A 111,952-nucleotide genomic window follows, 5' to 3' on the forward strand; every position below is an offset into this window, starting at 1 on the left:
ATGTCATTCAGGGGCTGCAGCTTGCCGGCGCCGACATGATCATCGGCGTCGATCTCAACAACGACAAGAAGGCCTGGGGCGAGCGCTTCGGCATGACGCATTTCGTCAACCCGAAGGAAGTCGGCGACGACATCGTTGCCTATCTCGTCAACATGACCAAGCGCGGTGCCGATCAGATCGGCGGGGCTGACTATACCTTCGACTGCACTGGCAACACCAAGGTGATGCGCCAAGCGCTGGAAGCCTCGCATCGCGGCTGGGGCAAGTCCGTCGTCATCGGCGTTGCCGGCGCCGGCCAGGAGATTTCGACCCGCCCGTTCCAGCTCGTCACCGGCCGCACCTGGATGGGCACCGCCTTTGGTGGGGCGCGCGGCCGCACCGACGTGCCGAAAATCGTCGACTGGTACATGGAAGGCAAGATCCAGATCGACCCGATGATTACCCATACGATGCCGCTGGAGGACATCAACAAGGGGTTCGAACTGATGCACTCCGGCGAAAGCATTCGCAGCGTCGTGCTTTACTGAGGAGGAATGCAGCAAGCATGGTGCCACTTTGAAATGGCCGGCGGCGCTTTTCCAGATCGATCCCGATTTGGGAGTGCCACGGCAACCTTGGAGGAGGAGCAGAGCATGCCAAGTCAAGTATCGATACACCCTGGGCTCGATCGCGGCGTCAAGGCGGGACGCGCGGATTTCAACGGCGGGACGCTCGTCTGCGCCTGCACCGAGCGACCGGTCAAAGTTGGGATCAAGGGCACGGTCTTCCATAACCACGCATGCGGCTGCTCCAAGTGCTGGAAGCCGGAGGGGGCAACATTTTCCGTCGTCGCGGTCGCACCGCATGAGAATGTCACCGTTCTCGAAAACGGCGACAAACTGAAGGTCGTCGACCCCACAGCCTTGATCCAGCGTCATGCCTGCATCAAATGCGGCGTCCACATGTATGGGCCGGTCGAGCGCGACCATGCCTTCAAAGGTCTTGACTTCGTCCATCCCGAGCGCTTCCAGGAGCAGGGTTGGCCGGAACCGACCTTCGCCGCCTTCGTCTCGTCGATCATCGAGACCGGCACGCCGCCCGCGGCGATGGCCGGCGTCCGCTCGCGGCTGCGCGAACTCCATCTTGAGCCCTACGATTGTCTCTCGCCGACACTGATGGATGTTATTTCCACCTGGGTGGCGAAGAAAGCGGGCACATTGCAGGAATAGCTCTATCGCTTGAAATCGAATGTGATTTAAGGAGCGCTGCGCGGCACTGCTGCGCAACGCCACCGCCCCAACACGACTGCGACCCAATGATCTATGTCGATGCAGATGCCTGCCCGGTGAAGCCGGAAATCCTCAAAGTAGCCGCACGGCACGGCATGGAGGTAACCTTCGTTGCCAATTCCGGCCTACGACCGTCCCGCGACCCGATGGTGAAGAACGTCATCGTCTCCAACGGCTTCGATGCGGCCGACAACTGGATTGCCGAGCATTGCGGACCAGGAGATATCGTCGTTACCGCCGATGTGCCGCTTGCCGCGCGCAGTGTCGCCACGGGCGCAATGGTGACAGGACCGACAGGGCGGGTCTTCGATCAATCCAACATCGGCATGGCCACCGCAATGCGCGACCTCGGCGCTCACCTTCGCGAGACCGGCGAAAGCAAGGGCTACAACGCAGCCTTCAGTCCGCGCGACCGATCGAGCTTTCTTGAAACCTTCGACCGCCTTTGCCGGCGGGCCAAGGCCTATGCACCACCTACCGGAGACATTCCATGAAAGTCCTTTCCCAGAATATCGCCTTCGGTGGCATGCAGGGCGTCTATTCGCACGCATCCGAGGCTTGCCAATGCGAGATGACCTTCGCCGTCTTCGTGCCGCCACAGGCGATCGACAGGCCCTGCCCGGTCCTATGGTATCTATCCGGCCTCACCTGCACCCATGCCAATGTCATGGACAAGGGTGAATACCGCCGCATGGCTGCCGAGCTCGGGCTGATCATAGTCTGCCCCGATACCAGTCCGCGCGGCAACGACGTGCCGGACGAGATCACCAACTGGCAGATGGGCAAAGGCGCGAGCTTCTATCTCGACGCCACCGAGACCCCGTGGTCGGAAAACTTCCAGATGTACACTTACATCACCGAGGAATTGCCCGTCTTCGTCAGCCAGCATTTCAGGATGGACATGAGCCGCCAGGGTCTCTTCGGTCATTCGATGGGCGGCCATGGCGCAATGACGATCGCGCTCAAAAATCCCGACCGGTTCAAGAGCTGCAGCGCCTTTGCGCCGATCGTCGAGCCGATGACAGCCGACTGGTCGGTGGGCGCTTTTGAGAAATATCTAGGCGAGGAGCGATCCACGTGGCGACAATATGATGCCTGCGCGCTGGTCAGGGACGGCGCTCGCTTCCCCGAATTCCTAATCGACCAAGGCAAGGCCGACGGCTATCTCGAAACCGGCCTGCGCCCGTGGCTGTTCGAGGAGGTAGTCAAAGGAACCAATATAGGCCTGACGCTGCGCATGCACGAGCGTTACGACCACTCCTATTTCTTCGTCTCGACCTTCATGGACGACCATTTGAAATGGCATGCCGAAAGGCTTGCGGAGGAAGCTTAATATTGAAATACGACGTTTGTGATATCTATTGGATATGTATTGATATCAGGTGGTCCGAAGAAAAATTCTCTTCTAAAGCAGAAATTCGGCTTCGGTTTCGAGTGAATTATTATCTTGCTGGAGGAAGGGGCATTGGTTGACGATCGGCGTCACGTCAATGTCGAGCGACATCCCAACCAGCGTCAGCTTCTGTCGCTGGAATTGCCGGGCTGAAGCTTATCGCCTGAGCCCGGCCAAGTGTCTGCTTGTCCTTGAAGCGCCTACTTGCGGCTGTTGTCGAGAGCCAACGGGCCCGGCCCGGCAAAAAATAGGAACATGAAGACGAAGCAGAACAGAATGGCGGCATCGCCGCCATTGACGGCCGGGAAGAAGCTCTTCGGCTGGTGGGCCATGAAATAGGCCACAGCCATATTGCCACACAGGATGAATGCGACTGGTCGCGTAAACAACCCGAGAAACATCAATAAGCCGCCTAGCGCTTCAAGGATGGCTTGGGTGAAAATGAGCGGCGACAGCGTGGCAGGTCCGCCAGCAGGGAAGCTAAAGAACTTCTGCGTGCCATGCTCCATGAACTGCAGCGCAGTCATGATCCGAAGCACGGTCAGTGCGTAAGGTTGGTATTGGTTCAGGCGGTCCGAAAGTACCATGAGATTCTCCAGTTTGAGCTCCCGCCCACCGTTAACCTGCACATTCCGGGCCGTGAATACACAGCTTCTGACAGTTCATCAAATTTTCGTGTAAATTCCGCGACTTGTCGTCACAGAGGAATATTGTCGTGCTTCTTCCAGGGATTGGAGAGATCCTTGTTGCGCAACATCTTCAGGCCGCGTGAAATGCGTTTTCTCGTCGAGTGGGGCATGATTACCTCATCGACATAGCCGCGCTCGGCTGCGACGAAAGGCGACAGGAAGCGGTCCTCATACATTTTCGTGTGACCCGAGATCTTGTCCGGGTCTGCGATATCCTTGCGAAAGATGATTTCCACCGCCCCTTTGGCGCCCATCACCGCGATCTGCGCCGTCGGCCAGGCATAGTTGATGTCGCCGCGCAGATGCTTCGATGCCATGACGTCATAGGCGCCACCGAACGCTTTGCGGGTAATGACCGTCATCTTCGGCACGGTCGCCTCGGCATAGGCGAACAGAAGTTTGGCGCCATGCTTGATCAACCCTCCATATTCCTGCGCGGTACCCGGCAGGAATCCCGGGACGTCGACGAAGGTAACGATCGGAATATTGAAGCAATCGCAGAAGCGCACGAAGCGGGCTGCCTTACGGGACGCATCGCTGTCGAGCACGCCAGCCAGCACCATCGGCTGGTTGGCAACGAAGCCGACAGTCGATCCTTCAATGCGCCCGAAGCCGCAGACGATGTTCTTCGCAAAGCTTGCTTGGATCTCGAAGAAATCTCCCTCATCAGCCGTCTTGATGATCAATTCCTTGATGTCATAGGGCTTGTTGGCGTTGGCCGGAATCAGCGTATCGAGCGACACGTCCATATCGGTCACCGATTGGTAGCATTCGATCTCCGGTATCGGCGCCGTATTCGACAAAGGCAGAAAATCGATCAACCGGCGAACCTGCATCAATGTATCGAGGTCGTTGTCAAAGGCCGCGTCGGCGATCGAGGATTTTGTCGTATGGACCGAAGCCCCGCCGAGCTGCTCCGATGTCACCGTCTCGTTCGTGACTGTCTTGACGACATCGGGGCCGGTCACGAACATGTAGGAGGTGTCACGCACCATGAAGATGAAGTCCGTCATCGCAGGCGAGTAAACATCGCCGCCCGCGCAAGGTCCCATAATGATGGAAATTTGCGGAATAACGCCCGACGACAGCACATTTCGCTGGAACACCTCTGCATAGCCGCCGAGCGCCGCTACACCCTCCTGGATGCGGGCGCCCCCCGCATCGTAGATCCCGATGATCGGCGCCCGGTTCTTCAACGCCATGTCCTGGATCTTGATGATCTTCTCCGCATGCGCTTCCGAAAGAGACCCGCCGAAGACGGTGAAATCCTTGGCAAATACAAAGACTGTGCGGCCGTTGACCGTGCCCCATCCAGTAACGACTCCGTCGCCTGCTATTTTATTTTTCTCCATGCCGAAATCGCTGGAACGATGCTCGACGAACATGCCAAATTCCTCGAACGAGTTCTCGTCGAGGAACAGTTCGATGCGCTCGCGCGCGGTGAGCTTGCCGCGTTTGTGCTGGGCATCGATGCGCACCTTTCCGCCGCCAAGCCTGGCGATTTCGCGCCGGCGTTCCAGTTCGTGAAGCACTTCTTTCATGGAATATCCCCTGCTGCCCTTATCCGGCTTATCATGCCGTTTGCGGCCATAGAAGAGGCTATAGCGTTGGGCATTGGCTGAACTACCTCTGCGTCAGCTACCGAGCGGCGGCGTCTTCAACGCAAAGGTCGAGCGGACGCGTGCAGCAATATCTTCGGCCATCAGATCATCAACAACGCCGGCGTCGGGCGAAAATGTGGTGGTCTCGAGCGAGGAGACGGCAATGACCGAACCGCTATCAACGGATGTCGCGGCGATGTTGATTTTTGCCGTGTTGCGGTCGTGCTGGAAGCCCTGCCCCTTTTCGACCTGAACGACGCGAACCGTCAGGGCAACCGACGGCAGCGACGTGGTGCGCGTTGTCGCGGCGATCGCTGCGTTGATGCGATCGTTCGTCGCGGTGATAAGCTCAGGGGCGATGCCAGGCCCCGAGACGACGACGGCGCTGCGCACATCATAGACGGGATCAGGTGGCGGCTTGAGCGACGAAAATGCAGAGCAAGCAGTCAGCGCCAGGCATCCAGTCAGGATCTGCCATGTCCGCGACATCAGCCAAAACATGATTCTCTTCTCGGTCATACCCCGCCTTGCTCCACGGGCATAACCTTTGCCATAACGGCTTGCAAATCAACAGTATTAGGCTCGAAGGGCTGAAAAAATATCGGTCGCCGCCTTAAACTCGACAAACCGCGCCGCCCGACGGTTTTCCGCTTCGGCGTCACTGCCCCAATGCTCGTTGGTCCAATCCTCGTCGAGGTGCGCCAGCGACCAAACGTCCGCGGGCGCCAAGTGCCCCTCGGCAAAGGCAAGTGCCAGCAGCGCCGAGCCGGTCAAGGACGTGACGGTATGCAGGCTCGCCAATTCCAGCGCGGTATCATATTTGCCCAATCGCGCTGCAAAAGCCGAAATAGCTTCCGCTGGCTGTTCGCAGTGAATGACACCCTCGATCAGGATGAAGCGGGCACCCGCGTCGCTGGCAGCCCATTCGACGACCGGACCCCAGCGGTTCGACTGCCGCTCCACGAGTGTCTCGGGCGTAGCCGCCCGATAGCAGAGAAGGTCGGTGCCGGAAAACTGCACGATCTCCTGAAAGACAGGTTCGCGATTGTCGGCCACTCCGTCCAGCGCCGTATTGACCAGCCGTGTCACCGGCATCATCGTCGGGTTGATGACCTCGACCTGCCGCTCCCACTCAGCTGCAACGAGCAAGGCCAGCGCCTTCGTTGGCACTGCCAACGGTTTGCGCGCCGGTGTCTTGACGGTTCTCCCGTCAAGCTCGATCGCAAAACCCGCGTCTGAATTGCCGACGCTGACTTCCTTGTAGAAACGCTTCGGCAGAGGCTTCTTCATAGCGATCTGCGCCCGGCGAACGGGATCCGGGTCGCTCAGTTCTACGGTGAAATCGGTTAGAAGGTCGCGCATGGCGTCACCTCAGACAATATGGCTTAAAAGGTCGTTCGGATGATGCGCGATCGCATCGGCGCCATTGGCAAGTAGGTCATCGACTGCGGCATAGCCCCAGGCAACACCGATCGCCGTTGCGCCTGCGGACTTGGCCATCTGCATATCGAAGATCGCGTCGCCGACGACGACCGTATCATGCGCCGCAACGCCGGTCTCGCTACAGCACTCCGTGACCATCGCCGGGTGTGGCTTCGATGGGCAGTCGTCAGCAGTGCGCGTCACCACGAACTTCGCCGTCAAGCCATGCAAAGCGAGGATCTGCGTCAAGCCGCGGCGCGACTTGCCCGTCACGGCGCCGATGAGCAGCTCCTTGCGGGCGGCAAGGGTATCGATCAGCGGTTTGATGCCGTCGAACAACGGCGTGTCCATATCGGCTTCGTCGCGAACTTCGGGATAGATCGACTTGTAGTGCGCCGTCATCGCCACCGCCTCGTCATCGACATGCGGTCTGCCCAGCATGCGGGCAATGGCGATATCGAGCGAAAGACCAATGATCGACTTGGTCAACGCGAGCTCGGGCCGCTTGTGGCCAGAAGCTACAAAAGTCCGGGCCATGACCTCGTGGATCAGCCGTGCGCTGTCGACAAGCGTCCCGTCGCAATCGAAGAGAACGAGTTTCATTGGCCGTCCCGTTCAACGCCTGAAAGGTCGAGGCCAAGAAGGTTCCAGGTCTGCACCATGTGCGGTGGCAGCGGAGCGGTGATGCGCAGGCGACCACCGCTCGGGTGCGGAATGTCGATATGGCGCGCATGCAGGTGAAGACGCTTCTGGACGCCGCCCGGGAAATCCCAGTTTGGGTCGTCCTCGAAGTATTTCGGGTCGCCGATGATCGGATGACCCATATGGAGCGCATGGACGCGAAGCTGGTGAGTGCGGCCGGTGTAGGGCTCCATCTCCAGCCAGGCGAGGCTCTGCGCCGCCATCTCGATCACCCGATAATAGGTGATGGCGTGATCGGCACCATCCTCGCCGTGCTTGGCAACCCGCATGCGGTCGCCATCAGGTGTTGCTTCCTTTACCAGCCAGGTGGAAATCTTGTCTTCATGCTTGCGCGGCACGCCCTTGACCAACGCCCAGTAGGTTTTCTTGGTGTCGCGCTCGCGGAAGGCAGCCGTCAGCTTTTGCGCAGCGCCACGCGTGCGCGCCACGACGAGAACACCCGAGGTATCGCGATCGAGACGATGGACCAGGCGCGGCTTTTCGCCCTTCTTGCTAGTCCAGGCCTCCAGCATCTTGTCGAGATGGCGATGCAGGCCCGATCCGCCTTGGACCGCAAGGCCGGCCGGTTTGTTCAAAACGAAGACCTTTTCGTCCTCGTGCAGCAGCATGCGGGATAGCAGGTCGTGGTCATCGGAATATTTCAGATCACCACCGCTGATCGGGCCGCTTTTGACCGCCTTGGCATCGACGTCCATCGGCGGGATGCGAACCATCTGCCCCGGCTGTACCCTCGCGTCGGTTTTCACGCGACCGCCATCGACGCGCACCTGGCCGGAGCGCAGCAGCTTCTGCAATTGACCGAATCCGAGACCCGGAAAATGCACCTTGAACCAGCGGTCGAGGCGCATGCCGGATTCGTCGGGCTCGACCATGATGTGTTCAATTCCGGCCATGCTTCTTCTTCTTTCAGGCTGACAGGCCCGGCAAAGCCGGCCTTTTGAGGTCGCTTTAGAGCATTTTGCAACAAAGTGGAAACTGGAATCGTCTGCGCCAGGCCATTTCGCTGATTCTAGCGCGAGACGCGTTGGTCTCAGGCCAGCGCACGAACGACGGCCAGGCCTGCAAACACAGTGGCGAGGGACAGACCGACGCTTGCCACAACGTAGACGATGGCCGCGAAAGCCTCACCCCGCTCCAGCAATCCGATCGTGTCGAGCGAAAACGCCGAGAAGGTGGTAAAGCCGCCGACAAGGCCGGTCATCAACAGCAGTCTCAGCTCGGTAGAGCCGCCAAACTTGCGCGCTATCGCTTCGGCAAACACGCCGATCACGAACGAACCCACGACGTTGACGGTTAGCGTGCCCCAGGGGAAAGCCGGGCCGGCGAGCCTTAGGCCCAACAGACCGACATAATACCTGAAAACCGAACCGATTGCGCCGCCAAAGGCGACCAGCAGGACTTGAAACATGAAACGCTGATTACCGCATCAAAAGCCTGCTGCCAATCGTCGGATCGCCAAACACTTCGTGACAGATCGATAAAATCCAATCGTCTATTTTAGCTGGAATGGAAGGACCGCCGTATAAGGTGAAGCTTGGTTTTCAATGTTGGAAGAATGCAATGGTCGAGGTCGTGAACGTATCCGCCTATATGGCTGCCTGGGCTGCGGATGCTGCAAAGCCTCCTGTTCTGGTGCCAGCAAGCATTGCGGCCCGCGACGCGCGACGGCTTCAAAAGCGCCAGCAGCGCGACGGCGTGAGCGACCTTGAGATCGACAGCCCGAGCCTCGTCATTCAATCAACTTCCGTGGCCCTGGACCTTATGACCCAGGGAAACGGCCAACCGAGATCGACCCTGAAACACGCGATCGATTCCTACACGGAAAATGAATGATCGCCCGGCTCGCCGCCTAACCTAGTTTCCCTTTGCCGAGGTGACCGGCAGGCTCATGTCGACGGCACCGGCCTTTTCAAAGGTCAGCGTCACCGGCACCGTCCCGCCCTGCTTGAACGCCGACTTCACCTGCTTGAACATCATGTGCAGCGTATTTGGCGAAAGCGACACGGTGGCGCCGGCAGGCACGATCACGCCGTCCTTCAGCTCCCGCATCTTCATGACGTTACCCTGCATCGTCATCTCATGCAGCTCGACCTTGCCCGCCTCGGCTGATTTAACGGATACCAGCCGATCATCGCTGCTGCCACCATTGTGGATCGTGAGATAACCGCCGCCAACAGGCTGGCCGGGCAGCATTGCCTTGACGTAGCCTCCGCTGAGATCCAGGACACCGATCTTGCCGGCTGCCGCGCCGCCAGGCGCCTTTGCTGTATCCATCTGCATCTTCATGCCGGGCATCTTGCTCATGTCTTCGGCCTGCTGAGCGCCGGCAATGCCAGACATCGAGAAAGCGGCAACAGAGCACAGCATCGCTGCGATGACAGGGCGAAAATGGCGCATGAAAAATCTCCTCGGCAAATTCTGCGACTGGGTGATGGGATAGCTGCCCGCCGAGGGATTGCAAAGCCATTTTGCTCCCAGCCGCCGAAAGGCATATCGTCGCAATGAGGCAAGAGCCGGCCGCAACGACAGAAATTTGTTTGTCGGCGACATTTTGACTTGCCAAGACCCGTCGTCGCCGGATAATTGCGGCGACCCAGTTGGGAGAATCCGGCGACAAGCCGGTGCCGAAGGAGCAACCGCCCCGGAAACTCTCAGGCCAAAGGACCAACAGGGGGCAGACGGAACTCTGGAGAGAAGCACTTTTATTCAAGGTGCTCGCCGAAGGGATAACAATCTCAGGCGAACGGACAGAGGGGGCTCATCGTGCGGCGCGTATTCGTGCCCGAATTTTGAGCTGGCGCTTTCAGACAAGCGCAAACCCGGAGGCGTCATTTGGACGAGACCGCTGCCCTGAAGAAGACCCCACTGCACGCCCTCCATGTTGCGCTCGGAGCCCGCATGGTACCGTTTGCCGGCTATGACATGCCGGTCCAATATCCCTCAGGCGTGCTGAAGGAACACCTGCATACCCGTACGTCCGCCGGCCTGTTCGACGTTTCGCACATGGGCCAGGTCATTGTCCGCGCCCGCTCCGGCAGGAACGAAGACGCGGCACTGGCACTTGAAAGCCTCGTGCCCGTCGATCTGCTCGGGCTGAAGCCCGGTCGCCAACGCTATGGCTTTTTCACGGACGAGAACGGCGGCATTCTCGACGACCTGATGATCGCCAATCGAAGCGATCATTTCTTTGTTGTCGTCAATGCCGGCTGCAAACACGAAGATCTCCTTCATCTCCAGACAAAAATTGGCGACCGCTGCCAGATAACCTTGCTCGATCGCGCGCTGGTCGCATTGCAGGGACCGCGCTCGCAGGCCGTAGTGGCGGAACTGTGGGCAGGCCTCAGCGAAATGAAGTTCATGGACGTGCGCGATGTCGGGTTGCACGACGTCGCCTGCCTCGTGTCGCGCTCCGGCTATAGCGGCGAGGACGGCTACGAGATCTCGATTCCAGCCGACAAGGCGCAGACCGTGGCGAATTGGCTGCTGGAGCATCCAGACGTTCAGCCGATCGGCCTTGGTGCCCGCGATTCACTCCGTCTTGAAGCCGGGCTTTGTCTTTACGGCAATGATATCGACACCACGACGTCGCCTGTCGAGGCAGGGCTCGAATGGGCGATCCAGAAGGCACGCCGCAATGGCGGCGACCGCGCCGGCGGCTTTCCCGGCGCGCGCCGTATCCTTGAGGAATTGGAAACCGGCGCTTTGCGCCGTCGCGTCGGCCTGAAGCCGGAAGGCAAGGCACCGGTGCGCGGCCATGCAAAGCTCTATGCCGATGCCGGGGGCCGCACCGAGATCGGCGAAGTCACCTCGGGCGGCTTCGGGCCAAGCGTCGAATTCCCCGTCGCCATGGGCTACGTGCCCACGAGCCACGCATCGCCGGGCACGCCGATTTTCGCTGAAGTGCGCGGGAAATATTTGCCCGTCACGGTCAGCGCCCTGCCCTTCATTGCCCCGACCTACAAACGTTGAACGCCACATTTCGCGAGAGGACGAACCATGCTGAAATTTACCGCAGACCATGAATGGCTGAAAATCGAAGACGGCATTGCGACGGTCGGGATTACCGCCTATGCCGCCGAACAACTGGGCGACCTGGTCTTTGTCGAACTGCCTGACGTCGGCGCCAGCTTCTCCAAGAGCGACGACGCGGCAACCGTCGAATCCGTCAAGGCGGCGTCGGAAGTCTATTGTCCGCTCGATGGCGAAATCACCGCGGTCAACGACGCCATCACCGCCGATCCCTCGCTGGTCAATTCGGACCCCATGGGCAATGGCTGGTTCTTCAAGCTGAAGCTCAAGAACGCCAGCGATGCCGACGGCCTCCTCGATGAGGCGGCCTACAAGGAGCTCACCGCATAATGAATACGCCGACCGAATTCACATTCACCGACTACCAGCCCTATGATTTCGCCAACCGGCGCCATATCGGTCCGTCTCCGCAGGAGATGACCGATATGCTGAAGGTAATCGGCTATGACAGTCTCGACGGTTTGATCGATGCGACGCTGCCTCCGTCGATCCGCCAGAAGGCGCCGTTGGCGTGGGGCGCGGCGATGACCGAGCGCGAGGCATTGGACAAGCTGCGCGACACGGCCAACAAGAACAAGTTACTCGTTTCCCTCATCGGCCAAGGCTACTACGGCACCATCACGCCGCCGGTCATCCAGCGCAACATTCTCGAAAATCCGGCCTGGTACACCGCCTACACGCCTTACCAGCCCGAGATCAGCCAGGGCCGCCTCGAGGCGCTGCTGAACTACCAGACAATGATCTGCGACCTGACCGGTCTCGACGTCGCCAACGCATCGCTGCTCGACGAGGCAACTGCTGCCGCCGAGGCCATGGCGATGGCCGAGCGCGTGGCGAAGTCCAAGGCGAAGGCCTTCTTCGTCGATGCCGATTGCCACCCACAGACCATCGCCCTCATCCAGACCCGCGCCGAACCGCTCGGCTGGACTGTCATCGTCGGCCATCCGCTCGCAGACCTCGCCCCATCAGACGTCTTCGGTGCGATTTTCCAATATCCGGGCACCTACGGGCATCTGCATGATTTCACCGACGTGATCGACAAGCTGCATGCCGTTGGCGCCATTGCCGTGATCGCTGCCGATCCCCTGGCACTGACGCTGCTGAAATCTCCAGGTGAAATGGGTGCCGATATCGCCGTCGGATCGTCGCAGCGCTTCGGCGTGCCGGTCGGCTACGGCGGCCCGCATGCCGCCTACATGGCAGTCAAGGACAGCCATAAGCGTTCCATGCCGGGTCGGCTCGTCGGTGTATCCGTCGATGCCCGCGGCAATCGCGCCTACCGCCTTTCACTGCAGACGCGCGAACAGCACATCCGCCGCGAAAAGGCGACTTCGAACATCTGCACCGCACAGGTGCTGCTCGCAGTCATGGCCTCGATGTATGCCGTGTTCCACGGGCCACAAGGCATCAAAGCCATCGCCCAACAGGTTCACCAGAAGGCCGTCTTGATGGCCAAGGGCCTTGAAAAGCTTGGTTATACAATTGAGCCTGACACCTTCTTCGATACTATCACCGTCGACGTCGGCCATTTGCAGGGCCTTATCCTGCAAGCGGCTGTCGCTGAGGGCGTCAATCTGCGTAAGGTCGGCACGACGAAGATCGGCATGAGCCTCGACGAACGCACCCGTCCCGCAACCCTCGAGGCGGTCTGGCGCGCCTTCGGAGGCAATTTCGCTGTCGCCGATTTCGAGCCCGGCTACCGCCTGCCAAAGGGCCTGCTTAGAACCAACGGATATCTCAGCCACCCGATATTCCATATGAACCGCGCCGAGAGCGAGATGACCCGCTATATCAGGCGGCTTTCCGATCGAGACCTGGCGCTTGACCGTTCGATGATCCCGCTTGGCTCCTGCACGATGAAGCTCAATGCCACCGCGGAGATGCTTCCGATCACTTGGCCGGAATTTTCCGATATCCACCCCTTCGTGCCTGAAGATCAGGCGTTGGGCTATCGCGAGATGATCGACGACCTGACCGACAAGCTCTGCGCCGTGACCGGCTATGATGCCTTCTCGATGCAGCCGAATTCGGGTGCCCAGGGCGAATATGCCGGCCTGCTGACGATCCGCAACTATCACCTTGCAAACGGCGATGCCCACCGCGACATCTGCCTTATCCCGACGTCCGCCCACGGAACCAACCCGGCCTCCGCCCAGATGGCCGGGATGAAGGTCGTCGTCGTCAAGGTCGAGGACGACGGCGATATCGACATGGAGGATTTTCGCGCCAAGGCGGAGGCGAATGCGGCCAACCTCTCCTGCTGCATGATCACCTATCCATCCACCCACGGGGTCTTCGAGGAAACCGTTCGCGATATATGCGATATCGTCCACCGCCATGGCGGCCAGGTCTATCTCGACGGCGCCAACATGAACGCCATGGTCGGCCTGTCCCGCCCCGGTGACATCGGCTCCGACGTCAGCCACCTCAACCTACACAAGACTTTCTGCATTCCGCACGGCGGCGGCGGCCCGGGCATGGGTCCGATCGGCGTCAAGGTGCATCTGGCGCCGCATCTGCCGGGCCATCCCCAGACGGACGGCCGCCCCGGCGCCGTCTCCGCTGCGGCCTTCGGCTCCGCCTCCATCCTGCCAATCTCCTGGAGCTACTGCCTGATGATGGGCGGCGAAGGGCTGACACAGGCAACGAGGGTGGCGATCCTCAACGCCAACTACATCGCCACCCGCCTGAAAGGCGCCTATGACGTGCTTTACAAGTCGAAGACCGGACGCGTCGCGCATGAATGCATCATCGACACGCGCCCTCTAGTGGATAGCGCCGGCGTTACCGTCGATGACGTTGCAAAGCGCCTGATCGACTGCGGCTTCCACGCACCGACAATGAGCTGGCCCGTGGCCGGCACGTTGATGATCGAGCCGACGGAATCTGAGACCAAGGCGGAGCTCGACCGCTTCTGCGAGGCAATGCTGGCGATCCGCGAGGAAGCCCGCGCCATTGAGGATGGTCGTATGGACAGGAACGACAATCCGCTGAAGAACGCCCCGCACACCGTCGAGGACCTCGTTGGCGAATGGAACCGTCCCTATTCACGCGAACAGGCCTGCTTCCCGCCCGGTGCTTTCCGTGTCGACAAATACTGGTCCCCCGTCAATCGAGTGGATAACGTCTATGGCGATCGCAACCTGATCTGCACCTGCCCGCCCGTCGAAGCATATGCAGAAGCGGCAGAATAGAAAAATGTGAAATGCAGGAAACGGTTGCGGCCGTTTCCTCTATCTTTGACACAAATCCATTGCGAAATGCCTCTAATGCAGGCGAGATGGTGAATGAGTCGGGGCTCTTGACCAAACGCTTGCCGTCGCATCGCGACCTAGGGGGAAGACAGTGCTGGGGACAATGGAACATGCCAACGGCGATTTTTCGCCAGGTGGCCAATCGCTTCACGACTACGTGGCAGCCGCTTTTGAAACAGAGGATGCGGCCTTGATAACCAAGGCACTTGGCATCGCGGCCCGGGCTCGAAATATGAGTCAGCTTGCTCGCGAGATCGGTATGAACCGGTCGGCACTCTACCGTGCCTTGAGCGGCGACGGACACCCGGAGTTTTCGACAATACTCAAGGTCGTCAAGGCGCTCGGGCTGAAATTGACATCGACGCCGGCAAACGAATCAGGCGACCGGCAAGCCGCCTGAAGATATGTCACTTTCTGCGTAACCTGGGAACCGCTTAGTGCTGAGCGTGCTCTGTCTGGCGCTGCGCAGCAAGTGCCGCAAGATCAGCGGGCTTCAGTTCCACCGACTCGCCGCAGCCGCAGGCCGACGTCTGGTTCGGATTGGTGAAGGTAAAGCCTGAGCGCAGGGTGGTCATCTCAAAGCCCATTTCGGTACCGAGAAGATAGAGCACGGCCGAAGGCTCGACCCAGACCCTTGCACCGCCGCGTTCGATCAGGTCGTCCTTGGCATTGGGCTCGGTGACGAGGTCGATGGTATATTCCATCCCCGCGCAGCCGCCCTTCTTGATGCCGACGCGCACGCCCTTGGCATCCGTTCCGGAATTCTCGACGATCGCCTTCACACGCTCTGCCGCGGTGTCGGTCATGGTCATCACAGCAAAGCCCATCGGCCCATTCTCCTTCCGCAACCGGGTTCAAGGCCCGATGCTTCGTTCATTTAAATGTAGTCGGTGCCGGTAAACGGATCAATACCACCCCACCGATACCTGCGCTTCTTCCGACATGCGGTCCGGCGTCCATGGCGGATCGAAGGTCATGCCAACTTCGACGCCCGAGACGCCTTCGACCGCTCCGACCGCATTTTCGACCCAGCCGGGCATCTCGCCGGCAACCGGGCAGCCGGGAGCGGTGAGCGTCATCATGATCTTGACCATTCGGTCGTCCTCGATGTCGATCTTGTAGATCAAGCCGAGTTCGAAGATATCAGCGGGAATTTCCGGATCGTAGACCGTTTTCAATGCAGAGATGACGTCATCGCTGAGACGTGCCAGCTCCTCCGACGGAATGCTGGAATGCACGATCCCTTCGCGCACGTCGATCTTCTGTTCGCTTTCGTCCAGGCTCATAGCGGCCTCCTCATGCAAAAAACTTGCGCGCATGTTCCAGCGCATCGGCCAGTGCGTCGACCTCGGCCCGTGTATTGTACATGCCGAACGATGCACGGCATGTGGAGGTAACGCCGAAGCGTTTCAAGAGCGGCTGGGCGCAATGGGTCCCGGCACGCACCGCAACGCCCTGGCGGTCGATCACCATCGAGACATCATGGGCATGGATGCCTGCAAGCTCAAAGGAAAAGATCGCACCCTTGCCTGGAGCATTGCCGAAGACCCGGAGCGAATTGATCGCGCGCAGGCGCTCGTCGGCATAGGCCGCAAGATCCGCCTCGTGCCGGGCAATCGCCTCGCGCCCGATGCTCTCCATGTAGTCAAGCGCGTAGCCGAGACCGATCGCCTGAACGATCGGCGGCGTGCCCGCTTCGAAACGGTGCGGTGGGTCGTTGTAGGTGACCGCATCCTCGGTGACGTCGAAGATCATCTCGCCACCGCCCTGGAACGGACGCATCTCGCCCAGGCGATCCCGCTTGCCATAAAGGACGCCGATGCCCGAAGGGCCGTAGAGCTTGTGGCCTGTCATGACATACCAATCGCAATCGATGTCCTGGACGTCGACAGGCAGATGCACGGCCCCCTGGCTGCCATCGATCAAAACCGGGATGCCGCGCTCATGGGCGATACGGCAGATTTCCTTGACCGGAACGACCGTGCCGAGCGCATTCGACATATGCGTGATCGCGACGAGCTTGGTGCGCTCCGTCAGGTTCTTTTCGAAGTCCTCGACATGAAGGACGCCGTCGTCGTCAACCGGCACCCAAACCAGCTTTGCGCCCTGCCGCTCGCGGATGAAATGCCAGGGCACGATATTCGAGTGATGCTCCATGATCGAGACAACGATCTCATCGCCTTCGCCGATCTTCGGCATGCCCCAGCCATAGGCAACAGTATTGATGGCCTCTGTCGAGGATTTGGTGAAGACGATGTCGTCGACCGACGGCGCATTCAGGAAGCGGCGCACTTTTTCCCGTGCAGCCTCATAGGCATCGGTCGCAGCGTTGGACAGGAAATGCAAGCCGCGATGCACATTGGCATATTCGTGAGAATAGGCGTGGGCAATGGCATCGATGACAGATTGCGGCTTCTGGGCCGATGCGCCGTTGTCGAGATAGACCAGCGGCTTGCCATAGACCTTCGTCGACAGGATTGGAAAATCCCGCCGTATAGCCTCAACGTCGTAAGCAGTTGGAGATACTATTTTGTCCATGGCATTTTGGTCCAATCAGGCGTGCTTTTCGAGCCAGGTCGAAATGACGTTTTCCAAAGCCGCGACGAGAGCCTCGTCTTCCAGTTCCTCGACGATCTCGGCGACGAAGGCATTGACAAGCATCGCCCGCGCCTTGTTTGCCGGTATGCCGCGCGCCATCAGGTAATAGAGATGGTTGGCGTCGATATCGGTTACCGTCGCGCCGTGGCCGCACTGCACGTCGTCGGCGAATATCTCCAGTTCCGGCTTGACCGAGAATTCCGCGTCATCGGACATCAGCAGCGTGTTGCAGGCCATGCGGGCGTCCGTCTTTTGCGCGTCAGGCGCAACGCGGATCATCCCCTGGAAAACGCCGCGAGCGCGATCGAACACCACACTGCGAACGATCTCGGTCGATGTCGTATTCGGCACGTTGTGGTCGAGCACCAGCGTGACATCCGTATGAGTCTCGCCGCCAAGCAGGTTGACGCCGCGCAATTGCAGGTCGGATCCCTCGCCCGTCACCGCGATCTGCAGTTCCTGGCGAACAAGCTTGCCGCCGGCATTGATGACAAAAAGCTTGAGCTTGGCGTCCTTGCCGAGATCGACGCGGAGTTGCCCCAGATGGGTATCATCCGCGCCCTGCTGCTGCAGGATGATCCAAGTCACCTCGGCGCCATCGCCGATCAGCACTTCGCCGATATTGGACACCAGCGCCGCACGCGTCGTCGCCGACTGGTGACGTTCGATCAGCGTGACCTTCGATCCGGCGCCGAACTTGACTGGAAGGCGGCTGTGGACCTGGCCGCCGGCGTGGACGAACTGAACTTCAACCGGTGCACTGAGCTCGGTGCCTTGCGCAATCTCGACGATATAGCCATCACGAACGAAACTGCCGTTGATCCGCCCGATCGTATCATCGGAGCTCAAGGCAGTGAGCCCGGCAACCGCGCTGCCGTCGAGCAGACCGTCCGCATAGGAGCGAACGCTCACGCCATCGACCAGAGCCTTGACGCTAGTCTCGCCCTGCAACACCGACAGCACGGCAGCACCATCCACCAGAGGCGGCAATTCCGCAGCATTTGCATTGCCGATGTCGCTTGGCACCGTCCGCAACAGCGTTTTCAGGTCGGTATAATGCCAGGCTTCAATGCGCCGCGTCGGCAGGCCGGCGGTCTTCAGATCGTCCAGCAACCGGTCGCGGGTGGCCAATACGTCGCCATTGCCCGGCAGTTCGCCAAGCTGGTCGTTATAGGCCTCGATAAGCGCCATTTCCGCTAGCGTCTGGCGGGTCGTCGTCTGCATATTCATCGACGTCGTCCTTTCCGCCCGATCAGGCTGCAGCGCCAATGATGTCGGCATATCCGTTGGCTTCCAGCTCATGCGCCAGCGTCTTGTCGCCGGATTTGATCACCTGACCCTTGTAGAGAACGTGCACCGTGTCCGGGATGATATAGTCGAGCAGGCGCTGGTAGTGGGTGATGACAATCACGGCTCGATCCGGCGAACGCAGCGCATTGACGCCATCGGCAACGACCTTCAACGCATCGATGTCGAGGCCGGAGTCGGTCTCGTCGAGCACACAAAGCTTCGGCTGCAGCAGCGCCATCTGCAGGATTTCGGCGCGCTTCTTCTCGCCGCCGGAAAAGCCGACGTTCAGCGGGCGCTTCAGCATCTCGGTATTGATCTGCAGCTTGGCCGCCGCATCCTTGACCAGGCGCATGAAGTCCGGCGTCTTCAGTTCTTCTTCGCCGCGCGCCTTGCGCTGCTCGTTCATCGCGACCTTCAAAAACTGCATCGTGGCAACACCTGGAATTTCGACTGGATACTGGAAGGCCAGGAAGATGCCCTTCGATGCGCGCTCGGCAGCGTCGAGTTCGAGAATGCTCTCGCCATTATAGAGAATATCGCCTTCCGTCACCTCATAGTCCTTGCGACCGGAGAGGATATAGGAGAGCGTCGACTTGCCGGAGCCATTCGGCCCCATGATTGCCGCCACTTCCCCGGCTTTGACAGTCAGATCCAGACCACGAATGATCTCGGTGCCGTCTTCGGCGATGCGGGCGTGCAGGTTTCTGATTTCAAGCATAGTATTTTCCTGTTCATACGACGACTTCAAAAGCCGCCTAAAAGATCGTCTCGACCAAGCCGTCTCAATTGTCCCGATCCGTCATCCTCGGTTTTGGCTCAATCCGTCATCAGCCCACACTGCCTTCCAGCGAAATGCTGATCAGCTTCTGTGCTTCGATCGCGAATTCCATCGGCAGTTCCTGCAGCACTTCGCGCACGAAGCCGTTGACGATCAAGGCGATCGCCGCCTCATCCGGAATGCCGCGCTGCAGGCAATAAAACAGCTGGTCCTCGGAGATTTTCGAGGTTGTTGCTTCATGTTCGAACTGCGCCGTCGAGTTCTTCGCCTCGATATAGGGCACCGTGTGCGCGCCGCATTTGTCGCCGATCAACAGCGAATCGCACTGGGTGAAGTTGCGCGCATTCGATGCCTTGCGGTGAGCAGAAACCTGGCCGCGATAGGTATTGTTCGAGACGCCGGCGGCGATGCCCTTCGAGATGATGCGGCTCGAGGTGTTCTTGCCGAGATGGATCATCTTCGTGCCGCTGTCGATCTGCTGATGGCCGTTGGAGACGGCGATCGAGTAGAACTCGCCGCGGCTATCGTCGCCGCGCAGGATGCAGGACGGGTACTTCCACGTGATGGCCGAGCCGGTCTCGACCTGCGTCCAGGAGATCTTCGAACGGGCACCGCGGCAATCGCCACGCTTGGTGACGAAATTGTAGATGCCGCCCTTGCCGTTCTTGTCACCGGGATACCAGTTCTGAACGGTCGAATACTTGATCTGGGCGTCGTCAAGCGCGACCAGTTCAACCACCGCCGCATGAAGCTGGTTCTCGTCGCGCTGCGGTGCGGTGCAGCCCTCGAGATAGGAGACGTAAGCCCCTTCCTCGGCGATGATCAGCGTGCGCTCGAACTGGCCAGTGCCCTTCTCGTTGATGCGGAAATAGGTGGACAGCTCCATAGGGCAGCGAACGCCCTTCGGCACGAACACGAACGAGCCGTCGGTGAAGACGGCCGAGTTCAGCGTCGCATAGTAATTGTCCGTGGGCGGGACGACCGTGCCGAGATACTTCTTCACCAGTTCGGGATGCTCGCGGATGGCCTCCGAGATCGACATGAAGATCACGCCGGCCTTCTTCAGCTCCTCCTTGAAAGTTGTGACGACCGACACACTGTCGAAAACGGCGTCGACCGCAATCCGCGGAGTCTGCACGCCCGCAAGTATCTCCTGCTCGCGCAGGGGAATGCCGAGCTTCTCATAGACCTTCAAAAGCTCCGGATCGACGTCGTCGATCGACTTTGGACCCGGCGTGCTCTTCGGCGCGGCATAGTAGTAGATGTCGTTGAAGTCGATCTTCGGGTAGTTGACGCGCGCCCAGGTGGGCTCTTCCATCGTCAGCCAGCGGCGATAGGCTTCAAGACGCCATTGAAGCATCCATTCCGGTTCCTGTTTCTTGGCCGAAATGAACCGGATGATGTCCTCAGACAGGCCCTTGGGTGCCTTGTCCATTTCGATGATGGTCTCGAAACCATATTTATACTGGTCCACATCGATCAGACGAACCTGATCGATTGTTTCCTGAACCGCAGCCATGTCGTTCTCCAATCTCGCCGGATACAAGGTCCGGCAGCTTGTCAACGTTTAAGCAAACTTGCGCTTGCCTTGATATAAGTGGCCAATGCGGACTTTTCAGCCCAATTGGCAAGGGCAAAATTGCGTTTCCGCAAATTTCCCGGGTGTCACGCTGCCACGCCAGCGGGCTTTCGGCGGCCGGCGATTTTGGCAATGACCGCGATCGCTCGATCGATGTCTTCGTCCGTTGTCGCAAAACCAAGCGAGATGCGAAGCGCGCCAAGCTGTGGATCGCGGCCCATCGCAACAAGGACATGGCTTTCGCCGAGTTTTCCAGCTGAGCACGCCGATCCCGCCGAAAGGGCGACACCTTCGAGATCAAAGGCGATCTGGCCGGTCTCGGCCTTCAGTCCCGGCAGCGTGAAGAAGCAGGTATTGACGATCCGCTCCTGTTCCGCGCCATGGATGATGACGTCGGACGCGGCAAGCCGCATGCCATTCTCCAGTCGGTCGCGCAGCATCTTGACGGTGCTATTGCGCATCTCGAATTCGGAGAAAGCAGCCCCCGCCGCCGCGCCGAAGCCGATAATGGCCAATGTATTCTCTGTCCCCGACCGGTGACCTTTCTCCTGGCCGCCGCCATGGATCAGCGGCTTCGGCATCAGCACCTCGCCGCGCGAGATGAGAGCGCCTGCGCCCTTGGGTCCGCCGATCTTATGGGACGAAACGATCAGGAAATCAGCGCCGATTTCGTTGATGTCGAGCGGCAGCCGACCGGCAGCCTGCACCGCATCAACCACGAAAAGGCCACCGTGCGCCTTAACGATCTTTGCGGCATCACCGACAGGCTGGACTATCCCGGTCTCGTTGTTGGCCAGCATGATCGCCACCATCGGCAGGCCAGCCGGCTTGTCGTGAACGGCGAGCAAGGTGTCGAGCACAGCCAGATCGACAACGCCGTCCGATGTGACCGGGATTTCGCTGACCCTGTCCCTGGCAAAACGCCCGCCCTCGCGCAGCGCCGGATGCTCGATCGCCGAGACGTAAAGATGAGAGATGGCAAGCGGCGTCCGTCCCATCCGGAATTCCGGCGTCAATACCATGTTGGCCGCCTCCGTCGCGCCGCTGGTAAAGACGACATGCAACGGCAAAGCGCCGGCAAGCCTTGCCACCTGGCGGCGGGCCGTTTCGATGGCGGCGCGGGTCGCCCGGCCCTCGCCATGAACGGAGTTCGGATTTCCAAAGAGATCGAGGGCACGCAGCATCGCCTCGCGCGCCGCCTGATGAAGCGGAGCGGTTGCATTCCAGTCAAGATAGAGGCGCGATGCCGCCATGACCTTAGTTTTCCTGCCTCAATGGTTCCGTTTCGAAGCCCCGGCTCATTTTTCTTGTAATTTCCGCCGGGCTTGCCTTATGACACGTTCCACCACGTGTGGAAGATCATGCAAAGTTTCGAATTGTTCTAAACTGCGTTCTAGAAAAGATGAGCGCGTTCGTCAAGTCAACTTGCTGCGTCGATCATCATAAACAACGCAGAAAATCAGGTACGGAGTATCGATGCCCGAAGTCATTTTCAACGGCCCAGCAGGCCGTCTTGAAGGCCGCTATCAGCCCTCCAAGGAAAAAAGCGCACCGATCGCCCTTGTGCTGCATCCGCATCCGCAATTCGGCGGGACGATGAACAACCAGATCGTCTACCAGCTGTTCTATATGTTCCAGAAGCGCGGCTTTACCACGCTTCGCTTCAATTTCCGCAGCATCGGCCGCAGCCAGGGCGAGTTCGACCATGGCGGCGGCGAACTTTCCGATGCCGCTTCGGCGCTGGATTGGGTACAGAGCCTGCATCCGGATTCCAAGAGCTGTTGGGTCGCCGGCTATTCCTTTGGCGCCTGGATCGGCATGCAGCTTTTGATGCGCCGGCCAGAGATCGAAGGCTTCATGTCGATCGCGCCGCAGCCGAACATCTACGATTTCTCGTTCCTGGCACCCTGCCCGTCATCGGGCCTAATCATCAACGGCGACGCCGACAAGGTTGCCCCGGAAAAGGACGTCAACGGCCTCGTCGAAAAGCTGAAATCCCAGAAGGGCATCCTGATCACCCACAAGATCGTTCCGGGCGCAAACCACTTCTTCAACGGCCAGGTCGACACCCTGATGGGCGAATGCGAAGACTACCTCGACCGCCGCCTCAACGGCGAACTGGTACCGGAGCCGGCTGCCAAGCGGATCAGGTAAATGTGATTTTCCCCTTCTTCCTCTCGGGGAGAAGGGGAGATGCTTTCGCCGCAAATACCCCGCCGCTAACCGCCACCGTCGTTCCAGTCGTACCTGGAAACGTCAGAGGCAGGCCGTCCAGCGAACGGACGGCGAGAAAGGCCCAAGCTTCCGCCTCCATGCTGCCGCCGTCGAAGCCTGCCGTCTCCGCCGCTATGACCCTTGCGCCATCCTTCGCTGCCAAGGCCGAAAATTCGCCCATGATGACAGGATTGAGCCGGCCGCCGCCGCAGACGACGTAGGTCTTTGGCCTCTGCGGCAGGTAACCCGTAAGCTTCAGGATGGACGCCGCAGTCACGTGCGCCAGAGTGCGCGCGCCGTCTTCAAGCGCTACCTCTCCCTTGACCGGCGGCCGGAAATCGCTGCGGTCCAGCGACCGGCGCAGGTTCGTCGAAAAGAACGGGCTGTCGAGATAGCGGTTGACCAGCGACGGGACCACTCTGCCTTGCGATGCGGTCTCGCCGTTGCGATCGTATGCATGGCCTGTATGGGCCTCGATCCATTGGTCGATCAGCATATTGCCCGGGCCGCTGTCAAAGGCGGTCAATTGGCCATCCTGTCCAACATAGGTGAGGTTGGAAATGCCGCCGATATTGACGAACACGACGGGAGCGGTGAATTCCCCAGGCAGAATGGCGCATAGCGCTGCGTGATAGACGGGAATGAGCGGCGCGCCCTGCCCGCCATGCACCATGTCGTTGGCGCGCATATCGTAGACGACGTCGATCCCTGTTTCTTCGGCCAGCAGCGGCCCGTCGCCGATCTGCACGGTCAAACCGTCGTCGGGGCGATGCAGCACCGTCTGGCCATGAAAGCCGATGACATCGACATCTCGGGGCAACAGATCGTTGCGGGCGAGAAAGGACTTGACGGCAGCGGCATGACAGAGCGTCAGAACCCGCTCCGCCTGCGCAAGGTCTCCCGGCCTCTGCCGGCGGTCGACGATCGTCCTTGCGGTCCCAAGCGCCTTCTTCCATCGACGACGCAACGCATCGTCGTAGGGAACATAAAGGCTCGGCCCGCGCTCTACCACGCTCTCGCCGTCGGTACGCAGCAGCGCAACGTCGATCCCGTCCATCGAGGTGCCGCTCATCAGCCCGATTGCCGTTCTAACCTTGCCCATGAATCCCCCACAAAACATTGAAAGCTGAATAGTGCACTTTGGCCAAAACAGTGCTAAACGCGCCGCGACAGTTCAACAATAGCGTTTTCGTCGCCAGGCGCGCTTGCGCCGCTTCGCAGAGAAGAGACCATGTCCCAGCTGAAATCAGATTTCCTTCGCACCCTGCAAGAGCGCGGCTTCGTCCATCAGATCTCGGACGAAAGCGGCCTCGACGATCTGTTCGCCAAGGAAACCGTAACTGCCTATATCGGCTTCGATCCGACGGCCCCGAGCCTTCATGCCGGTTCCCTGATCCAAATCATGATGCTGCATTGGCTGCAGGCGACAGGCCACCGCGCAGTCTCGTTGATGGGTGGCGGCACCGGCATGGTCGGTGACCCCTCGTTCAAGGAGGAGTCACGCCAACTCATGACGATCGATACGATCGAAAGCAACATCGCCTCGATCAAGCGGGTCTTTTCGAGCTATCTGACCTATGGCGAGGGCAAGAAGGATGCGTTGATGATCAACAACGCCGAATGGCTGCGTTCGCTGAACTATCTCGAGTTCCTGCGCGATGTCGGCCGGCATTTCTCGGTCAACCGCATGCTCTCCTTCGACAGCGTCAAGACCAGGCTCGAACGCGAGCAATCGCTGTCTTTCCTCGAGTTCAACTACATGATCCTGCAGGCATACGATTTCGTCGAACTTGCCAGGCGCTACGATTGTCGCCTGCAGATGGGCGGCTCCGATCAATGGGGCAATATCGTCAACGGCATCGACCTTGGTCACCGCATGGGGACGCCGCAGCTCTATGCGCTGACATCGCCGCTGTTGACCACATCGTCCGGCGCCAAGATGGGCAAATCAGCCTCCGGCGCCGTCTGGCTGAACGCCGACATGCTATCGGCCTATGACTTCTGGCAATATTGGCGCAACACCGAGGATGCTGACGTCTCGCGCTTCCTCAAGCTGTATACCACCCTGCCGATGGACGAGATCGGTCGTCTCTCAGCCCTTGCCGGTTCCGAAATCAACGAGGTCAAGAAGATCCTGGCGACTGAGGTAACCGCGATCCTTCATGGACGGGAAGCAGCCAATCAGGCGGCGGAAACAGCCCGCAAGACATTCGAGGAAGGCGGCGTCGCCGAAAATCTCCCCTCGGTGGATGTACCGTCGGTGGAACTCGACGCCGGCATCGGATTGCTTTCGCTGATCGTACGTGCAGGTCTGGCCGCCTCAAACGGCGAAGCTCGCCGTCACGTCCAGGGCGGCGCGGTCCGGATAAACGATCAGGCTATCAGCGACGAGCGCCGCATGATCGGCAGCGGCGAGATCACCACTGACGGCGTCATCAAGCTTTCGCTCGGCAAGAAGAAGCACATCCTCATTCGCCCCGCTTCGTAAGCGGCAGACAAATTCTTCGGGTTCAGAAGCCGGCGCCATCCGTCGGCTTTTTCATTGGAATTCGAATATCTGCCGGAAGACACCGGGAGCAATGATCGACAACGGGTTGATCTGCAGATTGGGCGAATCAAAATTGCCGGTCAGCTTGAAGGTGATGCCGATCAAGCCGCGATCGCTGCCATTGCCGAGAATGAAACCGATGATCGGAAGCTCCGCAAACAGCCGGTTGAGACCGTAGGCCGGCATGAAGGTGCCGGTCATATCGGTGTTGCCCTTCTTGTCCTTGACGGTGCCCTGGAACGTCGCGCCGACCTGATCGCCGCGTACGACGCCGTTTTCGATTGCAACGACGCCCTGGCGCACGAAGAGGCGTGCAAACGCCCGCTGGAAATTCTGCGCGCTGGTATCGATGTTCTGCTTCACCGCGGAGTTCAGGCTCTGACCGTTGCGACCGCTTGGCGTCGAGACGATCGACTGCAGGCGCTTTTCGTTGGTAATGGCGAAGTTACGGATATCCAGCGAACCGTCCCAGGAATCGCTGCCGGACGACTGAAGCGACAGGTTGAGCAGCCCGCCGCGCATGTGGCGGTAGATATCTGCGAAGCGCGCAATAGCGCCAGCGTCGCCGCTGGTGACATGAATGGTGCCGTTGTCGCCGCCCTTGGTCATTTCGCTGACAACCGCTTCGCCGCTGCGTGTGACGCCCGACAGATCGGCGTTGATCACGTGGCCGCCCGAGATAGCGAACAAAGCCTTGAAGTTCCCGATCGACTCGTCGTTGAAACCGACGACCTTGTCGAGCTTGGCATGGACTGTGACGTCGACTGACGATCCGTCACCACCACCCGAGGTCGATTTCATCCGGACGAGTATCGGCCGGACGTCAGCGGAGTTGCCGGATATCGAAACGTCGTAAGAGCCCTTGCTGCGCTTGATCGACAGCGCAAAATCGTCGATCGCCGACAGCTGAATGCTCGAAAAAGCCGCCGATGACAGGCCGCCCTTGCTGACGACAAGGTCACCGCTCGCGCCGAAACCATCTCCCTTCAGGGAGAAGTTCTTCAACAAGGTCTGATCCTCGGGACCGGAAGCCTCAAACTCCGCACTGGCAGGGATTCCACTACCCTTGGACCAGCTGATGGCGGGCACGGTCAGGGATGCTTTCGTCAAGTCGATCTTCACGTCTTGCCGATCGTCATCAATACGCGTCAACGTCAGGGCGACGGGTCCGTTGATCATATCTGCAAGGCCGGGAACGACCTTGTCGCGCTGTTGGTCGTTGAGCGTGGCGGTGATGACGCGCTGCCGCTTCACGCCTGAGTTCGGCTCAGTCGGCTCGATCATGTCGATCGACGCAGGCACTCCGTCGATCAGCGCGTCGGCATCCAGATGCACCTGCTGCGGATCCGCATCGATCTTTCCATCGAGGTTCAATACTCGCCGGCCGTTGAAGGGCCTCAGCACATCGACCTTATCGAGATGAAGTGTGGCCTTCCAGACCGGCGGTGGCGGCTTCTGCTCTTCCATCAGCCCGATGGTTGCTTGCACGTCCGCCTCGATCTTGCCGTTGAAATCCTCGGGCTTGAACTCCGTCCGTTGAAGCGCCCGAACGGGCTTGAAAGACAGCAGCTCGCCTATGGCATCTCCGGTGCCCGAGATAGCCAGCTTCATGTGCGCCATCAACGGTTTGGCGTGAGTTTCAGGGATTGAAAACGTGCTGGCGCCAAGCACCGCCGAGCGACCGGACGGGAAATAGGACGTACCGCTGGCAATGTCTACCTTGACCACCGGACCGTTGAGATCGAAATGGCCAACCATGTCGCGGATCGGCGGTATCTCTCCGGGGACATTCAAACGGGCGCCGGCGATGTCGAATGCGATGTGAAGCTGATTTGCGGCTAGCCTCATATCCCCTGTGAGCGCCGCCTCCGCAAGCTTGCCTTCCGGAATGAACACGGAAATCGTTCCGTTGGTAATCGTTCCGCCGAATAGATTGGCCTGCGCCCAGTTTCGTGGCTTTGACGCCATCCAGAACGGCCAGAGCTGCTTCACGGCGGCCGTCTGCAATTTGTCGGCCTGCGCTCCGAAGCTGATCTCCGGAGATCCCGGTCTGATGCGCATCTTCAACGAGCCGAACATCGAACCGAGTGGGGTGGTGATGCCGACCTTATCGAGTTGCAGTTCTTTGCTCGCCGACATGTAGCGGCCATTCGCCACGCCGTCGAAGCTAAGCGGAGCCTCGCCGGATGCGGCAGTCGCCGCCGTCCCGCCCTTGATGAGGAAATCGACGCCGAAGCCCTTGTCGGCCTTGGGGTCGATGCGATCGAGGTCGATCAGCGCGCCGGTGAACGGAACCGTCGTTGCCTGGAACCGGGCGACCGACTTGTCGATCTCAAGCGTCTTATGGTCCGAATTATAGACGAGGTTGACCTCGGCCCCGCTCAGCTCCTGCCTTTCGCGATCCATATAGATCGAGCCGGGATTGAGATCGATCGAAGCCTTCAGCTGCGGTGCGACCGAATCCGAGCCCCGAACCGCCGTCACCGTCACGTCTGCGAAACTGTTGATGCCCTGTCGTGGCAGTCCGGCCTTGTCATAGGCAAGCGTCAGGGGTGTCAGGTCCAGATGGCCCAGTGTCGCTGTCAGCGACGAAGGCCGATCAGCCTCCTGGCGCGCAAGGATGTTGAGTGTCGCGACGGCACCGTCGATCGACAGTTGTCCCTTGAGATCCAGCGAATTCGGGCCTGGGCGGCTGAACACCAGCTTGTCAACCACCATCGACAATGGCGGCCCGCCATCCTGTCGCGCGATCTTGAGAGCCAGACCCGAAATCTCGACGGCATCGGTGCCGCCGCGTTCGACAAAATGTTGCAGGAGATCGAGGTTGGCGAAAGCGGCCTCGATGCCGGTCGGAATGCTGTCGACCCGCAGGCTTGCCGGATCGATCGGATTTCCCGAAGGCAGCAGCGCCGTGTCGAGCGCAATGCCGTTGGCCTGAACAGTGGCGATGACAAACCGCCCTTCGACCAGAGCCAACGGATCGAGCACCATCCGTACCGCTCCCATGGTGGAGAGGTGCTTACCGCTTTCCTGATCGACCAGGTTGACGTTGCGCGCCTCGAGCGCCAATCTCAGATGAGAGGTGAAACGAACGACGGTGGAGCCGACCTCGGCCTTGTAGCGCGGCCCTATCGCCGCATCGAGCGCGTCCTGTGCCTTGCGCGACAACGGTTCATCGAAAATGCCGCTCTCGACCGTTCCGACGACCGCGCCAATGAAGAGCAGCACGAAAATGCCGAAAACCATCGTCATCCGGCAGGCGTGCCAGATGTGCGACTGCGAACGGCCACCGCGCGGCGGGCAGTTCACGATCATCGGATCGTCGATCTGGGCGGACGGCAGGCCGTCGAGTGCGACGAGATCCTTCTTCCGAAACGTAACCTTTTCGCCGCGGATCACTCCAATGCGTTCCTTTGTATTTCTTGCTATTTTCCGGGTGACGCCGCGTCTCGGCTAGACGACATACCGCTTGGCTATATATCGGTAGTATATAACGCTGGGTAACATAGTCATCCAAAATACTGGCAAAAGAAAGATTTCCCCATGGCCGAACCGGACGTTGGCGCGCAAGCTCCCGATTTCGATCTCCCTCGCGACGGCGGCGGCCGCGTCAATCTAAAGGAGTTTCGAGGCAAGCCCGTCATCCTCTTCTTTTATCCCAAGGACGACACGAGCGGCTGCACCGTCGAATCAATCGCCTTTACCGCACTCGCCTCCGACTTCGACCGCGCCGGCGCAGTCGTCATCGGCATGTCGCCGGATTCGGTAAAGAAACACGACAACTTCATCAAGAAGCACGCGCTTGGAGTGATCCTCGCCTCGGACGAGGCCAGAACGGCACTGGAGGCTTACGGCGTGTGGAAGGAGAAGAGCCTCTACGGCCGAAAGTACATGGGGGTCGAACGCACCACATTCCTGATCGGGCCGGATGGCCGGATCGCTAAGATCTGGAACAAGGTCAAGGTCGCCGGTCACGCCGAGGATGTCCTTACGGCCACGCGCGAACTGTCCGAACTATCGATCCGTCCATGAACGCCGACCTCGATATCATCTCGCTTCGAGGCGGTGCGATTGCGGCGATGGGCGAAGTCGACCTCGATCGAAAGACAGAAATCACACAGCAAACGGCGGGACGTTGGTTCGCTCGCAAACTTTCGTTGCGCTCGCCACTCGATCCCGGCCTGCCGGACCGCCCGGGTCGACCCGAAAGGCCCGAACTCATCCCGCCGAAACAGATGGAAAAGCGGTCCTTGCACAGCGTCAGGGGCCGCGTAGCGCTTCTCCATGCGATTGCCCATATCGAGCTCAACGCCGTCGATCTGGCGCTTGATATCGTCGCGCGCTTTGCGACCGAGCCGGTGCCGAACTCCTTCTTCGATGGCTGGATGCAGGTTGCCTTCGAGGAGGCCAAGCATTTCCGTCTGGTCCGCAAGCGCCTCAAGGACCTCGGCGCTGACTATGGCGACCTGCCGGCGCATGACGGGCTCTGGCAGGCAGCCCATGCAACGCGCAACGATCTGACGGCACGCCTCGCCGTGGTGCCATTGATCCTCGAGGCCCGCGGTCTCGACGTCACGCCCGCTCTGCAGGCGAAGATGCGTGAGAGCGGCGATCTCGAAAGCGCCGCGGTGCTCGACCTGATCTACAATGACGAAAAAGGCCATGTCGCAATCGGCGCCAAGTGGTTTCGTTTCCTTTGCGCCCGCGAAAAGCGCGATCCTGCAAGAACATTCCATGAGCTCGTTCGCGCCAATTTCAGAGGACCGCTGAAGGCGCCGTTCAATGATATTGCCCGTGCGGAAGCCGGATTGACGCCATCTTTCTATCGATCGCTGACGGCGACCAGCAACGCCTGATTTTCAAGGAGAAATTCGCCAGTAGCTGCCGGCGATACCGGCTCGCGAAAGAAAATATTAACCTTAACGGTGCGTAATCAAGCCAAGGGTGCTGTAAGCAGCAATTGGGAGATTCTCCGTGACGAACGGGCATCAAAGCCGGATTTTCGGTAAGCGTGCGCAGCAACATGTCATCATTCTGGCAAGCGGCGACAAGGTTCGCCACATGACGATCCGTCCCTGGATGACGGCATTGGCTTTCTGTTTCGTCGCCGTTCTCGCCATCGGCTACCTGCTCGCTACCTCCTATCTCGTTCTGCGCGACGATCTCATCGGCGCAACGATGGCTCGCCAGGCCCGCATGCAATACGACTACGAGGACCGCATCGCCGCTCTTCGCGCCCAGGTCGATCGCGTCACCTCGCGTCAACTGCTCGACCAGCAGGTTGTTGAGGACAAGGTCGACAAATTGATCGAGCAGCAGCAGGCCCTGTCCTCCCGACACGGAAAGCTCGATGCCCTGCTGGATCGTGCCGAAAATTCCGGCCTGATGAACAAGGATGCCCCGGCAAGCGCCAGTGCGTCAGCAAGCAAGAACGACCACGCCGAAGCAGGCGGCGGACTGAAGGCGATAGAGACTGCACTTGCCAGCGGCAGCCCGGCGGACGCCACGCCCGACAACACGACGCTGGCCTATGTTCCCGCGCCTGAAACGGTGGCCGATCGAGCCGACCGGGTCTTTTCAAAGGTGACCCTGTCGCTGAAGCACATCGAGCAGGATCAGCTAAACCGTGTCCAGCACCTGACGGAAGGCGCATCCGAGACCGCCGACAACATCCAATCGATCGTCAAGCATGTCGGCGTCGCGGTGCCGCAAGGCGCGGCCGTCGTTACCGACGAGGACGGCGGCGTCGGTGGACCCTACGTCGCGCCTGAAAGCGAAGACCAGTTCGATCACTCGCTGGCGGACCTCGACACGGCGCTGACACGGCTGGAAGCCATGCGCGGCACGGTCGAAGCTCTACCCTTTCGCAGCCCGGCTCCTGGAAAATTGATCACCAGCCCGTTCGGCAACCGCAAGGACCCCTTCTTCGGCAAGCTGGCTCTTCACACAGGCACCGATTTTCACTTCAGTCCGGGCGAGAAGGTCAGAGCCACGGCACCGGGCAAGATCGTCTCGGCCGGATGGGCGGGCGGCTACGGCAATATGGTCGAAATCGACCACGGGGGCGGGATCACGACGCGCTACGGGCACATGGCCCAGATCCTCGTGGACGTAGGCGACAGCGTCAAGGCGGGCGACGCCGTTGGCCTTGCCGGCAGCACCGGCCGCTCTACGGGGACGCACCTCCACTACGAAGTTCGCGAAAACGGCAACCCGGTCGATCCAATGTACTTCGTCAACGCCGGTATCAAGCTTGCCAGCTATATCAAATAGCTCAGGCGAATTAGACTTTGCCACGTCGGCGGTTTCCAGCTATAAAATGTGACAAACGCGCAACAAGCGCAAATCTAGCCAAAAAATTGCGGCATCTTTAACCGATGTGCCGCACCAGGCTTCTGCTTTTCTTGACTTCCGGGGTATTTGGGACTATGTCGCGCTGCATTGCGGCACCAACGCCTGTCGACTCATCAGTGTCGACCGAACCGGAACGGAAACAGTCCTCCCTTTGACCACATTTGCTGACCTTGGCTTGAGCCAAAAAGTCCTTTCCGCTGTCACCGACGCGGGCTACACCATCCCTACACCGATCCAGGCCGGCGCAATCCCGTTCGCGCTCCAGCGCCGCGACATCTGCGGCATAGCACAGACAGGCACGGGCAAGACTGCGTCCTTCGTGCTGCCGATGCTGACCCTTCTCGAAAACGGTCGCGCACGGGCACGCATGCCGCGCACACTCATCCTCGAACCGACGCGCGAACTCGCTGCGCAGGTTGCGGAAAACTTCGAGAAATACGGCAAGAACCACCGCTTGAACATCGCGCTCCTCATCGGCGGCGTTTCCTTTGAAGACCAGAACCGCAAGCTCGAGCGCGGCGCCGACGTCCTGATCTGCACGCCCGGCCGTCTGCTCGACCATTTCGAGCGAGGCAAGCTGCTGATGAGCGCCGTCGAGATCTTCGTCATCGACGAGGCCGATCGCATGCTCGACATGGGCTTCATCCCCGACATCGAGCGTATCGCCAAGCTGATACCATTTACCCGCCAGACGCTGTTCTTCTCGGCCACCATGCCCAGCGAAATCCAGAAACTGGCCGACCGTTTCTTGCAGAACCCGGAGCGCGTCGAAGTCTCGCTTCCGGCTTCGACGGCAACGACGGTCACCCAGCGTTTCGTCGCCACCCACGGCAAGGATTACGAAAAGCGCGCCACGCTGCGCGATCTCATCCGCGCCCAGACCGATCTGAAGAACGCCATCATCTTCTGCAATCGCAAGAAGGATGTAGCAGACCTTTTTCGCTCGCTCGAACGCCACAGCTTCTCTGTCGGCGCTCTGCATGGCGACATGGACCAGCGCTCGCGCACCACGATGCTGCAGAATTTCCGTGACGGCGGGATCCAGCTCCTCGTTGCCTCGGATGTCGCGGCCCGTGGCCTAGACCTGCCGGATGTCGGTCACGTCTTCAACTTCGACGTTCCGATCCATTCGGAAGACTATGTCCACCGCATCGGCCGCACTGGCCGTGCCGGCCGCTCTGGTGCTGCCTTTACGCTTGTGACCAAGCGCGAGACGAAGCACACTGACGCTATCGAGAAGCTGATCGGCCAGAAGATCGAATGGCTCAACGGCGATCTCAACGCCCTGCCACCGGCCGAAGAAGGCAACGACAACGAGCGTCCCCGCCGCAGCAACAGCCGGGACAAGGATCGCGATCGCAGCCGCGGCAGGGGCCGCAGCGCCCCGGTTCACAAATCTGATATCGACGCGGCAGATACTCAACTCGAGCCAGCGATCGAAGCAGCGCCAGCAATCCCCGCACCAACACAGGCACCAGTAAGGGTCGAGACCGTGAAAAACGAGCGCAAGTCCGAAAACAGCAGGTCCGACAATAACAGGTCGCACAACGGTTCGCGCAACAACGCGCGGCCGTTCCCTGCTGCAAACGATGACAATCGCGAGCGCCGCGCCCGCTATCACCGTGATCAGGATGACGGCCCGACACCGGTCGGCTTCGGCGAAGACATCCCTGCATTCATGCTGATCGTCGCCAGCGCCGGCGCCAAGGGCTGACGGTTACTGCCAGATGGGGAAACCCGGCATCGATTTCCCTGGGCTTGGAACTGGTCTTGCCATTCTGCGCAATGGCAAGCTGTTGCTCTATAGGCGCATGAAAGCACCCGAAGCCGGCTATTGGAATATTGTCGGCGGCAAGGTCGAGCATATGGAGCCGGCGGAAACCGCCGCACGCCGCGAGGCCGAAGAGGAAACCGGCCTGTCGGTCGGCAATATCGCACTGCTCTGCGCGACCGAACAGATCATCGCCGACGACAATCAACATTGGATTTCGCTGATCTATGCCACCGAAGAGTTCAGCGGCGAACCTCGCCTTGCCGAACCCGACAAGCTATCGGACTTCGGCTGGTTCGGCCCTGGCGACCTACCCTCGCCGCTCTCCGCCTTTACGAAGGCAGCCATCGCACATCTCTGCGACACCGAGTTTTTCTAGAGCAATTGCGTCAATCAAACGATCAATCCGCCCGCAACGCGGCCTCATAGGCCAGACGCACCCAGTGTGCCATGATATCGGGATCGTCGTAGGCGTCCTCGGGGATCGACCAATAGGGCATGTTGACCGCTCTGCCCTTCTTGCCCTCATAGGCCCAGCGCCTTGCGCCGGCCGCCTCGAACTCGGGCGCACTCACCGAATCCACCTTGAGCATCATCTCGTCGCGAAGCTCGATCGCGATGATGCGGCCCATATGGTAGATACCCTTTCCCCCGAACATCCGTTTGATCGTCACAGGGCCGAGCGCCGAAAACATCTCTTCGATATCGGTATTGTTCATCCCGGCCAAACCTACAAAGTGTGATAGTCGCGGTTCATGTAGAGCAGCGCCGGTCGGGCCTCGCTGAAGCGGACGGCGACGACTTCCCCGAACAGAATGTTGTGGGTCGAGCCGCGCGTTATCTCATTAACCCGGCAGTCGAAGGTGGCGAGCGAATCGACCAGGGCCGGAGCGCCCGTCACCAGCGTGTCGAAGTGTCCGGAGGCGAAGCGCTCCTCGTTGGTAAGATTGGTGCGGCCGGAAAAGGCATCGGCGAGCGTCTGGTGGTGAGCGCCCAGCGCGTTCAACGCAAAGATGCCGCTGCTGAAAAAAATCTCGTTCTTCGCATTGCTGTTGTTGAGACAGATGAGCACCGTTGCCGGGTTGTCGGATACTGAACAGGCAGCCGTGATCGTTACCCCGCGGCGATCCTTGCCGAGCGCGGTCGTCACCAACTGCACATGGCCGGCAAAACGGCTCATGGCATCTCGATATAGCCCCGGGTCCATGTGGCTCTTGTCCAGCAATCCTCTTTCCCCCGTCCTCGCGCGATTTACGCCTTTGACCCAATATGGCTAGCATGCATTATCTTTTCTACAATGAGAGATGACAAAACGGTCGGAATTTGTTGGTTTTTCTTTGACGGGCCGCATTGGAGCGATAAAAGGGCAGGAGAAATTTCCTGGGTATCCTGCTCGATGAAAACCATGCGTGGCATACTGCTTCTGGCCTCGCTGCTTCTTGCGGCGGGAAGTGGTCATGCCGCCGGGGTGACGATCGGCGTCGTAGCTCCCCAGATGGGCACCTATGCCCCGCTCGGCGCACAGATCACCGCTGGTGCAGGCTTCGAGGCCGAGGCATCGAAGAACACCACCGTTCCCGTCGATGAGCCCTGCACTGAAAACAGCGGTCAGGCAGTCGCCGACGCGCTGATCAAGGCCAAGGTCCAGATTGCTATCGGCTTTCTCTGCAGCGAAACCCTGGAAGGCGCACTTCCAAAACTGAAGGATGCCGGCATCCCGGCGATCACGGTTGCCGTACGCTCGCACATCCTCATGGAAGACGCCTTGAAGAATGGCTGGCCGTTCTTTCGCCTGGCGCCGGTCGACAATGCGGAAGCACAGAAGGTTGTCGAGATCATCATAACGGCATGGGCGGCAAAGCCTATCGCGCTGATCGACGACGGCACTATTCACGGCCGCGAGCTGGTCGAGGCGGTGCGCAATGCGCTGGAAGAGAGGGGCCTGAAGCCCGTTTTTGTCGATACCTATCGGCCAGGGCAGGAGCAGCAGATCGGCCTCGTACGCCGGCTAAGGAAAGCCGGCGCCTCGAACGTATTCATCGGCGGCGACCGCAGCGACGTGGCAATCCTTGCCCGGGATGCCGCAGCGGAGAAGATACCGCTCGTGCTGATGGGCGGCGACGCGATGCGGGCCGCCGACCAGCCATTGCCGCTCGCGATCGACGTTCAGGCAGTCAGCATCCCCTCCTATGCCACCCTCCCATCCGTCCGCCCCACCGCTGACGCCCTGCGCAAAAAGGGCACCGAACCGGAAGGCTACGTGCTGCGTGCAGACGCCGCCGCCGCCATTGCTAGCCAGGCTGTCGAAACAGCCATCGCCGAGAAGAAGTCCGTTGCCGACAGACTGATGGGCACGACATGGCAGACCGCGCTGGGGCCAATCACGTTTGGGTCAAACCACGAACTCACGGTCAATCCCTACCGGTTCCTTCAATGGAACGGCAAGGACTTTCAGCCGGCAGACGGAGCGAGCGACTGACCCTTCGCCTGTTGTCGTCGATGCAGGCGCCCTTTGGTTGTTTGCCCCGCCATCCGATGATAAGCCAAATCAAAGCAACGACCGATCCAGCAACACCGATGGAGCAAGCGCCCATGACACTGCCAATCCGCATCGCACCATCCATCCTTGCCGCCGATTTCGCCAAGCTCGGGCAGGAAGTCCGCGATGTCACAGCGGCTGGGGCGGACTGGATCCATCTCGACATCATGGACGGCCATTTCGTGCCAAATATCTCGTTCGGCGCTGATGTCATCAAGTCGTTGCGCTCTTTTACCGATGCCACGTTCGACTGCCATCTGATGATATCGCCCGTTGATGCTTACCTCGAGGCCTTTGCCAAGGCCGGGTGCGACCGGATCACCGTCCATGCCGAGGCCGGACCGCATCTCCACCGCTCGCTGCAGACAATTCGCAATCTCGGCAAGAAAGTCGGCGTCACGATCAATCCGGCGACGCCGCTTGCCGCTATCGAAAACGTGCTCGACGATGTTGATTTGATCCTCATTATGTCCGTCAATCCAGGCTTCGGCGGCCAGAAATTCATCCCGGCGATGACAGACAAGATCCGCAACGCGAAACTGATGATTGGAGATCGTCCGATCGAACTTGAGGTCGATGGCGGCGTCACAACCGAGACCGCACCGATGATCGCAGCCTCCGGCGGCAATGTGCTCGTAGCGGGATCGGCGATCTTCAAGGGCGGCACCGTCGAAGCCTATCGCAAGACGGTCGGCGACCTCCGCGCCGCAGCGGAAAGTGGCCGCTTTGGCGCAAACTGAGAAGACAGGTCCGGGGGGAAGACTTTCGCTAACCGTTCCGTCTCCCCTCTTGCTGGTGCTCGGAGCGCTCTCTTGGGGCGTGATGATGTCGCTCTCGGCCAGTTTCGCGGTCTATTTCCGCAATGGCCTGCAAACCGACAGCGCCCTCGATCTGGTGGCGCTCTATTTTCTGGGCGGGCTTATGGCTTGGCCATTTTCGATCTCGTTTGCGCGGTTCTGCGCCCGTGGCAAGGCGGTCGAGACGCGCTTTGCCGCCTTCGTGCTCTGGCTCTCGCTTGGCACGATGGCAATGACAGCCTTCCTGTTTGCGATGGATTACCGTATTTTCTATTCGCGCTGGCACGCGCCTTTCGGGTCGATCATCTGGATGTTTCAGTTCGCCTTTACGGGCGCCAGCGCCGTCTACCAGTTTGCGGTTCTCGGCAGCCGCCTCTTTATGCCGCTCGGCCTGCCGTTTCTGCTGGTCACCAGCTTTTATCTTGCAAGACGAACGCGCTAGTCTCCGCGCATGTTGTGGACACCATACGTTGAGATTGCCCGCCTTCTTTGCTAAAGGGGCGGCAAGCATTCCCTTCCCGCCTTCGAAGAAAGCACAGAGCTCATGATCCCGCGCTACTCCCGACCGGAAATGGTCGCCATCTGGTCGCCAGAGACCAAGTTCCGCATCTGGTTCGAGATCGAGGCGCATGCCTGCGACGCCCTGGCCGAGCTTGGAGTGATCCCGAAATCGGCGGCCGAGACGATCTGGGAAAAGGGTGGCAAGGCCACCTTTGACGTCGATCGCATCGATGAGATCGAGGCGGTCACCAAGCACGACGTTATCGCCTTCCTGACGCATCTGTCCGAGATCGTCGGTCCTGACGCCCGTTTCGTCCACCAGGGCATGACGTCGTCGGATGTGCTCGACACCTGCTTCAACATCCAGCTCGTCCGCGCCACCGATATATTGATCGCCGATGTCGACAAGCTGCTGGAAGCGCTGAAGCGCCGCGCCTACGAACACAAGGACACGGTAACCATCGGCCGCTCGCACGGCATCCATGCCGAGCCGATCACCTTCGGCATCAAGATGGCGCTTGCCTATGCCGAATTCGAGCGTTGCCGGGCGCGGCTGGTCGCTGCCCGCGAAGAAGTCGCCACCTGCGCCATCTCGGGCGCGGTCGGCACCTTTGCCAACATTGATCCCCGCGTCGAGGAACATGTGGCAGCATCGCTTGGGTTGAAGCCGGAGCCGGTCTCCACCCAGGTCATCCCGCGCGACCGTCACGCGATGTATTTTGCGACGCTCGGCGTCGTCGCCTCGTCGATCGAACGACTGTCGACCGAAATCCGCCATCTGCAGCGCACCGAAGTGCTCGAAGCCGAGGAATACTTCTCTCCCGGCCAGAAGGGCTCATCGGCCATGCCGCACAAGCGCAATCCGGTACTGACCGAGAACTTGACGGGTCTTGCCCGCATGGTTCGCTCCTACGCAATTCCCGCCATGGAGAACGTCGCGCTCTGGCACGAACGGGACATCTCGCACTCTTCCGTGGAGCGCATGATCGGCCCGGACGGCACGATCACGCTCGATTTTGCCCTGGCACGCCTGACCGGCGTCATCGACAAGCTGCTGGTCTATCCCGAGAATATGATGAACAATCTGAACAAGTTCCGCGGACTTGTTCATTCGCAGCGCGTGCTTCTTGCACTGACACAGGCCGGTGTTTCGCGCGAAGATTCATACCGCCTCGTTCAGCGCAACGCGATGAAGGTCTGGGAACAGGGCAAGGATTTCCTTGAAGAACTGCTGGCCGATGCGCAAGTTCGTGCGGCGCTGTCCGAAGAGGAACTTCGCGAGAAATTCGATCTCGCCTATCATACCAAGCACGTCGACACGATCTTCAAACGCGTCTTCGGCTGATGCTGATGTAGTAGAGATATAGACAAACGCCGTCGGTTATCTTCGGCGGCGTTTGCTTTTCTGCTGGTTCTAGACTGCCGGAGCAATCAGCTTGCGATAGAGATGCCATGTCGCATGCCCGAGGATCGGCATGATAACGGCAAGTCCGGCAAATATCGGGATCGTACCGAGGACGAGCAGGGCAGCGACCAGCAATCCCCACAGCCCCACGGGAACAGGGTTTGCAAGGGTCGCCCGGATACTGGCGTCAACCGCCGCAACCGCACCGACATCACGGTCGAGAAGCAGCGGAAAGGCAACGACAGTGGTAGCAAGCACGATTATCGCAAAGACAAGACCGGTCAGATTACCCCAGAGGATCAACGACATGCCTCGAGACGTGGTCAAAATGTCCGACAGGAAGGAGGAAACCGATGTCGGAACCGCATCGCCGAAATAGGCCGCGTAGATCGTGTGTGCGGCAATCAGCCAGCCAACGAACAGCACAAATAGCATCAACCCGACCGCTATGATCGACGGCAATGCCGGCGAATGTCTGACGTCGAAGGCATGTCGCCAGGACGTGTCCTGGCCGTTCTCGCGCCTGCGGCTGATCTCGTAGAGACCGATCGCAGCCAAAGGGCCGACCAGCGCGAAGCCGGACATCAGCGGAAACAGCAAAGGCAGGAGATTGGCTCCAGAACTCCAGGCAGCAAGGACGACGCCGGCTATCGGATAGAGCAGACACAGGAAAACATAGTGAGATGGCTTTTCGCTGAAATCGTCTAGGCCGCGCCTCAAGCAATCGATTACATCGGCAACGGTAATCTTACGGACGACCGGACGTACGAATGCATTCTCTGCGCCTGCCATGACATGAAATGTTGTCATCGTGCTTCTCCTCCTGGAGCCTGCTGCGAAGCACATCCTCCCGATGTGCTGGGAACGAAGCAAATATCGAAAGAACTCAAGGTCCCCTCACCCTTGTTGACGAGGGACGTTGGGCTAGCCAAGCAGGGCAGCTCGAAACCTGCATTTTTCCTGCGCCGACATCGTCAGCCGCTACCGGCATTCAGATAGCCTAGCAAATTTTGTAGTATTTGTCGCGTTCTCCCTTGACTCCGCCGCCACCGTTTCTCAAATCGGCAGGATCATGAAAGCTTCCGAAGCAGATATCCTCATCATCCCCGGCTACACCAATTCCGGGCCTGACCACTGGCAGACGCGCTGGGAGCAGAAGCTCAGTACGGCGCGACGCGTCGAGCAGGCGGAATGGTCAAAGCCTGTGCGCGACGATTGGGTTGCGCGGATCGCCGAGGAGGTCAACGCCTCGACCCGACCGGTCGTGCTGGTTGCCCATTCGCTCGGCGTGCCGTCCGTCCTGCACGCCATTCCGTATTTTCGCAAACCGATCGCCGGTGCTTTCTTTGTTGCTCCCCCAGATGTTGCCAACCCGGATATCCGCCCGAAGCATCTGATGACGTTCGGCCCCTACCCGCGCGACCCGCTGCCGTTTCCCTCGATGACGATTGCCAGCCGAAACGACCCGTTCAGTACCTATGAGCATGCCGACGATATGGCCAGCAGCTGGGGTTCTGTACTTGTGGACGCCGGAGAGGCCGGGCATATCAACGCCGATTCCGGCCATGGTCCGTGGCCCGAGGGAACGATGGTCTTCGCCCAGTTCCTCAGCCGGTTGAAACCCTGAACGAGCCCAACTTCGCCAGCGACATCATGGGCTTACAAACGGCCTACTCGCCTTGCTGAGTATCGGCACTTAAGGGCTATTTAATATAATGAGGGCACATTGGGGCGAGTTTCGCACAGGTGTTCCCATTGACGTGGTTCTTAAAAGACCGGCCGCCCCTTCCCAATGTATCGACCGACCCTTTCGGCATCTTGCATAATATGCCATCGGCAATCGTTGCCTTCGCGTTGGAGAGCCGGCAGATCGTCTATGCCAATGGCGCCTTTTGCCGCCTTTGCAAGTTTTCGGACCGCAACGAATTCAAAGCCATCGACGCTCTCCTCTTCGACGACGACCGCGCCGCCTTTTCACAATCTCTCGCTCTGTTCGCACGAAACGAAGTAGCCGAGCCCTTGCCATTGCGCATCTTCGATGGAGAAGGGAAGAGCATTTGGACAAAGCCAACGTTCTTTTCGCCACCTTCCAAATGGCAGGGCGAGCGGTTGGTCTTCGTGCAGCTTGCCGATATTGACCGCGAAAAGCAGGCCGGAGATGATTTGCGGGAACGCGAAGCGCGGTGGAATTCTGCTTTGATCAGTTCGGATCTCGGTGTCTGGGACCATGATTTCACCAATGGCCGAATGGTCTATTCGGAGACGTGGCGCAAGATCCGCGGTTATGTATCCGACGAAGAATTCAACGCCGCGCTCGATAACTGGATTCTCAATGTTCATCCTGACGACAGGACCTATGTTCTGGCCGCCATCGAACGCCAGAATGCAGGCGATCCCAACTACGGCGTTTTCAGCTATCGCGAGCGCCATAAGGACGGTCGTTGGATATGGATCGAGTGCCGGGGCGCGTGCGTCGAATGGAATGAAGACGGTGTCCCGACCCGCATCATCGGCACCGATGCCGACATCACCGAGCGGAAGCTGGCGGAAGAACTGCTGGCAAACACCTCGCGGCGATTGAACCTCGCGCTTGAGATTTCAAGGATCGGCGTGTTCGAGGCAGACATCGAAAAGGACGAAGTCGAGTGGGACGACCGTTTGATGTCGATTTACGGCCTCGACGGGACGCCACGCATCAAGTCCGGGGATTTCTGGGAATCGACGCTGCATCCCGACGATCGGGAACGTGTGATCAAGCGCGTCGATGAACATTTGGAGGGCGAAAGCGGCTTCATGCATGAATTTCGCATCGTCCGACCGGACAGGAGCGAGCGCGTTATCCGCGCCCGTGCAGCACCTTTCGTCGATGCCCGTGGCCGCCGGAAATTGATCGGAGCGAATTGGGACGTAACGGCTGAAGTCGCGTTGCGTGACGAGCTCAAACGCTCGAAGGATCTGGCGGAGGCACGCAATCTCGAGCTCGAGGCGACCAAGGAGCAGATCGAGCACATCGCCCTTCACGATCACCTGACTGGCCTGCCAAACCGCCGCTATCTCGACCAGACGCTCGAGCAGCGTTCAGCGGAATGCAAGCGGGATGGCTCGACGCTGGCCATCCTCCACATCGACCTCGACCGTTTCAAGCAGATCAATGATACGCTCGGCCATAGCGCAGGCGACATGATGTTGAAACATGCCGCCGATGTCCTGCGAGACAATGTGGGCAGCAAGGATTTTGTGGCCAGGATCGGCGGCGACGAATTCGTGGCTGTCTGCAAGCATGACCGCTTCTCCAAGAAGATATCGGCACTTGCGGCCCATATCATCCGCGAACTCCGCAGGCCCGTGCGTTACGAGACCCACGATTGCCGCTTTGGCGCGAGCATCGGCATTGCCTGCGACAGCGGACCCGATCTCGATGCCAAGCAGCTCCTGCTCAATGCAGATATAGCGCTCTACCGCGCTAAGGGCGGCGGGCGTAATCGCCACGAATTCTTCTCGCTCGACGCCCAGCACCATATCGTGGCGACCAAGCGCCTGTCGGACGAAATTCTGCTCGGCATCGAGCGCCAAGAATTCATTCCGTTCTATCAACCGCAATTCTGTGCAAGGTCGCTCGATGTCGTCGGCGCCGAGGCTCTGATACGCTGGAACCACCCGACCCGCGGCCTTCTCGGACCTGACCGCTTTCTGTCGATCGCAGAAGATCTCGATGCCGTCCCCGCCCTCGATGCCGTGATGCTTCAGCAGGCGCTCGCCGACCATCGCCATTGGTGCGAGGCGGGCCTCGATATCCCGAAGATCTCCGTCAACGTGTCCGCACGCCGGCTTGCCGACCCTGCGCTCGCAAAGACCATCCGCGCGCTGAAGATCAAGCCCGGGACAGTCTCCTTCGAATTGCTGGAATCGATTTCGCTGGAGGAATGCGACGATGCTTCGATCGCCAACCTCAAGCGGTTGAAGAAACTCGGCATAGACATCGAGATCGACGACTTTGGTACGGGACATGCGTCGATCGTCAGTCTCTTGCGGCTGAGCCCGAAAACCCTGAAAATCGACCGCGAGCTGATCAAGCCGCTGCCCCAATCCGCCGAGCAAAGACGCCTCGTCGGCTCGATCATCGAGATTGGCCGCTCGCTTGATATCCGCGTCACGGCGGAGGGCGTTGAAACCATGAGCCATGCCCATATTCTCTCAGAGCTGGGCTGTGACTACCTCCAGGGCTATGCACTGGCCCGCCCGATGCCCGCCGCAGATATTCCCGCCTTCATCCGCGGCGAGAGCTGGCGTCCCAACGATCGCGGCGCCAGGGCCATGCAACAGGAATTGGATCGCGCGTTACGCTGAGGCAGGCACGGATTTGAACCGTGGATTTGGCGGCACCGGCCTGCAAGCCTGTGCAGTATTGTGGACAGTTCATTCCATCGTCAAACAAAAGCCTGTAGAACGACCTATGAAAGCTTGCGATTCTCGTCGCGATAGATGCCCCACGGTGGAATCCCTCAGAAGGAGGTATGGGCGGATTGTGAATTCCCTTCTTTTCCGTTATGGGGACGCCCAGAGATCGATCCACTTGCGCTGTCCCAAGGGCGCCAACTACAGAGAATAACAAGATGAACCGTCGCCGCCGTATCTACGAAGGCAAGGCCAAGATCCTGTATGAAGGACCTGAGCCGGGAACGCTGATCCAGTTTTTCAAGGATGATGCCACCGCGTTCAACAAGAAGAAGCACGAGGTCATCGACGGAAAGGGCGTTCTGAACAATCGCATTTGCGAATATATATTCAACCATCTGAACAAGATCGGCATCCCCACGCACTTTATTCGCCGCCTCAACATGCGCGAACAGCTGATCAAGGAAGTGGAGATGATCCCGCTTGAGATCGTCGTGCGCAATGTTGCCGCGGGTTCCCTTGCCCAACGCCTCGGCATAGACGAAGGCGTGGTATTGCCGCGTTCGATCATCGAATTCTACTACAAGTCAGATGCGCTCAACGACCCGATGGTATCTGAAGAGCACATCACGGCATTCGGCTGGGCCAACCCTGCCGAGCTCGACGACATCATGGCGCTTGCGATCCGCGTCAACGACTTCATGACCGGCCTTTTCCTCGGCGTCGGCATCCAGCTCGTCGACTTCAAGATCGAATGCGGCCGCCTATTTGAAGGCGACATGATGCGCATCATTCTCGCGGATGAAATTTCACCGGACAGTTGCCGCCTCTGGGACGTCGAAACCCATGAGAAAATGGACAAGGACCGCTTTCGCCGTGACCTTGGCGGCCTTCTTGAGGCCTACTCGGAAGTTGCGCGACGTCTCGGCATCATCAATGAAAACGAGCCCGTGCGCGGCACAGGCCCAGTTCTCGTCAAGTAAAGGCACGAAAGGACAATCGTGATAAAGGCTCGCGTAACAGTCACACTGAAGAACGGCGTTCTCGATCCCCAGGGCAAAGCCATCGAAGGCGCACTTGGCGCGCTCGGCTTCGAAGGCGTCGACCAGGTCCGACAGGGCAAGGTCTTCGACCTTACACTTGAAGGCGCAGACAAGTCCCGCGCCGAGGCGGACCTCAAGGCAATGTGCGAAAAACTTCTCGCAAACACGGTAATCGAGAATTATAGTATATCTCTCGACTGAAGGTTGCGGGAAGCGATAGATGACTGAACTCAGTCAAGACATATGATGCGGGGTGACATTGACACCCTCCATTCAGTCAATACGCAAATTCTGGATCGCGTGGATCGCACGAAAGCCGTCTGGAACTGCGCGAACTCGCAAAAGCACAAGCAAGGTTTGAACCGCACCCATGAAATCAGCTGTCGTCCAACTTCCTGGCCTCAACCGCGACCGCGACATGATCGCGGCTTTGACAAAGATTTCCGGGCAAGCTCCGGTCACCATCTGGCAGACCGAGACCGAGATTCCGGACGTCGATCTAATCGTCATACCCGGCGGATTTTCCTATGGAGATTATCTGCGTTGCGGCGCAATTGCCGCGCGCATGCCAGTCATGCAGGCAATCAGGGAGAAGGCTGAGAAGGGCGTGAAGGTTCTTGGCGTCTGCAACGGTTTCCAGATTCTCGTCGAGGCAGGCATGCTGCCCGGCGCCTTGATGCGCAATGCGTCGCTAAAATTCGTCTGCAAGGAAATCAAGCTCGAGGTAGTCAACGCGGACACGGCTTTTACGCGTGCCTATGCCAAGGGCCAGATCATCCGCAGCCCCATTGCCCATCACGACGGCAACTATTTCGCCGACAGCGAGACGCTAGCTGCGATTGAAGGCAATGGTCAGGTCGTCTTCCGTTACGCCGAAGGCACCAACCCCAACGGCTCGATGAATGACATCGCCGCTGTCATCAACGCCGAGGGCAACGTGCTCGGCATGATGCCGCATCCGGAAAACCTCATCGAATCCGCCCATGGCGGCTCAGATGGCCGTGGGCTCTTCGCCTCCGCTCTCGACGTGATCGCTGCCTGAAGCCTCGGTGATCAAACCCACGAATATGCACGACGTGAGTGTGTCGAATGATCATGGTGGAAAAGGACTATCCTTTTTGCCGCCTTGCCTTATGAGCACCTACTCCCGCTTGACGAAAGACAGATTGATGCGCCCTTGCCGTTCCAGCCGCTTGTCCACCACTGCCCTTGCCATGTTGGCGATCCTCATGGCGTCGTGCCAGTCGAAGCCCGCGATCGTGATGACCGACACTCATAGCGCGCTGTCGACGATGGAACGGGTGGCGGTCGGCGCCAACAGCTGCTGGTTCAAGTCCGCCGATCCCGCCTTTACAAGCTATTCGATGGCGCCGGAGCTGAACTCCTATACCGGTCGACCGCGCATCCTCGTCGTTCAGCGCAACAATCCGGCTGGCCGTCCATTGCTAGTCGTTCAGGCGGAAGGCAATCCGGCAAAGATGGAAGCCTTCGGCCCGATGATGAGCGGCCAGAATTCTGCGCGCATTACCGGCGACGTCAAACGCTGGGCAAGCGGCGCGAAGAACTGCTGATCCCGGCAACCGCCAGGACCGGCCTCAATCCCAGAAAAACGACTTAGTGACTTCGCGTGTCGCCTCGCGACGCGTAATGCCTATGTCATGCAATTGATCGTCGGTCAGATTCCGAAGCGCTCGGCGGCTGGCACGCTTGCAAGCCCACTGCCTAGCGTTCCCAAAAAGCCGGGAAAAGAAGTCGCGCAGGGTGTTCGAACCACCAAGGCCAATGCAAATCAATGCACGAGGGGTAACTTGCTCACGCTGAAGCATTGTATCGATTGTATCCATTAAATTGATCCAAGTTCATTAAGATGAGCGTTTACGCTGTCTAATATTGACTCTAGCCGTCGAGCAATCTATCGATTGTCACCATGACAAATTGGCTTCCTGACATTTCGAGCGGAAGCGGGCCGGTCTATATCCGGGTCGCCGACAGCATAGAGACAGCAATATCGCACGGCGTCCTGCCACCGGGCGCAAAGTTGCCGCCGCAGCGCAATTTGGCTTTTGACATCGGGGTGACAATAGGGACAATCAGTCGCGCCTATGCCTTGGTGCATGAACGAGGGCTGGTCGCTGGCGAGGTCGGGCGCGGCACCTATGTGCTCGATCGCAGCAACAGCGACCCCATTCAGCAGATCGACCCGATCACCCAGGCGCTGTCCGGCACCCGTGGCCCAGACGCGCCTTTGGCCAGCATCCGCTTTGACGCGACTGCGGCACCGGATATTGGACAGGGAGAGATCATCGGGCAACTTTTCGCCGATATCAGCCGCGATCGGCGCGTCGAAATATCCTCTTATTCCCGCAGCTTTCCTGCCAGCTGGCATCAAGCCGGCCAGATATGGCTTAGCCGCAACGGCTGGCGCCCGGCAATCGAGAATGTCGTGCCAACGCTCGGAGCGCACGCAGCAGCGATTGCGGTGATTTCGGCTGTCACCTCCCCCGGTGACAAGATTGTCTTCGAGACCCTGACCTATACGCAGGTCAGCCGCGCGGCACGGCTATTGGGGCGTCGCTCCATTCTCGTGGATTCGGATGAACACGGGATGATCCCCGACGATTTTGAGCGCCTCTGCCAGCAACAGCACCCCCGCCTCGCCTTCCTGATGCCGACGGCCCACAATCCGACTTTGACCACCATGCCCGAGGACCGCCGCCGTGCGATTGCCGCGATCGCCCGGCGCCATAGCGTCTGGCTGATTGAGGATGACATTTATGGCAGCATGACCGGGGATCAGACCCCACTGCTGACAAGCATAGCGCCTGAACGGACGTTCCTGGTGAGCGGCCTGTCAAAATCTGTAGCCGCGGGACTGCGCGGTGGCTGGGTCGCCTGCCCGCCGCACTTCGCCCAGCGCGTCAGAGTAACCCACAAGATGACGACGGGCGGACTGCCCTTCATCCTGGCGGAAACAGGCGCCCGTCTCGTCCTTGGCGGCCACGCGTTGGCGCTACAGACAAAAGCGGTTGAGGAGATACGCGCTCGCGAGGCGCTCGCAAGGCAGGCATTTGCGGGATTCGAATTTCAGTCGCATCCGCATGTGCCGTTCCTATGGCTCAAACTGCCGGAGCCCTGGCTATCAGGGACGTTCAAGAACGCGGCCCTGGCCGCCGGCGTCCTTGTCGACGACGAAGATGAGTTCAAGGCCGCGCGTACCGAAAAGACCTATTATCGCATTCGCGTCGCGTTTTCCTCCCCGCATATAAGGGAGGATGTGACCACCGGATTCATGACGTTGCGCAGGTTGCTGGAAAATGGATCCGCCAGCTACGACAGCTACAACTGACGCCACTGTTGCAGTTTGGCCGCATTAAACCTTAAAACATCATGTACTAAGATACCCTTCTTTACCTCCTCCGTCCGAATGCTACCAATTGGGCGAAAGACCCGCGAATCGCGGGGGATTCGGGGGAATTTTCATGCGCCAACGGGTCAGGTTCGGCCAGTGTATTTCGCTAGCTACAGCGGCGGCGTTCGTCGCCATGAATTTGTTGGCGGCGGCGCCTGCGTTTGCCGGCCAAACCAAGATATTCGACGAAATGCGGTTTGGTGCCAGCGGCTCGATCGAAGGCGGACATGACCACGAGCCCGGCGTTTTTCCTGACGTACAGGTGTTGTTCAACCCTTTCGGCTATAACCCCGCAGGCACCTGGCAGGAGCAGCTTTCACATCCCCGCCTTCATGTCGGCACCTCGATCGGCACATCCGGTTCGGCAAGCCAGCTTTACGGCGGCCTTTCCTGGACGATGACCTTTTCGAACAAGATCTTTACCGAGGCGGGCTTCGGTGGCGTTGTCCACAACGGCAACCTGACCGACGAAAACGATGGCCCGAAGCTCGGCTGCCATCTGCTCTTCCACGAATATCTTGGCGCCGGCTATAATTTCGACGACCACTGGAGCCTGATGGCGCAGGTTGCCCACTCCTCGCATGCCAGTCTTTGCGATGGCCCGAACGGCGGCATGACCCGCGCCGGACTTCTCGTTGGCTACAAGTTCTGATTTTCAAGGTTCAATATGTCGCCTTTGCAATGGCCGCCCTGTGAATGGCGGCCATTTTCCTGTCGCACGACTGGTTCACATGCGCTAAAGAGTCCCTAAACCCTTTCCCGGCAAGGACTCCTGCGCGCTCATGACTCTTTCGAATTCCATTCAGATCACCCCTGAACTCGTGGCCTCGCACGGCCTGAAGCCCGATGAGTATCAGCGTATCCTGGATCTGATCGGACGCGAGCCGACATTTACCGAGCTCGGGATTTTCTCGGCGATGTGGAACGAGCACTGCTCCTACAAATCCTCGAAGAAATGGCTGCGTACCCTGCCGACCAAGGGCGCCCGCGTCATCCAGGGTCCGGGCGAAAATGCCGGCGTCGTCGATATCGATGACGGCGATTGCGTGGTCTTCAAGATGGAAAGCCACAACCACCCATCCTATATCGAGCCCTATCAGGGAGCCGCCACCGGCGTCGGCGGCATCCTGCGCGACGTCTTCACCATGGGCGCGCGCCCGATCGCTGCCATGAACGCGCTACGCTTTGGCGAGCCGGACCATCCGAAGACCCGCCACCTCGTGTCAGGCGTCGTTGCCGGCGTTGGCGGCTATGGCAATTCGTTCGGCGTGCCGACGGTGGGTGGCGAGGTCGAGTTCGACGCCCGCTACAATGGCAACATACTCGTCAACGCTTTCGCCGCGGGCCTTGCAAAATCCAATGCGATCTTCCTGTCGGAAGCCAAGGGCGTCGGCCTTCCGGTCGTCTATCTCGGTGCCAAGACCGGCCGCGACGGTGTCGGCGGCGCGACTATGGCCTCGGCGGAGTTTGATGAGTCGATCGAGGAAAAGCGCCCGACGGTACAGGTCGGCGACCCCTTCACCGAGAAGTGCCTGCTGGAGGCCTGCCTTGAGCTGATGCAGACCGGCGCGGTCATCGCCATCCAGGACATGGGGGCTGCCGGCCTCACCTGTTCAGCCGTCGAGATGGGCGCCAAGGGCGACCTCGGCATCGAACTCGACCTCGACAAGGTGCCAGTGCGCGAAGAGCGCATGACCGCCTATGAAATGATGCTCTCTGAAAGCCAGGAGCGCATGCTCATGGTGCTTCAGCCAGAGAAGGAAGGCGAGGCAAAGGCGATCTTCGTCAAGTGGGGCCTAGATTTCGCAATCGTCGGCAAAACCACGGACGACCTGCGCTTCCGCGTGCTTCACCAGGGCGAGGAAGTTGCCAACCTGCCGATCAAGGATCTCGGCGACCAGGCGCCGGAGTATGACCGGCCATGGCGCGAATCTGACAAGCGAGCCGCCCTGCCCGCCAATCTGGTGGCTGCACCGGCCGACTACGGCCAGGCCCTGCTGAAACTGGTCGGATCGGCCAACCAATCGAGCCGCCGCTGGGTCTATGAACAATACGACACGCTGATCCAGGGCAATTCGCTGCAGCTTCCCGGCGGCGACGCCGGCGTCGTTCGCGTCGAAGGCCATCCTACCAAGGCGCTCGCCTTCTCTTCGGATGTCACGCCACGATATGTTGAAGCCGATCCGTTCGAAGGCGGCAAGCAGGCCGTCGCCGAATGCTGGCGCAACATTACGGCAACCGGCGCCGAGCCGCTGGCGGCGACCGACAATCTCAATTTCGGAAATCCCGAGAAGCCGGAGATCATGGGCCAACTCGTCGGCGCAATCCGCGGCATCGGCGAAGCCTGCCGGGCGCTGGATTTCCCGATCGTTTCCGGCAACGTCTCGCTCTACAACGAGACCAACGGCGTCGCCATCCTGCCGACGCCGACGATTGCCGGCGTCGGGCTGCTGCCCGACTGGAGCAAGATGGCCCGCATCGGCAGCGCTGCCGAGGGTGACCACATCCTGTTGATCGGCGTCGACGGCAGCCACCTCGGCTCGTCGATCTATCTCAGGGACATTCTCGGCGAGGGCAATGGCCCGGCCCCCGAAGTTGATCTGTTCGCAGAGCGCCGCAACGGCGATTTCGTCCGCTCCGCCATTCGCAACGGCCAGGTTACGGCCTGCCACGATATCTCCTCGGGCGGGCTCGCGCTCACCCTTGCAGAAATGGCGATGGCCTCGGACAAGGGCCTCGAGATCGATCTTTCGGAAGGCAGAGGCCCGGCCCATGCCCTCCTTTTCGGCGAAGACCAGGCGCGCTATGTCCTTGCCGTCAAGCCGGACCTGGCCGATTTCGTCTGTATAAATGCCGAGGGCGCAGGCATCCCGTTCCGCCGTCTTGGCAAGGTCGGTGGTGAAGCGCTCGTAATCGACGCTATCCTCTCGATCCCGGTCAGCCGATTGCGCGAGGCGCATGAATCATGGTTCCCTGCGTTCATGGATGGCGGTATTCTTGTTGCCGCCGAATAGAAAACAGTGAGGTTTTATCCCGCATGCCCATGAATCCCGGCGATATCGAAGACATGATCAAGTCCGGCATTCCCGGTGCAAAGGTGACGATCCGGGACCTCGCCGGCGATGGCGATCATTATGCCGCCGAGGTCGTGGCCGAAGCCTTCCGTGGCAAGAGCCGCGTTCAGCAGCACAAGATGGTTTACGACGCGCTGAAGGGGAATATGGGCGGCGTCCTGCATGCGCTCGCATTGCAGACGTCTGCGCCGGACTGAGCCGAGACGAAAGGGCGTCGCTCGCTCAGAGAGGCGGCATCTTCGATTGCGTGAAGCCGGCAAAATCGGCCGCCGATAGCGGCCCTGCCGTCATCAAGGTGAAGTCGAAGGATGCGCGATGGTCCGGGCCAAGCACATACTGGCGATGCACCCTCAGGAAATCCGTCTTGATCCGGCGATAATGCTCGCCTGTCAGCATCGTCTTGAAGCGGATGAAGAGAATTGTCGCCTGCGGGGCGTCAGCGTCGCCGCAGACCGCTGCAACGCGCGTCTTGTAGAAATGGATGGCGTCGGTCAGGCAGTGGACGTCGGTCCAGAATATTTGGTCACAGCGGGCGATCAGACCGACGCGGGAGCGAAGACGCGACGCTGATCGCAGCAAGGCGCATTGCAGGATCGCGCTGCCTAGCGTGCTGAAGACGACGCGCTTGCCGGCGAAGAGCTCTGGCTCCCGCTCCAGCAGCAGACCGATCACATGCACCGCAGCGCTTGACCCCATGCTGTGCGACGAGATCACGTATTCATCCGCAGGCTGGTCGAGCGCCTGACGGGCACTTTCTGCACAGGCCTCTATCCAGCGCTCGACGCTGGCATCGTTTGATGCCGCCATGGCAACAGCCAGCTCCCAGTCGGAAAAGAGATGCAGCGTGTGCAATCGCTCCGCCTGCGGCAGATAGATGTAGACAAAGAACGCCAACGCCGCGGGAACGGTCACGAGCAGGCTCCAGCTCGGAAGACCAACATCGCGGAGCAGGAGCACGAAAAGCAGGCTGGTCAGCAAGCCGGCGACAACCAGCAAAAACGGGAAAATGAAAAACAGGCCGAAGCGCCACGCGTGACGAAAATATCCAACGAGCCCGCCGCCAAACGCAACACGCAGGGCCGCCAGATATCCCATCACCAGCCGTACGACCAGACTGCGGCTGTTGAGCCGATTGACGATCTCGTTGTGGTCGAGCACGTGAATTCGGCTATGGGTTTCCCACGCCCCACCCCTTGTCTGCACATCAAAATAGGGAGCAGCTCCAAAATCCTCCAGCTCTCCCAGATCTGCTGAGTAGTTCCATGCCGAAGCGCTCTGTTTTGCCGAGCGAGCGTAGCGGGCCCGATGGGCGGCGGCATCCAAGGGTTCGAAGCCGGGGAAGTGGAGAACCACCCTCTTTTCAACGCTGTTCATATTATTTCCGATGAGGTGGGTATGCGGAGCCTGTCAGCACCACCCTCCCGGGGCTTTTTCATGGCAGTTCGTTTGGAGGCAGCGCTCAACAGGCAATTTGGACACCTAGCTACCGCAAACCTCTCAGAATTAATAGAACGGAACGCGGCAGGCCGCGACGACTGGAACTTCAGAATCAAACGCACTGGCACATGCCTGAGATCTTTCGGGAGGGCAAATATCGACTGAAAACGGCCGATTTTCCCTGAAAATCCCGCAACCTGCCAGTGCATGAACGCCCCAATCTTTAGCCTGTGAAAACACCTAGTTACCAAGCGTGCAGTGGACCAGGAATCCGCAATTCCCGGCACAAAGCCTGCCTTGCTCACTCTCAAGCCTCGCGATCGGGCGCTTGCCTTGCAACGGCTCCATGCGCAAATTATGCGGATTGGGCCATTTGCACGCCTGACCCCTCGATGAAAAAAAGCCGCTATGCATTATTGCGGCTGGAAATCAAACCACCACATGCTATTAAAATCGCACGAACCAAGCTGTGGGCCTTGACCCCGCATGTGAAAGGAACATTTATGAGCGGCATCCACGAATTCATCGATAACGAAGTAAAGAGCAGCGACGTCGTTCTTTTCATGAAGGGCACCCCGCAGTTTCCGCAGTGTGGCTTCTCCGGCCAGGTTGTCCAGATCCTCGATTACATCGGCGTCGATTACAAGGGCGTGAACGTCCTGGCAGATGCGGAGATTCGCCAGGGCATCAAGGAATACTCGAATTGGCCCACCATCCCTCAGCTTTATGTGAAGGGCGAGTTCATCGGTGGCTGCGACATCATCCGCGAGATGTTCCAGGCGGGCGAATTGCAGCAGCACTTCCAGGAACACGGCATCACCGTTCGCGGCGCCGCCTGATCGGTCACCGGGCCCTTTCGTCCGGTTTCCACATTCCGTTTGAATATGAAGGCGCTGCCTCCGGGCAGCGCCTTGCCCTGTTCATGGGCCTGTTTATGGGATCTACGTCGTGACGAATTCACTACAGGCGGTGTCCGCGGGCCGGACGCCGATGCGCAAGGCCGAGTTCATCACGCTCGCAGCGCTGCTGATGGCGCTGAACGCACTGGCGATCGACATCATGCTGCCCGCACTCCAGCAAATCGGCTCCAGCCTCGGCGTCGATAATGAAAACCACCGGCAGTATATCGTCTCCGCCTATCTCCTCGGCTTCGGCGGCGCGCAACTTTTCTACGGCCCCCTGTCAGATCGTTTCGGCCGACGCCTGCCCCTGTTGATCGGGCTTGCCGTCTACATTTTTTCGGCAATCGGCATCGCAGTCATCCCATCCTTCGTCGGCCTGCTGACGCTCCGCTTCATTCAGGGTCTCGGCGCCGCGGCGACCCGCGTCATCACCATTTCGATCGTCCGCGACATCTACGGCGGCCGGCAGATGGCCGAGGTCATGTCGCTCATCATGATGGTTTTCATGATCGTTCCGGTTATCGCGCCCGGCACGGGACAGATCATCATGCTCTTCAGCACCTGGCATATGATCTTCGTTTTCATCGCTACAGTTGCCGTCGGCGTCCTGATCTGGATGTATTTCCGCATGCCGGACACCTTGCATCCCGACGACGTCAGACCGTTCACGGTGAAGTCGGTCGCGGCCGGCTTCGTCATCGTTCTCACCAACCGTGTCGCGCTCTGCTACACCATTGCCAGCACATTCATCTATGGCGCACTGTTCGGCTTCATCAATTCGGCGCAACAGATCTATGTCGGCATCTACAAGCTCGGGATCTATTCGCCGCTCGCCTTCTCCGGCGTCGCGGTGTTCATGGCCTTCTCATCCTTCGTCAATTCGCAGCTCGTCGGCCGCTTCGGCATGCGGCGGCTGTCGCACGCGGCATTGCTCGGCTTTGTCGCAATTACGTCGATATGGCTGCTGGTTCAGTTGCTGGGCTCGGGGCCGATGCCCTTCGCGCTCTTCATGTTCTTCTTCGCGCTGGCGATGTTTCAGTTCGGCTGGATCGGATCAAACTTCAATTCGCTGGCGATGGAGCCTCTCGGCCATGTCGCCGGCACCGCCTCTTCCGTCCTCGGCTTCATGAGCACGGTCGGCGGCGCGCTCATCGGCGCTGCAATCGGCCAGACGTTCAACGGAACCGCAACACCAATGGTGACAGGCTATTTTGCAGTGTCCGTCATCGGCCTGTTCTTCGTCCTGATCGCCGAGAAGGGCAAGCTCTTCCGTCCGCAGAATGCGCCGCCACCCGCCGATAGCACCCTTGCCCTCCACTGACAGGCCCACGTCATGAACCCCACCCATATACCGCACGCAGAACCGCAGGGCTCGGCCCGCATTGGCCTTGGCCTGGTCGAGTTCATCGTCACGATCGCCCTGATGACCGCAAGCGTGGCTCTCGCCATTGACAGCATGCTGCCTGCGCTACCGAAGATCGGCCAATCGCTCGGCGTCACGAACGCCAACGATCCTCAGCTCGTGATCGGCGTTTATTTCCTTGGCTTCGGCATATCGCAGCTGTTCTTCGGCAGCTTGTCCGACACCCTGGGCCGACGGAAGATCCTGCTTGGAGGCCTTGCATTCTACGTGGTGACGATGTTTGCCGCATCCTGGAGCACCAGCCTATCAATGTTGCTGGCGATCCGCTTTGCACAGGGCATGGGTGCTGCCGCCGTGCGCATCACCACAATGGCAATCGTCCGCGATTGCTTCGGCGGCCGAGAGATGGCGCGGGTCATGTCCTACGTCATGATCGTCTTCATGATCGTGCCGATCGTCGCGCCCTCCATCGGCCAGCTGATCGTCACCTACGCGCATTGGCAGTGGATCTTCATCCTGCTCGGTGCGGCTGGAGCTGCCCTGTTCGTCTGGGCGTTCTTGAGATTGAAGGAATCCTTGCCAGCTGAAGAGCGATTGCCCCTCTCCGTCAGCTCTGTAATATCAGGCTTCAGGACAGTTCTGGGCAACCGCATCACCTGCGGCTACATGATCGGGCTCACGCTCTTCAGCGGCGTGATCTGTGCTTACATCACCTCTGTCCAGCAGGTCTTCGGCGAGGTCTACGGGCTCGGCGATTGGCTTCCCATTGCATTTGCAGCGACTGCCGGTGGCATTGCTGTTGCGAATTTTGCCAACGGCTTCTTCGTCCGCCGCTTTGGCATGCGCCGTATTTCGCATGTGGCGATGATCATCTTCACGGCCCTGGCTATCTTCGCCTATGTCATAGCGCTCATCGGCAAACCGCAGTTCGTCTTCAGCTACGTAGCGTTTTCCGTCCTGTTGATGATGTTCGCCGTCATCGCCACCAACTTCACGGCCATCAGCCTGGAGCCCATGGGACATCTGGCAGGAACCGCGACGGCGATCACCGGCTTCGTCTCGACCACGGGCGGTGCGCTTGTCGGCGGTGCAGTTGGTCAGTTGTTCGATGGCACGGTACGCCCGCTGTTTGCCGGCTTCGCTCTGTTCGGAGCCTTGACGATCGCCGCGACACTCTGGGCCGAAAACGGAAAGCTCTTTACACATCCTGGAGACGATCCGCAGCTGGAACCAGGCGCCGGACACGTCTGATCAAAGGAAAACCCCGCCCAGCCATCGCTCAGCGGGGTTCTTCGTGCATACGGTGATAGGGCGAACCGTCGTTACGCGCGGTAGCCGATGATCTCGCGGCGGATCATCCGCCAGCTTTCCATGTCGGGTGCAGAAATGATGCCGCCGGAGACGTCTCCGGGCAGATAGGGCGATCCGTCGAATTTCGCCGTATGGCCACCGGCTTCCTGCTGGATGAGGACACCTGCCAGATGGTCCCACGGCATTAGCTTTGTGTGGCTGATAAAATGCACTTTGCCGGACGCGACCATCCAATATTCGTAGGCCGAACAATTATAGTAGAAACCTAGGCGCGTCTTGGCAATGTTGGCGGCGACACGCGAGCGATCGGGCTCGTCCATATGGCTCCATGCCACGGCACAAGCCATCTCACTCAAGGCAGCAGGGGCGGCCACATTGAGCCGCGCCGCCTGACCATCCTTGCGTTGCAGATGCGCCCCAGCGCCGCGGATCGACGTGAGCGTATCGCCAAGCACCGGGTCATGAATGATCCCCGCCACCGTTTCTCCGCGAACGACCACCGCAAGAATGCTTCCAAAGACTGGGAGACCGGAAGCGAAGTTGTAGGTCCCGTCCACGGGATCGATGACGAACGCAAGCTCGGCATCGGCAAGCGCCGGCACCACGGACTTGTCGGCCTCGTATGCTTCCTCGCCGACGATCAGCGCAGTGGGAAAGCGTTCGCGCAATGCTTGGGTAATCCGCTTTTCTGCCAGCAGATCCGCCTCGGTGACGAGGTCGATCGAGGATGTCTTCTGCGCGATATCGCTCGAGGCCAGATTTCGGAACCGCGGCATGATGTCCAGCTCGCCGGCTCGACGCACCAAGCCCGCAAGAAAAGTGATTTCTTTTTCGGAAATGCTCATTGGCAACCTGCTGATTATGAAAGACGCCGACGTGATAGCCGAACCTTCATAACGGTTCGGTGACGGCAAGGCTGGAAAAGTCGAAAAGTTTCGAATCGAGCAGATGCGACGGGTTCACATGTGCAAGCGCCCTCAGCATCGTATCCTTTCGGCCCGGCATGCGGCGCTCTATATCGGCAAGCATATCCTTCATCGCATTGCGCTGAAGGCCGTCCTGGGAGCCGCAGAGGTCGCATGGAATGATGGGGAACTCCATCGCCACGGCGAACTTGGCAAGGTCGTCCTCGGCGCAATAGGCAAGCGGCCGCAGCAGCATGAGGTCGCCTTCATCGTTGAGCAGCTTGGCCGGCATCGAGGCCAGCCGTCCGCCGTGGAAGAAATTCATGAAGAATGTCTCGAGGATGTCTTCGCGATGATGACCGAGCACCAACGCCTGGCACCCTTCCTCGCGCGCGATGCGATAGAGGTTGCCGCGACGAAGGCGCGAACAGAGCGAGCAATAGGTCCCACCCTCGGGAACCTTGTCCTTCACGATCGAATAGGTGTCCCGATACTCGATGCGATGTTCGACGCCGATCCGGGTAAGATATTCAGGCAGCACATGCTTTGGAAAATTCGGCTGCCCCTGATCGAGATTGCAGGCAATGAGCTCGACCGGCAATAGCCCGCGCCACTTCAGGTCGAGCAGGATCGACAGTAGGCCATAGGAATCCTTGCCGCCGGAGAGACCGACAAGCCAGCGTTGCTGGCCCTTCAGCATCTTGAAATCGTCAAGGGCCTGCCGCACCTGGCGCAAGAGCCGTTTGCGCAGCTTGTTGAAGGACACCGAACGCGGCACATCGGCAAAAAGCGGATGCGAAGGCGAGCTGCCGTCGTCCAATTCGATGTCGTGATCGCCGGTCACGGTCGTTGCAATATTCATCCTGCCGTCCCATCGAAATCTCACCGCAGCCCATAGCAGACATTGCCATCGCAAGTCACCGGCTCAATCGCCGAACACGGACCATCCGGTGCGCGCTGCCAGCATTTCCAGCGCAACCGCGCCCAGCTGCGAATTGCCGACCTTGTTGAGGCCCGGAGACCAAGCCGCGATCGAAGCGATGCCAGGCGCGACCGCCATGATGCCGCCGCCGACGCCGCTCTTGCCCGGCAGGCCGACATGGTAGGCAAAATCGCCCGACCCATCATAGTGGCCGCAGGTAAGCATCAACGCGTTGATGCGTCGCGCCCGCTTCGGTGAAACGACCGAATGCCCGGTCGCGGGGTTGCTGCCGCGAGCGGCAAGATAGAGCCCGGCCTTTGCCAGCTGGATGCAATTCATCGACAGCGCGCATTGGTGAAAATAGACGCCGAGCACATGCTCGACCGGGTGATCGAGATTGCCATAGGAACGCATGAAATTTGCAAGAGCGAAATTGCGGAAACCGGTCTGCGTCTCGGAGCGGGCAACTTTCTCGTCGATCGTGACCGCATCATCGTCGGCGAGATAGCGCACGAACCGAAGCAGCTCGCCGATTGCTTCACGCGGCGCATGGCCGGAAAGCACGACATCGCTGATCGCGATCGCGCCGGCGTTTATGAACGGGTTGCGCGGAATGCCCGATTCATGCTCGAGTTGGACGATGGAATTGAAGGCCGAGCCCGAAGGCTCGCGACCGACGCGGGTCCACAGCTGCTCGCCGACCTTGCCGAGCGCCAGCGTTAGCATGAAGACCTTTGAAATACTCTGGATGGAAAACGGCGCCTCGGCATCGCCGACGCGGTGGACCTGGCCGTCCACAGTCGCGATTGCCAAGCCAAACTGGCGCGGATCGACCTTGGCCAGCTCCGGAATATAATCTGCGACCTTGCCCTCGCCGAGGCGAGGCAAAAGCTCGGCATGAATGCCGTCCAATATCGCTTGCAGGTCCATCATCCATCCTCCGAATACGAAAAAGCCGCCCTGATGAGCGGCTTGTCCGTTCGAAATACAGTCCGCGTTTATTAGCGCGAATAGAATTCCACGACCAGATGCGGTTCCATCACGACAGCGTAAGGAACGTCGGCAAGGGTCGGCACGCGGGCGAAGGTCGCAACCATCTTGTTGTGGTCGGCTTCGATGTAGTCTGGAACATCGCGTTCAGCGAGGCTAACGGCTTCGAGAACCGTCACCAGCTGCTTCGACTTCTGGCGAACTTCGATGACGTCGCCGGCTTTGCAACGGTAGGAACCGATGTTGACACGGACGCCGTTGACCGTGACGTGGCCATGGTTGACAAACTGACGGGCAGCAAAGACCGTCGGAACGAACTTGGCGCGGTAGACGATCGCGTCGAGACGCGACTCGAGCAGGCCGATCAGGTTTTCGGACGTGTCGCCCTTGCGGCGGTCGGCTTCAGCGAAGATGGCGCGGAACTGCTTTTCGCGCAGGTCGCCATAGTAGCCCTTGAGCTTCTGCTTAGCGCGAAGCTGCACGCCGAAATCGGAAAGCTTGCCCTTGCGGCGCTGACCATGCTGGCCAGGTCCGTATTCGCGACGGTTGACCGGCGACTTCGGGCGGCCCCAGATGTTTTCGCCCATACGGCGGTCGATTTTGTACTTGGACGATTCGCGCTTGCTCATCGTATTTCCTTTCATAGTGTTAAACCGGTTTGTTGACAAACCAGTTAAGGAAACACGCCCTCCTTTGAACCCTGATTTAAGAGTTCTGACAGGTTCATCACATTAGCGAACGGACGGACCACGGGACATGTCAAATAAAACACCGGACATTTCTGCCCGGCGTTGGAGCGGTCTTTAGGCAGAAGTCGTGGAATTGTCAACTGCGATGAGGCAATTCCATCTTCCTTTTGTAAAGGCTATCGTTGAGCCGCAAAGGGAATTGTGACAATTGATGCGTGATGACTGATGCAAGGACGAACATTGATGCGAAGACACGTGCCATTGATGACGATGTGCTAGCAGCCGCCAAAGCAATGGCAGTGCTGCAAAGGCGCAGCATGGGTGATGTTATTTCGGATCTGGCTCGCCGCCAACTTAATCGATCCCCGCCGACGCGCGAGCGAAACGGTATTCCATTGTTGACGCACAAGCCGGGAAGTCCGCCAATCACTCTGGAATTTGTCAACAAGCTCCGCAACGAACAACTATGACGTTTCTGGTGGATGTAAATGTCCTTATCGCGCTGTTCGACCCGGACCAGGTAAAGCATGATGTTGCACATCGCTGGTTCGAAATTGTTGGCAGCGAGAGTTGGGATACCTGCCCGATTGTTGAAAACGGCGTTATTCGAATCTTGAGTGAGCCATACTATCCGAGTTTCCCCGGAACGCCCGCTGTCACATCCAAGCTGCTTTTTAATATGCGAGAGCTATCCGGCGACCATTTCTGGCCAGACGACATCAGCATTCTGGATGGCGCCTTGATAGACGCACGGAAATTGCGCACCCCCGGCCACATTACTTACAGCTACCTACTCGCGCTTTCCCAGTCTCATGGAGGATTTCTGGCAACTTTCGGCCAGCGTCTCTCAGTCTCCGCGGTAAAGGGCGGCAAAGAAGCGCTTCACATCATCGCTGACTACGCGAGATAGCCGGCCCCTACTCAGCAGCCGTCTGCTCGCCATCCGCAACGTCAGGCGCATTCGGATCGCCCGGCGCGGTCTGGCAGTCCATGTCTGGGAACGCGACGACACGCTTGCCGGAAAAGTCCGTGTGGACGACGACGCTGCCCTGCTCTTCGAAATAGCTCAGCAGCCTGCGGGCCCGTCGGGCAGAGTGGGTGCCATAGGCTCGGGCAATCCGTGCGTCCGAGGGGCAGGCCTCTCCCCGGATTGCCGCCTTTGCCAGCATCAGGAACACGCCTTGCAGGTCGTCGGTAACACCCGCTGACATCGAGAGCGCCGTGGTCCAGCTCTCACTTACCGCCGTCTCGGCGTCGACCCCGGAGCGCGAAATCGCCACGCGGCGGCGAAAATCGGGTAGCGACAACGGCGAACCGGGAAGGCGGCGCATGCGTAACCGAACGAGAAACTCCTGGTAAAGCACTGAATCAGTTCGGAAAGCCGAACCTGCATCGTTGAGGATCTCAGAGAGCACGGCCGCAAGTCGCTCCTCGCGGTCCTCCTTGGAAATCTCCGCTCGGGCAGTCCGCGGTTCGCCCTCTCCAGCACTGCCGGCCGGCACCGAGCGCGAAAGTTCGGCCAGGATATCCGTCGTCGGACGCGGCGCCGGCGGGGTGCGACGCGCAACGGGGCGCTGGAACTCTTCCGGATCCGGCGTAAAGATCAGGTCTTCGACATCGGCCTTTGCGTCGGGAAGCGGCATCAGCTTGGGACTGGACGAACGCGCCGAGGTCTCGACCGTGCCGATCGTGATCGGCATCGGCCGACGCGACAGCGCCGGTCCGAGCGCCACGAAGTTACCGCGCTTCAGGTCACGAAACATCTCCGCCTGGCGGCGATCCATGCCGAGCAGATCGGCCGCTCGCGCCATGTCGATATCGAGAAAGGTGCGGCCCATCAGGAAGTTGGAGGCTTCGGCTGCCACGTTCTTGGCAAGCTTTGCCAGCCGCTGCGTGGCGATGACGCCGGCAAGTCCGCGTTTGCGCCCGCGGCACATCAGGTTGGTCATCGCCCCCAGCGACATCTTGCGGGCATCTTCCGAAACGTCGCCGGCAACGGAAGGCGCAAACATCTGCGCCTCGTCGACCACGACCAGAACAGGGTACCAATATTCGCGATCGGCATCGAACATGCCGTTGAGGAAGGCGGCCGCCGCGCGCATCTGTTGCTCGATATCCAGCCCCTCAAGGGTGAGGACACAGGAAACGCGGTGCTGGCGGATGCGGTTGGCAATGCCGGTAAGTTCTGCTTCCGAACGTTCGCCATCGACGATCACATGGCCGAATCTATCCGAAAGCGTAACGAAATCGCCCTCGGGGTCGATGATGCATTGCTGCACCCATCGCGCCGATTGCTCGAGCAGGCGACGCAGCAGATGCGACTTCCCCGAGCCGGAATTGCCCTGAACAAGCAAACGCGTCGCCAGCAGTTCCTCGATATCGAGCGTGGCCGAAGTCCCCCCGGACGCCGTTCCCATGTCGATACCGACCTGCAATGCTTCACCTCGTTCAGACAGACTCAAAAATGCGCGAACGCCCATTGTTCCGGAACGCCGCGACCCCGTCTATCAGAGAATTCGCGGGCAATCGCGAAAGCAATTGCGAAATTCACAGGGGATTGTTTTGCTGTAGAAGCCGCCGGGTCAGGCAACCTTGTCCTGCAATGTTTTGACGGGCGGCTGATCATGCTTCAAAGCTTGGGCCAAGGTCCTAATCTGCCTGCAAACCCATCCAGAACCGCGCCGTACCAACTCCGGCAAGCTCAAGGCGGATCGCCAGATCCGGGCTGATCGCCACCCGGCCGTTCAGAACTCGGGAAAGCGCAACGCGCGATATGCTGAGCCGCTCAGCGGCCTCCCTCACCAGAAGCCCAAGCGGTACCAAGATGTCCTTCCGGAGCAATTCACCTGGATGCGCAGGAGATTTCATCATCATGTAAGCCTCTTGGTGATTGTCGACATAATCCACCAGTTCAACGTCCGCCCCCGCAAAGCGAAACGTCACGCGCCAGTTGCCATTCCCCCAGATCGACCAATGGTCTTTAGCTTTCCCTTGCGCGGGTGCAGCTTGAAGGACGGCAAATAGAGCTCTGCCGATATGGCGGCGACGTCCAGCGCGGACAAGATTCGCGACAAGTCTGCAGCATATGCCGCCTGAATTCCCCAAACAGGCCCGGTCCGGTAAAAAGCCTCCAAGCCTTTGTGCCGAAATCCAACGATCATTCCGCGATGTATTGCGTATCGTTACACGATGTAACTGGCTCTTGGCTTCTCAAGCCCTCAACCCAAAACCCTGCATCAGACGCCGTGTAGCAAAATCGGGGTTGCCGGAGGTCAACTGCGCGAAGTCGAAATTGTCGGGGTGGACGGCGTCGGCCACCTGAGGAATGAGGCTACGGGCCCGGCGGGCAATAGCTTCCGCCGGATCAAGCCAGTCGACCGGCCACGGGGCGAGGCGGCGGAAAAGATTGGCCATGAAGGGATAGTGGGTGCAGGCCAGCACGACGATGTCGGTTCGTCTTCCGTCCTTCTCGACGAAGCAATGGTCGATCTCGGCTAGGACCGCCGCATCGCAGATTGTTTCGCCGCGAATATAGGCTTCCGCCATCCGCGCCAGGTTCTCAGAGCCAACCAACCGCACATGGCATTGGCTTGCAAACGATTGGATAAGGTCGCGCGTATAGGCGCGCTTGACCGTGCCTGGCGTGGCAAGCACCGAGACCAGGCCCGAGCGCGTCCGCTCCGCTGCCGGTTTGATCGCGGGCACCGTGCCGACAAAGGTCATATCGGGAAAGGCGGCTCGCAGATCGGCGCCGATGAGCGTGAATGCGGTATTGCAGGCGATGATGCAGAGTTCGGGATCATGCTCCTGCAGCAATCTGGCAAACAGAGCGATGATGCGTTGCTTGAGCGCCTGTTCCTCCCATCCGCCATAGGGAAAGCCCGCATCGTCGGCAACATAGATAAAGCCCCGCTCGGGCATCAACACCCGCGCCTCGCGCAACACCGTGAGGCCGCCGATGCCCGAATCGAACACCAGGACGGGCTTTAGCTCAGTCGTCTTCGCTGTCATCGCGCGGCTTTTCCTTGACAACAGTGGTGCGGCCGCCGCGCGGCAGTCTGCGCGGAAACCGGTCGAGGGACGAAATTACGCCGCGCAATACGCTGATTTCCTGCTCGGTAAAGGCCTGGCGCGAAAAGACTGCGCGCAGATTGTCGATCATTTTCGGCTTTTTCTCGACCGGATGGAAATAGTTGCGGGATTCCAACGCCTCCTCGACCTGGTTGAACAGGCCAAACAATTGCTCCTTTGTCGATGGACGCTGGCGGTTCGCGGCAAAGGCGGTGGCGCTCAGGTCTTCCATGCCCGACTTCATCCACTCATAGGACATCAGCAGCACCGCCTGGGCAATGTTCAGCGAGGCGAATGCCGGATTGACGGGGAATGTGACGATCTCGTCGGCGAGTGCCACTTCCTCGTTGGTGAGCCCCCAGCGCTCGCGGCCGAACAATATGCCGACCCCCTCGCCCGCCGCAAATTTCGCCCTCAGCGTCTCTGCGGCCGCGACCGGCGAGCGAACCGGCTTGTAGCCGTAGCGCTCCCGCGCCGTTGTTGCGTAGACGAAATTCAGGTCCGCGATCGCTTCTTCCAAGGTCGGAAATACGCGCGTCCCCTCGATGACGTGATCGGCCTTCGATGCGGCGGCCTGCGCCTTCTCGTTCGGCCAGCCATCCCGCGGATTGACAAGCCGCAGCTCGGCAAGGCCGAAATTCGCCATGGCGCGCGCCACCATCCCGATGTTCTCGCCCATCTGGGGCTCGACAAGAATGATGACCGGCCCTTCGGCCAGAAGCTCGCGCTCGCTATTTGTACCCGACATGAAATGATCCCTGGCGCGCGCCACCGCGCAATTCTTCAGCGAAATAGCCGCGCTGCTGGAAAACGGCAAGCCCAAAGGCGGCTCCGGCCTCAAGGATAAAGCCGGTCGAGCATTGAGCCTACCATCTCGATGCCGAGCCGCGTGCCGCCGCGCGATAGCGGAAGATGCTGGCCGGCCGAGCGCGGCATCTTGCGGGTGACAAAAAAGCAATCCGAGCCACGTGGAGCAATCTCATCCAGCTTACGCAGCGTGCCCTCCACATTGTCGTGGATCTGCCCATCCGGATCATCCCGGGAAAAGGCGATGTTCTTTGCAAAAATACGCGCCCAATAGGTGCAAGCCATGAAGATCGCCAGCGTCTGGCGGATATGTCCGGGGCGCCTGACGAGATACCAGGAGGAGCCGAGCGGCTTAGCAGCGGTCGTAAGATCGCGATAGGCGGCGTCGAGCGCTTGCGAAAGCTGGATAACCTCCAGCCCGGGACCGTTGGCAAAGGCTGCTTTCATGAGCGCCCGCAGCGCATCGAACCACTTCAACAGAGCGATATCGAGTGTCGCACGTGTTCGCGATGGAAAGACGAAAAAGGCGACGAGCGTTCCAGCCGTGGCGCCGATGATCGTCTCGCCGATACGAAGTCCCAGAAGATCGAACGTCAGCGCGCCCGTCATGCCGTAGATCAGGCAGAGCACGATGGTGATGAAAAACGTCATCGCGCCATAGGAGACCTGCACGAAATAGAAGGCGAGGAAGATCGAAACAACACAGATTGCAATAGCCAGAACCATATGCCCAACGACCAGTAATGCCAGCCCCATGCCGATCGCGATCCCCAGCACGGTTCCCACGGAGCGCTGCAACGCCTTGAGCGCCGTATCGCCCCGCGAACTGGTATTGGTGAAAACGAGGAAGGACGTCAGGACGGCCCAGAACCATCGATCTCGCGACAATAATAGGCCGACTGCCATGGCAAGCCCCGTCGCAAGGGTGATCTGAACGGCCGAGCGCAGGGCAGTATCATCGAGCGACATTCGCGGCCACTTTATCCTGGGAGCACCCGTGGTCTCGCCGCCCTCGACGCCGCTGAAGCCCGTTCGACGCCCATCCTGTATGGTCTCAAGCAACACATCACGCGCATCCCGCAACCACAGCAACGCCCGAATGGTCTCCATCTGGCCCACATCCGCCCCGGCGACCTCAAAGCCCGCCGTCTGAGATGCAATCAGGCCCTCGTCGTGCTCGAGGATAGCATGCACCAGCGCGAAGGACGGCGCGCTTTGCTGGCTGAGCACGATAACACTTTCCGCCGCCAGATGAACGTCGAACAGCCGCATGGCGATGTCGGAAGCGGGCGTATCGGCGGCGAGCGTGTCGTCTGTCGGTTTCGGGATGAAGCCTTCCGCCATCAGGACGACTTCCTTCAACCGCTCCTCCGACTGGGTCAGTGCCCGGAACGCGCTTTCCGACAAGGGACCGGCCCTGACGTCGACAGCGAGTTCCATCAGCATCTGATTGACCCTGCCTGCCACGCTCTCAAGCGACCGCAACAGATCCCTCCGCCAATTGTCGGGAAGCATGAAAATCCTGACGGCATGTGCCACCAAGACCGATACGACGCTGCCCAGGGCGACGAGCGGCATTTCCGAAAATGTCGGCCGGAAATAGGCGCCCATGAAATAGGACATGAAGGCAAACATGCCGACTGCATTCCAGCGCACGCCGAGCGACCGACCCCAACTGACGGCAAAGATAATCACTAGAAAGGCGAAATCGGTGAGGTAGCGATCACCTTCAAGGGCCGCTGCCAGGCTGACGACCGCAACGCTGACAAGACAACCGATCAGTCTCGTCGCCAGTTGCTCGGACGGCAGCTTGTCGCGAACGGTCAATCCGCCCTGGATCGAGAGCAGAATGCCCAGCGCATAGGAAACCGTCGGCAGCGGCACGATGACAGCGTGGACGATAAACAGAATGGAGAAGGAAAACGCGATTGTCAGCGTCACGCGCAGGGCCTGGCGCAGTCGCGAGAAGGCCGGGTCGTTGGCGGCCAGCCAGTCGCGAAACAGATGCCCAAGCTGCATGAATATCCTTCTCCGAGATCAGGATCTTTACGACTAAGGCCCAGCAGGCTCAGGCGTCGGCAAAAGGCACTACTGCTGCTTGACGATGCTGTCCATCGTATCCTTGAGCGAGCTGTCCTTGCCGTTTTCGTCCACGGTAAGGATGTCGTCGATGACGGCCTTGCCGCCCTCTTCCACCACTTCGAATCGAACTGCCGAATAGGCCTGGTTTGCGACATCCGTTCCCATGCAGGTCTGCTTCTTGAACCTTGCCGTGACTTCGGTCCTGCCATTGGCCGGCGCGGCCGGCTTGATCGTCACATCTTCGAGCGGGCAAGCATCCTGCCCCTGGACGATGACGTCATAGTCGAATGGCGAGATACCGTCGTCGTCGACTGCCGGAAACTTCGAGGCTGCGTCGTATTTTGCAATGAAATCCTTGCTGTAAAGGCGGTTGAGCTTTTCGGGTCCAAAGAGGTCCTGCCATTCGCTGTCGCCACCCGCCCAGTTGGAAGCCGTTGCATCCATGACCTCCTTGACCGGTGCCACGGGGTCGGCGGCGAACGTCGGCGAAGCGCCTACCGATAGAGAGACAAAGAAGGCACAGAGCGCGATTGTAGCAAATTTAGACATGCGAAATATCCGTAAAGGTCCTTGAAACGTTCGGCCGACATTAGCTCCATCCGTTTCTTTAGCAATGGCGCAGCCTCTAAAAATGCGAGCGAGCCCGATGGTGGCCACGAGCGCAAAAACGGCGTTTCGGCGCCGCTTCCGGCTTTGCGTTCCAGCCCCACGGTGCTATAGCGCGAGGGACTTCACTCCCACTCCCCGGGACACCCGGTCCCATTAGCAGAACGAGGCAGATACATGAAGAAGATCAAGGTCGCCAACCCCGTAGCCGATCTCGACGGCGACGAAATGACTCGCATCATTTGGCAGCTAATCAAGGATAAGCTGATCTTCCCATACCTCGATATCGATATCGATTACTACGACCTGTCCGTCGAGAACCGCGACGCCACCAACGACCAAGTGACGATCGATGCCGCCAACGCCATCAAGAAATACGGCGTTGGCATCAAGTGCGCGACGATCACGCCGGACGAAGATCGCGTCAAGGAATTCAACCTCAAGGAAATGTGGAAGTCGCCAAACGGTACCATCCGCAATATCCTTGGTGGCGTCATCTTCCGCGAACCGATTATCTGCAAGAACGTGCCGCGCCTGGTTCCGGGCTGGACCAAGCCGATCGTCGTCGGCCGCCACGCCTTTGGCGACCAGTACCGCGCCACCGACTTCCGCTTCCCGGGCAAGGGCAAGCTGACAATCAAGTTCGTCGGCGAAGACGGAGCGGTCATCGAGAAGGAAGTCTTCAACGCTCCCGGTTCCGGCGTCGCCATGGCCATGTACAACCTCGACGACTCTATCCGCGAATTTGCCCGCGCTTCGATGATGTATGGCCTGATGCGCAAGTGGCCAGTCTACCTGTCAACGAAGAATACCATCCTCAAGGCCTATGACGGCCGCTTCAAGGACCTGTTCGAGGAAGTCTTCCAGAACGAATTCAAGGATCAGTTCACCGAGGCCGGCATCACCTACGAACACCGCCTGATCGACGATATGGTCGCTTCGGCGCTCAAGTGGTCCGGCGGCTACGTCTGGGCCTGCAAGAACTACGACGGCGACGTACAGTCCGACACCGTCGCACAGGGCTTCGGCTCGCTCGGCCTGATGACCTCCGTCCTCCTGACACCAGATGGCAAGACCGTCGAAGCGGAAGCAGCGCACGGCACCGTCACCCGCCATTACCGCCAGCACCAGAAGGGCCAAGCGACCTCGACCAACTCGATTGCGTCGATCTTCGCCTGGACGCGCGGCCTTGCCCATCGCGCCAAGCTCGACGACAATGCCGAATTGGCAAAGTTCGCAACGACCCTCGAAACCGTCTGCGTCGATACGGTCGAAGCCGGCTTCATGACCAAGGATCTGGCGCTTTTGATCGGCCCCGAGCAGCCTTGGCTGTCGACCGAGGCTTTCCTCGACAAGATCGACGAAAACCTGCAGAAGGCGATGGCATAGGCCTTTCGCTCTAGTTCGACCAATCATCGACGGCGGGATTTCCCCGCCGTCTTGAAATCTGGGCCAATTTCGAGGTCTCCGAAGATGACGACCGTCGTCCGTCCGCTGCAGCCATCCGATCGCGCGGCCTGGGAGCCGCTATGGACCGCTTACCAACGCTTCTACGAGGTTGCCATTCCGCCGGAGACCGTTGACCTCACCTGGGGCCGGTTTCACGATGGCGCGGAGCCGATGCATGCGCTCGGCGCCTTCGACGAGGATGACCGGCTCGTGGGCATCGTTCATGCGATCTTCCATCGATCCACCTGGCTGCCGCAATGGACCTGCTACCTACAGGATCTCTACGTAGACGACAGCCAACGCGGCCGCGGCACCGGCGCGCTGCTGATAGAAGCCGTCGCTGATCTCGCCCGCGCCAACGGCGCCGGCAGGCTCTATTGGATGACCCACGAAACCAACGCCACCGCACGCAGGCTCTACGACCAGATCGCCGAGCGTTCCGGCTTCGTCCAGTACCGAAAGGCGCTGTGAGGCGTTGATCCAGCGCTGACTACACAAGCCGCGCTGAACCGATTACAGTTCCACTCCTGTCTCCAGCATCAAAAAGGGGAGCGCGTCATGTCCGAAGAGATCACGTTCTACACCAACCCGATGTCGCGCGGACGTATCGCTCGTTGGATGCTGGAGGAAACGGGCGTTCCCTACCGCACTGAATATCTCGATTTCGGCACGACGATGAAAGCGCCGGACTATCTCGCCATTAACCCGATGGGCAAGGTTCCGGCCATCCGCCACGGCAAGACCGTGGTAACGGAGTGTGCCGCGATCTGCGCCTATCTTGCCGAGGCCTTTCCTGATGCCGACCTGGCGCCTGCGGCGGATGAGCGCGCTCCCTATTACCGCTGGATGTTCTTTGCGGCCGGCCCGCTGGAAATGGCGGTCACCAACCGGGCTCTCGGCTTCGAGCCGCCACGGGAACGGCTGCGGATGATGGGCTGCGGACGTTTTGAAGATGCGATGGACACGCTGGAACAGGCTGTTTCCGGAACGCCGTACGTTGCCGGCGACCGCTTCACGGCCGCCGACGTCTATGTTGGCTCACAGGTCGGCTGGGGCCTCCGCTTCGGCTCCATCGAGAAGCGGCAGGCATTCGTCGACTACTGGGAGCGCATCAGCAAGCGCGATGCCTATCTCCGCGCCACGGAAATCGACAATGCGGCGATACCTGCGCAGCAAAACTCACCATAACGCATTGGCTTGGCGAGTTCTGTTCGCGTCAGCTGTCAGGCAGCCTGCTGCAACGGCATGTAGATATCCGTCAGCAATTCGGTCGGTGCGGCATCACGTGGATTATTGATATAGTCCTCGAACATGACAGTGTCGCGCAGTTGCCGGCCGGATTTCGGCAGCCACTGGGCAAAGAGCCATTGGTAAGCTTTGTGCATGTCCGCATAGGGACCCTTATGGCGCAGCACCGCATATTCGCCGCCATCGACGGCGCGGCGCACGAGTGGCGGTTCGGCCGGGATATTGGACCCGGCGGTGACGCAGGCAAACGAGCGTAGCTTGTCGAGCGGGACGATATCAGGATCATCAAGATAGAGGCCGATCATCTTCATGTCGGGCGTGATCAGGCCGCGGGCATGCAAGGTGCCGTGCAGCGTTTCGAAAGCCCGGCTGATCTGCATATAGGAGCCGGTGTGGGGTACCCCGATTAGCTCGAGGGCGGGGATGGTGCGAAGCGTAACGTCGAACATGGCATTGGCCTTTCCACTATTGTTGGGTCCGAAGATCGTATGGCTTCCCTCTTTCCGATATCGCGCCGGCGGCATGCCGTAGACTGATTTGAAGATGCGATTGAACGATTGGAGATTGGGATACCCAGACCGCTTTGCAATTTCGCTGACTTGAAGATCGGTGCGAACGATATCCCCGGCGGCGCGGTGCAGCCGCAGCCGTTTGACCGTGGTGGCCAGCGTCTCGCAGTAGATCGCCCGATAGATCCGGTGCCAGTGATAGCTCGACATGCAGGCGATTTCGGCAAGCCTATCCATATCGAGCTCTTCATCCAGATGCTCGTGGATATAGGCAGAAACCCGTCTCAGACGCGCTTCATAAAGTGCCCATGCCGTTTCGCCATTCATATCGGAACCTCATGCAATTCGATCGTCCATAGAAAAGCATAACCCGATTTGACAAATCCTGCTGACTTGGCGACGTCTGAAAACACTAACGGCGGAGACCCTTAAGCCCCCGCCGCCTGAAAATCCCACCTCGCGGCCGGCCCCTAGCCGGCAAGAGCGCTCGCGACCGCCTCGATCGCCTCATCTGCCTTCGAGCCATCCGGACCGCCGGCCTGCGCCATGTCAGGCCGGCCGCCGCCACCCTTGCCGCCGAGCGCTACGGACGCGATGCGAACGAGATCAACGGCGCTGAAGCGACCTGCCAGATCCGGCGTCACAGCAACGACGGCGCTTGCCTTGCCGTCGTCAGAGACGCCGATGAGCGCGACGACACCAGAACCGATGGTTGTCTTGCCGTCGTCCGCGAGCCCCTTCAGATCCTTGGGATCCACGCCGGCGATGGATTTGCCGAGAAACTTCACGCCGCCGATCTCGCGAACCGCGTCGACGGAACCGCCCTGCCCGCCACCCATGGCAAGCTTGCGCTTGGCATCGGCAAGCTCGCGCTCCAGCTTGCGGCGCTCGTCCATCAGGCTCTCGACACGGCTGACCAGTTCGCTCGGCTGCACCTTCAGCACAGTTGCCAACGTCTTTACGCGGTCGTCCTGCTCGGCGAGATAAACCCTGGCGGATTCGCCAGTCACGGCCTCGATGCGGCGAACGCCAGCACCGACGGCGCTTTCAGACAGAACCCTGATGAGGCCGATCTGGCCGGTCGCCGCGACATGCGTGCCGCCGCATAGTTCGACGGAATAGGGCCTGTTCGATTTGACGCCTCGTACGCCCTGGCCCATCGAGACGACGCGAACCTCGTCGCCATATTTCTCGCCGAACAAGGCCATCGCGCCCTCGGAAATGGCGTCGTCGACGCTCATCAGCCGTGTGGTGACAGGCGAGTTCTGCAGCACGATCTCGTTTGCCATATCTTCGACGACTTTCAATTCCTCCGCCGACATCGGCTTTGGATGCGATACGTCGAAGCGAAGGCGCTCGGGCGCCACCTGCGAGCCCTTCTGGGCAACATGCGTGCCCAGCACCTCGCGCAATGCCTCGTGGAGAAGATGTGTTGCTGAATGGTTGGCGCGCAGGCGACCGCGCCGCGCATGATCCACCGTCAGGGCAACGGCGTCGCCGACCTTGATCGTCCCCTCGGAAACCGTGGCGATATGCGAGAAAAGCCCATCGCCCTTTTTCTGGGTGTCGCTCACTTCGAGTTTGGTATTGTCGCCGGCGATGATGCCGGTATCGCCCATCTGGCCTCCAGATTCAGCGTAGAACGGCGTCTGGTTGACGATGACCTGAACCTTGTCGCCCGCAGCCGCGCTCTCGACTGCAACGCCGTCCTTGACGATCGCCAGAGCCACGCCTTCCGCCGTCTCGGTATCGTAGCCGAGAAATTCCGTGGCGCCGTGCTTCTCGCGGAGCTCGAACCAGATGGTCTCGGCCGCCTTGTCGCCGGAGCCTGCCCAATGCGACCGCGCCTCAGCCTTCTGTCGCTCCATGGCATCGGTGAAGCTGCTGATATCGACACCGATACCGCGCTCGCGAAGCGCGTCCTGCGTCAGGTCAAGCGGAAAGCCATAGGTATCGTAAAGCTTGAACGCGGTCTCGCCGTCGAGACGATCGCCCTTCGCCAGCGTCGATGTTGCCTCGGACAGCAGCGACAGGCCGCGCTCCAGCGTTTTGTGGAACCGGTTCTCCTCGAGCTTCAGCGTCTCGGAGATCAGTCCTTCGGCCCGGACCAATTCCGGATAGGCACGCCCCATCTCCTGCACCAGCGTCGGCAGAAGCTTGTACATCAAGGGATCCCTTGCGCCGAGCAGCTGCGCATGCCGCATAGCACGACGCATGATGCGGCGAAGCACGTAGCCTCGACCCTCATTGGACGGCAGAACGCCATCAGCGATCAGGAAAGCGGAGGAGCGCAGGTGATCGGCAATGACCCGGTGGCTCGCCCGGTGCTCGCCCTCGGCCATGACGCCTGTTGCTTCCTCGGATGCCTCGATCAGTGCGCGAAAGAGGTCGATGTCGTAGTTGTCGTGCTTGCCCTGCAGCAAAGCGGCAACGCGCTCGATACCCATACCGGTGTCGATCGACGGCCGCGGCAGTGCTACGCGCTCCTCCTTCGACAACTGCTCGAACTGCATGAAGACGAGGTTCCAGATCTCGATGAAACGGTCTCCATCCTCATCAGGCGAACCGGGAGGTCCGCCCCAAATGTGATCGCCGTGATCATAGAAGATTTCCGAACAGGGACCGCAGGGGCCGGTATCGCCCATCGCCCAGAAATTGTCGCTGGTGGCGATGCGGATGATCCTGTCATCCGGCAACCCGGCAATCTTCTTCCACAGATTAAAGGCATCGTCATCGGTGTGGTATACTGTGACCAGTAGCCGCTTGGCGTCGATATCGAATTCCCTGGTGATTAGGTTCCAGGCAAGCTCTATCGCTTGCTCCTTGAAATAATCGCCGAAGGAGAAATTGCCGAGCATTTCAAAGAACGTATGGTGACGCGCGGTATAACCGACATTGTCGAGGTCATTGTGCTTGCCGCCGGCGCGAACGCATTTCTGCGCGGTAGACGCAGTCTTGTATGGCCGATTTTCCACGCCGGTAAAGACGTTCTTGAACTGCACCATGCCCGCATTCGTGAACATTAGCGTCGGGTCGTTGCGCGGAACGAGCGGGCTCGACGGAACGATCTCGTGCCCATTCGTCTTGAAGTAGTCGAGAAAGGTCGACCGGATTTCGTTCACGCCGCTCATGCTATGCCCTTCATTGCTGCCGAAGGCAGGTATCGCTCAAATCCATTCGGCTTTTATCGTCCGCTCCGGGCCCTGTCCAGCCGCCCGAACGAAAGCGGCCGCACATCTCCTTCAGAGCGTGCGGCCGGTCTCGAACTTCTCAAAGCCCAACAGATAAATCAGGCTGCCGGATTACATCTCCGCTGCAGTGTCGCCGTCATTCGCATCCGGACCACCGTTCTGCAGGAACTTATCGGCAATCAGCCCGGCACTCTGGCGCAGTATAGCTTCGATTTCCTTTGCGAGATCAGGATTGTCGCGCAGAAATATCTTGGCGTTCTCGCGGCCCTGTCCGAGGCGCTGACTGTTATAGGAGAACCAGGCACCCGACTTCTCGACAATGCCTGCCTTGACGCCGAGATCGACGAGTTCGCCGGTCTTTGACACGCCCTCGCCATACATGATGTCGAATTCCACCTGCTTGAAAGGGGGCGCCATCTTGTTCTTGACGACCTTGACGCGGGTCTGGTTGCCGATGACCTCGTCGCGCTCCTTGACCGCGCCGATGCGGCGGATGTCGAGGCGCACGGACGCATAGAATTTCAGCGCATTGCCGCCCGTCGTCGTTTCCGGCGAGCCGAACATGACGCCGATCTTCATGCGAATCTGGTTGATGAAGATGACCATGCAGTTCGAGCGCGAGATCGAGGCCGTCAGTTTTCGCAGCGCCTGGCTCATGAGCCGCGCCTGAAGGCCGGGCAGGCTGTCGCCCATCTCGCCTTCGATTTCGGCACGCGGCGTCAGTGCCGCAACCGAATCGATGACCAGCACGTCGATGGCGCCGGAGCGCACCAGCGTATCGGTGATTTCAAGCGCCTGCTCGCCCGTGTCCGGCTGCGAAATCAAAAGGTTCTGCAGATCGACGCCAAGCTTGCGGGCATAGACCGGATCGAGCGCATGTTCGGCGTCGACGAAGGCGCAGATGCCGCCTTTCTTCTGCGCTTCGGCGATCGTCTGCAGTGCCAGCGTCGTTTTACCAGAGCTTTCCGGACCGTAGATTTCGACGATGCGGCCCTTCGGCAGCCCGCCGATGCCAAGGGCGATATCGAGGCTAAGAGAGCCGGTGGAAACCGTTTCGATCTCGACGATGCTCTCGCTCGAACCGAGCTTCATGATCGAGCCCTTGCCGAACGAGCGCTCTATCTGTGAGAGTGCCGCTTCAAGCGCCTTGCTTTTGTCCACCGATTTGTCCTCTACGAGCCGCAAACTATTCTGTGACATTCGATCCACCTTTAGGTTATTGAAGCCGCCCAAGCAATCAAGCAGTTGATGAGAAGTTTGTACCTGATTTGTTCCATATCCGCAAGCCCACGTCAACCGATTGAAAGAAAAAGGTAAAATGAGCTTTGTTCGATATTTGTTTTCCTCTTTCGTTGCAATCGCTTACCCATCGATTTGCGCACCGCGCGATACCGCTCGGGCAGCCTCGATTCGCCCGGCCGGACGATAGGACGACCCACCATGGCTAAAAAAATTCTCGTTCTCGGCGGCGCCCACATCGACCGGCGCGGCCGCATCTTCGGCGAGACGGCGCCGGGCTCGAGCAATCCCGGCGCATGGTTCGAGGAGCCGGGCGGTGGCGGCTTCAATGCGGCGCGGAATCTCGCCCGGCTGGGCTTCGACGTCCGGATGATCTCGCCCCGCGGCGGCGATGCCCTGGGTGAAGCGGTCGGCGAGGCAGCTCGCCAAGCCGGCGTCGATGACCGGCCCTTCGTTTTTCTCGACCGGAAAACGCCGAGCTACACCGCGATCCTCGAAAACGACGGCAACCTGGTCATCGCGCTCGCCGACATGGAGCTTTATCGGCTTTTCGGTCCGCGCCGGCTGGCAATCCGCTCTGTGCGCGACGCCTTCAAAGAAGCTGATCTCATCCTGTGCGACGCCAATCTGCCGACCGAGACGCTGAAGGCGATTGCCAGCCGCGCCGGCGAAAGCGGCAAGCCGCTCGCTGCCATCGCCATTTCGCCAGCAAAGGTGGTGCGGTTGAACGCCTGCCTTGGTACCATTGACTATCTCTTTCTCAACGAGGCAGAGGCTGCTACCTTGATCGAGGAGCGGCCGGAACATGCGTTGCAATGGGTCGATCGGCTTCGGGCGCTCGGGCTGAGGGGTGGCGTCATTACCCGTGGGCAACGCGCAGTCGTGGCGTTCTCCGAAAGCGAGATCGTCAGCCTGCAGCCGCCGACCGTGGAGGACATCGCCGATGTGACGGGTGCCGGCGATTCGCTGGCGGCAGGCGTTCTGTCGGGGCTAATCGCCGGTCTCAACCTTGCCGAGGCCCTGCGCCACGGCGTCGCCGCCGCTGCAATCACCGTGCAATCGCCATTTGCCACCGCCGAAAATCTCTCGCCGAACCTCTTGAAGACAATGCTGGCCCTTGTTCCCAAGGCCGAAATGCTGTCATGAAGCCGCAAACCATCCTTTCCCATTTTCCAAGATAAGTGGACACGACCATGACCAAGCCGATTTCACCGCTTTTGCCGATCTCCTATTCGAAGGAAGTCGAAAGCGCGAAGCTGCGCGGCGCGCCGATCGTTGCGCTTGAATCGACCATCATCACCCACGGCATGCCTTATCCCGGCAACATCGAGATGGCCCGCAGCGTCGAGGCGATCATCCGTGACGAAGGCGCCGTTCCGGCCACAATCGCCGTCATCAACGGGACCCTGCATATCGGCCTGGAGCCGGCAGAGCTCGAGAGCCTTGCCCAGACCACTGACGCCATGAAGGTATCTCGTGCCGACCTCGCCTTCGCGATTGCCGAGCGTCGCACGGGTGCGACGACGGTCGCCGCCACCATGATTGCCGCCGCCCGCGCCGGCATCAAGGTCTTTGCGACGGGCGGCATCGGCGGTGTTCATCGCGGTGCCGAGCAGAGCTTCGACATCTCGGCCGACCTTGAGGAACTCGCCCGCACCGGCGTCATCGTCGTTTGCGCCGGCGCCAAAGCTATCCTCGATATTCCAAAGACGCTCGAGGTCCTGGAAACCCGCGGCGTGCCAGTGGTAACCTTCGGGCAGGAACAGTTTCCAGCCTTCTGGTCGCGTCAGTCCGGCCTTAGAAGCCCGCTGACGCTGAACAGCCCGGCGGCAATCGCCAATTTCCAGAAAACCCGCGACCAGCTCGGCATCGATGGCGGCATGCTGATCGCCAATCCGGTGCCGCAGGCCGACGAAATTCCGCGCAACGAAATGGAGATCTACATTTCTCGCGCACTAGACAACGCGGAGCGCGACGAAATCTCGGGCAAGGCAGTCACGCCCTATCTGCTTAGCACCATCTTCGACCTGACGGATGGACGCAGCCTGAAGACCAACATCGCGCTGGTCGAAAACAACGCACGGCTCGCCGCCGAAATCGCCGTGGCGCTTGTTACCTAAGGCGGCGATCTCCGCCTCATCATCGGAATCAGAGCTGACCTGCCGAGCCGCACCGTCCGCCAGGTCCGTGCTTCATCACTACCAGGATTCCCGCCGTGTCTGACGTTTCCGCCATCGCTCCCGCCTCCCCGAAGGACAATCGCTTTCCCCTGGTCGCTCTCATCCTTGGCGGCGCGGCCATCGGCGGATCGCCTATCTTTGTGCGGCTGTCCGAGGTGGGGCCGCTGGCAACGGCATTCTGGCGCGTGGCGCTGGCCTTGTTACCGCTGCTGATCTTCTCCTGGGCAAAGCCCCAGCGGGCCGAGAGCCGAGTTGCGCGCGCTTCCGATTACGCGATGCTGATGCTGCCTGGCGTCTTCCTAGCCTCCGATCTCGTCCTGTGGCATCTGGCCCTTCACATGACCTCGGTGGCCAATGCGACGCTGCTTGCCAATCTGGCTCCGGTGTTCGTCACCCTCATTGGTTGGCTGTTCCTGCGCGCGCGCATCAGCGCCCTGTTCCTCGCAGGCCTTGTCATCGCCATGGCCGGCATTGTCGCGCTGAAAGGCGGTTTTGCCGTCCTCGGCAACGGCGACCTTCGAGGCGACGGCCTGGCGACCGCGGCGGCTATCTTCTATGCAGGCTATATCCTGGTGATTGGCCGCCTTCGCAACCGTTTCGACACAGTTCGGATCATGCTCTGGAGCACGGGTGTCGCAGCGGTCTGCATTCTTCCCCTTGCGCTCATCGCCGAGGGTCACCTGTTGCCGTTTACCGCCTTTGGCTGGATGATCGTCATCGGCCTTGCCTTCATCAGCCATGCGGGCGGCCAGGTCGCCATCACCTATGCGCTCGCCTATCTCCCGGCGGCTTTTTCGTCGCTGACGCTGCTTCTGCAGCCGGTCGTCGCCGCCATTCTTGCCTGGGTGTTGCTCGGCGAAGCGATCAGCGCGATGCAGGCGATCGGCGGCGCGATCGTGCTGGCGGGCATCCTGATCGCTCGCCGCGGCTGATCGATCAGCTGTCCAACATTTCCCGGACCGCCACCGCGAGCTGCTTCAATGAGAACGGCTTCGGCAGAAAGCCGAATTTCGCATCGGCCGGCAGGTTGCGGGCAAAGGCGTCTTCGGCATAGCCAGAGACGAAGATGAACTTCATGTCGGGGTAGATCTTCCTCAGTTCGCGCAGCAGCGTTGGTCCGTCCATCTCCGGCATGACGACGTCGGAGACCACGACGTCGACCTTGCCTTCGAGCTCCTCGAGGATTTCGAGCGCCTCGACACCGGAGCCAGCCTCGTGGACAGTATAACCGCGCGTTTCCAGCATGCGCTTGCCGCCGCGGCGCACCGCCTCCTCGTCCTCGACGAGGAGAACTACAGCGGACTTGCCGGTAAGGTCTGTCGGCTCAATGGGCGGCAGTGGCGCAAGGCTCTGGCCCATCGGCGGCGCGTCTGCTCCGGAGGCCGCATCGCTTTCCATGCCGGGCACGATCTCGATGACGTGGCGCGGTAAGAAGACGCGGAAGGTCGTGCCCTTGCCCACTTCGGATTCTGGCTGGATGTAGCCGCCCGACTGCTTGACGATGCCATAGACCATGGCAAGGCCGAGGCCGGTGCCCTTGCCAACGTCCTTGGTGGTGAAGAAGGGCTCGAAGATCTTGTCCATGATCTCAGGCGCGATGCCCGTGCCCGTGTCGCTAACCTCCACCAGAACCATGTCCTCGTGCGGCAGATAGGCATAGTTGAAGGACGGCACTTCGGAGGCCTGCAGATTGCGCGTCCTCAGCGTCAGCTTGCCACCATCGGGCATGGCGTCGCGGGCATTGACGCAGAGATTGATCATCACCTGCTCGAACTGCGACAGGTCTGTTTTCACCGGCCAGAGATCGCGGCCATATTCGACGTCGAGCTTGACGCGGGTTCCGGACAACAGGCGCTCGACAAGCATGCGCAGGTCGCCGATGACGTCGGTCAGGTTCAAGACCGTCGGCCGCATTGTCTGCTTGCGCGAGAATGCCAGCAATTGGCGGACAAGAACCGCGGCTCGATTGGCATTGCGCTTGATCTCCATCAGATCGGCAAAGCTTGGGTCTGCCGGTCGTGCCTGCAGCAGCAGATGGTCGGAAGATAGCAGAATCGCCGTCAGCACATTGTTGAAATCGTGCGCGATGCCGCCGGCAAGCGTCCCGACAGCATTCATCTTCTGCGTCTGGGCCATCTGTGCCTCGAGCGCCTTCTGCTCGGTCACCTCGACGGCGTAGACGATTGCTGCCTCTTCGGGCGCCTCGTCGCTCTGCTCGATGACGGCATTGATGTAGAAGCGGAAATGCCGCGTCTCATCATTGGGATTGCGCGAATCGATCGACGGAATGTCACCTTGCCGATCCTTAGCGGCGGCAAAGGCCTGGGCGAGCTTGGGTCTCTCGCCTTCGCTGAAGATCGTCTCAAGCGTCGCGCCCCGCTCGATATCGTCGCGGGAAACGACATTGGAAAAGAGCTTCAGGAACGGCGCATTGGTGCGCAATATCCGTCCCTTTCCATCGACGGAGGCGATCGCCATCGGCGTATTGTTGAAGAAGCGCGTGAACCGCATCGCGGCGACCGAGGCGGACTGGTCGCTGTCGTCATCCTTCTGCCGGCCAAGCACGATCGTCCGGCTTTCGCCCGGCGCGCCATCACGCATCGAAGTGACGCTATGGACGAGCCGCACCGGCAGGCTCTGCCCGTTCGCCCGCTTCAGGTCGAGATCAAGCGTGACCGTCTTCTTGAAGCCAGGCTCGGCCTGCACCGACTGGATCAATGCCAGCCCCTCGCCGGCAACGAGATCGCCGATCGCGATCGAGCCGGGACTGAACTTGGTAAGATCGAGGCCGAGCCATTCGGCAAGCGTCGCATTGAGATAGAATATCTCTCCCTTGCGGCCCGCGGAAAAGAAGCCGGCGGGCGCATGGTCGAGATAGTCGATTGCGTTTTGCAATTCCTTGAAGAAGCGCTCCTGGTCGTCGCGCTCCGAGGTGATGTCGGTGATCTGCCAGACATGCAGCGCCTTGCCGCCCTTTTCGTCTGGGAGCACCCGCGCTTTCAGCCGGTACCAATGGGCGCCGGAGCCGCTGCTTCCGATCGGACCGAGCGGCTTCAACAAGCGAAATTCCTCCCGCCCCTCCTTGCCTTCCCGAAGCCCGTTGGAAAGCCGGTAGAGAGCCTCGTTGGACTCGCGGTTGCGCGACAACAGCGTTTCGAGCGATTGCACATCCGTCGTCTTCTTGGCGCCCGTCAGGTCGCCATAGGCAGCGTTGGCATAGACGATGCGGCCCTTCTCGTCGGTGATGAGGGTGCCGTCAGGATGGCTATTGAGGAAGGAGCGCGCCAGACTGTCGGATTGCGTCTGCGGCATAACCTCGACGAAGCCGATCACCGACGAGACCAGGAAGAAGATGCCGACCATCGCAAGGATGCCGAGCGCGCCCAGCACCATCTCGTTGTCGAGCGAATTCTTGAATATGACGAACGCAGCCGCAGCCGCGATCAACACCAGCGCCAGCAGGATGATGCGCAGAACAGTGCCCGAACGTACCCCGCGATCCACCAGCGGTACGCTATACTCGTCGGACTGACGCTGCTTCGTCATGGACCCCTCACCTCTGCCCGGTTCCGCGTCCCGGCAATGGTCTTGACGGATCCCCAGAATCGGGACTTCGAATCCTTACTTAGCAATTTGCAGTACCGGCAAAAAGCACCGCGTGACCAGAAAGGCTTGAATTCACAAGGAACTGTGCCAGCTTGGTCAGATATACCTCTAAACATGGCGGGCTTGTGCCAAATTCGGCATTCGCAGGTCATATGCAGCCTGTCTATCTTGTCTGGTCGCCAGCGACCTGTTCATATAGTCGCTGTTATATTAGTGCAGTGGTGGGGGTAACGCAGCCGTCGTTGAGGCTGCCGTCGTCGATGGTCGGAAAAACGGAGTATCGCGGAATGTTGGACGAAATCATCGGGGCCTATGGCAGTCGTTTCTTTATCGCGGCCGGTGGCGTGGGGGTTGCACTTCTAGTGCTGATCGGCATCCTGTGGCTTCTGCGCAATCGCGCTCCCTCTCCCTTCGTGCGCGGAGGAAGGAACCGGCAGCCCAGATTGCAGGTGCTGGATGCCGCAGCGGTCGATGCTCGCCGCCGGTTGGTACTGGTTCGCCGCGACGGCGTCGAACATCTGATCATGATTGGCGGCCCAACCGACATCGTCATCGAATCCGGCATTTCCGCAGCGAAAATCGCCCTTGCGCCAAATGCGTCCTTCGAGACGCTGGTTGAAAACGAAGCCACATCCCCACCTGCGCGCCTTGAACCGCCTCGCGCCATCGAACCGGAGGCTCCCGCAGAGGAGACGGCGGCTCCGCCAGAGCCCGCGCCACCGGCAGCTTCCTCAGCGCCCGCTGCTCCCGTCGAGATCGCGCGGCCGAAGCCGACTGTCGTGCAATTGCCGCCACAACCGGCAGTTCGGCCGGTGGAACCACCCGCTCCCGATGTCGCGGTTCCTGAGCCGCTTCGTCTAAACGAACCAGTGGTTGAAGCGCACCCTGCGCGCGCCGAAAGTCCGCCCGACGAAAAGCCCGTGCCGGTAGTCGAAGTCCGAGCTCCGCCGGCGCAAATCGTTGCCGAACCTACTCCGGTGATCAAACTTTCCAGCCCGCATCCCGTCGTCATCGAACCGCAACTGCCGGAAAAGCCGGCTGAACCAGTAGTCGCGGCCGAAAAGGCACATGCGCCGCCAATTCCGGCCTTCGAACCCCGGCCGCGCCCTGAGCATGTGGCTGCCTTCGAACCGGTCCGCCGCCCGCCTCCGCTTCCTGTGGAAGCGCCGCTGCCACCTCAGCCAACGCCAATCATGCATGATCGTCGGCCGGAACCGACAGTTTTCCAACGCAATGAAGAGGCTGAAGCCGCTGACATTCTCGATGCCGCCCGCCATCGTGTGCTCACACCTGAGCAGCCGCAGGCACAGCGCGAGCCACAGATGTCCTCGCCAGCGCAAAGCATGCCGGTCGTTGCCGGCGGTGTTCCCGTCGCACCGCAAGATGCCAACGCCGGACGAGCCCCGACCCAGGCCCCTGAGGTATCGATAGATGCAGCGCCCCAGACTGCTATGGAAGGCGGCCGCCCTCGCGACCTCGGAATCGACTTTGAAAGCATTCTGGAGGCGGAGATGTCGAGCAACCTCAGTGCCCAGCGCATCGTTCCCAACCCGCTCGTTCCCCCTGCGCCAAGCGTCGCCCAGCCTGTAGCCGGCCAGCGACGCGATCCCGAGATGACGCCCGCGGTGGGTACGGACAGCAACTTGCAGCGCGAAGTCGCGCGCATCTTCGGAGAGATGAGCGTCAACCGCGACAAATAGCTTGCAGCAGACGCAGCCTCGCGAGCGCTCTAAAGCAAGTCATAAACCTCTACCAGAGGTGGACACTTGGGGCGCTACGAGGCGAAGGCCTCTCCTGAGAAGGCAAAAAAGCGGCCTCGTGGGCCGCCTCTTTCGTTCGCCGTGATCACATCGATCAGATCTGAGCGCCACGCGCCTTGGTCGTGACGTCGAATGCCCGTTGCGTGGCGGCATCACGATCGTAGACATCGTCGAAATATTGGACGACGCCGTCCTTGTTCGGCCATGCTGTGAAGTAGGCGATGTAGACCGGAACCTTCTGCGGCACCGGCACGGCCTTGTTCTCGCCCTTGGCAATCTGCTTGGCGACTTCGGCAACCGATGTGTTCAGGACGGCAGCAGCCATGGCGCGCGGATCGGCCAGGCGAACGCAGCCGTGGCTGAGCGCGCGCATGTCCTTCTTGAAGAAGCTCTTCGACGGGGTGTCATGCATGTAGATCGCATGCGAATTCGGGAACAGAATCTTCAGTTCGCCAAGCGCATTGTCGCTGCTCGGCGGCTGGCGGACGGCGATCGACTTGGTCGAGCCGTACCAGTCGACGCTGGACGACGGAACGGCGTGTCCGTTGACTTCCACCTGATAGCCGGTGCGGTCGAGATAGTTCGGATCGGCGCGCAACTTCGGCAGCATCTCGTTGATGATGATCGACTGCGGAACGCCCCAGAACGGATTGAATTCAACGGTCTGGATCTGGTCTTCGAAGAAGAAGGTCTGATGCGCCTTGCCGCCGACAACGACGCGCATCGACAGCTCTTCCTTGTCGTTGTTATGGTAGTAGACCATGAAGGCTGGTTGGTTGATGAAGACATAGCGCGGGCCAAGCTCAGCTGGCAGCCAGCGCAACTGCTCCATGGCGATGTTGAGTTTCTGGACCTTGGCATCGCTGTTTTCGCCGACCATCGCCCGCACGGTCGATTGCCCGATGACGCCGTCTGCCGTCAGGCCCTTCTCCTTCTGGAAGCCTTCGACCAGCGAGACCAGATCAGGTGTATATTCCGGCGTCTGCTGATAGGAGGCGAGAATGGCGGCATGATCCTTCTTCAGCGCTTCGGAACCGCGCTGCTGGATGCCCTTGATGATATTGGCGATCTGCGGCGAACTATCGCCCGGCTTGATGATGCCGCTAAGCGTGATCGCCAGGTGGCTGCCGTCGTTGCCGCTCTCAGCCTTCAACTTGGCAAGCTCAGCCTTCAAGGCGAGGAATTCCGGGTTGGAAGGCGAGCGGCTGCCCAGATAGGCCGCAACGTCGGGGCTGGCCTTGATGAGCTTCAACACCACGTCCAGCTTGACGTCCTTGCGCTTGAAATCGTGATAGCCGGAAATCCTGTTGGGATCGAGCCGGCCGCGGATCGTATCCTGCACATAGGCCAGGACCTTGGCAGACAGCGAAAGCTCAAATTGTGTCAGGGCGTGGTCGCGATCCGCAGGATTGACGCTGCTATTATCGATTGCCGGAAGCCGCAAGGCATAGTCGGCCGGGTCGAGACCGACGGAACCGGCGTCGGCGAGCACGGCCAAAGCCGCCTTGGCGCTGTCGTTGACGCCGCTATCGGACACCCACAGCAGCGGCTGGCTGCCGTCGCCATAATAGGTCTCCAGCGCCTTGGCGACATCGTTGGTCGCCATCACCTTGGCTTCGTTGAGAGACCGGCGCTGCGCCATTGAAGGGTTGACCGACACAGGGGCTGTCGAGGCGTCTGCAACCGCGCCGGTCACAACGGGGTCGGCAAACTTTGCGGCCGCGACCAGCCGCATCGGGTCCGCCTTGTAGGTATAATAACGCGGCGCATCGACCGTCGGCAGCGGATCTTTCGGCGACTGGGGGCCACTCTGCATCGGGGCAATCGGCAGATTGGGGTTGATCATGGTATCCTGCTGCGCGCGTCCCTTGCCGCCGCGGATGAAATCCATGAACGTCATCGCGTTCGCGCTCGTCGCGCCCACGGCTGACAGGCTGCAGGAGATAGCAAGTACGGATACTGCTGCTTTCGTCAAAAATGCCATTCTCAAATCAGTCCCCGTATTCATCCGGTAGCTTCGTGCAGGTGAATCGATTTCAAAATCAATTGGCACAAGAGTAGATCATCGCTCACCCAATTAAAAGAAAACGGCATGGCCCTGCCGGTAGTTCCGCACCTCAACTTTACGTGAGAAAGGCGCGCCGTTACTCGCCGCATAGCTCACACAAAATTATGAAATTATTGGTTAATTTTTTACTCTATTTTGTGCGGTGTTTTGAAGACGGCGACCGGCGCCAAAATTAATATCTTCGCGCCGTGTCATAAAAGGCACGGCTCTGAAACCCACCGAAAAATCATCGTTGCCGAACGTGAAAGACAGCTTTCCAGGTTTTATTGAGCGTCGATCCGACCTATATAACGCCCCAACTCGCGTTAAGAGATCGTCACCATTCGCAGCATCAGGAAAGAGCCATTCCATGACCTCGACCCGCACGGAAACCGACACTTTTGGCCCGATCGAAGTGGCAAGCGACCGATACTGGGGTGCTCAGGCCGAGCGTTCGCTCGGCAACTTCAAGATCGGTTGGGAAAAGCAGCCGCTATCGATCGTCCGCGCGCTCGGCATCGTCAAACAGGCGGCTGCCCGCGCCAATGTCGAACTCGGCCATCTCGATCCCGAACTCGGAAAGGTGATCGCAGCAGCGGCTCAGGAAGTCATCGACGGCAAGCTCAACGACCACTTCCCCCTCGTGGTCTGGCAGACTGGATCGGGCACCCAATCGAACATGAATGCCAATGAGGTCATCTCGAACCGGGCGATCGAAATGCTCGGCGGCGTCATGGGATCGAAGAAGCCGGTGCATCCAAACGATCACGTCAACATGAGCCAGTCGTCGAACGACACCTACCCCACCGCGATGCACATCGCCTGCGCCGAACAGATTGTCCATCACCTCCTACCCGCCCTGAGGCATCTGCACGGCGCGCTAGAGGTGAAGGTCAGGGCCTTCGCCCACATCATCAAGATCGGCCGCACCCATACCCAGGATGCAACACCTTTAACGCTCGGCCAGGAATTTTCCGGTTACGCGGCGCAGGTCGCCTCGGCGATCAAGCGTATCGAGCTTACCCTGCCGGGGCTCTACGAACTTGCCCAGGGCGGCACAGCCGTCGGCACCGGCCTCAATGCACCGATCGGTTTTGCCGAGAAGGTCGCCGATGAAATTGCAGGGATTACCGGCCTGCCCTTCGTCACCGCGCCAAACAAGTTCGAGGCACTGGCGGCTCACGACGCGATGGTCTTTAGCCACGGTGCGATCAACGCCGCTGCCACCGGCCTCTTCAAGATTGCCAACGACATCCGTCTGCTCGGCTCCGGGCCACGCGCCGGGCTTGGGGAACTCTCGCTGCCGGAAAACGAACCGGGATCGTCGATCATGCCGGGCAAGGTCAACCCGACCCAATGCGAGGCGATGACGCAGGTTTGCGCCCACGTCTTCGGCAGCAATGCCGCCATTACCTTTGCCGGCAGCCAGGGCCATTTCGAGCTCAACGTTTACAATCCGATGATGGCTTATAATTTCCTGCAGTCGGTACAACTCTTGGGCGACGCCGCCGTCTCCTTCACCGACAATTGCGTCGTCGGCATCGAGGCGCGCGAGGATAATATCAAGGCCGGTCTCGAGCGCTCGTTGATGCTCGTGACGGCGCTTGCGCCGAAGATCGGCTACGACAACGCGGCCAAGATCGCCAAGACCGCACATAAGAACGGCACGACGCTGAAGGAGGAGGCTCTCGCCAGCGGCCTGGTCACCCCGCAGGAATACGACGCGATCGTCCGCCCGGAGACGATGATCGGGCCGAAATGAGATGATGGTGGCCAGGCGAGATGCCACTGAGGCATTGCGCGCCCTCGCCCCGAGCCAGGATGACCTTGTCCCGGGGGCAACAATCGCGCTGAGATAGAAGCAGCACACAGAGACAATTGCATTTGGATAGTCCTCCCATTAGACCGGGCGGGATTTCCTTTGCCTTTCCGAAAGGTCACACCATGGCTGACGATCTCTTCCCCCTTGGCGTGGACGCCACTCCCTACCGCAAGATCTCGAGCGACCATGTCTCGGTCGATAATTTCAAGGGGCAGGATGTGCTGACCGTCGAACCAGAGGGCATCCGGCTTCTTGCCGAAACTGCCTTCGCCGACATCAACCATCTCCTGCGCCCCGGTCACCTGAAACAGCTTGCCTCGATCCTCGAAGACCCCGAGGCGACGGAGAACGACCGCTTCGTCGCCTATGATCTACTGAAGAATGCCAACATCGCTGCCGGCGGCGTCTTGCCGATGTGCCAGGACACCGGCACGGCGATCATTATGGGCAAGAAGGGCCGTCGCATCTGGACCGAAGGCGGCGACTATGCAGCGCTCGCCGCCGGCGTCATGGATGCCTATGAGAAGAAGAACCTGCGCTACTCCCAGCTGGCGCCGATCAGGATGTTCGAGGAGAAGAACACGAAAAACAACCTCCCCGCCCAGATCGATATCTATGAGGAAGGCACCGACGCCTATGAATTCCTCTTTGTTGCCAAGGGCGGCGGATCGGCCAACAAGACTTTCCTCTACCAGGGCACGCCATCGCTTCTGACCCATGACCGTATGGTCGATTTCCTCAAGGAAAAGATCCTGACGCTCGGCACTGCGGCCTGTCCCCCCTATCATCTGGCGATCGTCATCGGCGGAACCTCGGCCGAGATGAACCTGAAAACCGTGAAGCTCGCCTCGGCGCGCTATCTCGACTGTCTTCCCACGCAAGGCTCCGAAAGCGGGCATGCCTTCCGGGATATCGAGATGGAAAAGGAGATCCACAAGCTGACGCAGCAGATGGGCGTCGGCGCGCAATTCGGCGGCAAGTATTTCTGTCACGACGTCCGCGTTATCCGCCTGCCGCGCCATGGCGCATCGCTGCCGATCGGTCTTGGCGTTTCCTGTTCGGCCGATCGGCAAGCCAAGGGAAAGATCACGCGCGACGGTATCTTTGTCGAACAGCTCGAGACCGATCCGTCGAAATACATGCCTGACATCGACGAGGAGAAGCTGTCGGAATCGATGGTCCGCATCGATCTCAACCGGCCGATGGCAGAAATCCTTGCCGAGCTTTCCAGGCATCCGGTCAAGACGCGGCTGTCGCTGACTGGCACCATCATCGTCGCCCGCGATCTGGCGCACGCCAAAATCCGCGAGCGGTTGGAAAGTGGTGAGGGAATGCCGGACTATCTGAAGAACCATCCAGTCTACTACGCCGGTCCGGCCAAGACCCCGGTCGGCTATGCCTCAGGCTCCTTCGGTCCGACAACTGCCGGGCGCATGGACAGCTACGTCGATCAGTTCCAGTCATTCGGCGGCTCAATGGTGATGTTGGCCAAGGGAAACCGGTCACGCGCGGTCAGGGAAGCCTGCAAGAAGCACGGCGGCTTCTACCTCGGCTCGATCGGCGGACCGGCCGCTCGCCTGGCGCAGGACTGCATCCGGAAAGTCGAGGTGCTGGAATATCCGGAACTTGGCATGGAGGCCGTCTGGAAGATCGAGGTCGAAGATTTCCCCGCCTTCGTCGTCATCGACGACAAGGGCAATGACTTCTTCCAGGAACTCAATCTCGGCTGAGTGAAACAAAAGAGGCGTCTCCGCGGCGCCTCTTCCTATGTTCAAAAGTTACTTTCATCAGTTGCTTTATTAAGCGAATTAGCAAGTAATGGCAAAAATCATACGTTTCGCGTGATCTTTGATACTCGCCGTCTTAATCTTTTCAAAAGAATTTTAAGCTAACAAAAATAAGGACAATTTGAACTATTTCAGGAGTTCGCCGATGAGCACGGTGCTAGCGCCCAAAGCGCAACTTCCCGACGTCGCGGGACAGGTCACCTTCGCCATGCGCTCAATGGGCGTCGCGCCGATACCCCGCAACTACGAACTCTTCTACGAAGCCTATATCGGATCCAACCCGGCATTGACCCGCGAGCTCGCAGCGCTTGGCAGCAACGCCACGCAAGAAGAGCTCGACAAGATCGGCGCGCAATATTCTTCACACAATGCCGGCGTGGTATTCGACCATGCGCATTCGCGAATTATTTCGGAACTCGATTCCGTGCTTCGCGTGCTGAAGCAGGAGCAGTCCTCGCTTGCGAGCTACAACAAGCTGCTCGGCGAAACGGTCAACCGCATCAACTCCAAGACCACGACCAGCACCGAACTCCTCAGCAGCGCAATAGACATTCTGAGCGAAGCGACCGGCTTCACCATGGCGCACGGCGAAAAGACGGTCGAAAACGTCGCACAGCGCTCGCAGGAAATGGACCTGGTTCGCAAGGAACTGGACGAATACAAGCGGATTGCCAACACGGACTCACTGACCCGGCTATCCAACCGCCGCGCCTTCGACGACCGCCTTGCCAACGTCTTCGACAATCCCATGACCAAGCCTGTGACCGCGCTGGTACTGGCCGACATCGATCATTTCAAGAAGATCAACGATACCTACGGCCACCCGGTCGGCGACAAGATCCTGGCGACGGTCGCCTCGGTCATCCGCTCCAACGTTCGGCGCGACGTGTTCGTTGCCCGCACCGGCGGCGAGGAATTCGCCCTTATCATCGAGGGCAATACCACCGACGAGGTGACAGCCATCTGCGAGCGCATCCGCCGCACGCTTGAAGCAACGCCGTTCAAGAATTCCCGCACCCGCATCGACTACGGTCCGGTGACGATCTCGCTCGGCATTTGCATGGGCTCGGAAGCCGCCGATCCGGGCGAACTCTACAGTAATGCCGATACCGCGCTCTATATCGCCAAGAATTCCGGGCGCAACTGCTCTTCCCTCTATCAACAGGGAATGCAGAGAGATTTCAGCAAGAGCTGGTTGATTTATAAGGGTTGATCGCGGACGGCGCATAGTCGGTTTGCCTACTTCATCCGACGAATTGAGAGGTAGTTGGCCCCTCCTTTAGCAAGCATTGATTGCGGCAGGCCATTTAAGGCTTGAACGCTGCTTCGTTCGATCGCCCGCATTGATTGCTATTTCAAAGGTTCCCTACGGTCGGATTGTCAGGTGCTTCGGCCCAACTGGAACGCCAACTGTGTCGAGTTATGCCCGCGACCTATTGAGACCATCCTTCAATGCCGTCCACAATGAAGCCGCACCGTTGCACGCGATCACGGAACGGCTGCGATCTTTCGCCATTTGAAAGGCGCTTTACCGGTGCTTTCTCCTCCCATGAAAAGGCATTCTCCAAGGCGCAGAGCCGGGGCTTGCAGGATATGACCACGAGGACGTCGCCGATGTCGCGCTCGCCCAGATGTCCCGCGTTGCTCCCTGGGATTATCCGGTCCTTTTCTGGCTGCGCCCTCTCCTTGGCGAGATCGATGGCCTGATTGATGCGGGAGGCCACGTCGGCACCAAATGTCGCGCCTGATGCAATATCTCGATATGCCGCTCTCCGCTCTGCTGCGGCGGATGCAGAAACTGCCGACCCATCTCATTCTCTACAAGGTTGCGGTTAGAGACGGCGAAACCGTGGTCACTCTCGAGCGCATCGGCAAGTCCCACCTGTCCTATCAGATCCGCGCCGAAGGAGCGTTTATCGGGGATGTGCAGGCCTTGGACTACAGCATGGTCGATCGCTGGACGATCCCCCCGCTGTCCCACATCATCGAGACGCACCGGAAAAGGAGCAAGCACCGGCGCCGGCTTCTACTTCCGCCTTGGCTGAGAGGGTGGCTTGGCGGGCACCTGGCGCCCCCATTCGTTTCGCTTCCGTCGTATCAGCGCGGCTTTTCCGAGACATCGCGGCTCATGCGGTTCTCCTTCAGTTCCGCCTCGTAGGCAGCCAGAAGCGACGCAGCATTCTCGCCGAGCTCGCGCAGATAGGTCCAGGTGAAAATTCCTGTATCATGCATGTCGTCAAACCCGACGCGCACCGCGTAATTCCCCGTCGGCGTCATCGAAATGATCGCGACATTGCGCTTGCCGGGAACGGTGACCTTCTGGCCCGGCCCGTGGCCCTGCACCTCGGCCGAAGGCGAAAGGACGCGCATCAGCTCGGCGGAGATATCGAAGTTTGCCCCGTCATTGAAGGTCACCTGCAGATGCTGCCGGTCCTTCGATACCCGCAATTCGGTCGGCCACACATCGCCCATCAATTTCCCCACCTTTGTATCAGCCACAATCCGAAAGCCCAGAAACGGCTCTCGAGGATCATGGCAAATCACGACCTGGAGCAAAACGATACCTCATCCAGGTCTAGCACCCGCAGGAGTAGGCTGCCGATCTTTTGCATGCAAGTGTCTTTTACCGCTGTTTCCCTTGACGCAACAATCGCCTATGCACACATTCATAGGAATGCGGAGATTTTTGTGAATAGCATCGTAGGTTCCATCGGCAACGCCTCGCCCCTCATCGCGAATGCGTCCCCCATGATCGACCCGTTCGGCCGGGCTGTCACCTACTTGCGCGTTTCCGTGACCGACCGTTGCGATTTCCGCTGCACCTATTGCATGGCGGAAAATATGACCTTCCTGCCGAAAAAGGACCTGTTGACGCTCGAAGAGCTCAATCGTCTCTGTTCAGCCTTCATCGCCAAGGGTGTCCGCAGGATACGCCTGACCGGCGGCGAGCCGCTCGTGCGCAAGAACATCATGTTCCTGGTGCGCGAGCTTGGGCGCCACGTCATGGCCGGCACGCTGGACGAGCTGACCATTACCACTAACGGCTCGCAGCTCGCCCGCCACGCGCAGGAACTTTACGATTGCGGTGTTCGCCGCATCAACGTCTCGCTCGACACCCTTGACGCCGACAAGTTCCACGCAATCACCCGCTGGGGCGACATGTCGAAAGTCATGGAAGGCATCGAAGCTGCGCAGAAGGCTGGATTGAAGGTCAAGCTCAACACCGTGGCTCTCAAGGACTTCAACGAGGCCGAGATGCCGGAAATCCTAAGGTTCGCCCATGGCCGCGGCATGGACCTCACCGTCATCGAGACCATGCCGATGGGCGAGATCGACGAGGACCGCACCGACCAATATCTGCCGCTGTCGAAATTGCGCGCCGATCTGGAAAAGCAGTTCACGCTCACAGAGAGCACCTACGCGACCGGCGGACCGGCAAGATACGTGACCGTCGCCGAGACCGGCGGCAGGCTCGGCTTCATCACCCCGTTGACCCATAATTTCTGCGAGAGCTGCAATCGCGTGCGCGTCACCTGCACCGGCACGCTCTATATGTGCCTCGGCCAGAACGACGCCGCCGACTTGCGCTCGACGCTGCGCGCCTCCGAAGACAACGCCCTTGTCAACGCAGCGATCGACGAAGCCATCACCCGCAAGCCTAGGGGGCACGACTTCATCATCGACCGCACCCATAATCGCCCCGCCGTCGCCCGCCACATGAGCGTCACCGGCGGGTGACTTGGGGCGGAGGGATAGCCTGAACTGGCGAAAACTATCTTGCGAAACGTTTGCCGATCGGGATAGGGGGGAGCCTAGTGGCTCCGCCCCTCCCACACCACCCGGCATGCGAGGCGAGATCTCCCTAGATAAGAACGCACTCCTTCCCTGCACGACCGCCGGATTTACGCTGCCGCCCCTTGGTCACAAGAGCTTTCGCGGTTCGTTGCCCGCTCGCCCTGGTCGGCATCGCCTCAGATCCGGTTCTTGTCCATCGGCCCGCAGGTTCGATCGACGCTTCCTCCGCACGGTCGGTCACCCTTCCGCAGTTGCGCTTCACTTCACTTGCCATGACCAGCTTACGGTGGGACTTGTACCCACAACAGCGCACACATGGTGGGCGCACATTGAAAAGGCCGGGCGAAAACCCGGCCTTTGTTAGTTGCAGCAACAGCCTGAGACGATCAAGCAGCCCTGTAATCGTAGCCCCGATAATCCGCGTCGCTCTCGCCATCGCCCGTGCGGAAACGATCGATCTTCTCGGCAAGCAGGTCGACGCGCTGGCGCAGGCCGTGGATCTCGGCGTTGCTTTCCTCGACCATCGCAGCATTCTTCTGCGTGATCAGCTCGACCTGGTTGACGGCATGGGTGACTTCGGCGATGCCGGTCGACTGTTCTGCGGTTGCGGCCGATATCTCGGAGACGAGCTTCTGGACGCCGGTGACGTGGTTGATGATCTGGCTCAGCGCCGAGCCTGTCTGTTCGACAAGCAGCACACCGTTGCGGACCTGGGCCGAGCTTGCCGAAATCAGCCCCTTGATCTCCTTTGCTGCATTGGCGCAGCGCTGCGCCAGTTCGCGGACTTCCTGGGCGACAACGGCAAATCCGCGACCAGCCTCGCCTGCCCGCGCCGCCTCGACACCGGCGTTGAGAGCCAAAAGATTGGTCTGGAAGGCAATCTCGTCGATGACGCTGATGATGTTGCTGATCTTCTCCGAGGAACGATTGATTTCGCTCATCGCGCCGACCGCCTTGGCGACAACGTCGCCAGACTGCGTCGCGTAAGCCTGGGTCTCGTTGACGGTGACTGCGGTCTGTTTGGCGCGTTCGGCCGTCGAGCCCACGACGGAACTCAAATGCCGGAGCGCGCGTGAGCTTTGTTCCAGTGCTGCCGCCTGCTGTTCGGTGCGGCGTGCGAGATCATCGGCGGAGCTTGCAAGGTTCCCCGTGCCGCCCTTGATCTCCTCAGCCGTGGTGCGCACGTCGGCCAACGTCTCTCTCAGCGCCTGGATCGCGTGATTATAGGTGAAGGCCATGTCGATGAAGTCGGCCGACAGATCCTCGCGCATCTCGTCCTCGAGATTGCCCTCGGCAAGCTTGCTCAAGACATCCGCAAGTGCTGTCAGCGCCTGCTTCTGCTCGGATTCAATCCGCGCGCGCTCGGCGCCGCGACGCTCCGCATCCTCTGCCGACACGGCACGCGCCGTTTCCGCCTCACGCTCCAGCCGGACATTTTCAACTGCGGCATCCCGGAAGACGCTGACCGAGCGGACCATATCGCCGATCTCGTCGCGCCGGTTGCGCCCGTCGATCGCGACCTCCAGATCACCGCTCGCTAGCCTCGTCATGATTTCCGTTACGCGCTTCAGCGGCGCACGAAGCGCCTCGACGAGCATCAGCCCACCGGCAATCGCCAGCAGCGTCCCGAGGATCATCACGAAGACGGAGACATTTGCCGAACGGGTGCTGTCTTCCTTGCCGATTTCCTGCGCCTGGGCAACGAAGGTGCGCAGCGATGCCATGGCGTCGGCGAGCAGGGCATTGGATTCAACACGCGTCTTCTTCCAGTCCGCAGCCGATTGCATCATGTCAGCGGAAGCCTTTTCGAGGCCGACGCTGAGTGGTTGGTTATGAGGAGCGAAGTCGCGCATTGTGCTGTTCGTCTGGCCGAGCGCGGTGATCTTGGTGCCTGCATCCATCAGATCCTTGAGATCGGCAAGCACGGTGGCGCGCGAAGCATCGTCGCGCAGGTTGACCATGCGGCTCTCATGCAACTGGAGGCGATCGATCAGCCGCAGGGCCTGATCGACATATCCGAGCAGCTCCTTCTGACCATCGATGATCTTGTCGAGGCTGACGAAGCGATCAGCCGCCATATCGCTGTTCTTGGTCGCCTGCAGCGACATGTCGCCTTCACTCTTTACGAATGCCTGCAGCAGCGGTCCGAAATTCTGCACCTTCTGATCGGCGCTGTCGCTGCTTTTCAGGATCGCATCGAATTTGTTAGCAGCATCGGCAACCCCGGCAAGCAGCGGAGCACCGCGCTTGGAGACGAGAGCTTGGGAAACGGTCAGCTGCTTCAAAATCGCATCGAGATAGAGCCGCGCATCGGTTATTTCTTCATTCGAATCGGCCGACATCTGCACCTGCACACGCAGCTTGCCCATCTTGTCGATCAGGCCCTTGAAGGCGGATGAATCGTAGAGCAGCTCCTTGGCGAATGTTTCCTTGTCGCCAAAATCCTTGCGGATGATGTCGATCTGCTTTGCCGCCGCCTGTCCGTTCGCTTCGATCCCCTGCACCGCCTTGGCAATGTTGTCGATGCTTCCGTCCTGCTTCTGCTTGAGCGCCCAGAGCGCTTTTGCCTGGGTCCGCATCTTTGCGGCAAGCGCGCCGACGGTGGCCACCTTCTGGCGCTGCTCATCGGTCGACAGCAACCCGTTCAGCCGCTGCGCGCCGTCTTCCTGCGCATCGATCTTCTCAGCCAGCGCCTTGCGCGTTTCCTCGGTCGGCGCCGTTGTGAATTCCTGGAGTGCTGCCTGCAGATTTTCGAAGTCGCTGATGTTGCCGATCGTCGCCCGCGTCACGGTCATGTGCCCGTTGAGGATGTTGGCGGTGTGGTAGCCAAGCAGGCCGACACCGGCGATGAGGACGACCAATGGAACAACAAAGATCAGGACCTTCGTAACGATACGACGACCTTGCAACAGACGATCGATGGAAAACATGCCGCGCCCCAATGGATTGGTCAAACCTGATGTCCGGCTTTGGCAGGATGCACATTCCTGTCGCGCTTCGGTCGAAGTTTTCGCGTCATGCAAAACTAAACCTAAACCTCGGGAAATAAGATTGAATAACAATTAATTTCGAGCATAAAAGCATGTAATTGCATCATAAATTTGTAGAATTCGGCCGCCTTCACCACCATAAGACGCCGCCACCCAGCGTCACTCAACCAATATTACAAGATAAAACCGAATTTGATCGCCGCGGCGACCGCGGTGTTTTCAATTCATGCCAATCCGCAGTAGATCACGACACGATAGAACTCGGGAATCTCTTCATGACATTGACGAACAACCAGCGCGGCGCGCTCTACATGGCCGTCGGCATGGCGGCTTTTTCGAGCGGGGATGCCCTGTCCAAGTCCGTTATTCCTGTCATGAACGCCGGCGAAATCATGTTGCTGCGCGGCCTGATCACCAGCGCGCTCGTCTATGTCATGGCGCGAAGGGTCGGCGCGCTTCGCTCGTGGCGCGTTATCTTGCAGCCGATGATCCTGCTGCGAGTGATCTGCGAGGCGGGAGCGGCAGTGACCTATATCACCGCGCTTGGGATGATGCCGATCGCCAATGCCTCGGCCATCCTGCAGGCGATCCCACTTGCAGTCACCCTCGGCGCGGCGCTCTTCCTCAAGGAGCCGGTCGGCTGGCGGCGCTGGTCGGCGATCGTCGTCGGCTTCATCGGCGTGCTGATCATCATCCGTCCCGGCCCGGATGGCTTCACCCAGGCGGCCCTGCTTGTCGTCGCCAGCATGTTCATCACCGCGGCCCGCGATCTGGCGACGCGTTGCGTGGATAAGGATGTCCCTTCGCTGATGATCACCGTCTGCACGGCCATATCGGTCTCGGTCATCGGCGGGCTCTGCATCCTGCCTTTCGGCGGGTGGAAGCCTGTCAGCATGACCTCATTCTCGCACATAGCGCTTGCCGGCGTCACCGTGCTCGTCGGCTATCAGTCCGTCATCCAGGCCATGCGCACCGGCGAAATCTCGGTTGTTGCGCCCTTGCGCTATCTCAGCCTGATCTTCTCGGCCCTGCTCGGCATGATCTTCTTTGCAGAAATGCCTGACGTCTGGACCGGCATCGGCTCTACCATTGTCATTGCATCGGGACTCTATACCTTCTACCGCGAGAGCCGGCGGGCTCACGCCAACAAGGTGGCGTTGGAAGCGGCAACGCGGGTCCCCGCCTGAGACGAGAAAGTGACCGTGCCCAAGGCAGACCAGAAGACGATCCCGGGCATCATCCTCGCCGGCGGCCGCTCCACCAGGATGGGAAGCAACAAGGCGCTGGCGGAGCTCGGCGGAGAAAAGCTGCTGACGCGCATCAAGGCCCGGATCGCGCCGCAAGTATCGGCCCTTGCGCTCAACGCCGATCCGGATTGGCCACTGCCGATGGGGCTGAGGCTTGTTCCGGACATTCTTTTCGACAAGGCTGGACCGCTTGCCGGCGTGCTGGCCGCATTGCGCGACGTGGCTGCAACTCACCCGCTGGCGACACATCTGGTGACGGTGCCGACCGACAGTCCGTTTTTCCCGCGAGACTTGGTCGCGCAGCTGGCGGGCTCGCTCAATGAAGCGCAGAATGTCGCCATCGCCGTGTCGCAAGGTCGCGATCATCCCGTCTTCGGCCTGTGGCCGCTGGCAATCGCCGACGACCTTGAAAGCTGGCTTCTAACGGACGAAAAGCACCGGATTCGCGATTTCCTTGCAAGACATCCGGTGAGGAAAGTCGAATTTGCGATGATCGAAACGACCCGAGGCCTGCTAGATCCATTCTTCAACATCAACACGCCGGATGACCTGGCGCAGGCCGAACAATGGCTGAAGGTACTCCCCCGATGACCGCACCAAAGATCTTTGGAATTGCCGGCTGGAAGAACTCCGGAAAGACTGGCCTTGCCGTTCGCCTCGTCACCGAGTTCACCGGCCGTGGCTACCGCATCTCCACTATCAAGCATGCGCATCATGATTTCGATATCGACAAGGTCGGCGCCGACAGCTTCCGCCATCGTGAGGCCGGTGCCCACGAGGTCGCCCTCGTCTCCGAAACCCGATATGCCATCATGCACGAGATGCGCGGCGCACCGGAGCCCTCCTTCATGGAAATCCTGGCGCGGCTCGCTCCCTGCGATCTGATATTGATCGAGGGATACAAGCGCGAGCCGATCCCGAAAATTGAGGCGCGACGGATCGCCGCTGCAAACCGCGAACCCTTGGCGCCGCACGATCCCTACATCGTGGCGATCGCCGCCGATCACGCCATCGAAGACACTGGGCTGCCGGTCTTCGACCTCGACGACACATTGGCCATCGCCGATTTCATCGCCGCAAAAGTCGGCCTTTCGCCGCCGCAAGGCTCCTAGTCATCGTCATCTTCGATATCGGGTTTGGCATCAGCATGCGTTCATTGCGCATGGACGTGACCTTAATTGGAGAGCCATCATAGGAATATAGGAATAAGTTGAGGAGGTAGTCGCCTGCCACCCGAGTTCTGTTCCCTGCGACTTGAAAAGGCCGCCGGTTTCCCGACGGCCCTTGCCATTTTTGCTCTGAACCGCGCCTAGTTACGTGATGCGACAGGGCGAACCAGCGCCGTCACGCGCCGTATCGTCACTCGCCGGTTCTGCTGTTCCGGACCATCGGTCTGCACCTTCAGGTACTGCTCGCCATATCCCTGCGATGCCAGGTTCTCCGGCGGGATGCCGTAGACGTCGGTGAGGACGTTTGCGACCGATTCGGCGCGCTTGTCCGACAGGACAAGGTTGCTCTGCGGCGTGCCGACGGCATCCGTATGGCCCTCGATCAGGAAGGTCTCCGTCGGGTCCTTCTTGATGATGTTGCCCATCGCTTCGGCGATGCCGCGCATCGTCTTTGCCTGTACCATCGGAATGTCGGCACTACCCGTGGCGAAGGTGATCGTATCGAGATCGATACGGCGCACCTTGTCGCGGATACGGGCGGAGTAGCGCACCTCGTTCAGCGAATAGATCCGCTCCACCGGCTCGACCGGCGGCTGGCGCAGGAAGTCGTAGTAGTCCCGGTTCTCGTCCTCGCTCGTATCGATGATGTACTGGTTGACGGGAATACGCAGGCGCATCGGCGGCAGATCGTCGCCCGGATCGCGGTAATAGTCGTCCTGGTTGGGCTGGTTTTCCAGCTCGGGCGAATAGAACAGCACATATTCCCGCCCGCGGGCATCGATGCGAGACCGCTGAATAATGTCGCCGTAGCGATTGCGCACGGTGACGATGCGATCACCATCGGGGCGATCGATCGTTTCCCGATAGCGATCGCGGGCCAGCTGCTCGTAGCTCGGACGTTCGCCATCGCGCGTGAAGCGCTGCGTATCATCGTGGCGGACGAAGACTTCATCGCCGAAGTTGATGATCAGGCGATTGTCCTGGTTGTTCTCGATCCGGGCACCGTCAGGTGCCGCGAAATTCGGCCGCTGATCCATGCGTTGCCCCCGCTCGCTAGTAACCGCTTCGATCTTGACGGCGGGTGCCTGGACCCCGCCCGAAGCGCGCTGCGCATCGGCATCCGAGGTCGGTGCGCGGACGTTAGCGGCTGCGGCGGGTTGAGGAGCGGCCTGGCCTGCGGGTACGGGTTGTACGGCCTGCCCCGTTGAAGCCGCGGCAGGCTGCCCGGCCTTTGTCGGTTGACCCTGGCCATTGCCCTGATGATGCCCGCGTCGAGCAGCATCCTTATCGCTGTCGAGGACGGCGGTGCCGTTCTGCACCGGCAGAATGACCGGCCCGGCTCCCGGGCTTGCAGCCGGGTTTTCGGCGATCTTCTTGCGACGCTCGAGTTCCTGCGGCGAGACCGTCTCTCCGCCTGCTGGAGCAGGCGTGGCCTGCTGGGCGGCGTTGACGGCCGGGGCAGCGCCGTTTGCGGGTGCGGTGGCAGGAGGGTTGGCGGCATTTACCGGCGCGGCAGGAACCGGAGCCTTGCCGGGAGCCTGGGCAGCATCCGGCTGCTTGGCTGGCGCTGGCTTTTCGCCCGGCGTTGCCGGCTGGCCCTCGGCCTGCGTCTTCGGCGCAGCGGGCTTTTCAGCCGCTGGAGCCGCGGCTGGCTGCTCGCCCTGCTGTTGCTTGGCAGGCTCCTTGGCCCCTTCGGCCTTCGGTGCCGGCTTCTCGGTCGCCGGAGCTGCCTGCTGTTCGGCGGGCTGCTTCTGCGCCGGCTTTTCAGCCGGCTGTGCGGGGGCTGCCGGAGCGGCTGGGACAACGGCTGCAGGCGCTGCGGGCTCGGCCGTCTGGTCCTGCGGCTTGTGATGTTTCTTCGGCTGGCCTTCGGGCTGCGTCGGAGCGGCTGGTTCGGCAGCAGGAGCAGCCGGTTGCTCGGCAGCGGCGGCCTTCGGCTTTGGAGCGGCCTCTGGAGCCGGTGCCGGCGCGGCTGCCGGTGCCTGTTCGGCCGCTTTCTCATGCTTCTTGGGCTTGGCTTCCGGAGCCGGTTCTGCGGGTGCGGCCTGGGGCGCTGCGGCCGCCTTCGGTTTCGGTGCGGCTTCAGGCTGCGCGGCGGGAGCCTCGACAGCAGCCTTGGGCTTCGGGGCAGCCTGAGGTTCGGCGGCAGGCGCAGGCTTCGGAGCTTCTTGCTTCGGCGCCTCTGCCTTCGGGGCCTCTACCTTGGGAGCTTCCTGCTTGGGAGGCTTCGGAGCTTGGGGCTCGGCAGCAGGCGCGTGCTTCTCGGGTTTCGGTTCCGGTTGGGCCTGACCCTCCTCGGCCTTCTTTTTCTTGAGGAGTTCCTGTTCGACCTGGGCGGGATCCGGCGCTGCCTGCTGGGCAACCTCAATGGAGCCGGCATCACCGGCCTGTCCGGCGTTGACGGTGCTTACGCTGCCCTGTTGATAGAGGGCCGCATTGGCAGGTTGGAGCATCAATGATAGCGATAGCAGGGGAAAGGCTGCGCTGGCGAACAATCTGGATCTGTTACCCATGGGTCTCCTCATTGAATTCTTTTTCCATCACGTCGCGAATCCGGACGGCACCGGGGTATCGCGGCAGAACGGGGCCAATTTGCGTTCGAGCCTGGGCAATTACGCGTCAGGCTCGCCTTTGTTCCCAAGGTCTTAGGAAACTTGGAATTAACCCGCTATGAACGCTCCGACAGGGTTGCGTTCAGCTTGCGGACACCAGCCGCGATTTGCGCCCCGAATTTGTGCCCCAAATTGTGCATCGCATCATCGCTTCGTAATTCCAGTTGCAATTTCCTTGAAAAGAGCAAAATTATCGGAGCCGGGGCGAGCCAAGAGCAGTCCCGCACAGCCGCGCACGGAAAACAACAACACCGCGCGGTACCAACAGAGAGGACCCACATGCGTAACTCCACCCGTTTCTTCGCCGCTGCCTCACTCGCCGCAATGTCTCTATTGTCAGGCGTCGCCATGGCTGCCGGTGACACATTGGTCATCGGCACCGATGCCACCTATCCGCCCTTCGAATCGCTCGACGCCGCCGGCAAGTTCCAAGGCTTCGACATCGATATAGCCAATGCTCTTTGCGACCAGATGAAGGTGAAGTGCTCCTTCGTCAATCAGGACTTCGACGGCATCATTCCTGCGTTGCAAGCCAAGAAATTCGACGCCATCGTCTCCTCCATGTCGATCACGCCTGAGCGCTTAAAGAGCGTCGACTTCACCAGCAAAATCTACAACACGCCTCCGGCCATTGCCGTGCCGAAGGATTCGACTGCGACAGAGGCGACCGATGCCGGCCTTAAGGGCAAGACGATCGGCGCGCAGTCTTCGACAACCCACGCCAACTACGCGACAGCACATCTGAAGGACGTCGAGCTGAAGCTTTACCCGACGGCTGACGAGTACAAGCTCGACATCGCAAACGGCCGCATTGACGCTGTCATCGACGACGTCGTCGTTCTGTCGGAATGGGTTGCCTCCGATGCCGGCAAGTGCTGCAAGATGCTCGGCACCCTACCGACCGACAAGGTCATCAACGGCGAGGGCGCCGGTATCGCCGTTCGCCAGGGTGATCCGCTAAAGGACAAGTTCAACGCGGCCATCGCAGCGATCCGTGCTGACGGCACCTACAAGAAAATTCAGGACAAATATTTCAACTTCGACGTTTACGGCGACTGAGAACCTGTTGTTTTCTCCGATGGAATATGATGGCGGAAGACTTGCTCTTCCGCCATTTTTGTTGAACTGTTGCAGCAACATCAAAGCGGCAGAAAGTCGCCAAGGGGAATAATTGGTATGAGCGGATTGTTTTCCGCGCTTGGCTCGTTCTGGGACTGGCTGAGCACTATTCTTGATCCGATGTGCGGCCCTGCCGGCATCTTTACCCTGTTCGGCTCCAACACCATTCTTGCCTGCGGCGATACCGGCTGGGGCGACGAAATTGCGCTCGGGCTCAAGGTCACGATCGTCGTTGCCGTCGCCACTCTGCCGGTCGGCCTCGTCATCGGCTTCATCGTCGCGCTCGGCCAGCAATCGGCGGAAAAGTCGGTGCGCCTTGCCGCCGCCATCTACACCACGATCTTTCGCGGTCTGCCCGAGCTGCTGACGCTGTTCATCGTCTATTACGGAATGCAGATATTGATCCAATCGGCGTTGGCGGCGATCGGCTATCAGGGCCGCGTGGAGATCAACGCGTTCGTCGCCGGTATGCTCGCCTTATCAGTCGTCTTTTCTGCATACTGCGCCGAAGTGCTGCTTTCGGCCTTTCGCGCAATCCCCAAGGGGCAATACGAGGCAGGTGATTCGCTTGGCCTCCATCGCACCGGCACGATGAGGCTGATCGTATTGCCGCAATTGATCCGCATAGCACTGCCGGGCCTTGGGAATCTCTGGATGAATCTCCTGAAGGACACATCCTACGTCTCGATCATCGGCCTCTCCGACATCCTGCGCCAGACCGGCGTCGCCGTCCGCGTCACCAAGGACGCATTCTTCTTTTATACGCTGGCCTGCATTCTCTATCTGTTGCTGGCCGTAATCTCGTCGATCGGCCTCGGCTTCATAGACCGCTGGACCAAGCGCGCGGAGGTTCGCCGATGAGTTACGCTGAAGCCCTGATCCCGGCTCAACCTGCTCCGCCGGAATTGATGAAGAAGGTGACAACGGCGCGTATCGTCGGCCATTTCGTCGTCGGCCTTTGGATATTGCTCGGCCTGGCACTGCTGGCGATGATGATTACCAACTGGGACAACGAGAAATTCTTCAAGTTCGGGCCGCGTTATCTGCACGGACTTATGACTACGCTTGAGCTCGTCGCTTTTTCAGTGGTGTTCGGCGCCCTGCTGTCCGTGCCGCTTGCCTTCGCCCGCATGTCCAAAAACCCCTTTTTCAGCGGCTTTGCCTATGTTTACGTCTACATCTTCCGCGGCACGCCCCTGCTGGCACAATTGTTCCTCGTCTATTACGGCCTCGGAAGTTTTCGTCCACAGCTGCAGTCGGTCGACCTCTGGTGGTTTTTCCGCGAGGCCTGGTATTGCGGTCTTCTTTCCATGACCTTGAACACTGCCGCATACCAGACGGAGATCCTGCGCGGCGCCATTGAAAGCGTCCATCGGGGCCAGCACGAAGCAGCCTCCTCGCTCGGCATCCACAAGATCGTCGCCTTTTACAAAGTCATCCTGCCGCAGGCGCTGATCGTCGCGCTGCGCCCATACGGCAACGAAATCATCCTGCTGATCAAGGGCTCGGCCGTCGTCGCCATCATCACCGTTTTCGATCTGATGGGCGAGACGCGATACGCCTTTTCGCAGACCTACGACTACCAGACATACCTCTGGGCGGCGATCTTCTACCTGTCGATCGTCGAAGCGTTGCGTCATCTCTGGGCCTGGTTCGAGGCGCGGCTCACGCGCCACTTGAAGCGTTGAGCCCTTGCGCCGGAACTCTAGCAGCACTCGACGAGGCGCGCTGCTAACATATTGATTTCCGTAATAAAATTTCCACTTATGACGGAATTGTAAATGCTGGGTTAAGCATGACATGTTTACATTTGGGATGACCATCAGTGATCATCGGGGAACCCCTCGGCGATCCACGGTCATCCGTAAGGTGGAACAGAAAGCGAGACCCCATGCACAAGGAAATGGAACTGCAACTGAAAGGCTATGGACTGACGACGGCACAGATCTTCTATCGACTGCCAGACCATCCCGCAATCCTCCAGACCTATCTCTGGCAGGAATACGACCTGGCCCCGAATTTTCCCGAAATGTACGGATTCCTGAAATTCTGGCAGGAGAAACTCGACGGTCCTCTGCACTCCGTCCGCTACGTTCATCGCAAGCTGATTTCCGCTACCGACTGGCGGGCGCTGAAAGGCGAATTCATCCTGAACTGAAATAGCGGTTGCGGCGCCTTTTGCCTCGGCATAAAAGGCCCGCATGAAAAAGAAAATCGACGAAGACGCGCTCGCGGAAGCCTATAACCGCGCACTGGCGCTGGAAAAAGCCGGCGACATCGATGCAGCCGTCGAGGCTTACAGCGATGTACTCGCCATCGACCCGGAAGATCATGGCGGCGCCGCCGTTCGCATCGCCTCGATGGGCCGCGGCGAAACGCCGTCGAAGGCGCCCGACGCCTATGTCGAAACCCTGTTCGATCAACATGCTGAAGTTTTCGAGGACGTGCTCGTCGAGCAACTCGGCTACCACGTGCCAATGCTGGTGCGCCAGCGTCTGCAGGCGCTAGGCCTCGGCCCCTTCAAGCGGCTGCTCGATCTTGGCTGCGGCACCGGCCTGACGGGCGGCACGCTTCGCGACATCGTCGCCGACATGACCGGGATCGACATCTCCGAAAAGATGGTCGAAGTCGCCCACGAAAAAGACGTCTACGAGACGCTCTATGTCGCCGAGGTCGAGGATTTCCTCGAGGACAACGACGAGGGAGCCTTCGACATCATCACCGCCACCGACGTGCTGCCTTATCTTGGCGCCCTCGAGCCGCTATTCTTCGGCGCCGCGGAAAATCTCCAAGCCGGCGGCCTCTTTATCTTCTCCTCCGAGACGCTGCCCGACGAAACGATGGCTGGACGCCCCTACGTGGTCGGCCCGCATCAAAGGTTCGCCCATGCCGAAGGCTACATCCGCGAACGCCTGACCGCCACTGGCTTCGACCCCCTCGAAATCACCGACATCAACGTCCGTATGCAGGACGGCGAGCCGACACCGGGGCATCTGGTGATCGCTCGGCTGCGTTAGTCTCGCCCAGGCAACTAGGACAACCGTCCCGCGCCAAGAATAGCCGCCAACAACTTTCCCTCGAGTTCCGCCAGCGCCGGGTTGCCGTGGCGGCGGGGGTGTGGATGGGGAACGAGGATGTCGAGCACGATGCGGCCTTCGTCGAGGACAACGACGCGGTCGGCAAGATGTACCGCTTCGCTGACGTCGTGGGTCACCAGCACTGCGGTGAAGCCGAGTTCGCGCCAGACGCGGTTGAGCAGTCCTTGCATACTGATGCGCGTCAGGGCGTCGAGCGCGCCGAGCGGCTCGTCCAGCGCCAATAAGCCGGGCTTGCTGACCAGCGCCCGGGCGAGCGCCACGCGCTGCCTCTGGCCGCCGGACAGTTGCGCTGGCCAATCGCCCGCCTTTTCGGAGAGCTGCACTTCGGAAAGCACGGACAGGGCCTTCGCCCTGCCCGCAAGGTTCGAGACACCTTCGCCAAGGCCCACCGCGACATTGTCCGCCGCCGAAAGCCAAGGCAGTAACCGCGGCTCCTGGAAGACGATGCGTGCGTTCGGTGTCTGCGATCCGTCGGCGCTCTGAAAGCTCAGGCTCCCTGCTGTCGGCTCGTCGAGCCCTAACAGGATACGCAGCAGTGTGCTCTTGCCGCAGCCGCTCTTGCCGATGATGGCAACGAACTGGCCGGCCGGGATATCGAGGTCGATGCCCCGCAGCACCCGGTTGGCGCCGAAATCTTTTTCGAGACCCCTGACACGGATAGTGGCAGCGCCCGCTGCTATAGCCCGATCATCCACCGGTGCATCATTGATTTCGACAGCGAGGAAACGCTCGTGGGCAACAACGTTCATCATCTCGTCCTCAATGTTGATAGACCGGGTTCCAGCGGAGCGCCCTGCGTTCCAGAGCCCTGGCCACGACGTCGGCCAGCTTGCCGAGCACGGCGTAGATAACCAGCGACAGGACAACCACGTCGGTCATCATGAACTCGCGGGCATTGTTGGCCATATGGCCGATGCCGGAAGAGGCGGCGATCGATTCGGATACGATCAGCGTCAGCCACATGATACCGAGCGCATAGCGCAGGCCGACGAAGATCGAGGGCAGTGCGCCGGGAAAGATCACTTTGCGAAACAGGGTCCAGTTGCCCATGCCGTAGACACGGCCCATCTCGATCAGGTCGCGGTCGACATTGCGAACGCCATGATAGGTGTTGAGATAGACGGGAAAGAGGACGCCGAGCGAAGTCAGGAACAGCTTCGATTCCTCGCCAATGCCGAACCAGAGGATAACAAGCGGTATCATCGCCAGATGCGGAATGGTCCGCAGCATCTGCAGCGTCGTGTCGGTCAGCCGCTCGGACTGTCTCGACACGCCATTGGCGATGCCGAGCAGAAAGCCGATCGCCCCGCCGACAAAGAGGCCGGCCACCGCGCGACCGGCGCTGACGACGATATCCCTCGGCAACTGGCCCGAGATCGTCGTCTGCCAGAAAGCGAGAACGACGTCGGCAGGCGACGGCATGATCCGCGAGGAAATCCACCCCGCCGACGATCCGATCTGCCAGGCCGCCACGATGAGCACGGGCACGAGATAGGGCAGCAACCGCTCCGCCAAAGTCGAAGCTGATCCGGCTGCGGCAGCGGGGCCGCCGGAGGACCTTGCAATAGCCGTTCCGGTACTTGATCTGGCCAGGACTTTGCTCCGCGCCAACGATGCGTCGAATGCCGCCATGGACTAATCTCCTCTTGTTCTAGCCCGTCAGGATCCGGAGACGATCTTCAGATTGCCGCCATGGCTGCCGCCGGCAAACACCTGCCTGCCGCCAAACTCGTTGTCGAAATTCGAGCGTTGCTCCTTGCGCGAAAGTCCGAGTTCCGGAAACAGTAGCTCGGCGACGCGATAAGCCTCTTCCAGATGCGGATAGCCCGAGCCGATTACGGTCTCGATGCCGATTTCCTGATATTCGCGCAGCCGTGCCGCGACGGTCTTTGGAGACCCGACAAGCGCCGTGCCGGCGCCGGCGCGCACCAGCCCAACGCCCGCCCAGAGGTTGGGAGAGACTTCAAGCTTGTCGCGACGGCCGCCGTGCAGCGCCGCCATGCGCCTTTGGCCGACGGAATCGGACTCCTTGACGAAACGCTCCTGCGCCTCGCTGATCGTCTTGTCGTCGAGATGGGAGATCAGGCGATCGGCCGCAGCCCAAGCCTCGTCATCGGTCTCGCGAACGATGAAATGCAGGCGAATCCCGAAGCTGACCTTGCGGCCCTTGGCAGCCGCGGCAGCCCGGACCTTCTCGACCTTTTCGGCGACCTGGGCCGGCGGCTCGCCCCAGGTAAGATATTTGTCGACCCTGCCGACGGAGAAATCTATGCCCGCGTCCGACGAACCGCCGAAATAGAGCGGCGGGCGCGGCGACTGCACCGGCGGCAAGCCGAGGCGCGCGCCGGTGGCCTTGATGTACTTGCCGTCCAGCGTGGAAGTGCCCTTCTCCAGCAGCTCCTCGAAGACGGTAAAGAATTCGTCTGCGTGGGCGTAGCGTTCGTCATGGGCAAGGAAGATGCCGTCGCCGGCAAGCTCCGCCGGGCTGCCGCCAACGACGATGTTGAGCAGCAGGCGACCGTTGGACACGCGATCGAGCGTCGAGGCGAGGCGGGCATAGTAGGCCGGCGAAGCCGTACCCGGGCGGATGGCCACCAGGAACTGCAGCTTCTGCGTATGGGCGGCAAGCACCGCGGCCGTTACGAAGGATTCCTCACATGAAACTCCGGTCGGCAACAGCACTCCGGAGAAACCTAGCCGATCGACGGCCTGGGCGATCTGCTGGAGATAGCCGATGTCTGTGCTCCGGTTCAGCTCAGCCGAGCCGAGATAGGTGCCGTCGCCGGAGGTCGGGATGAACCACAGGAAGTCGATGGGTTTGGAAGTCGCGGTCATGGCAATTGTCCTGTTACCGTATTCGAGGAGATCAGCTTGCTTTCGGATGCCAGACGATATCGCTGACATTCAGCTTCTTCGGAACGATGCCGAGGCTGTGGAAATCGTCGGCGAGCGCCTGCTGATAGGCAAGCGCCTCAGGCGGTACGAGCGACACTTTGCCAAGGTCGGCCTGGCTGCGGGTCAAGGTCACGCGCGTGATAGCGGCGGGAACGCCAGTGATCTCAGATAGCGATTTGACGGTGCCGTCCAGATCGGCCTGTGCGGCCTTCCCCACCTTCGAAAGCTCGTCGATCACGTCAGCGATCAACTCGGGGTTCTTCGCCGTGAAGGCGCCGTTGCCGAGGAAGTAGCCCCAATTGTCGAGGATGCCTTCGGACGTGGTCAGCACCCGCGTCTGCGGATCGGTCTCCGCCACGGCGAAGAACGGATCCCATATAGCCCAGGCATCGATGCTGCCGTTCTTGAAGGCCGCCGCCGCATCGGGCGGCGAAAGGTCGATCTCGGTGATATCCGACACCGCAAGTCCCGCCTTGCGCAGCGCCTTCACCGCGAAGTTATGGGCACTGGAGCCGCGCTTGTAGCCAACCTTCTTGCCCTCTAGGTCTTCGATTTTCCAAAAGGGCGCATCCTTGTGAACCAGCAGGCCATGAAAAGCCGCCGGCCCCTTATAGGCGCCGACATAAAGCAGGTCACCGCCGGCTGCCTGCGCAAACAGCGGCGGCACGTCGCCGCTGATGCCGAAATCCAGGGCGCCGGCACCAACGGCCTCCAGCAGCGGCGGCCCCGATGTGAACTCGTTCCACTCGATGGTCACGCCCTTTTCGGCGAAGCGCTTTTCAAGCGCGCCGGTACTCTTGGCAAGCGCCACCACACCGAACTTCTGCCAGCCGATCCTGAGCGTCGGCCCGGTCGCCGCCCGAGCGCCTCGCACCTGCGGCAGCAGCGCAACGGAGGCCCCGGCGCCGATTAATACAAGTGTCTGTCTGCGAGTGATCATCAGAACCCCTTCTGGCGTGCCGAGGCTCCGCTTGCAGAGCCCATCCCTTCAGTTTCAGCAGGCTCAAGGCCGCTCTTGAAGGCGATAGTGGCATAGCCAAGAGAATATATCGACAATAGAGATTTTCTATTCTTCTTAGCCGCGCGGAATATTTTTGCGGAGACCGGGGGCCTGGCATCATGTTTCGAGCGCAAGTGAACCGCCGAGAGTATCAGCTCGCCTTGGGTCTCCAGACGATGTCGTTGACATCAAGCTTTTTCGGCACGATTCCCAACTGGTAGAATTCGTCGGCCAGCCCCTGTTGATAGGCAATGGCGGCGTCTGTGATCGTCGAAACGCTGCCGAGGTCAGATCCTGGTCGGCTCAATGTTATGCGCGTCACCTCGGCCGATACGCCGGTGATCTCCGACAACGCTGTGATGGTCTCGTCGAGGTGACCTTGCGCGGCGACACCGACCTTGTGCAACTCATCGATCGTATCGGAGACGACCTGCGGGTTGGACTTGGTGAAATCGCCATTGCCAAGGAAAAAACTGTAGCTATCGACGATCCCCCGCGCCGTCGAGAGAACGCGCGTATTCGGGTCGCCCTCCACGATGGCCAGATAGGGATCCCAGATCGACCAGGCATCAATGGCGCCTGTCTTGAACGCCGCAGCCGCGTCAGGCGGGGAAAGATCGATGGCCTCGACGTCGCTTGGCGTAAGCCCGCCCTTGCGCAGCGCCTTGACGGTAACATTATGCGCACTCGAGCCACGCTTGAATGCCAGCTTCTTGCCTTTCAGATCAGCAAACGAACGGATTGGCGCATCCCTGTGGACCACAATGGCGGAAGCGTCCGGACTGCCCACATAGAGCCCGACATAGACGAGATTGCCGTTCGCGGCCTGGGCGAACAATGGCGGCACGTCGCCGGTTGCGCCAAAGTCGAGCGCGCCGGCGCCTAGCGCCTCAAGTAACGGCGGACCTGACGTAAACTCAGACCATTCGATCGAAACGCCCTGCCCCGCCAGCCGCTTTTCAAGTGCGCCCTTCCGTTTTGCAAGTGCCAGCACGCCGTTCTTCTGCCAGCCGATCCGAAGTGTGGTTGCCGCTGCCGCTTGGGCCGGCCGCAAGGAAGGAAGCGCCGAAGAGGCAGCGACTGCGCCGAGGAGCCCGAGCGTCTGTCTGCGCGAAATCATGGGAGTTCCTTTTCCATAAGCTGGTGAAACGACTGTCCGTGTCGATAATAATGGCAAATCTACCAATTATATCGACAATATATTTTGTTGTGCGGCGCGCCGTTGCGAATTGCAATTCCCCGAAACGGGGCGATTGGGGAATTCTCTTTCCGGCAGGTCCACAGCGAGCCACCGAAGCATCAAAACACCCTTTCCCCTCTTTCGCCTTTCCGCTAAGCCTCGAAGCCGAGTTTCAAAAGGGGTCTACAAATGGCTAAAGTCGCGTTCATCGGCATGGGCGTCATGGGCTATCCCATGGCAGGACATCTCGCGGTCAAGGGCGGCCACGACGTTACCGTCTACAATCGCACCGCTGCCAAGGCCGAAGCCTGGGTGAAGCAATATGGCGGCAAGTCCGGGCAAACTCCGGCGGCAGCGGCCGACGGCGCTGAATTCGTCTTTACCTGCGTCGGAAACGACGACGACCTCAGATTCGTGACCATCGGCAAGGATGGCGTTATTGGCGCCATGACGCCAGGCGCTATCCTGATCGACAACACGACCGCCAGCGCGGAGGTCGCCCGCGAACTTTCTGCAGCGGCCGCGGCAGGGGGCTGCGGCTTCATCGATGCCCCGGTATCCGGCGGCCAGGCCGGCGCGGAAAATGGCGTGCTGACCGTGATGTGCGGTGGCGACGAGACCACCTTTGAAAAAGCAAGACCCGTGATCGACGCCTATGCAAGAATGGTCGGCCTGATGGGCGCAGTCGGCGCTGGCCAATTGACGAAGATGATCAACCAGATCTGCATCGCCGGCCTCGTCCAGGGTCTGGCGGAAGGCATCCATTTCGGCAAGCAGGCGGGTCTCGATATCGACAAGGTGGTCGAGGTGATCTCGAAGGGTGCGGCCGGCTCTTGGCAGATGGAGAACCGTCACAAAACAATGAATGCCGGAAAATATGACTTCGGCTTCGCTGTCGACTGGATGCGCAAGGATCTTGACATCGTGCTGACCGAGGCCCGTCGCAATGGCGCAAAACTCCCCGTCACCGCCCTCGTCGATCAGTTCTACGGCGACGTCCAGGCCATGGGCGGCCGCCGCTGGGACACCTCTTCGCTGCTGGCGCGACTGGACAGGAAATAGTTGCAGGCTCGTATAGCCTTCTAAGTTGGGCTGGCTGTTCAACAATCCGGAGGATCGCTTTAGCTGGTCCGACGTTGCCGGGTTCGACATGACGAAGATACTCGACGATCCGCTGACCCACAGCCCCGCGTTGATGTATATTTTTCACGGCCTTGACGAATTGCTCGACGGCCATCCGATCCTGATCTTCCTCGACGAAGGCTGGCGGCGACCGGACGACGTCATATTCGCGGCCTTCATGCGAGCCGCACTTCGAGCTCATTCGGTACTACGATCGGCCGAAACGGTTCACGGGGAGAAGGCTCAAGATCCCCACAGGGCGGAGCCTTCCACATGCCGGCATCGTCCGCCGGCCAACAGCGATCGGCCTGCGAGATCAGCGAAACGCTAGTCCGCGATATCCAGGACCGCAACCTCGCTATCAACCGCCAAACGCGCAACTGATGAGGGCGAGGATCGGCGAACCCTCAATCCTCGTGAGATTTCGCGTTTTCCATGTTCATGTAGTCGAGCGGCAGTTGCGTCGAATACTTGATCTGCTCCATCGCAAAAACCGAGGAAACGTCGCGGATTTCGATCTTGGCGATCATTCGCTTGTAGAAGGCGTCGTAGGCGGCAATGTCGGGCACGACGACGCGGAGCAGATAATCCACATCGCCGCTCATGCGATAGAATTCCACCACTTCGGGAAACTCGGAAACGACCTCGGAAAAACGTTTCAGCCATTCGATCGAGTGGCTGCTGGTGCGGATGGACACGAAGACCGTGACTTTGGTGTTGACCTTGACCGGGTCGAGCAGCGCCACGCGGCCGCGGATGACGCCATCTTCTTCCATCTTCTGGATGCGGCGCCAACAAGGCGTGGTCGACAGACCGACCTTCTTGGCAAGATCGGCCACTGCCAGCGTTGAATCTTCTTGCAAAAGCCGCAGTATCTTCCTGTCGAGACGGTCCATTTCCAATGTCCTTTCGAAATATATTCTCTATATAACGCGATTCCGGCAAACGAGAAGAAACTTGTTTCAAGAAACCAGGATTTTTACACGTTTTTGCAACACCGGCAAAAGCTCCGCGTCAAACCAGGGATTTCGCTTCAGCCAACCGCTATTGCGCCAGCTGGGATGGGGCAGAGGCAGCATCGCCGGCGACTGGTTGGTCAGGAGATAGCGGCGCCACTGCGCAACGGTCTCCGTCATCGACGGCATTTGTGCCGAGGCGAGATGCCAAGCCTGCGCATATTGCCCGATCGTGAGGATAAGCTCGACCTGCGGCATCGCGGCCAGAACATGCTGACGCCAAAGCGGGGCGCATTCGCGACGCGGCGGCAAATCGCTTCCCTTTGCGTCGTAGCCCGGAAAGCAGAAGCCCATCGGAACGATCGCGAACCGGTCGGCATTGTAGAAGCTCTCCCGGTCAGTTCCCAGCCATTGCCGCAAACGGTCCCCCGACGCATCGTCGAACGGCCTGCCGCTGCCATGGACTCGAAGGCCCGGCGCCTGGCCCGCAATGAGGACCCGCGCCTTTGCCGACAGGACAACCACGGGACGCGGCTCATGCGGCAGCCGATGTTCCAGCCCCCGCGCCGGCGCATCGCGACAGATCCTGCACGCGGCGATGTCCTGTCTCAGCCCCTGCAGAACGATTTCGCGCTCGGCCTCCGTCGCAATCATCAATCCCACCCTGCCAGATGACGGATGAAATCGACCGCCTTTTTCAGCGGATCGGAACCTTGAGCCCGCTGCGCCTCCTGCTCGCGTCGAAACTCCTGCGGTCGCTCGAAACTGCCTGCCCACATACCCGCCTGCGCCACGCGAGCCTCATTCTCCTCGGACCTATAGCTGCCGAAGGACGCCGCCATTCCCCTCCGGACCATCTCGCCGTTGAGATCGGCGCCTTTCATCCGGCAAGTGACGAGAAGGCGGTTATAGCCGTCGCGATCATTGCCCCGGCACTCGGCCGATCCGCCTTGCAAGAGCTTAACGAGCAACGCCCTGGCCTGTTGCCCGCAGGGAAAAGCTGCGCCGTCGCGCTCGCATTGCTGCCGATATTCCGGCGCATCGATACCGAGCAGCCTTAAACGCTCGCCGTTGCGCATCAGGCTGTCGCCATCGACAACGTTAAAGTCGCCGGATAGAATGGCTTGCGGTCGATTGTTCAAGATCGCTGCGAACAAGGCTATCAGCGCCAGAAGCGCAAATGCCGCTATTTT

General features: G+C 60.0%; 108 protein-coding genes, 1 pseudogene and 1 riboswitch (1 of these 110 cut by a window edge). Of the genes and pseudogenes, 58 read left to right on the forward strand and 51 right to left on the reverse strand.

What is annotated here, in order from left to right; translation table 11 throughout:
* From AB4Z52_RS06020 to fghA, 4 genes are all read left to right on the forward strand, one after another.
* Nucleotides 1–527, forward strand: a 527-nt coding sequence (locus tag AB4Z52_RS06020; RefSeq protein WP_442217010.1) for a zinc-binding dehydrogenase, incomplete at its 5' end; no start/stop codon positions are given.
* Between the two features lie 105 nt (nt 528–632).
* On the forward strand, nt 633–1,208 hold the full coding sequence (gene gfa, locus AB4Z52_RS06025; RefSeq protein WP_442217011.1) for an S-(hydroxymethyl)glutathione synthase: 576 nt from the start codon (nt 633–635) through the stop codon (nt 1,206–1,208).
* Nucleotides 1,209–1,294: 86 nt separating this feature from the next.
* Entirely contained in the window at nt 1,295–1,762 is a 468-nt protein-coding gene (locus AB4Z52_RS06030) for a YaiI/YqxD family protein (RefSeq protein WP_442217012.1), read from the forward strand.
* Nucleotides 1,759–2,601: an S-formylglutathione hydrolase gene (fghA, locus tag AB4Z52_RS06035; protein WP_442217013.1), complete on the forward strand. Its 843-nt coding sequence runs from the start codon at nt 1,759–1,761 to the stop codon at nt 2,599–2,601. Before AB4Z52_RS06030 ends, fghA begins: the two co-directional genes overlap by 4 nt.
* A gap of 260 nt (nt 2,602–2,861) precedes the next feature.
* Here the strand turns inward: fghA and AB4Z52_RS06040 are convergent, their stop codons facing one another.
* The 7 genes from AB4Z52_RS06040 to crcB form a co-directional block, all read right to left on the reverse strand.
* A complete protein-coding gene (locus AB4Z52_RS06040) occupies nt 2,862–3,248 on the reverse strand; it encodes a DoxX family protein (protein WP_442217014.1) in 387 nt (128 codons plus the stop codon).
* A 110-nt stretch (nt 3,249–3,358) separates the two neighbouring features.
* Nucleotides 3,359–4,891: an acyl-CoA carboxylase subunit beta gene (locus AB4Z52_RS06045; protein ID WP_442217015.1), complete on the reverse strand. Its 1,533-nt coding sequence runs from the start codon at nt 4,889–4,891 to the stop codon at nt 3,359–3,361.
* 93 nt (nt 4,892–4,984) lie between these two features.
* Nucleotides 4,985–5,452, reverse strand: coding sequence for a hypothetical protein (locus AB4Z52_RS06050; RefSeq protein WP_442217277.1), 468 nt, complete (start codon nt 5,450–5,452; stop codon nt 4,985–4,987).
* A gap of 75 nt (nt 5,453–5,527) precedes the next feature.
* The gene (locus AB4Z52_RS06055) at nt 5,528–6,313 is read right to left on the reverse strand and encodes an ATP12 family chaperone protein (protein ID WP_442217016.1); all 786 of its coding nucleotides are present in this window, start codon (nt 6,311–6,313) and stop codon (nt 5,528–5,530) included.
* Between the two features lie 9 nt (nt 6,314–6,322).
* The gene (locus AB4Z52_RS06060; protein ID WP_442217017.1) at nt 6,323–6,976 is read right to left on the reverse strand and encodes an HAD-IA family hydrolase; all 654 of its coding nucleotides are present in this window, start codon (nt 6,974–6,976) and stop codon (nt 6,323–6,325) included.
* Nucleotides 6,973–7,968 carry an RluA family pseudouridine synthase gene (locus tag AB4Z52_RS06065; protein WP_442217018.1) on the reverse strand — a complete coding sequence of 332 codons (996 nt, stop codon included), beginning with the start codon at nt 7,966–7,968 and terminating at the stop codon, nt 6,973–6,975. Before AB4Z52_RS06065 ends, AB4Z52_RS06060 begins: the two co-directional genes overlap by 4 nt.
* Nucleotides 7,969–8,105: 137 nt before the next feature.
* A complete protein-coding gene (gene crcB / locus AB4Z52_RS06070) occupies nt 8,106–8,483 on the reverse strand; it encodes a fluoride efflux transporter CrcB (protein ID WP_442217019.1) in 378 nt (125 codons plus the stop codon).
* Nucleotides 8,484–8,635: 152 nt separating this feature from the next.
* Here crcB and AB4Z52_RS06075 point away from each other — a divergent pair, with 152 nt between their 5' ends.
* Complete coding sequence (locus AB4Z52_RS06075) at nt 8,636–8,908, forward strand: hypothetical protein (RefSeq protein WP_442217020.1); 273 nt, start codon at nt 8,636–8,638, stop codon at nt 8,906–8,908.
* Nucleotides 8,909–8,929: 21 nt separating this feature from the next.
* On the opposite strand, the gene AB4Z52_RS06080 is transcribed toward AB4Z52_RS06075, so the two are convergent.
* Nucleotides 8,930–9,472 (reverse strand): copper chaperone PCu(A)C, encoded by a 543-nt coding sequence (locus tag AB4Z52_RS06080; RefSeq protein WP_442217021.1) that lies wholly within the window; start codon nt 9,470–9,472, stop codon nt 8,930–8,932.
* A gap of 191 nt (nt 9,473–9,663) precedes the next feature.
* Nucleotides 9,664–9,752, forward strand: a riboswitch (glycine riboswitch).
* A 155-nt stretch (nt 9,753–9,907) separates the two neighbouring features.
* On the opposite strand from AB4Z52_RS06080, the gene gcvT reads away from it, so the two are divergent.
* The 4 genes from gcvT (at nt 9,908) to AB4Z52_RS06100 (ending at nt 14,758) form a co-directional block, all read left to right on the forward strand.
* Complete coding sequence (gene gcvT, locus AB4Z52_RS06085) at nt 9,908–11,044, forward strand: glycine cleavage system aminomethyltransferase GcvT (protein ID WP_442217022.1); 1,137 nt, start codon at nt 9,908–9,910, stop codon at nt 11,042–11,044.
* Between the two features lie 27 nt (nt 11,045–11,071).
* Nucleotides 11,072–11,434 (forward strand): glycine cleavage system protein GcvH, encoded by a 363-nt coding sequence (gene gcvH, locus AB4Z52_RS06090; RefSeq protein WP_442217023.1) that lies wholly within the window; start codon nt 11,072–11,074, stop codon nt 11,432–11,434.
* Nucleotides 11,434–14,298: an aminomethyl-transferring glycine dehydrogenase gene (gene gcvP / locus AB4Z52_RS06095; RefSeq protein WP_442217024.1), complete on the forward strand. Its 2,865-nt coding sequence runs from the start codon at nt 11,434–11,436 to the stop codon at nt 14,296–14,298. Before gcvH ends, gcvP begins: the two co-directional genes overlap by 1 nt.
* Before the next feature lie 151 nt (nt 14,299–14,449).
* Nucleotides 14,450–14,758 carry an addiction module antidote protein gene (locus AB4Z52_RS06100; RefSeq protein WP_442217025.1) on the forward strand — a complete coding sequence of 103 codons (309 nt, stop codon included), beginning with the start codon at nt 14,450–14,452 and terminating at the stop codon, nt 14,756–14,758.
* Nucleotides 14,759–14,792: 34 nt separating this feature from the next.
* On the opposite strand, the gene sufA is transcribed toward AB4Z52_RS06100, so the two are convergent.
* From sufA to AB4Z52_RS06135, 7 genes are all read right to left on the reverse strand, one after another.
* A complete protein-coding gene (gene sufA, locus AB4Z52_RS06105; protein ID WP_442217026.1) occupies nt 14,793–15,185 on the reverse strand; it encodes a Fe-S cluster assembly scaffold SufA in 393 nt (130 codons plus the stop codon).
* Nucleotides 15,186–15,263: 78 nt separating this feature from the next.
* The gene (locus AB4Z52_RS06110) at nt 15,264–15,644 is read right to left on the reverse strand and encodes an SUF system Fe-S cluster assembly protein (RefSeq protein ID WP_442217027.1); all 381 of its coding nucleotides are present in this window, start codon (nt 15,642–15,644) and stop codon (nt 15,264–15,266) included.
* 10 nt (nt 15,645–15,654) lie between these two features.
* A complete protein-coding gene (locus AB4Z52_RS06115; protein WP_442217028.1) occupies nt 15,655–16,896 on the reverse strand; it encodes a cysteine desulfurase in 1,242 nt (413 codons plus the stop codon).
* Between the two features lie 15 nt (nt 16,897–16,911).
* The gene (gene sufD, locus AB4Z52_RS06120) at nt 16,912–18,186 is read right to left on the reverse strand and encodes a Fe-S cluster assembly protein SufD (RefSeq protein WP_442217278.1); all 1,275 of its coding nucleotides are present in this window, start codon (nt 18,184–18,186) and stop codon (nt 16,912–16,914) included.
* Nucleotides 18,187–18,208: 22 nt separating this feature from the next.
* Nucleotides 18,209–18,964, reverse strand: a complete 756-nt coding sequence (sufC, locus tag AB4Z52_RS06125) for a Fe-S cluster assembly ATPase SufC (protein ID WP_442217029.1) — start codon at nt 18,962–18,964, stop codon at nt 18,209–18,211.
* A 109-nt stretch (nt 18,965–19,073) separates the two neighbouring features.
* Nucleotides 19,074–20,543 (reverse strand): Fe-S cluster assembly protein SufB, encoded by a 1,470-nt coding sequence (gene sufB, locus AB4Z52_RS06130; RefSeq protein ID WP_442217030.1) that lies wholly within the window; start codon nt 20,541–20,543, stop codon nt 19,074–19,076.
* Between the two features lie 146 nt (nt 20,544–20,689).
* Nucleotides 20,690–21,856 (reverse strand): cysteine desulfurase family protein, encoded by a 1,167-nt coding sequence (locus AB4Z52_RS06135; protein ID WP_442217031.1) that lies wholly within the window; start codon nt 21,854–21,856, stop codon nt 20,690–20,692.
* A gap of 223 nt (nt 21,857–22,079) precedes the next feature.
* Between AB4Z52_RS06135 and AB4Z52_RS06140 the strand changes: the two genes are divergently transcribed.
* Nucleotides 22,080–22,757 (forward strand): alpha/beta hydrolase, encoded by a 678-nt coding sequence (locus AB4Z52_RS06140; RefSeq protein ID WP_111161371.1) that lies wholly within the window; start codon nt 22,080–22,082, stop codon nt 22,755–22,757.
* Here the strand turns inward: AB4Z52_RS06140 and AB4Z52_RS06145 are convergent.
* Nucleotides 22,750–23,919: an anhydro-N-acetylmuramic acid kinase gene (locus tag AB4Z52_RS06145; RefSeq protein WP_442217032.1), complete on the reverse strand. Its 1,170-nt coding sequence runs from the start codon at nt 23,917–23,919 to the stop codon at nt 22,750–22,752. The two genes, AB4Z52_RS06140 and AB4Z52_RS06145, sit on opposite strands and share 8 nt — an antisense overlap.
* Nucleotides 23,920–24,048: 129 nt before the next feature.
* On the opposite strand from AB4Z52_RS06145, the gene tyrS reads away from it, so the two are divergent.
* Nucleotides 24,049–25,305 carry a tyrosine--tRNA ligase gene (gene tyrS, locus AB4Z52_RS06150; protein WP_442217033.1) on the forward strand — a complete coding sequence of 419 codons (1,257 nt, stop codon included), beginning with the start codon at nt 24,049–24,051 and terminating at the stop codon, nt 25,303–25,305.
* A 51-nt stretch (nt 25,306–25,356) separates the two neighbouring features.
* Here the strand turns inward: tyrS and AB4Z52_RS06155 are convergent, their stop codons facing one another.
* Nucleotides 25,357–28,770: a hypothetical protein gene (locus AB4Z52_RS06155; protein ID WP_442217279.1), complete on the reverse strand. Its 3,414-nt coding sequence runs from the start codon at nt 28,768–28,770 to the stop codon at nt 25,357–25,359.
* Between the two features lie 138 nt (nt 28,771–28,908).
* Here AB4Z52_RS06155 and AB4Z52_RS06160 point away from each other — a divergent pair, with 138 nt between their 5' ends.
* From AB4Z52_RS06160 to AB4Z52_RS06185, 6 genes and pseudogenes are all read left to right on the forward strand, one after another.
* The gene (locus AB4Z52_RS06160) at nt 28,909–29,397 is read left to right on the forward strand and encodes a peroxiredoxin (RefSeq protein WP_442217034.1); all 489 of its coding nucleotides are present in this window, start codon (nt 28,909–28,911) and stop codon (nt 29,395–29,397) included.
* Nucleotides 29,394–30,221, forward strand: a complete 828-nt coding sequence (locus AB4Z52_RS06165) for a ferritin-like domain-containing protein (protein WP_442217035.1) — start codon at nt 29,394–29,396, stop codon at nt 30,219–30,221. The genes AB4Z52_RS06160 and AB4Z52_RS06165 overlap by 4 nt, the downstream gene beginning before the upstream one ends.
* Before the next feature lie 118 nt (nt 30,222–30,339).
* Nucleotides 30,340–31,018: pseudogene (locus AB4Z52_RS06170) on the forward strand (M23 family peptidase); the annotation flags it as partial.
* Nucleotides 31,019–31,200: 182 nt separating this feature from the next.
* Nucleotides 31,201–31,638, forward strand: coding sequence for a M23 family metallopeptidase (locus AB4Z52_RS06175; protein WP_442217280.1), 438 nt, complete (start codon nt 31,201–31,203; stop codon nt 31,636–31,638).
* A gap of 232 nt (nt 31,639–31,870) precedes the next feature.
* Nucleotides 31,871–33,433 (forward strand): DEAD/DEAH box helicase, encoded by a 1,563-nt coding sequence (locus AB4Z52_RS06180; RefSeq protein ID WP_442217036.1) that lies wholly within the window; start codon nt 31,871–31,873, stop codon nt 33,431–33,433.
* 13 nt (nt 33,434–33,446) lie between these two features.
* A complete protein-coding gene (locus AB4Z52_RS06185; protein ID WP_442217037.1) occupies nt 33,447–33,869 on the forward strand; it encodes an NUDIX domain-containing protein in 423 nt (140 codons plus the stop codon).
* Nucleotides 33,870–33,891: 22 nt separating this feature from the next.
* Here the strand turns inward: AB4Z52_RS06185 and AB4Z52_RS06190 are convergent, their stop codons facing one another.
* Complete coding sequence (locus AB4Z52_RS06190) at nt 33,892–34,209, reverse strand: TfoX/Sxy family protein (protein ID WP_442217038.1); 318 nt, start codon at nt 34,207–34,209, stop codon at nt 33,892–33,894.
* An 11-nt stretch (nt 34,210–34,220) separates the two neighbouring features.
* Nucleotides 34,221–34,697, reverse strand: a complete 477-nt coding sequence (locus tag AB4Z52_RS06195; protein WP_442217281.1) for a flavin reductase — start codon at nt 34,695–34,697, stop codon at nt 34,221–34,223.
* 189 nt (nt 34,698–34,886) lie between these two features.
* On the opposite strand from AB4Z52_RS06195, the gene AB4Z52_RS06200 reads away from it, so the two are divergent.
* The 4 genes from AB4Z52_RS06200 (at nt 34,887) to purB (ending at nt 38,672) form a co-directional block, all read left to right on the forward strand.
* Complete coding sequence (locus AB4Z52_RS06200) at nt 34,887–35,969, forward strand: branched-chain amino acid ABC transporter substrate-binding protein (protein ID WP_442217039.1); 1,083 nt, start codon at nt 34,887–34,889, stop codon at nt 35,967–35,969.
* A 113-nt stretch (nt 35,970–36,082) separates the two neighbouring features.
* The gene (gene rpe / locus AB4Z52_RS06205; protein WP_442217040.1) at nt 36,083–36,769 is read left to right on the forward strand and encodes a ribulose-phosphate 3-epimerase; all 687 of its coding nucleotides are present in this window, start codon (nt 36,083–36,085) and stop codon (nt 36,767–36,769) included.
* An 82-nt stretch (nt 36,770–36,851) separates the two neighbouring features.
* Nucleotides 36,852–37,268 (forward strand): hypothetical protein, encoded by a 417-nt coding sequence (locus tag AB4Z52_RS06210; RefSeq protein WP_442217282.1) that lies wholly within the window; start codon nt 36,852–36,854, stop codon nt 37,266–37,268.
* 102 nt (nt 37,269–37,370) lie between these two features.
* Complete coding sequence (gene purB / locus AB4Z52_RS06215; protein WP_442217041.1) at nt 37,371–38,672, forward strand: adenylosuccinate lyase; 1,302 nt, start codon at nt 37,371–37,373, stop codon at nt 38,670–38,672.
* Nucleotides 38,673–38,741: 69 nt separating this feature from the next.
* Here purB and AB4Z52_RS06220 read toward each other — a convergent pair whose 3' ends face one another.
* Complete coding sequence (locus tag AB4Z52_RS06220) at nt 38,742–39,542, reverse strand: DUF2189 domain-containing protein (protein ID WP_442217042.1); 801 nt, start codon at nt 39,540–39,542, stop codon at nt 38,742–38,744.
* Between the two features lie 262 nt (nt 39,543–39,804).
* Here AB4Z52_RS06220 and AB4Z52_RS06225 point away from each other — a divergent pair, with 262 nt between their 5' ends.
* The 5 genes from AB4Z52_RS06225 (at nt 39,805) to purQ (ending at nt 45,212) form a co-directional block, all read left to right on the forward strand.
* Complete coding sequence (locus AB4Z52_RS06225) at nt 39,805–40,359, forward strand: RBBP9/YdeN family alpha/beta hydrolase (protein WP_442217043.1); 555 nt, start codon at nt 39,805–39,807, stop codon at nt 40,357–40,359.
* 200 nt (nt 40,360–40,559) lie between these two features.
* On the forward strand, nt 40,560–43,079 hold the full coding sequence (locus AB4Z52_RS06230; protein ID WP_442217044.1) for a sensor domain-containing protein: 2,520 nt from the start codon (nt 40,560–40,562) through the stop codon (nt 43,077–43,079).
* A gap of 266 nt (nt 43,080–43,345) precedes the next feature.
* Complete coding sequence (gene purC / locus AB4Z52_RS06235) at nt 43,346–44,110, forward strand: phosphoribosylaminoimidazolesuccinocarboxamide synthase (RefSeq protein WP_442217045.1); 765 nt, start codon at nt 43,346–43,348, stop codon at nt 44,108–44,110.
* Nucleotides 44,111–44,128: 18 nt separating this feature from the next.
* A complete protein-coding gene (gene purS / locus AB4Z52_RS06240) occupies nt 44,129–44,371 on the forward strand; it encodes a phosphoribosylformylglycinamidine synthase subunit PurS (protein ID WP_442217046.1) in 243 nt (80 codons plus the stop codon).
* Between the two features lie 169 nt (nt 44,372–44,540).
* Entirely contained in the window at nt 44,541–45,212 is a 672-nt protein-coding gene (gene purQ, locus AB4Z52_RS06245) for a phosphoribosylformylglycinamidine synthase subunit PurQ (protein WP_442217047.1), read from the forward strand.
* A 99-nt stretch (nt 45,213–45,311) separates the two neighbouring features.
* Here purQ and AB4Z52_RS06250 read toward each other — a convergent pair whose 3' ends face one another.
* A complete protein-coding gene (locus AB4Z52_RS06250) occupies nt 45,312–45,443 on the reverse strand; it encodes a hypothetical protein (RefSeq protein ID WP_442217303.1) in 132 nt (43 codons plus the stop codon).
* On the opposite strand from AB4Z52_RS06250, the gene AB4Z52_RS06255 reads away from it, so the two are divergent.
* Entirely contained in the window at nt 45,385–45,741 is a 357-nt protein-coding gene (locus AB4Z52_RS06255; RefSeq protein WP_442217283.1) for a hypothetical protein, read from the forward strand. The genes AB4Z52_RS06250 and AB4Z52_RS06255 overlap by 59 nt on opposite strands.
* Nucleotides 45,742–45,765: 24 nt before the next feature.
* Here AB4Z52_RS06255 and AB4Z52_RS06260 read toward each other — a convergent pair whose 3' ends face one another.
* Nucleotides 45,766–46,014 (reverse strand): DUF1127 domain-containing protein, encoded by a 249-nt coding sequence (locus AB4Z52_RS06260; protein ID WP_442217048.1) that lies wholly within the window; start codon nt 46,012–46,014, stop codon nt 45,766–45,768.
* An 83-nt stretch (nt 46,015–46,097) separates the two neighbouring features.
* Here AB4Z52_RS06260 and AB4Z52_RS06265 point away from each other — a divergent pair, with 83 nt between their 5' ends.
* From AB4Z52_RS06265 to AB4Z52_RS06280, 4 genes are all read left to right on the forward strand, one after another.
* Nucleotides 46,098–47,516 carry an aminotransferase-like domain-containing protein gene (locus AB4Z52_RS06265; RefSeq protein ID WP_442217049.1) on the forward strand — a complete coding sequence of 473 codons (1,419 nt, stop codon included), beginning with the start codon at nt 46,098–46,100 and terminating at the stop codon, nt 47,514–47,516.
* A 196-nt stretch (nt 47,517–47,712) separates the two neighbouring features.
* Nucleotides 47,713–48,231 (forward strand): acyloxyacyl hydrolase, encoded by a 519-nt coding sequence (locus AB4Z52_RS06270; protein ID WP_442217050.1) that lies wholly within the window; start codon nt 47,713–47,715, stop codon nt 48,229–48,231.
* 130 nt (nt 48,232–48,361) lie between these two features.
* A complete protein-coding gene (gene purL / locus AB4Z52_RS06275; protein WP_442217051.1) occupies nt 48,362–50,593 on the forward strand; it encodes a phosphoribosylformylglycinamidine synthase subunit PurL in 2,232 nt (743 codons plus the stop codon).
* 23 nt (nt 50,594–50,616) lie between these two features.
* Nucleotides 50,617–50,850, forward strand: coding sequence for a BolA/IbaG family iron-sulfur metabolism protein (locus AB4Z52_RS06280; protein WP_442217052.1), 234 nt, complete (start codon nt 50,617–50,619; stop codon nt 50,848–50,850).
* Nucleotides 50,851–50,875: 25 nt separating this feature from the next.
* Here AB4Z52_RS06280 and AB4Z52_RS06285 read toward each other — a convergent pair whose 3' ends face one another.
* On the reverse strand, nt 50,876–52,027 hold the full coding sequence (locus AB4Z52_RS06285; RefSeq protein ID WP_442217053.1) for a hypothetical protein: 1,152 nt from the start codon (nt 52,025–52,027) through the stop codon (nt 50,876–50,878).
* A gap of 566 nt (nt 52,028–52,593) precedes the next feature.
* Here AB4Z52_RS06285 and grxD point away from each other — a divergent pair.
* The 3 genes from grxD to AB4Z52_RS06300 all read left to right on the forward strand — a co-directional run bounded on the left by grxD (nt 52,594) and on the right by AB4Z52_RS06300 (nt 55,606).
* A complete protein-coding gene (grxD, locus tag AB4Z52_RS06290; protein WP_442217284.1) occupies nt 52,594–52,929 on the forward strand; it encodes a Grx4 family monothiol glutaredoxin in 336 nt (111 codons plus the stop codon).
* 151 nt (nt 52,930–53,080) lie between these two features.
* Entirely contained in the window at nt 53,081–54,313 is a 1,233-nt protein-coding gene (locus AB4Z52_RS06295; protein WP_442217285.1) for a multidrug effflux MFS transporter, read from the forward strand.
* Between the two features lie 12 nt (nt 54,314–54,325).
* On the forward strand, nt 54,326–55,606 hold the full coding sequence (locus tag AB4Z52_RS06300) for a multidrug effflux MFS transporter (RefSeq protein ID WP_442217054.1): 1,281 nt from the start codon (nt 54,326–54,328) through the stop codon (nt 55,604–55,606).
* Nucleotides 55,607–55,677: 71 nt separating this feature from the next.
* Here the strand turns inward: AB4Z52_RS06300 and AB4Z52_RS06305 are convergent, their stop codons facing one another.
* The 4 genes from AB4Z52_RS06305 to rpsD form a co-directional block, all read right to left on the reverse strand.
* A complete protein-coding gene (locus tag AB4Z52_RS06305; protein WP_442217055.1) occupies nt 55,678–56,511 on the reverse strand; it encodes an inositol monophosphatase family protein in 834 nt (277 codons plus the stop codon).
* A 46-nt stretch (nt 56,512–56,557) separates the two neighbouring features.
* Nucleotides 56,558–57,433, reverse strand: a complete 876-nt coding sequence (gene ttcA, locus AB4Z52_RS06310; protein WP_442217056.1) for a tRNA 2-thiocytidine(32) synthetase TtcA — start codon at nt 57,431–57,433, stop codon at nt 56,558–56,560.
* 63 nt (nt 57,434–57,496) lie between these two features.
* Complete coding sequence (locus tag AB4Z52_RS06315; RefSeq protein ID WP_442217057.1) at nt 57,497–58,426, reverse strand: glutaminase; 930 nt, start codon at nt 58,424–58,426, stop codon at nt 57,497–57,499.
* 68 nt (nt 58,427–58,494) lie between these two features.
* A complete protein-coding gene (rpsD, locus tag AB4Z52_RS06320; RefSeq protein WP_111161338.1) occupies nt 58,495–59,112 on the reverse strand; it encodes a 30S ribosomal protein S4 in 618 nt (205 codons plus the stop codon).
* A 278-nt stretch (nt 59,113–59,390) separates the two neighbouring features.
* On the opposite strand from rpsD, the gene AB4Z52_RS06325 reads away from it, so the two are divergent.
* Together AB4Z52_RS06325 and AB4Z52_RS06330 are read left to right on the forward strand one after the other, a co-directional pair.
* A complete protein-coding gene (locus AB4Z52_RS06325) occupies nt 59,391–59,642 on the forward strand; it encodes a CopG family transcriptional regulator (RefSeq protein WP_442217058.1) in 252 nt (83 codons plus the stop codon).
* On the forward strand, nt 59,639–60,082 hold the full coding sequence (locus AB4Z52_RS06330) for a TA system VapC family ribonuclease toxin (RefSeq protein WP_442217059.1): 444 nt from the start codon (nt 59,639–59,641) through the stop codon (nt 60,080–60,082). The genes AB4Z52_RS06325 and AB4Z52_RS06330 overlap by 4 nt, the downstream gene beginning before the upstream one ends.
* Before the next feature lie 7 nt (nt 60,083–60,089).
* Here AB4Z52_RS06330 and AB4Z52_RS06335 read toward each other — a convergent pair whose 3' ends face one another.
* The 7 genes from AB4Z52_RS06335 to AB4Z52_RS06365 all read right to left on the reverse strand — a co-directional run bounded on the left by AB4Z52_RS06335 (nt 60,090) and on the right by AB4Z52_RS06365 (nt 66,576).
* On the reverse strand, nt 60,090–61,607 hold the full coding sequence (locus tag AB4Z52_RS06335; protein WP_442217060.1) for a helicase HerA domain-containing protein: 1,518 nt from the start codon (nt 61,605–61,607) through the stop codon (nt 60,090–60,092).
* A gap of 214 nt (nt 61,608–61,821) precedes the next feature.
* On the reverse strand, nt 61,822–62,115 hold the full coding sequence (locus AB4Z52_RS06340; protein ID WP_442217061.1) for a HigA family addiction module antitoxin: 294 nt from the start codon (nt 62,113–62,115) through the stop codon (nt 61,822–61,824).
* On the reverse strand, nt 62,112–62,333 hold the full coding sequence (locus AB4Z52_RS06345) for a type II toxin-antitoxin system RelE/ParE family toxin (protein WP_442217062.1): 222 nt from the start codon (nt 62,331–62,333) through the stop codon (nt 62,112–62,114). Before AB4Z52_RS06345 ends, AB4Z52_RS06340 begins: the two co-directional genes overlap by 4 nt.
* Before the next feature lie 49 nt (nt 62,334–62,382).
* Nucleotides 62,383–63,183, reverse strand: coding sequence for a glutamate racemase (gene murI, locus AB4Z52_RS06350; protein WP_442217063.1), 801 nt, complete (start codon nt 63,181–63,183; stop codon nt 62,383–62,385).
* Complete coding sequence (locus AB4Z52_RS06355; RefSeq protein WP_442217064.1) at nt 63,164–63,991, reverse strand: RNA methyltransferase; 828 nt, start codon at nt 63,989–63,991, stop codon at nt 63,164–63,166. Before AB4Z52_RS06355 ends, murI begins: the two co-directional genes overlap by 20 nt.
* 89 nt (nt 63,992–64,080) lie before the next feature.
* Nucleotides 64,081–66,069 (reverse strand): FUSC family protein, encoded by a 1,989-nt coding sequence (locus AB4Z52_RS06360; RefSeq protein WP_442217065.1) that lies wholly within the window; start codon nt 66,067–66,069, stop codon nt 64,081–64,083.
* A 69-nt stretch (nt 66,070–66,138) separates the two neighbouring features.
* Nucleotides 66,139–66,576 carry a hypothetical protein gene (locus tag AB4Z52_RS06365; protein ID WP_442217286.1) on the reverse strand — a complete coding sequence of 146 codons (438 nt, stop codon included), beginning with the start codon at nt 66,574–66,576 and terminating at the stop codon, nt 66,139–66,141.
* Nucleotides 66,577–66,915: 339 nt separating this feature from the next.
* Between AB4Z52_RS06365 and AB4Z52_RS06370 the strand changes: the two genes are divergently transcribed.
* From AB4Z52_RS06370 to AB4Z52_RS06380, 3 genes are all read left to right on the forward strand, one after another.
* Complete coding sequence (locus AB4Z52_RS06370) at nt 66,916–68,127, forward strand: NADP-dependent isocitrate dehydrogenase (protein WP_442217066.1); 1,212 nt, start codon at nt 66,916–66,918, stop codon at nt 68,125–68,127.
* An 84-nt stretch (nt 68,128–68,211) separates the two neighbouring features.
* Entirely contained in the window at nt 68,212–68,658 is a 447-nt protein-coding gene (locus AB4Z52_RS06375) for a GNAT family N-acetyltransferase (protein WP_442217067.1), read from the forward strand.
* Between the two features lie 87 nt (nt 68,659–68,745).
* Nucleotides 68,746–69,375: a glutathione S-transferase family protein gene (locus tag AB4Z52_RS06380; RefSeq protein ID WP_442217068.1), complete on the forward strand. Its 630-nt coding sequence runs from the start codon at nt 68,746–68,748 to the stop codon at nt 69,373–69,375.
* Nucleotides 69,376–69,410: 35 nt separating this feature from the next.
* On the opposite strand, the gene AB4Z52_RS06385 is transcribed toward AB4Z52_RS06380, so the two are convergent.
* From AB4Z52_RS06385 to recA, 3 genes are all read right to left on the reverse strand, one after another.
* Nucleotides 69,411–70,271, reverse strand: coding sequence for an AraC family transcriptional regulator (locus AB4Z52_RS06385; RefSeq protein WP_442217069.1), 861 nt, complete (start codon nt 70,269–70,271; stop codon nt 69,411–69,413).
* Nucleotides 70,272–70,414: 143 nt separating this feature from the next.
* Entirely contained in the window at nt 70,415–73,075 is a 2,661-nt protein-coding gene (gene alaS / locus AB4Z52_RS06390) for an alanine--tRNA ligase (protein WP_442217070.1), read from the reverse strand.
* A 171-nt stretch (nt 73,076–73,246) separates the two neighbouring features.
* Nucleotides 73,247–74,335, reverse strand: a complete 1,089-nt coding sequence (gene recA / locus AB4Z52_RS06395; RefSeq protein ID WP_442217071.1) for a recombinase RecA — start codon at nt 74,333–74,335, stop codon at nt 73,247–73,249.
* 240 nt (nt 74,336–74,575) lie between these two features.
* Here recA and AB4Z52_RS06400 point away from each other — a divergent pair, with 240 nt between their 5' ends.
* The 3 genes from AB4Z52_RS06400 to AB4Z52_RS06410 all read left to right on the forward strand — a co-directional run bounded on the left by AB4Z52_RS06400 (nt 74,576) and on the right by AB4Z52_RS06410 (nt 77,486).
* Entirely contained in the window at nt 74,576–75,520 is a 945-nt protein-coding gene (locus AB4Z52_RS06400) for a carbohydrate kinase family protein (protein WP_442217072.1), read from the forward strand.
* A gap of 47 nt (nt 75,521–75,567) precedes the next feature.
* Nucleotides 75,568–76,494, forward strand: coding sequence for a pseudouridine-5'-phosphate glycosidase (locus AB4Z52_RS06405; RefSeq protein WP_442217073.1), 927 nt, complete (start codon nt 75,568–75,570; stop codon nt 76,492–76,494).
* A gap of 95 nt (nt 76,495–76,589) precedes the next feature.
* Nucleotides 76,590–77,486: a DMT family transporter gene (locus tag AB4Z52_RS06410; RefSeq protein ID WP_442217074.1), complete on the forward strand. Its 897-nt coding sequence runs from the start codon at nt 76,590–76,592 to the stop codon at nt 77,484–77,486.
* A gap of 4 nt (nt 77,487–77,490) precedes the next feature.
* On the opposite strand, the gene cckA is transcribed toward AB4Z52_RS06410, so the two are convergent.
* A complete protein-coding gene (gene cckA / locus AB4Z52_RS06415) occupies nt 77,491–80,100 on the reverse strand; it encodes a cell cycle histidine kinase CckA (RefSeq protein ID WP_442217075.1) in 2,610 nt (869 codons plus the stop codon).
* A 347-nt stretch (nt 80,101–80,447) separates the two neighbouring features.
* Between cckA and AB4Z52_RS06420 the strand changes: the two genes are divergently transcribed.
* On the forward strand, nt 80,448–81,860 hold the full coding sequence (locus tag AB4Z52_RS06420) for a flagellar biosynthetic protein FliO (protein ID WP_442217076.1): 1,413 nt from the start codon (nt 80,448–80,450) through the stop codon (nt 81,858–81,860).
* A 154-nt stretch (nt 81,861–82,014) separates the two neighbouring features.
* On the opposite strand, the gene AB4Z52_RS06425 is transcribed toward AB4Z52_RS06420, so the two are convergent.
* Nucleotides 82,015–83,904, reverse strand: a complete 1,890-nt coding sequence (locus AB4Z52_RS06425) for a L,D-transpeptidase family protein (RefSeq protein WP_442217077.1) — start codon at nt 83,902–83,904, stop codon at nt 82,015–82,017.
* A 433-nt stretch (nt 83,905–84,337) separates the two neighbouring features.
* Between AB4Z52_RS06425 and fumC the strand changes: the two genes are divergently transcribed.
* The 3 genes from fumC (at nt 84,338) to AB4Z52_RS06440 (ending at nt 88,789) form a co-directional block, all read left to right on the forward strand.
* The gene (gene fumC / locus AB4Z52_RS06430) at nt 84,338–85,729 is read left to right on the forward strand and encodes a class II fumarate hydratase (RefSeq protein ID WP_442217078.1); all 1,392 of its coding nucleotides are present in this window, start codon (nt 84,338–84,340) and stop codon (nt 85,727–85,729) included.
* 182 nt (nt 85,730–85,911) lie between these two features.
* Entirely contained in the window at nt 85,912–87,519 is a 1,608-nt protein-coding gene (locus AB4Z52_RS06435) for a fumarate hydratase (RefSeq protein ID WP_442217079.1), read from the forward strand.
* Nucleotides 87,520–87,721: 202 nt separating this feature from the next.
* On the forward strand, nt 87,722–88,789 hold the full coding sequence (locus AB4Z52_RS06440; protein WP_442217080.1) for a GGDEF domain-containing protein: 1,068 nt from the start codon (nt 87,722–87,724) through the stop codon (nt 88,787–88,789).
* A gap of 220 nt (nt 88,790–89,009) precedes the next feature.
* Here AB4Z52_RS06440 and AB4Z52_RS06445 read toward each other — a convergent pair whose 3' ends face one another.
* Nucleotides 89,010–89,300 (reverse strand): hypothetical protein, encoded by a 291-nt coding sequence (locus AB4Z52_RS06445; RefSeq protein WP_442217081.1) that lies wholly within the window; start codon nt 89,298–89,300, stop codon nt 89,010–89,012.
* Nucleotides 89,301–89,311: 11 nt separating this feature from the next.
* Here AB4Z52_RS06445 and AB4Z52_RS06450 point away from each other — a divergent pair, with 11 nt between their 5' ends.
* Nucleotides 89,312–89,734 (forward strand): hypothetical protein, encoded by a 423-nt coding sequence (locus tag AB4Z52_RS06450; protein WP_442217082.1) that lies wholly within the window; start codon nt 89,312–89,314, stop codon nt 89,732–89,734.
* On the opposite strand, the gene AB4Z52_RS06455 is transcribed toward AB4Z52_RS06450, so the two are convergent.
* Nucleotides 89,674–90,048, reverse strand: a complete 375-nt coding sequence (locus AB4Z52_RS06455; RefSeq protein WP_442217083.1) for a gamma-butyrobetaine hydroxylase-like domain-containing protein — start codon at nt 90,046–90,048, stop codon at nt 89,674–89,676. The two genes, AB4Z52_RS06450 and AB4Z52_RS06455, sit on opposite strands and share 61 nt — an antisense overlap.
* A 276-nt stretch (nt 90,049–90,324) precedes the next feature.
* Here AB4Z52_RS06455 and moaA point away from each other — a divergent pair, with 276 nt between their 5' ends.
* A complete protein-coding gene (gene moaA, locus AB4Z52_RS06460) occupies nt 90,325–91,314 on the forward strand; it encodes a GTP 3',8-cyclase MoaA (protein WP_442217287.1) in 990 nt (329 codons plus the stop codon).
* A gap of 443 nt (nt 91,315–91,757) precedes the next feature.
* Here the strand turns inward: moaA and AB4Z52_RS06465 are convergent, their stop codons facing one another.
* The gene (locus tag AB4Z52_RS06465; protein ID WP_442217084.1) at nt 91,758–94,301 is read right to left on the reverse strand and encodes a methyl-accepting chemotaxis protein; all 2,544 of its coding nucleotides are present in this window, start codon (nt 94,299–94,301) and stop codon (nt 91,758–91,760) included.
* A gap of 335 nt (nt 94,302–94,636) precedes the next feature.
* On the opposite strand from AB4Z52_RS06465, the gene AB4Z52_RS06470 reads away from it, so the two are divergent.
* From AB4Z52_RS06470 to mobB, 3 genes are read left to right on the forward strand one after another with little or no spacing between them, the layout of a single operon-like run.
* Entirely contained in the window at nt 94,637–95,548 is a 912-nt protein-coding gene (locus tag AB4Z52_RS06470) for a DMT family transporter (protein WP_442217085.1), read from the forward strand.
* A gap of 9 nt (nt 95,549–95,557) precedes the next feature.
* Nucleotides 95,558–96,199, forward strand: a complete 642-nt coding sequence (gene mobA, locus AB4Z52_RS06475) for a molybdenum cofactor guanylyltransferase MobA (protein ID WP_442217086.1) — start codon at nt 95,558–95,560, stop codon at nt 96,197–96,199.
* A complete protein-coding gene (gene mobB, locus AB4Z52_RS06480) occupies nt 96,196–96,720 on the forward strand; it encodes a molybdopterin-guanine dinucleotide biosynthesis protein B (RefSeq protein WP_442217087.1) in 525 nt (174 codons plus the stop codon). Before mobA ends, mobB begins: the two co-directional genes overlap by 4 nt.
* A 197-nt stretch (nt 96,721–96,917) precedes the next feature.
* Here the strand turns inward: mobB and AB4Z52_RS06485 are convergent, their stop codons facing one another.
* Complete coding sequence (locus AB4Z52_RS06485) at nt 96,918–99,290, reverse strand: OmpA family protein (RefSeq protein WP_442217088.1); 2,373 nt, start codon at nt 99,288–99,290, stop codon at nt 96,918–96,920.
* A gap of 378 nt (nt 99,291–99,668) precedes the next feature.
* On the opposite strand from AB4Z52_RS06485, the gene AB4Z52_RS06490 reads away from it, so the two are divergent.
* From AB4Z52_RS06490 to AB4Z52_RS06510, 5 genes are all read left to right on the forward strand, one after another.
* Entirely contained in the window at nt 99,669–100,448 is a 780-nt protein-coding gene (locus AB4Z52_RS06490; RefSeq protein ID WP_442217089.1) for a transporter substrate-binding domain-containing protein, read from the forward strand.
* Between the two features lie 117 nt (nt 100,449–100,565).
* Nucleotides 100,566–101,369, forward strand: a complete 804-nt coding sequence (locus AB4Z52_RS06495) for an ABC transporter permease (protein WP_442217090.1) — start codon at nt 100,566–100,568, stop codon at nt 101,367–101,369.
* Nucleotides 101,366–102,196 carry an ABC transporter permease gene (locus AB4Z52_RS06500; RefSeq protein WP_442217091.1) on the forward strand — a complete coding sequence of 277 codons (831 nt, stop codon included), beginning with the start codon at nt 101,366–101,368 and terminating at the stop codon, nt 102,194–102,196. Before AB4Z52_RS06495 ends, AB4Z52_RS06500 begins: the two co-directional genes overlap by 4 nt.
* Before the next feature lie 203 nt (nt 102,197–102,399).
* Nucleotides 102,400–102,666 (forward strand): usg protein, encoded by a 267-nt coding sequence (locus tag AB4Z52_RS06505; protein WP_442217092.1) that lies wholly within the window; start codon nt 102,400–102,402, stop codon nt 102,664–102,666.
* Nucleotides 102,667–102,709: 43 nt separating this feature from the next.
* Entirely contained in the window at nt 102,710–103,525 is an 816-nt protein-coding gene (locus AB4Z52_RS06510) for a methyltransferase domain-containing protein (RefSeq protein WP_442217093.1), read from the forward strand.
* A gap of 14 nt (nt 103,526–103,539) precedes the next feature.
* Here the strand turns inward: AB4Z52_RS06510 and AB4Z52_RS06515 are convergent, their stop codons facing one another.
* The 5 genes from AB4Z52_RS06515 to AB4Z52_RS06535 all read right to left on the reverse strand — a co-directional run bounded on the left by AB4Z52_RS06515 (nt 103,540) and on the right by AB4Z52_RS06535 (nt 108,621).
* A complete protein-coding gene (locus tag AB4Z52_RS06515) occupies nt 103,540–104,355 on the reverse strand; it encodes an ABC transporter ATP-binding protein (RefSeq protein ID WP_442217094.1) in 816 nt (271 codons plus the stop codon).
* A 10-nt stretch (nt 104,356–104,365) separates the two neighbouring features.
* Nucleotides 104,366–105,238 carry an aliphatic sulfonate ABC transporter permease SsuC gene (ssuC, locus tag AB4Z52_RS06520; protein ID WP_442217095.1) on the reverse strand — a complete coding sequence of 291 codons (873 nt, stop codon included), beginning with the start codon at nt 105,236–105,238 and terminating at the stop codon, nt 104,366–104,368.
* 27 nt (nt 105,239–105,265) lie between these two features.
* Nucleotides 105,266–106,441 (reverse strand): FMNH2-dependent alkanesulfonate monooxygenase, encoded by a 1,176-nt coding sequence (ssuD, locus tag AB4Z52_RS06525; RefSeq protein WP_442217096.1) that lies wholly within the window; start codon nt 106,439–106,441, stop codon nt 105,266–105,268.
* A 31-nt stretch (nt 106,442–106,472) separates the two neighbouring features.
* Nucleotides 106,473–107,441 (reverse strand): aliphatic sulfonate ABC transporter substrate-binding protein, encoded by a 969-nt coding sequence (locus AB4Z52_RS06530; RefSeq protein ID WP_442217097.1) that lies wholly within the window; start codon nt 107,439–107,441, stop codon nt 106,473–106,475.
* Nucleotides 107,442–107,652: 211 nt separating this feature from the next.
* Nucleotides 107,653–108,621: an aliphatic sulfonate ABC transporter substrate-binding protein gene (locus tag AB4Z52_RS06535; RefSeq protein ID WP_442217098.1), complete on the reverse strand. Its 969-nt coding sequence runs from the start codon at nt 108,619–108,621 to the stop codon at nt 107,653–107,655.
* Nucleotides 108,622–108,870: 249 nt separating this feature from the next.
* Between AB4Z52_RS06535 and AB4Z52_RS06540 the strand changes: the two genes are divergently transcribed.
* Entirely contained in the window at nt 108,871–109,743 is an 873-nt protein-coding gene (locus tag AB4Z52_RS06540) for an NAD(P)-dependent oxidoreductase (RefSeq protein ID WP_442217099.1), read from the forward strand.
* A gap of 88 nt (nt 109,744–109,831) precedes the next feature.
* On the forward strand, nt 109,832–110,134 hold the full coding sequence (locus AB4Z52_RS06545; RefSeq protein ID WP_442217100.1) for a hypothetical protein: 303 nt from the start codon (nt 109,832–109,834) through the stop codon (nt 110,132–110,134).
* Nucleotides 110,135–110,210: 76 nt separating this feature from the next.
* On the opposite strand, the gene AB4Z52_RS06550 is transcribed toward AB4Z52_RS06545, so the two are convergent.
* The 3 genes from AB4Z52_RS06550 to AB4Z52_RS06560 all read right to left on the reverse strand — a co-directional run.
* Nucleotides 110,211–110,699 carry an Lrp/AsnC family transcriptional regulator gene (locus AB4Z52_RS06550; protein ID WP_442217101.1) on the reverse strand — a complete coding sequence of 163 codons (489 nt, stop codon included), beginning with the start codon at nt 110,697–110,699 and terminating at the stop codon, nt 110,211–110,213.
* 66 nt (nt 110,700–110,765) lie between these two features.
* Nucleotides 110,766–111,413, reverse strand: coding sequence for a uracil-DNA glycosylase family protein (locus AB4Z52_RS06555; protein ID WP_442217102.1), 648 nt, complete (start codon nt 111,411–111,413; stop codon nt 110,766–110,768).
* Nucleotides 111,413–111,952: the 3' portion of a thermonuclease family protein gene (locus tag AB4Z52_RS06560; RefSeq protein WP_442217103.1), read on the reverse strand. Its footprint extends 30 nt past the window's final position; the window shows 540 of its 570 coding nt (coding positions 31–570); the start codon falls outside the window, past its right edge; the stop codon is at nt 111,413–111,415. Before AB4Z52_RS06560 ends, AB4Z52_RS06555 begins: the two co-directional genes overlap by 1 nt.

This window comes from Rhizobium sp. 2YAF20 (genome assembly GCF_052114685.1).
GTDB lineage: Bacteria > Pseudomonadota > Alphaproteobacteria > Rhizobiales > Rhizobiaceae > Rhizobium.

Excerpts from the sequence above, each read along its gene's own strand:
- gfa (WP_442217011.1), top strand. The coding sequence starts at position 633 with ATGCCAAGTCAAGTATCGATACACCCTGGGCTCGATCGCGGCGTCAAG.
- AB4Z52_RS06030 (WP_442217012.1), top strand. The coding sequence starts at position 1,295 with ATGATCTATGTCGATGCAGATGCCTGCCCGGTGAAGCCGGAAATCCTC.
- fghA (WP_442217013.1), top strand. The coding sequence starts at position 1,759 with ATGAAAGTCCTTTCCCAGAATATCGCCTTCGGTGGCATGCAGGGCGTC.
- AB4Z52_RS06040 (WP_442217014.1), bottom strand. The coding sequence starts at position 3,248 with ATGGTACTTTCGGACCGCCTGAACCAATACCAACCTTACGCACTGACC.
- AB4Z52_RS06045 (WP_442217015.1), bottom strand. The coding sequence starts at position 4,891 with ATGAAAGAAGTGCTTCACGAACTGGAACGCCGGCGCGAAATCGCCAGG.
- AB4Z52_RS06050 (WP_442217277.1), bottom strand. The coding sequence starts at position 5,452 with ATGTTTTGGCTGATGTCGCGGACATGGCAGATCCTGACTGGATGCCTG.
- AB4Z52_RS06055 (WP_442217016.1), bottom strand. The coding sequence starts at position 6,313 with ATGCGCGACCTTCTAACCGATTTCACCGTAGAACTGAGCGACCCGGAT.
- AB4Z52_RS06060 (WP_442217017.1), bottom strand. The coding sequence starts at position 6,976 with ATGAAACTCGTTCTCTTCGATTGCGACGGGACGCTTGTCGACAGCGCA.
- AB4Z52_RS06065 (WP_442217018.1), bottom strand. The coding sequence starts at position 7,968 with ATGGCCGGAATTGAACACATCATGGTCGAGCCCGACGAATCCGGCATG.
- crcB (WP_442217019.1), bottom strand. The coding sequence starts at position 8,483 with ATGTTTCAAGTCCTGCTGGTCGCCTTTGGCGGCGCAATCGGTTCGGTT.
- AB4Z52_RS06075 (WP_442217020.1), top strand. The coding sequence starts at position 8,636 with ATGGTCGAGGTCGTGAACGTATCCGCCTATATGGCTGCCTGGGCTGCG.
- AB4Z52_RS06080 (WP_442217021.1), bottom strand. The coding sequence starts at position 9,472 with ATGCGCCATTTTCGCCCTGTCATCGCAGCGATGCTGTGCTCTGTTGCC.
- gcvH (WP_442217023.1), top strand. The coding sequence starts at position 11,072 with ATGCTGAAATTTACCGCAGACCATGAATGGCTGAAAATCGAAGACGGC.
- gcvP (WP_442217024.1), top strand. The coding sequence starts at position 11,434 with ATGAATACGCCGACCGAATTCACATTCACCGACTACCAGCCCTATGAT.
- sufA (WP_442217026.1), bottom strand. The coding sequence starts at position 15,185 with ATGGGCTTTGCTGTGATGACCATGACCGACACCGCGGCAGAGCGTGTG.
- AB4Z52_RS06110 (WP_442217027.1), bottom strand. The coding sequence starts at position 15,644 with ATGAGCCTGGACGAAAGCGAACAGAAGATCGACGTGCGCGAAGGGATC.
- AB4Z52_RS06115 (WP_442217028.1), bottom strand. The coding sequence starts at position 16,896 with ATGGACAAAATAGTATCTCCAACTGCTTACGACGTTGAGGCTATACGG.
- sufD (WP_442217278.1), bottom strand. The coding sequence starts at position 18,186 with ATGAATATGCAGACGACGACCCGCCAGACGCTAGCGGAAATGGCGCTT.
- sufC (WP_442217029.1), bottom strand. The coding sequence starts at position 18,964 with ATGCTTGAAATCAGAAACCTGCACGCCCGCATCGCCGAAGACGGCACC.
- sufB (WP_442217030.1), bottom strand. The coding sequence starts at position 20,543 with ATGGCTGCGGTTCAGGAAACAATCGATCAGGTTCGTCTGATCGATGTG.
- AB4Z52_RS06135 (WP_442217031.1), bottom strand. The coding sequence starts at position 21,856 with ATGGCGGCATCGCGCCTCTATCTTGACTGGAATGCAACCGCTCCGCTT.
- AB4Z52_RS06140 (WP_111161371.1), top strand. The coding sequence starts at position 22,080 with ATGCCCGAAGTCATTTTCAACGGCCCAGCAGGCCGTCTTGAAGGCCGC.
- AB4Z52_RS06145 (WP_442217032.1), bottom strand. The coding sequence starts at position 23,919 with ATGGGCAAGGTTAGAACGGCAATCGGGCTGATGAGCGGCACCTCGATG.
- tyrS (WP_442217033.1), top strand. The coding sequence starts at position 24,049 with ATGTCCCAGCTGAAATCAGATTTCCTTCGCACCCTGCAAGAGCGCGGC.
- AB4Z52_RS06160 (WP_442217034.1), top strand. The coding sequence starts at position 28,909 with ATGGCCGAACCGGACGTTGGCGCGCAAGCTCCCGATTTCGATCTCCCT.
- AB4Z52_RS06165 (WP_442217035.1), top strand. The coding sequence starts at position 29,394 with ATGAACGCCGACCTCGATATCATCTCGCTTCGAGGCGGTGCGATTGCG.
- AB4Z52_RS06175 (WP_442217280.1), top strand. The coding sequence starts at position 31,201 with ATGCGCGGCACGGTCGAAGCTCTACCCTTTCGCAGCCCGGCTCCTGGA.
- AB4Z52_RS06185 (WP_442217037.1), top strand. The coding sequence starts at position 33,447 with ATGGGGAAACCCGGCATCGATTTCCCTGGGCTTGGAACTGGTCTTGCC.
- AB4Z52_RS06190 (WP_442217038.1), bottom strand. The coding sequence starts at position 34,209 with ATGAACAATACCGATATCGAAGAGATGTTTTCGGCGCTCGGCCCTGTG.
- AB4Z52_RS06195 (WP_442217281.1), bottom strand. The coding sequence starts at position 34,697 with ATGGACCCGGGGCTATATCGAGATGCCATGAGCCGTTTTGCCGGCCAT.
- AB4Z52_RS06200 (WP_442217039.1), top strand. The coding sequence starts at position 34,887 with ATGAAAACCATGCGTGGCATACTGCTTCTGGCCTCGCTGCTTCTTGCG.
- rpe (WP_442217040.1), top strand. The coding sequence starts at position 36,083 with ATGACACTGCCAATCCGCATCGCACCATCCATCCTTGCCGCCGATTTC.
- AB4Z52_RS06210 (WP_442217282.1), top strand. The coding sequence starts at position 36,852 with ATGATGTCGCTCTCGGCCAGTTTCGCGGTCTATTTCCGCAATGGCCTG.
- purB (WP_442217041.1), top strand. The coding sequence starts at position 37,371 with ATGATCCCGCGCTACTCCCGACCGGAAATGGTCGCCATCTGGTCGCCA.
- AB4Z52_RS06220 (WP_442217042.1), bottom strand. The coding sequence starts at position 39,542 with ATGACAACATTTCATGTCATGGCAGGCGCAGAGAATGCATTCGTACGT.
- AB4Z52_RS06225 (WP_442217043.1), top strand. The coding sequence starts at position 39,805 with ATGAAAGCTTCCGAAGCAGATATCCTCATCATCCCCGGCTACACCAAT.
- AB4Z52_RS06230 (WP_442217044.1), top strand. The coding sequence starts at position 40,560 with ATGCCATCGGCAATCGTTGCCTTCGCGTTGGAGAGCCGGCAGATCGTC.
- purC (WP_442217045.1), top strand. The coding sequence starts at position 43,346 with ATGAACCGTCGCCGCCGTATCTACGAAGGCAAGGCCAAGATCCTGTAT.
- purQ (WP_442217047.1), top strand. The coding sequence starts at position 44,541 with ATGAAATCAGCTGTCGTCCAACTTCCTGGCCTCAACCGCGACCGCGAC.
- AB4Z52_RS06255 (WP_442217283.1), top strand. The coding sequence starts at position 45,385 with ATGTTGGCGATCCTCATGGCGTCGTGCCAGTCGAAGCCCGCGATCGTG.
- AB4Z52_RS06260 (WP_442217048.1), bottom strand. The coding sequence starts at position 46,014 with ATGGATACAATCGATACAATGCTTCAGCGTGAGCAAGTTACCCCTCGT.
- AB4Z52_RS06265 (WP_442217049.1), top strand. The coding sequence starts at position 46,098 with ATGACAAATTGGCTTCCTGACATTTCGAGCGGAAGCGGGCCGGTCTAT.
- AB4Z52_RS06270 (WP_442217050.1), top strand. The coding sequence starts at position 47,713 with ATGAATTTGTTGGCGGCGGCGCCTGCGTTTGCCGGCCAAACCAAGATA.
- purL (WP_442217051.1), top strand. The coding sequence starts at position 48,362 with ATGACTCTTTCGAATTCCATTCAGATCACCCCTGAACTCGTGGCCTCG.
- AB4Z52_RS06280 (WP_442217052.1), top strand. The coding sequence starts at position 50,617 with ATGCCCATGAATCCCGGCGATATCGAAGACATGATCAAGTCCGGCATT.
- AB4Z52_RS06285 (WP_442217053.1), bottom strand. The coding sequence starts at position 52,027 with ATGAACAGCGTTGAAAAGAGGGTGGTTCTCCACTTCCCCGGCTTCGAA.
- grxD (WP_442217284.1), top strand. The coding sequence starts at position 52,594 with ATGAGCGGCATCCACGAATTCATCGATAACGAAGTAAAGAGCAGCGAC.
- AB4Z52_RS06295 (WP_442217285.1), top strand. The coding sequence starts at position 53,081 with ATGCGCAAGGCCGAGTTCATCACGCTCGCAGCGCTGCTGATGGCGCTG.
- AB4Z52_RS06300 (WP_442217054.1), top strand. The coding sequence starts at position 54,326 with ATGAACCCCACCCATATACCGCACGCAGAACCGCAGGGCTCGGCCCGC.
- AB4Z52_RS06305 (WP_442217055.1), bottom strand. The coding sequence starts at position 56,511 with ATGAGCATTTCCGAAAAAGAAATCACTTTTCTTGCGGGCTTGGTGCGT.
- ttcA (WP_442217056.1), bottom strand. The coding sequence starts at position 57,433 with ATGAATATTGCAACGACCGTGACCGGCGATCACGACATCGAATTGGAC.
- AB4Z52_RS06315 (WP_442217057.1), bottom strand. The coding sequence starts at position 58,426 with ATGATGGACCTGCAAGCGATATTGGACGGCATTCATGCCGAGCTTTTG.
- rpsD (WP_111161338.1), bottom strand. The coding sequence starts at position 59,112 with ATGAGCAAGCGCGAATCGTCCAAGTACAAAATCGACCGCCGTATGGGC.
- AB4Z52_RS06325 (WP_442217058.1), top strand. The coding sequence starts at position 59,391 with ATGACTGATGCAAGGACGAACATTGATGCGAAGACACGTGCCATTGAT.
- AB4Z52_RS06330 (WP_442217059.1), top strand. The coding sequence starts at position 59,639 with ATGACGTTTCTGGTGGATGTAAATGTCCTTATCGCGCTGTTCGACCCG.
- AB4Z52_RS06345 (WP_442217062.1), bottom strand. The coding sequence starts at position 62,333 with ATGATCGTTGGATTTCGGCACAAAGGCTTGGAGGCTTTTTACCGGACC.
- murI (WP_442217063.1), bottom strand. The coding sequence starts at position 63,183 with ATGACAGCGAAGACGACTGAGCTAAAGCCCGTCCTGGTGTTCGATTCG.
- AB4Z52_RS06355 (WP_442217064.1), bottom strand. The coding sequence starts at position 63,991 with ATGTCGGGTACAAATAGCGAGCGCGAGCTTCTGGCCGAAGGGCCGGTC.
- AB4Z52_RS06360 (WP_442217065.1), bottom strand. The coding sequence starts at position 66,069 with ATGCAGCTTGGGCATCTGTTTCGCGACTGGCTGGCCGCCAACGACCCG.
- AB4Z52_RS06365 (WP_442217286.1), bottom strand. The coding sequence starts at position 66,576 with ATGGATGCAACGGCTTCCAACTGGGCGGGTGGCGACAGCGAATGGCAG.
- AB4Z52_RS06370 (WP_442217066.1), top strand. The coding sequence starts at position 66,916 with ATGAAGAAGATCAAGGTCGCCAACCCCGTAGCCGATCTCGACGGCGAC.
- AB4Z52_RS06375 (WP_442217067.1), top strand. The coding sequence starts at position 68,212 with ATGACGACCGTCGTCCGTCCGCTGCAGCCATCCGATCGCGCGGCCTGG.
- AB4Z52_RS06380 (WP_442217068.1), top strand. The coding sequence starts at position 68,746 with ATGTCCGAAGAGATCACGTTCTACACCAACCCGATGTCGCGCGGACGT.
- AB4Z52_RS06385 (WP_442217069.1), bottom strand. The coding sequence starts at position 70,271 with ATGAATGGCGAAACGGCATGGGCACTTTATGAAGCGCGTCTGAGACGG.
- alaS (WP_442217070.1), bottom strand. The coding sequence starts at position 73,075 with ATGAGCGGCGTGAACGAAATCCGGTCGACCTTTCTCGACTACTTCAAG.
- recA (WP_442217071.1), bottom strand. The coding sequence starts at position 74,335 with ATGTCACAGAATAGTTTGCGGCTCGTAGAGGACAAATCGGTGGACAAA.
- AB4Z52_RS06400 (WP_442217072.1), top strand. The coding sequence starts at position 74,576 with ATGGCTAAAAAAATTCTCGTTCTCGGCGGCGCCCACATCGACCGGCGC.
- AB4Z52_RS06405 (WP_442217073.1), top strand. The coding sequence starts at position 75,568 with ATGACCAAGCCGATTTCACCGCTTTTGCCGATCTCCTATTCGAAGGAA.
- cckA (WP_442217075.1), bottom strand. The coding sequence starts at position 80,100 with ATGACGAAGCAGCGTCAGTCCGACGAGTATAGCGTACCGCTGGTGGAT.
- AB4Z52_RS06420 (WP_442217076.1), top strand. The coding sequence starts at position 80,448 with ATGTTGGACGAAATCATCGGGGCCTATGGCAGTCGTTTCTTTATCGCG.
- AB4Z52_RS06425 (WP_442217077.1), bottom strand. The coding sequence starts at position 83,904 with ATGGCATTTTTGACGAAAGCAGCAGTATCCGTACTTGCTATCTCCTGC.
- fumC (WP_442217078.1), top strand. The coding sequence starts at position 84,338 with ATGACCTCGACCCGCACGGAAACCGACACTTTTGGCCCGATCGAAGTG.
- AB4Z52_RS06435 (WP_442217079.1), top strand. The coding sequence starts at position 85,912 with ATGGCTGACGATCTCTTCCCCCTTGGCGTGGACGCCACTCCCTACCGC.
- AB4Z52_RS06440 (WP_442217080.1), top strand. The coding sequence starts at position 87,722 with ATGAGCACGGTGCTAGCGCCCAAAGCGCAACTTCCCGACGTCGCGGGA.
- AB4Z52_RS06450 (WP_442217082.1), top strand. The coding sequence starts at position 89,312 with ATGTCGCGCCTGATGCAATATCTCGATATGCCGCTCTCCGCTCTGCTG.
- AB4Z52_RS06455 (WP_442217083.1), bottom strand. The coding sequence starts at position 90,048 with ATGGGCGATGTGTGGCCGACCGAATTGCGGGTATCGAAGGACCGGCAG.
- moaA (WP_442217287.1), top strand. The coding sequence starts at position 90,325 with ATGATCGACCCGTTCGGCCGGGCTGTCACCTACTTGCGCGTTTCCGTG.
- AB4Z52_RS06465 (WP_442217084.1), bottom strand. The coding sequence starts at position 94,301 with ATGTTTTCCATCGATCGTCTGTTGCAAGGTCGTCGTATCGTTACGAAG.
- AB4Z52_RS06470 (WP_442217085.1), top strand. The coding sequence starts at position 94,637 with ATGACATTGACGAACAACCAGCGCGGCGCGCTCTACATGGCCGTCGGC.
- mobB (WP_442217087.1), top strand. The coding sequence starts at position 96,196 with ATGACCGCACCAAAGATCTTTGGAATTGCCGGCTGGAAGAACTCCGGA.
- AB4Z52_RS06485 (WP_442217088.1), bottom strand. The coding sequence starts at position 99,290 with ATGGGTAACAGATCCAGATTGTTCGCCAGCGCAGCCTTTCCCCTGCTA.
- AB4Z52_RS06490 (WP_442217089.1), top strand. The coding sequence starts at position 99,669 with ATGCGTAACTCCACCCGTTTCTTCGCCGCTGCCTCACTCGCCGCAATG.
- AB4Z52_RS06495 (WP_442217090.1), top strand. The coding sequence starts at position 100,566 with ATGAGCGGATTGTTTTCCGCGCTTGGCTCGTTCTGGGACTGGCTGAGC.
- AB4Z52_RS06500 (WP_442217091.1), top strand. The coding sequence starts at position 101,366 with ATGAGTTACGCTGAAGCCCTGATCCCGGCTCAACCTGCTCCGCCGGAA.
- AB4Z52_RS06505 (WP_442217092.1), top strand. The coding sequence starts at position 102,400 with ATGCACAAGGAAATGGAACTGCAACTGAAAGGCTATGGACTGACGACG.
- AB4Z52_RS06510 (WP_442217093.1), top strand. The coding sequence starts at position 102,710 with ATGAAAAAGAAAATCGACGAAGACGCGCTCGCGGAAGCCTATAACCGC.
- AB4Z52_RS06515 (WP_442217094.1), bottom strand. The coding sequence starts at position 104,355 with ATGAACGTTGTTGCCCACGAGCGTTTCCTCGCTGTCGAAATCAATGAT.
- ssuC (WP_442217095.1), bottom strand. The coding sequence starts at position 105,238 with ATGGCGGCATTCGACGCATCGTTGGCGCGGAGCAAAGTCCTGGCCAGA.
- ssuD (WP_442217096.1), bottom strand. The coding sequence starts at position 106,441 with ATGACCGCGACTTCCAAACCCATCGACTTCCTGTGGTTCATCCCGACC.
- AB4Z52_RS06530 (WP_442217097.1), bottom strand. The coding sequence starts at position 107,441 with ATGATCACTCGCAGACAGACACTTGTATTAATCGGCGCCGGGGCCTCC.
- AB4Z52_RS06535 (WP_442217098.1), bottom strand. The coding sequence starts at position 108,621 with ATGATTTCGCGCAGACAGACGCTCGGGCTCCTCGGCGCAGTCGCTGCC.
- AB4Z52_RS06540 (WP_442217099.1), top strand. The coding sequence starts at position 108,871 with ATGGCTAAAGTCGCGTTCATCGGCATGGGCGTCATGGGCTATCCCATG.
- AB4Z52_RS06545 (WP_442217100.1), top strand. The coding sequence starts at position 109,832 with ATGACGAAGATACTCGACGATCCGCTGACCCACAGCCCCGCGTTGATG.
- AB4Z52_RS06550 (WP_442217101.1), bottom strand. The coding sequence starts at position 110,699 with ATGGACCGTCTCGACAGGAAGATACTGCGGCTTTTGCAAGAAGATTCA.
- AB4Z52_RS06555 (WP_442217102.1), bottom strand. The coding sequence starts at position 111,413 with ATGATTGCGACGGAGGCCGAGCGCGAAATCGTTCTGCAGGGGCTGAGA.